Annotated in this window: 86 protein-coding genes and 1 tRNA gene (1 of these 87 running past the window's edge); 28 read left to right on the top strand and 59 right to left on the bottom strand. The window is 42.8% G+C overall.

The annotated features are described in order from the left end of the window. The 8 genes from I6E84_RS13265 to fdx form a co-directional block, all read left to right on the top strand. Nucleotides 1-90, top strand: partial view of a hypothetical protein gene (locus tag I6E84_RS13265; RefSeq protein ID WP_197100804.1) — the final stretch only. Its footprint begins 555 nt before the window's first position; the window shows 90 of its 645 coding nt (coding positions 556-645); its start codon lies off the left edge, out of view; its stop codon occupies nt 88-90. Nucleotides 91-623: 533 nt separating this feature from the next. Then, nucleotides 624-1,133, top strand: a complete 510-nt coding sequence (locus tag I6E84_RS13260) for an Rrf2 family transcriptional regulator (protein WP_110922417.1) — start codon at nt 624-626, stop codon at nt 1,131-1,133. Next, nucleotides 1,130-2,356, top strand: coding sequence for an IscS subfamily cysteine desulfurase (locus tag I6E84_RS13255; RefSeq protein ID WP_197100802.1), 1,227 nt, complete (start codon nt 1,130-1,132; stop codon nt 2,354-2,356). The genes I6E84_RS13260 and I6E84_RS13255 overlap by 4 nt, the downstream gene beginning before the upstream one ends. 149 nt (nt 2,357-2,505) lie before the next feature. Next, nucleotides 2,506-2,916 (top strand): Fe-S cluster assembly scaffold IscU, encoded by a 411-nt coding sequence (gene iscU, locus I6E84_RS13250; RefSeq protein WP_110922415.1) that lies wholly within the window; start codon nt 2,506-2,508, stop codon nt 2,914-2,916. 217 nt (nt 2,917-3,133) lie between these two features. After that, the gene (gene iscA, locus I6E84_RS13245) at nt 3,134-3,454 is read left to right on the top strand and encodes an iron-sulfur cluster assembly protein IscA (protein WP_110922414.1); all 321 of its coding nucleotides are present in this window, start codon (nt 3,134-3,136) and stop codon (nt 3,452-3,454) included. Nucleotides 3,455-3,583: 129 nt separating this feature from the next. Beyond that, nucleotides 3,584-4,165: a Fe-S protein assembly co-chaperone HscB gene (gene hscB, locus I6E84_RS13240; protein WP_197218449.1), complete on the top strand. Its 582-nt coding sequence runs from the start codon at nt 3,584-3,586 to the stop codon at nt 4,163-4,165. 328 nt (nt 4,166-4,493) lie between these two features. Then, nucleotides 4,494-6,374, top strand: a complete 1,881-nt coding sequence (gene hscA / locus I6E84_RS13235; RefSeq protein ID WP_197218448.1) for a Fe-S protein assembly chaperone HscA — start codon at nt 4,494-4,496, stop codon at nt 6,372-6,374. 70 nt (nt 6,375-6,444) lie between these two features. Next, on the top strand, nt 6,445-6,783 hold the full coding sequence (fdx, locus tag I6E84_RS13230) for an ISC system 2Fe-2S type ferredoxin (protein WP_197218447.1): 339 nt from the start codon (nt 6,445-6,447) through the stop codon (nt 6,781-6,783). A 106-nt stretch (nt 6,784-6,889) separates the two neighbouring features. Here the strand turns inward: fdx and I6E84_RS13225 are convergent, their stop codons facing one another. The 5 genes from I6E84_RS13225 to I6E84_RS13205 form a co-directional block, all read right to left on the bottom strand. Next, entirely contained in the window at nt 6,890-8,140 is a 1,251-nt protein-coding gene (locus I6E84_RS13225) for an adenylate/guanylate cyclase domain-containing protein (RefSeq protein ID WP_227681531.1), read from the bottom strand. Between the two features lie 506 nt (nt 8,141-8,646). Beyond that, a complete protein-coding gene (locus tag I6E84_RS13220; protein WP_110922409.1) occupies nt 8,647-9,081 on the bottom strand; it encodes an HIT domain-containing protein in 435 nt (144 codons plus the stop codon). A 223-nt stretch (nt 9,082-9,304) separates the two neighbouring features. After that, nucleotides 9,305-13,006, bottom strand: coding sequence for a transcription-repair coupling factor (gene mfd, locus I6E84_RS13215; protein ID WP_197218445.1), 3,702 nt, complete (start codon nt 13,004-13,006; stop codon nt 9,305-9,307). 218 nt (nt 13,007-13,224) lie between these two features. Continuing rightward, nucleotides 13,225-13,758, bottom strand: coding sequence for a ribonuclease E activity regulator RraA (gene rraA / locus I6E84_RS13210; protein WP_197218444.1), 534 nt, complete (start codon nt 13,756-13,758; stop codon nt 13,225-13,227). Nucleotides 13,759-13,878: 120 nt separating this feature from the next. After that, entirely contained in the window at nt 13,879-14,580 is a 702-nt protein-coding gene (locus I6E84_RS13205) for an NAD-dependent epimerase/dehydratase family protein (protein ID WP_197218443.1), read from the bottom strand. 503 nt (nt 14,581-15,083) lie between these two features. Here I6E84_RS13205 and rpsT point away from each other — a divergent pair. After that, nucleotides 15,084-15,350, top strand: coding sequence for a 30S ribosomal protein S20 (gene rpsT / locus I6E84_RS13200; protein WP_110922405.1), 267 nt, complete (start codon nt 15,084-15,086; stop codon nt 15,348-15,350). A gap of 232 nt (nt 15,351-15,582) precedes the next feature. On the opposite strand, the gene I6E84_RS13195 is transcribed toward rpsT, so the two are convergent. The 19 genes from I6E84_RS13195 to I6E84_RS13105 form a co-directional block, all read right to left on the bottom strand. Next, nucleotides 15,583-16,419: a histidine phosphatase family protein gene (locus I6E84_RS13195; RefSeq protein ID WP_197218442.1), complete on the bottom strand. Its 837-nt coding sequence runs from the start codon at nt 16,417-16,419 to the stop codon at nt 15,583-15,585. Between the two features lie 164 nt (nt 16,420-16,583). Then, entirely contained in the window at nt 16,584-17,381 is a 798-nt protein-coding gene (locus tag I6E84_RS13190) for a metallophosphoesterase (RefSeq protein ID WP_227681529.1), read from the bottom strand. 126 nt (nt 17,382-17,507) lie between these two features. Further along, the gene (gene pyrF / locus I6E84_RS13185) at nt 17,508-18,206 is read right to left on the bottom strand and encodes an orotidine-5'-phosphate decarboxylase (RefSeq protein ID WP_197218439.1); all 699 of its coding nucleotides are present in this window, start codon (nt 18,204-18,206) and stop codon (nt 17,508-17,510) included. Between the two features lie 73 nt (nt 18,207-18,279). Beyond that, complete coding sequence (locus I6E84_RS13180; protein ID WP_197218438.1) at nt 18,280-18,687, bottom strand: lipopolysaccharide assembly protein LapA domain-containing protein; 408 nt, start codon at nt 18,685-18,687, stop codon at nt 18,280-18,282. A gap of 117 nt (nt 18,688-18,804) precedes the next feature. Next, nucleotides 18,805-19,110 carry an integration host factor subunit beta gene (locus I6E84_RS13175; RefSeq protein ID WP_110922400.1) on the bottom strand — a complete coding sequence of 102 codons (306 nt, stop codon included), beginning with the start codon at nt 19,108-19,110 and terminating at the stop codon, nt 18,805-18,807. 368 nt (nt 19,111-19,478) lie between these two features. Next, nucleotides 19,479-21,167, bottom strand: a complete 1,689-nt coding sequence (gene rpsA / locus I6E84_RS13170; protein WP_110922399.1) for a 30S ribosomal protein S1 — start codon at nt 21,165-21,167, stop codon at nt 19,479-19,481. A gap of 304 nt (nt 21,168-21,471) precedes the next feature. After that, complete coding sequence (gene cmk / locus I6E84_RS13165; protein WP_197218437.1) at nt 21,472-22,239, bottom strand: (d)CMP kinase; 768 nt, start codon at nt 22,237-22,239, stop codon at nt 21,472-21,474. Between the two features lie 120 nt (nt 22,240-22,359). Then, the gene (tadA, locus tag I6E84_RS13160; protein ID WP_197218436.1) at nt 22,360-22,926 is read right to left on the bottom strand and encodes a tRNA adenosine(34) deaminase TadA; all 567 of its coding nucleotides are present in this window, start codon (nt 22,924-22,926) and stop codon (nt 22,360-22,362) included. Further along, nucleotides 22,927-23,664 (bottom strand): uracil-DNA glycosylase, encoded by a 738-nt coding sequence (locus I6E84_RS13155; RefSeq protein WP_197218435.1) that lies wholly within the window; start codon nt 23,662-23,664, stop codon nt 22,927-22,929. Between the two features lie 349 nt (nt 23,665-24,013). Continuing rightward, a complete protein-coding gene (gene clpA, locus I6E84_RS13150; RefSeq protein ID WP_197218434.1) occupies nt 24,014-26,578 on the bottom strand; it encodes an ATP-dependent Clp protease ATP-binding subunit ClpA in 2,565 nt (854 codons plus the stop codon). Nucleotides 26,579-27,092: 514 nt separating this feature from the next. Then, nucleotides 27,093-27,500, bottom strand: coding sequence for an ATP-dependent Clp protease adaptor ClpS (locus I6E84_RS13145; protein ID WP_197218433.1), 408 nt, complete (start codon nt 27,498-27,500; stop codon nt 27,093-27,095). A 176-nt stretch (nt 27,501-27,676) separates the two neighbouring features. Then, a complete protein-coding gene (locus I6E84_RS13140) occupies nt 27,677-28,510 on the bottom strand; it encodes a hypothetical protein (RefSeq protein WP_197218432.1) in 834 nt (277 codons plus the stop codon). Between the two features lie 103 nt (nt 28,511-28,613). After that, on the bottom strand, nt 28,614-29,681 hold the full coding sequence (gene argC / locus I6E84_RS13135; RefSeq protein WP_197218431.1) for an N-acetyl-gamma-glutamyl-phosphate reductase: 1,068 nt from the start codon (nt 29,679-29,681) through the stop codon (nt 28,614-28,616). 85 nt (nt 29,682-29,766) lie between these two features. Then, entirely contained in the window at nt 29,767-30,903 is a 1,137-nt protein-coding gene (hemE, locus tag I6E84_RS13130; RefSeq protein WP_197218430.1) for a uroporphyrinogen decarboxylase, read from the bottom strand. Nucleotides 30,904-31,089: 186 nt separating this feature from the next. Then, entirely contained in the window at nt 31,090-32,262 is a 1,173-nt protein-coding gene (proB, locus tag I6E84_RS13125; protein ID WP_110922390.1) for a glutamate 5-kinase, read from the bottom strand. Between the two features lie 78 nt (nt 32,263-32,340). Continuing rightward, on the bottom strand, nt 32,341-33,552 hold the full coding sequence (gene cgtA, locus I6E84_RS13120; RefSeq protein WP_197218429.1) for an Obg family GTPase CgtA: 1,212 nt from the start codon (nt 33,550-33,552) through the stop codon (nt 32,341-32,343). 300 nt (nt 33,553-33,852) lie between these two features. Beyond that, nucleotides 33,853-35,295 carry a glyceraldehyde-3-phosphate dehydrogenase gene (locus tag I6E84_RS13115; RefSeq protein WP_110922388.1) on the bottom strand — a complete coding sequence of 481 codons (1,443 nt, stop codon included), beginning with the start codon at nt 35,293-35,295 and terminating at the stop codon, nt 33,853-33,855. A gap of 398 nt (nt 35,296-35,693) precedes the next feature. After that, complete coding sequence (locus I6E84_RS13110; protein WP_197218428.1) at nt 35,694-36,860, bottom strand: lipocalin family protein; 1,167 nt, start codon at nt 36,858-36,860, stop codon at nt 35,694-35,696. Nucleotides 36,861-37,287: 427 nt separating this feature from the next. Then, the gene (locus I6E84_RS13105) at nt 37,288-38,424 is read right to left on the bottom strand and encodes an NUDIX domain-containing protein (RefSeq protein ID WP_197218427.1); all 1,137 of its coding nucleotides are present in this window, start codon (nt 38,422-38,424) and stop codon (nt 37,288-37,290) included. 295 nt (nt 38,425-38,719) lie between these two features. Here I6E84_RS13105 and hemP point away from each other — a divergent pair, with 295 nt between their 5' ends. Then, on the top strand, nt 38,720-38,878 hold the full coding sequence (gene hemP, locus I6E84_RS13100; RefSeq protein WP_227672156.1) for a hemin uptake protein HemP: 159 nt from the start codon (nt 38,720-38,722) through the stop codon (nt 38,876-38,878). Nucleotides 38,879-39,115: 237 nt separating this feature from the next. Here the strand turns inward: hemP and I6E84_RS13095 are convergent, their stop codons facing one another. Beyond that, nucleotides 39,116-44,110 (bottom strand): translocation/assembly module TamB domain-containing protein, encoded by a 4,995-nt coding sequence (locus I6E84_RS13095; RefSeq protein WP_197218425.1) that lies wholly within the window; start codon nt 44,108-44,110, stop codon nt 39,116-39,118. 75 nt (nt 44,111-44,185) lie between these two features. Further along, nucleotides 44,186-47,536 carry an autotransporter assembly complex protein TamA gene (locus tag I6E84_RS13090; RefSeq protein ID WP_197218424.1) on the bottom strand — a complete coding sequence of 1,117 codons (3,351 nt, stop codon included), beginning with the start codon at nt 47,534-47,536 and terminating at the stop codon, nt 44,186-44,188. Between the two features lie 457 nt (nt 47,537-47,993). Between I6E84_RS13090 and I6E84_RS13085 the strand changes: the two genes are divergently transcribed. From I6E84_RS13085 to I6E84_RS14300, 7 genes are all read left to right on the top strand, one after another. Next, nucleotides 47,994-49,325 carry an MFS transporter gene (locus I6E84_RS13085; protein WP_197218422.1) on the top strand — a complete coding sequence of 444 codons (1,332 nt, stop codon included), beginning with the start codon at nt 47,994-47,996 and terminating at the stop codon, nt 49,323-49,325. A gap of 271 nt (nt 49,326-49,596) precedes the next feature. Beyond that, nucleotides 49,597-50,241: a 2-polyprenyl-3-methyl-6-methoxy-1,4-benzoquinone monooxygenase gene (gene coq7 / locus I6E84_RS13080; protein WP_197218421.1), complete on the top strand. Its 645-nt coding sequence runs from the start codon at nt 49,597-49,599 to the stop codon at nt 50,239-50,241. A 224-nt stretch (nt 50,242-50,465) separates the two neighbouring features. Further along, nucleotides 50,466-51,563 carry a tetratricopeptide repeat protein gene (locus tag I6E84_RS13075; protein WP_197218420.1) on the top strand — a complete coding sequence of 366 codons (1,098 nt, stop codon included), beginning with the start codon at nt 50,466-50,468 and terminating at the stop codon, nt 51,561-51,563. A 373-nt stretch (nt 51,564-51,936) separates the two neighbouring features. Beyond that, nucleotides 51,937-54,414 carry an esterase/lipase family protein gene (locus I6E84_RS13070; protein ID WP_197218419.1) on the top strand — a complete coding sequence of 826 codons (2,478 nt, stop codon included), beginning with the start codon at nt 51,937-51,939 and terminating at the stop codon, nt 54,412-54,414. Between the two features lie 418 nt (nt 54,415-54,832). Next, nucleotides 54,833-56,329 carry a cytochrome ubiquinol oxidase subunit I gene (locus I6E84_RS13065; RefSeq protein ID WP_110922379.1) on the top strand — a complete coding sequence of 499 codons (1,497 nt, stop codon included), beginning with the start codon at nt 54,833-54,835 and terminating at the stop codon, nt 56,327-56,329. Further along, nucleotides 56,329-57,345 carry a cytochrome d ubiquinol oxidase subunit II gene (gene cydB, locus I6E84_RS13060; RefSeq protein ID WP_197218418.1) on the top strand — a complete coding sequence of 339 codons (1,017 nt, stop codon included), beginning with the start codon at nt 56,329-56,331 and terminating at the stop codon, nt 57,343-57,345. Before I6E84_RS13065 ends, cydB begins: the two co-directional genes overlap by 1 nt. 119 nt (nt 57,346-57,464) lie before the next feature. Next, complete coding sequence (locus I6E84_RS14300) at nt 57,465-57,581, top strand: DUF2474 domain-containing protein (RefSeq protein ID WP_370463019.1); 117 nt, start codon at nt 57,465-57,467, stop codon at nt 57,579-57,581. Nucleotides 57,582-57,772: 191 nt separating this feature from the next. Here the strand turns inward: I6E84_RS14300 and murU are convergent, their stop codons facing one another. Both murU and I6E84_RS13050 read right to left on the bottom strand, forming a co-directional pair. Further along, on the bottom strand, nt 57,773-58,507 hold the full coding sequence (gene murU, locus I6E84_RS13055; RefSeq protein WP_197218417.1) for an N-acetylmuramate alpha-1-phosphate uridylyltransferase MurU: 735 nt from the start codon (nt 58,505-58,507) through the stop codon (nt 57,773-57,775). A gap of 58 nt (nt 58,508-58,565) precedes the next feature. Continuing rightward, a complete protein-coding gene (locus tag I6E84_RS13050) occupies nt 58,566-59,678 on the bottom strand; it encodes an aminoglycoside phosphotransferase family protein (protein WP_197218415.1) in 1,113 nt (370 codons plus the stop codon). 389 nt (nt 59,679-60,067) lie between these two features. Here I6E84_RS13050 and lptD point away from each other — a divergent pair, with 389 nt between their 5' ends. Continuing rightward, a complete protein-coding gene (lptD, locus tag I6E84_RS13045; protein WP_227681526.1) occupies nt 60,068-63,214 on the top strand; it encodes an LPS assembly protein LptD in 3,147 nt (1,048 codons plus the stop codon). A 245-nt stretch (nt 63,215-63,459) separates the two neighbouring features. Continuing rightward, nucleotides 63,460-64,860, top strand: a complete 1,401-nt coding sequence (locus tag I6E84_RS13040; protein ID WP_197218413.1) for a peptidylprolyl isomerase — start codon at nt 63,460-63,462, stop codon at nt 64,858-64,860. Nucleotides 64,861-65,464: 604 nt separating this feature from the next. Here I6E84_RS13040 and I6E84_RS13035 read toward each other — a convergent pair. After that, nucleotides 65,465-66,580, bottom strand: coding sequence for an endonuclease/exonuclease/phosphatase family protein (locus tag I6E84_RS13035; RefSeq protein ID WP_197218412.1), 1,116 nt, complete (start codon nt 66,578-66,580; stop codon nt 65,465-65,467). A gap of 430 nt (nt 66,581-67,010) precedes the next feature. Between I6E84_RS13035 and asd the strand changes: the two genes are divergently transcribed. Continuing rightward, entirely contained in the window at nt 67,011-68,144 is a 1,134-nt protein-coding gene (gene asd / locus I6E84_RS13030; RefSeq protein ID WP_197218411.1) for an aspartate-semialdehyde dehydrogenase, read from the top strand. Between the two features lie 139 nt (nt 68,145-68,283). Here asd and I6E84_RS13025 read toward each other — a convergent pair whose 3' ends face one another. After that, nucleotides 68,284-68,943: an SOUL family heme-binding protein gene (locus I6E84_RS13025; RefSeq protein WP_110922372.1), complete on the bottom strand. Its 660-nt coding sequence runs from the start codon at nt 68,941-68,943 to the stop codon at nt 68,284-68,286. A gap of 100 nt (nt 68,944-69,043) precedes the next feature. Between I6E84_RS13025 and I6E84_RS13020 the strand changes: the two genes are divergently transcribed. Both I6E84_RS13020 and tgt read left to right on the top strand, forming a co-directional pair. Further along, the gene (locus I6E84_RS13020; RefSeq protein ID WP_110922371.1) at nt 69,044-69,229 is read left to right on the top strand and encodes a hypothetical protein; all 186 of its coding nucleotides are present in this window, start codon (nt 69,044-69,046) and stop codon (nt 69,227-69,229) included. Nucleotides 69,230-69,320: 91 nt separating this feature from the next. Beyond that, the gene (tgt, locus tag I6E84_RS13015; protein WP_110922370.1) at nt 69,321-70,472 is read left to right on the top strand and encodes a tRNA guanosine(34) transglycosylase Tgt; all 1,152 of its coding nucleotides are present in this window, start codon (nt 69,321-69,323) and stop codon (nt 70,470-70,472) included. Between the two features lie 112 nt (nt 70,473-70,584). Here the strand turns inward: tgt and I6E84_RS13010 are convergent, their stop codons facing one another. From I6E84_RS13010 to rimO, 12 genes are all read right to left on the bottom strand, one after another. Further along, entirely contained in the window at nt 70,585-71,934 is a 1,350-nt protein-coding gene (locus I6E84_RS13010) for a sodium-dependent transporter (protein ID WP_197218410.1), read from the bottom strand. Between the two features lie 307 nt (nt 71,935-72,241). Then, nucleotides 72,242-73,021, bottom strand: a complete 780-nt coding sequence (lpxA, locus tag I6E84_RS13005; protein ID WP_197100760.1) for an acyl-ACP--UDP-N-acetylglucosamine O-acyltransferase — start codon at nt 73,019-73,021, stop codon at nt 72,242-72,244. A gap of 185 nt (nt 73,022-73,206) precedes the next feature. Continuing rightward, nucleotides 73,207-73,716 (bottom strand): 3-hydroxyacyl-ACP dehydratase FabZ, encoded by a 510-nt coding sequence (gene fabZ, locus I6E84_RS13000; RefSeq protein ID WP_110922367.1) that lies wholly within the window; start codon nt 73,714-73,716, stop codon nt 73,207-73,209. 52 nt (nt 73,717-73,768) lie between these two features. Beyond that, nucleotides 73,769-74,785: a UDP-3-O-(3-hydroxymyristoyl)glucosamine N-acyltransferase gene (gene lpxD / locus I6E84_RS12995; protein WP_197218409.1), complete on the bottom strand. Its 1,017-nt coding sequence runs from the start codon at nt 74,783-74,785 to the stop codon at nt 73,769-73,771. Nucleotides 74,786-74,871: 86 nt separating this feature from the next. After that, nucleotides 74,872-77,265 (bottom strand): outer membrane protein assembly factor BamA, encoded by a 2,394-nt coding sequence (gene bamA, locus I6E84_RS12990; RefSeq protein ID WP_110922365.1) that lies wholly within the window; start codon nt 77,263-77,265, stop codon nt 74,872-74,874. Between the two features lie 264 nt (nt 77,266-77,529). After that, a complete protein-coding gene (rseP, locus tag I6E84_RS12985; RefSeq protein WP_197218408.1) occupies nt 77,530-78,906 on the bottom strand; it encodes an RIP metalloprotease RseP in 1,377 nt (458 codons plus the stop codon). A gap of 110 nt (nt 78,907-79,016) precedes the next feature. Continuing rightward, nucleotides 79,017-80,222, bottom strand: coding sequence for a 1-deoxy-D-xylulose-5-phosphate reductoisomerase (gene ispC / locus I6E84_RS12980; protein WP_197218406.1), 1,206 nt, complete (start codon nt 80,220-80,222; stop codon nt 79,017-79,019). A gap of 91 nt (nt 80,223-80,313) precedes the next feature. Beyond that, complete coding sequence (locus I6E84_RS12975) at nt 80,314-81,123, bottom strand: phosphatidate cytidylyltransferase (RefSeq protein WP_110922362.1); 810 nt, start codon at nt 81,121-81,123, stop codon at nt 80,314-80,316. Between the two features lie 191 nt (nt 81,124-81,314). Further along, nucleotides 81,315-82,073, bottom strand: coding sequence for a polyprenyl diphosphate synthase (gene uppS, locus I6E84_RS12970; protein ID WP_110922361.1), 759 nt, complete (start codon nt 82,071-82,073; stop codon nt 81,315-81,317). 217 nt (nt 82,074-82,290) lie between these two features. Next, the gene (frr, locus tag I6E84_RS12965) at nt 82,291-82,845 is read right to left on the bottom strand and encodes a ribosome recycling factor (protein ID WP_110922360.1); all 555 of its coding nucleotides are present in this window, start codon (nt 82,843-82,845) and stop codon (nt 82,291-82,293) included. A gap of 146 nt (nt 82,846-82,991) precedes the next feature. Next, entirely contained in the window at nt 82,992-83,717 is a 726-nt protein-coding gene (pyrH, locus tag I6E84_RS12960) for a UMP kinase (RefSeq protein WP_110922359.1), read from the bottom strand. Nucleotides 83,718-83,900: 183 nt separating this feature from the next. After that, nucleotides 83,901-85,493 (bottom strand): 30S ribosomal protein S12 methylthiotransferase RimO, encoded by a 1,593-nt coding sequence (gene rimO / locus I6E84_RS12955; RefSeq protein WP_197218405.1) that lies wholly within the window; start codon nt 85,491-85,493, stop codon nt 83,901-83,903. Nucleotides 85,494-85,626: 133 nt separating this feature from the next. On the opposite strand from rimO, the gene I6E84_RS12950 reads away from it, so the two are divergent. The 3 genes from I6E84_RS12950 (at nt 85,627) to I6E84_RS12940 (ending at nt 89,154) form a co-directional block, all read left to right on the top strand. Next, nucleotides 85,627-86,958: a two-component system sensor histidine kinase NtrB gene (locus I6E84_RS12950; protein WP_197218404.1), complete on the top strand. Its 1,332-nt coding sequence runs from the start codon at nt 85,627-85,629 to the stop codon at nt 86,956-86,958. A 101-nt stretch (nt 86,959-87,059) separates the two neighbouring features. Next, nucleotides 87,060-88,853 carry a sigma 54-interacting transcriptional regulator gene (locus I6E84_RS12945; protein ID WP_197218403.1) on the top strand — a complete coding sequence of 598 codons (1,794 nt, stop codon included), beginning with the start codon at nt 87,060-87,062 and terminating at the stop codon, nt 88,851-88,853. 216 nt (nt 88,854-89,069) lie between these two features. After that, a tRNA-Leu gene (locus tag I6E84_RS12940) sits at nt 89,070-89,154 on the top strand. A 144-nt stretch (nt 89,155-89,298) separates the two neighbouring features. On the opposite strand, the gene I6E84_RS12935 is transcribed toward I6E84_RS12940, so the two are convergent. From I6E84_RS12935 to I6E84_RS12920, 4 genes are all read right to left on the bottom strand, one after another. Beyond that, on the bottom strand, nt 89,299-90,363 hold the full coding sequence (locus tag I6E84_RS12935; protein WP_197218402.1) for a 2,3-butanediol dehydrogenase: 1,065 nt from the start codon (nt 90,361-90,363) through the stop codon (nt 89,299-89,301). 600 nt (nt 90,364-90,963) lie between these two features. Further along, the gene (locus tag I6E84_RS12930; protein ID WP_197218401.1) at nt 90,964-91,362 is read right to left on the bottom strand and encodes a ribbon-helix-helix domain-containing protein; all 399 of its coding nucleotides are present in this window, start codon (nt 91,360-91,362) and stop codon (nt 90,964-90,966) included. Nucleotides 91,363-91,428: 66 nt separating this feature from the next. Next, complete coding sequence (locus I6E84_RS12925) at nt 91,429-91,989, bottom strand: DJ-1/PfpI family protein (protein ID WP_320158646.1); 561 nt, start codon at nt 91,987-91,989, stop codon at nt 91,429-91,431. A 168-nt stretch (nt 91,990-92,157) separates the two neighbouring features. Then, nucleotides 92,158-93,186: a protein kinase domain-containing protein gene (locus I6E84_RS12920; protein ID WP_197218399.1), complete on the bottom strand. Its 1,029-nt coding sequence runs from the start codon at nt 93,184-93,186 to the stop codon at nt 92,158-92,160. Between the two features lie 616 nt (nt 93,187-93,802). Here I6E84_RS12920 and I6E84_RS12915 point away from each other — a divergent pair. Continuing rightward, on the top strand, nt 93,803-94,774 hold the full coding sequence (locus I6E84_RS12915; RefSeq protein ID WP_197218397.1) for an ATP-binding protein: 972 nt from the start codon (nt 93,803-93,805) through the stop codon (nt 94,772-94,774). A 51-nt stretch (nt 94,775-94,825) separates the two neighbouring features. Here the strand turns inward: I6E84_RS12915 and I6E84_RS12910 are convergent, their stop codons facing one another. The 6 genes from I6E84_RS12910 to gyrA all read right to left on the bottom strand — a co-directional run bounded on the left by I6E84_RS12910 (nt 94,826) and on the right by gyrA (nt 102,601). Beyond that, entirely contained in the window at nt 94,826-95,962 is a 1,137-nt protein-coding gene (locus I6E84_RS12910; RefSeq protein ID WP_320158645.1) for an MBL fold metallo-hydrolase, read from the bottom strand. Nucleotides 95,963-96,012: 50 nt separating this feature from the next. After that, nucleotides 96,013-96,270 carry a hypothetical protein gene (locus I6E84_RS12905; protein ID WP_197218394.1) on the bottom strand — a complete coding sequence of 86 codons (258 nt, stop codon included), beginning with the start codon at nt 96,268-96,270 and terminating at the stop codon, nt 96,013-96,015. Nucleotides 96,271-96,363: 93 nt separating this feature from the next. Next, nucleotides 96,364-97,032, bottom strand: coding sequence for a glutathione S-transferase (locus tag I6E84_RS12900; protein ID WP_197218392.1), 669 nt, complete (start codon nt 97,030-97,032; stop codon nt 96,364-96,366). A gap of 188 nt (nt 97,033-97,220) precedes the next feature. Continuing rightward, nucleotides 97,221-98,288, bottom strand: a complete 1,068-nt coding sequence (gene rarD, locus I6E84_RS12895) for an EamA family transporter RarD (protein WP_197218390.1) — start codon at nt 98,286-98,288, stop codon at nt 97,221-97,223. Nucleotides 98,289-98,528: 240 nt separating this feature from the next. Beyond that, nucleotides 98,529-99,599 carry an EamA family transporter RarD gene (gene rarD, locus I6E84_RS12890; RefSeq protein ID WP_197218389.1) on the bottom strand — a complete coding sequence of 357 codons (1,071 nt, stop codon included), beginning with the start codon at nt 99,597-99,599 and terminating at the stop codon, nt 98,529-98,531. A 200-nt stretch (nt 99,600-99,799) separates the two neighbouring features. Beyond that, nucleotides 99,800-102,601: a DNA gyrase subunit A gene (gene gyrA, locus I6E84_RS12885; protein ID WP_197218388.1), complete on the bottom strand. Its 2,802-nt coding sequence runs from the start codon at nt 102,599-102,601 to the stop codon at nt 99,800-99,802. Between the two features lie 439 nt (nt 102,602-103,040). On the opposite strand from gyrA, the gene I6E84_RS12880 reads away from it, so the two are divergent. Both I6E84_RS12880 and I6E84_RS12875 read left to right on the top strand, forming a co-directional pair. After that, on the top strand, nt 103,041-103,322 hold the full coding sequence (locus tag I6E84_RS12880) for a hypothetical protein (protein WP_110922345.1): 282 nt from the start codon (nt 103,041-103,043) through the stop codon (nt 103,320-103,322). A gap of 334 nt (nt 103,323-103,656) precedes the next feature. Continuing rightward, complete coding sequence (locus tag I6E84_RS12875; RefSeq protein WP_197218387.1) at nt 103,657-104,580, top strand: methyltransferase; 924 nt, start codon at nt 103,657-103,659, stop codon at nt 104,578-104,580. A gap of 15 nt (nt 104,581-104,595) precedes the next feature. Here I6E84_RS12875 and I6E84_RS12870 read toward each other — a convergent pair whose 3' ends face one another. The 7 genes from I6E84_RS12870 to I6E84_RS12840 form a co-directional block, all read right to left on the bottom strand. Continuing rightward, nucleotides 104,596-105,804 carry an ABC transporter ATP-binding protein gene (locus I6E84_RS12870; RefSeq protein ID WP_413786952.1) on the bottom strand — a complete coding sequence of 403 codons (1,209 nt, stop codon included), beginning with the start codon at nt 105,802-105,804 and terminating at the stop codon, nt 104,596-104,598. Nucleotides 105,805-105,914: 110 nt separating this feature from the next. Beyond that, entirely contained in the window at nt 105,915-107,609 is a 1,695-nt protein-coding gene (locus tag I6E84_RS12865) for an ABC transporter permease (protein ID WP_197218386.1), read from the bottom strand. Nucleotides 107,610-107,736: 127 nt separating this feature from the next. Further along, the gene (locus tag I6E84_RS12860; protein WP_197218385.1) at nt 107,737-108,846 is read right to left on the bottom strand and encodes an extracellular solute-binding protein; all 1,110 of its coding nucleotides are present in this window, start codon (nt 108,844-108,846) and stop codon (nt 107,737-107,739) included. Between the two features lie 400 nt (nt 108,847-109,246). Then, on the bottom strand, nt 109,247-109,981 hold the full coding sequence (locus I6E84_RS12855; RefSeq protein ID WP_197218384.1) for a 16S rRNA (uracil(1498)-N(3))-methyltransferase: 735 nt from the start codon (nt 109,979-109,981) through the stop codon (nt 109,247-109,249). After that, nucleotides 109,978-111,570 carry a 3-deoxy-D-manno-octulosonic acid transferase gene (locus tag I6E84_RS12850; protein WP_197218382.1) on the bottom strand — a complete coding sequence of 531 codons (1,593 nt, stop codon included), beginning with the start codon at nt 111,568-111,570 and terminating at the stop codon, nt 109,978-109,980. Before I6E84_RS12850 ends, I6E84_RS12855 begins: the two co-directional genes overlap by 4 nt. Before the next feature lie 143 nt (nt 111,571-111,713). Further along, on the bottom strand, nt 111,714-113,285 hold the full coding sequence (locus I6E84_RS12845) for a tetratricopeptide repeat protein (RefSeq protein ID WP_197218381.1): 1,572 nt from the start codon (nt 113,283-113,285) through the stop codon (nt 111,714-111,716). A 104-nt stretch (nt 113,286-113,389) separates the two neighbouring features. Then, nucleotides 113,390-115,027: a cardiolipin synthase gene (locus I6E84_RS12840; RefSeq protein ID WP_265090874.1), complete on the bottom strand. Its 1,638-nt coding sequence runs from the start codon at nt 115,025-115,027 to the stop codon at nt 113,390-113,392. Nucleotides 115,028-115,343: the final 316 nt, after the last annotated feature.

The raw sequence follows: 115,343 nt of genomic DNA, 5'->3' as shown, positions 1-115,343 counted from the left end.
TTACAGAGCAAGCAAAAGATGCTTGTTATTGTGACGGTCGCTGCTCTTGTCATTATGATTGGTACTATCATTGCGTTGTTGATGAATTAATCTCAACGATACGTCATAATTTAAAACGATGGCTTAATAAAAGCGGCTGATATTCATTACAGGATATCAGCCGCTTTTTGCTTCTTAACTACCTCAATACTCAATTATCTCAACACTTAGTCACTTCAACACTCAATCATCCCAATAATTAGTCACTTCAACAGAATACACAGACAAACTACAACCTTCTGTTTCTTAGCACGTTCAAAAGCTCTAAGCAGAATCTCTATAATCACCGCCACTAAACGGTTTTATGACTGCTTCCAAATACCATTGTTTTTATCAATCATAGTAATAAGCTAGATTAACCATTCAACCACACTTTAATCTTGACTAAATTACTCGGGATTAAGTATAATTGGTCCAATCGTTGCACACATCGGGTCAATCATCTGTTGTTTAATAACGATAAGACACAACTTAGCTGCCCTATGATTTATATCTGTGACTTGTATATTTATACGAATTATCGCAAATATCATCTCGCTAAGATCGTTGTTAACTAAAATGACATAACAGTTTGGAGATAACACATGCGTTTGACTACTCGAGGCAGGTATGCCGTTACTGCGTTACTAGATTTGGCACTACAAACCAGCCAACAAGAAAGTGCGGTATCCTTATCTGATATAGCCAAACGGCAATCGATCTCTATCTCTTATCTTGAGCAATTATTCTCCAAACTTCGCAAACGTGGGCTCGTTACTAGTATTCGCGGTGCAGCCGGTGGTTATCATTTGGCGAAACCATTGGATCAGATAGATGTGATGAGCATCATATCTGCCGTCGATGAGTCTGTAAATGCGATGCAGTGTGAAGGACGTGGTGATTGCCAAGGTGGTACAATGTGCTTAACCCATGATTTATGGTGTGCACTGTCAAATCATATCGAACAGTACTTGAATAATATAACATTAGCACAATTATTAGACATGGAAAACGTGCAGTCAGTTTCCGAACGTCAGCATAGCTCTACCAAAGAGATTTCCATAAAAGACATCAATACTATTACTCTATCGAACAGCGAGGCAAACCCAGCATGAGCCAACATAACAACCTTATATACTTAGATTATGCCGCCACTACTCCAGTAGCTAAATCAGTAGCTGCTAAGATGAGCGAGTATCTGACGGTAGATGGCGTCTTTGGCAACCCAGCCTCGCGCTCACACGGTTACGGCTGGCAAGCAGAAGAAGCAGTAGAGACAGCGCGTCAACAAGTGGCTGAAGTCATTAACGCTGATCCACGCGAAATCGTCTTTACCTCTGGTGCTACTGAGTCTGACAACCTAGCTATTAAAGGTGCTGCACATTTTTACCAGTCTCGTGGTAAGCACATTATTACCAGTAAAATTGAACACAAAGCGGTACTAGATACCTGCCGTGAGCTTGAGCAAGAAGGTTTTGAGATCACTTATCTTGAGCCACAACCAAGCACTGGGCTAATCTTGCCAGAACAAGTTAAAGAAGCGCTACGTGAGGATACAATCCTAGTATCACTTATGATGGTGAACAATGAGCTTGGTACGCTTACTGATGTAACAGCGATTGGTGAAATCACTCGCGAAGCTGGTGTGGTCTTCCATGTGGATGGCGCGCAATCAGTGGGTAAAGTATTGATCGACCTTGCAGAAATGAAAATCGACTTGATGAGCTTCTCAGGTCATAAAGCCTACGGTCCTAAAGGTATCGGTGCTTTGTTTGTTAGCCGCAAGCCACGTATTCGTCTAAAAGCTGAGCAACATGGTGGTGGTCACGAGCGTGGCATGCGTTCAGGTACCTTACCTACGCATCAAATCGTTGGCCTTGGCGCAGCATTTGCCCTAGCCAATGACAGCTATAAAGAAGACAATGCCCATGCAGCAAAACTACGTCAAAAGCTGTGGGATGGTCTACAAGATATTGAAGAGATTTATTTAAACGGTGATTTAGAGCATAGCGTTCCTAACATTGTGAACATCAGCTTTAACTTCGTTGAAGGTGAGTCACTCATGATGTCACTTAAAGACTTGGCTGTCTCATCAGGCTCGGCCTGTACGTCAGCGACGCTTGAGCCATCATATGTATTACGTGCTATTGGCCGTCCAGATGAATTGGCACATAGCTCTATTCGCTTTAGTTTTGGTCGTTATACGACTGAAGAAGACATCGACACTGTTATCAAGCAAATGCATGAAGCCGTTGACAAATTACGTGCCCTATCACCACTTTGGGATATGTACCAAGATGGCGTTGATTTAGATTCAGTCGAATGGGCTGAGCACTAAAATTACCAAAAACAAAGATATGGCTATCGAACATAGCCATTAACCGATTGATCAGACAATTACGATTAAGTGTTTGACCCCAATTATCAATGAGTAGCAGCGTTCAAACCAATCAGCTACTGCTCATTATCTAACTAGGAGAAAACCCCATGGCCTATAGCGACCAAGTTATTGATCATTACGAAAACCCACGCAACGTTGGCAACCTTGATAAAAACGCCAAAAATGTTGGTACCGGTATGGTCGGTGCTCCAGCATGTGGCGATGTGATGCGTCTACAAATCCAAGTCGATGATAACGGTATTATCGAAGATGCACGCTTTAAAACTTATGGCTGCGGTTCAGCTATTGCTTCAAGCTCACTCGTTACTGAGTGGCTAAAAGGCAAGAGCCTAGACCAAGCTGGCGAAATCAAGAACAGTCACATTGCTGAAGAATTGGCATTACCACCAGTAAAAGTGCATTGCTCTGTACTTGCAGAAGATGCTATTAAAGCCGCTATTAGCGACTATAAAGGCAAGCATGGCGTAGCAGCAGCAACTGAAGAAGCTGTTATCTAAGGCTAAACCTACTAGCCTATGTGCTGTGTGGTATTAGCAGCGCTATAGTAGCAACACGTTAAACAGCTGCTGATGCTAAAAAGGTGACAATGACACTTATGTAATTGTCACCTTTTATTTTCTAAGAGCCGCTAGCATATTATCTTGGTAATTTCAGTTGCCAGTTGATACAGATTTTTTTATTGATACTTATAATTAATAGTCAATGGGAGTTGGCATGATTGAAATGACAGAACGCGCCGCTCAGCATGTTCGAGACTTTTTGGACAATCGCGGCAAAGGTGAAGGCATTCGAGTCGGTATCCGCACAGCGGGTTGCTCAGGTCTAGCTTATGTTTTAGAGTTTGTAGATACACCTGACGAAAATGACACACGTTATGAAAGCCGAGACGTTAGCATCTTTATTGATCCTAAAAGCTTGGTATATTTAGATGGTTTGTTGATGGATTATGAAAAAGAAGGTCTCAACGAAGGCTTTAAGTTCAGTAACCCTAATCAAAAAGGCGAATGTGGTTGCGGTGAGTCATTTACAGTTTAATGATTTAAACCTTCCAACCTTTACGCTCGAAAAACAGTAAACAGTCTACGCTGCAATCCGGATTGTAGACTCAGTAATAGAGCATCAACAGACAGACATTTCAAACAAATAAAAAGCAAGGCGTATGATATGACAGACATCACACCAGAAGCACAGTTTGATAACTTCTTTGCTTTATTTGAGCAACCAGTACAATTTGAAGTTAATCAAGACAGTCTCGATCAACATCTACGTCTGCTACAAAAACGTTATCACCCTGATAATGTCGCTAAAAACCAGACTGACATTGCTCAAGCACAACTACAGTCTGAAAAATATTCAGCACTGATCAATCAAGCTTATCAAACGCTTAGCTCGCCTGATAGCCGTGCTAGTTATCTATTAGATATAGCAGATCAAGCTCAAAATCTAGAGCACTCAATCGCAGACTTGGACTTCTTGGAAGATGCGATGGAAATGCGTATGGATTTGGATGACGCTATTGAAGGCAAAGATCTTCCAGCCTTGCAGCAGTTACATCCTCAAATCACAGAGCGTCTCGCAAAACAATCTGAGCGTTTTAGTAACGCCTACCAAGAGAAAGACTGGAACACAGCGATTGATGCGACACAGAAATTAAAGTTTTTAGTGAAGTTAAATGCTGACGTTACTACTGGACTTGATGAAATCGCGACGGCTGAGCATTCAGATGACGATGATTTATACGTTTAGATAGTCGCGAACAACCTATTTTATCTAAAGACTAGGTTTTAGAGATTTAGTTAAAAAATATTTGGTTAAAATAGTACCGACTATACCGTATAATCGTTTATCCCAAAATTTATTGGCCGTTGTACGACTCTATTTGTATGGTAGAGAACATAGTCGAGACAGTCTAGAATTGATACAAGACAACCGAGCATATATAGCAGTATTAGCTAACACGCTAGGTTCGCGCCGTATTACTTGATAAATATTTTGACTATAATTATCAGACTGTCGTAATGCCTATGTTGCACTTACCCCATTTCACTTATTCATTTTATCTTTGAGTTATTTTATGTCTTTAATGCAAATTGCCGAACCCAATCAAAGTGCCCAACCTCACCAGCATCGTTTTGGTTTAGGAATCGATCTTGGCACCACACGCTCGTTGGTCGCTGTGGTACGTTCAGGCAAGGCGCAAGTATTAGAAGCAAATACCAGCACTGATACCTTGTTACCGTCTGTTGTTTATTATCCAAGCACTGGCAAGCCATTGGTTGGTTATGATGCCCTAGCCCACTTAGCGGATGATCCAAAAAATACGATCGTCTCGGCTAAGCGCTTTATGGGTCGTAGCCAAGCAGATATCAAATTTTCTCATCCTTACGAATTGAGTGGCAATAAAGATGACATGCCGGCTTTTGTCACCGCCCAGGGTGAAGTATCTCCTGTTGAGATTTCTGCCCGTATACTAGCCGCACTCGAGCAACGTGCAGCAAGCGCACTGCCTGAAGATAGTATCGAAGGTGCTGTCATTACCGTACCTGCTTATTTTGATGAAGCGCAGCGTCAAGCGACCAAAGATGCAGCTCAAGCAGCTGGTATCAAAGTATTGCGTTTACTGAACGAGCCAACTGCTGCGGCTGTCGCTTATGGTCTCGATCAAGCCACAGAAGCTAGCGAAAAAGAAAGCTACTATCTAATTTACGATTTGGGTGGTGGTACGTTTGATGTCTCTATCTTAAAGCTGACTGATGGCGTCTTTGAAGTACTAGCCACTGGTGGTAACAGTGCACTAGGTGGTGACGATATCGATCGACTAATCACCAATTGGCTTATCAAACAATTGGCTATCGATCCAAAAGATGTCAGTCTTCATGACAAGTCAATACTTGCGCAACAAGCTAAAGCTTATAAGCAAGCACTGACTGATAGTGAACAAGTCGATATCGACATTGTCGTCAATACTCAATCTTATCAAGGTGTATTGAGCCGTACAGATATCCTGACAATCGTAGAACCTGTTAGCCGCCGTACCTTAAGTGTCTGTGAACAAGTACTGCGTGATGCCAAACTCTCCAGTACTGATTTGGACGAAGTTATCTTAGTTGGTGGTTCAACCCGTATGCCTGCTATTCAGCAAGTCGTGACTGAGTTCTTTGCCAAACAGCCGCTGTGCCGCCTCAACCCAGATGAAGTAGTCGCTCTAGGCGCGGCGCAGACAGCGCATCAACTGGTCAACGGTGATAGTGACAATAACCTACTATTGCTAGATGTGACGCCGCTATCACTTGGTCTTGAGACTATGGGTGGCCTAGTCGAAGTGCTCATACCACGTAACACGCCTATCCCTGTCAAAAAACGTCAAGTATTTACAACTTATCAAGATGGTCAGACAGGCATGGTAATCCATGTTGTACAGGGTGAACGTGAAACTGTCGATAACTGCCGCTCACTTGGACGCTTTGAATTGTATGGCATTCCTTCTATGAAGGCTGGGTTTGCCCGTATTGAGGTTACCTTTAGTATTGATGCCAATGGTCAGCTAACGGTCAGCGCACAAGAGACCACAACCAAAACAGAAAGTAAGATTGAAATTGTGCCTTCTTATGGGTTGTCAGACGAACAAAAAGAGCAGTTACTGATTGCAGGATTTAAGCATGCAGAAGAAGACAAAAATGCACGCTCTTTAATTGAAACCAAAGTAGAGGCTGAACGTGAAATATTAGCACTACAATCGGCACTCAATGAGTTTGCAGCTTTGCTATCTTCTGAAGAGCAGCAATCACTGGCTGATCAAATACAACTAATGCAAGAAGTACTGAGCACTAATGACTTAGCACTTATTGAAGCACAACAAGCACAACTCAAACCCCATAGTGATGCTTTTGCTGCCCGTATTATGAACCAGAGCGTTAAAACAAGTATGGCTGGTACGAGCGCCCAAGATTGGTAGCAAATTAGCTGAATAGCATCTCCATTATATTTTTATTTCTTTAAATTGATTAGCATCGGAAAGACGATTTATGCCAAAGATTACTGTATTACCCCACCACGAGATTTGTCCTGAAGGCGCTGAAGTCGAGCTAGAGGCCGGTAGTAACTTATGCAAAGCACTAGTAGAGAAAGGCATTAAAATTGAGCATGCTTGTGAGATGTCAAAAGCCTGCACAACTTGCCATGTAGTCGTACGCAAAGGCTTTAATGGTCTGGAAGAGATGGATGATATCGAAGCTGACTTGTTAGATCGTGCTTGGGGGTTAGAGGCTGATTCACGTCTATCCTGCCAAGTGATAGTTGAGGACGAAGACTTAACCATCGAAGTGCCTAAATATACCCTAAATCATGCTAAAGAAAATCATTAGGTACTTGTAGAAAGCTCTTTTTTATTTTCATATAAAAAGCCAACGATCATTATGATCGTTGGCTTTTTTACGTATATATTCAAAGACTATTATTTGTCAATGCAGCTTACTTATTACCTATATCATTGCGTTTATTTTCTGCATTAATATCATTTTCATTTTTTTCGTTTTCTTGCTCAATACGTCCAAGCGCAAAATTTAACCGGGCTTTAACATCCTGATAGTCGTTATGATTCATGTCCTTAAAGTTTAAATGCAAATTAAATCCAGGTAATGTGTAATCGACCCATTTTGATAAATGAGCTTTATTAATATCAGGATCAAAGACTCGCCATGCTTGTACTTTCTTATCAAATCCTTTTAGATGAAATGCACCAGCATGCTGACACTCATAATTATGACAGACATAGTCATAAGTACTTTCACTGATCAATATCTCATCTTTACCAGCGCTAGACTCTAGTCTCGCTGCCAAATTGGCTTCTTTACCAATCAATGTATAGCTAAGACGATTGTTGCTACCGAAATTACCCACATGGCAATAGCCTGTCGTAATACCAATACGTATATACAATCCCTCAAAGCCCATAAGGCGCCATTTCTGTCTCAAGGTACGCATTTCACGCCGCATGTCTATTGCCATCTCAAGACAGCTCAAAGCGTCCTGACGCGTACCCTGACTGTTTGGCTCACCGAAAAAGCATATCATGCCATCGCCAACAAACTTATCAAGCACTGCACCATGTTTGTTAGCAATTAACGTCATGCTATGCATATAGGTATTCAAAATATCAGCCAAATTATCCGCGCTAAGGCTATCAGACAACTCAGTAAAACCAATAATATCTGAGAACATAATAGTCAGCTTGGCACGTTTATTAGAGACGTTCACAGGGATATCTGCTCTTACGATTGGCTCCCAAACTTGCAATGGGACAAAACGTGTTAGTTTATTAATAACAGAGACTGCACTATTCAATCGCCCAACTGCATGATGAGAGTGAGCTTCATAACGGACATATTTCCTATAAAAACACGTAAATCGACATAAAACAACAATCATACTGGCTAATAATATAAGAGGTGTTATCCAATCATCATAACCTTCTAGCTTGGGAATATTTAAAATAATACTGACATAATAAAAAATAATAACCGTTATTACGGATACAATGATCAATTTTATACGATTTTCAGGGCTACTAACAATAATCCTAAGACCTATTAATGCCGCTAGACTGAGCGAAATAATCATATGCAGCTCTATCGACCCAATCACCATAGATAGTAAAATAATGACAATATTAGATGTCCAAAAGCTGGCTTGGCGACGATAATTATAAATTAAAATTAGCATACTTGGCAGGCCAACAATGACAAGGAGCGCCATTGCAGTGGGTCTAAAATCAAAATGTAAAGCGAGGAGTATAACGGTGAGTATTAATACGAAAACTTCTGGGTAATCGACCTTATCGTATACTTCCTCTTTTGTCAGAAGCTCTGGTCTCAATCTGTCTAAAGTAGTCATATGAGCATTCGCTTAAACAAAATAGGCTGTAGGAGAAACCAAGAGACATGAGTATAAGTGTATTACCTATTTTTATGACTAATTGGACATAAGTACGGTCTGATACTACATTATACTTCTTAAAGGTTATAAATCCCATGCCACTCATAACCAAAAGAACACCACTTATCATTTAATTTGCCTTAATATCCAATTAAATTAAAATAACGATCTTTATTATTTAAGTTAAAAAACAAAAAATCCAGATAATAAATATCTGGATTTTTTTTAACTGCTGCAAAATAGACTTTAAATAACTTAGTATATTTTTATTAATGTAATTATGGATTAAGATTTTATTTCATTTGCCAATCAAAAGGCATTTGATGATGTCCACGTAACGCCATCATCAGAGTCTGCTGCATTTGTGCCAATACTTCCTTGGTATAAGGAACAGCTGGAACACCCCATACTGGGTTTGGCCACTGCATATCGTTTTGATAGCGTACGATATGATGGAAGTGCAACTGTGGTACTTGATTGCCCAATGCGGCTACGTTCATTTTATCTGCTTGGAAAGTCTTGGCCAGTTGACTTGATAACCAGCTCGACTCACGTAAAAACTGTACTTGGTCTGTTTCGGATAGCTCATATAACTCTTTGATACCTGATACACGTGGCACCAATATCAACCAAGGAAACTGGCAATCATTGATTAAACGGCAAGTCGATAGCGGAAAGTCACCCACTAAAAAGCTATCGGCAGCAAGTTTATGATGAAGTTGGAACATAATGACGGTTCTCTTGTTATGGATCTCAAATAAAAGAAATCAAAAGTATAGAAAGCTAAAATATGAGTAAATAAAATATGGTTTCATTATTTTATCAGTTATCTATGCGATAAAATAGCGCCATGACTCATTGCCTTGGCGTTTTATTTTTAAACTATCTGCGTGAACGACTTGGCCAATCTTCTCATTCACCTGTATAGCAAATAATCATTACAGGATGAAGCTAAGCAGACTCCGATACCATATGCTCGCTAAAATAGCGCAACAGCTCTTGAATGACCGTAACACGCTGTTGAGGTGTTTCGAGTTTATCAGAATTTTGGTAACGGATGCCAGACGCGCCATTCATACGATAGCGCTGCCCATCTGTTTGAATCAGTTTAATAATCGCTAATGCATCGACAGGTGTGTCAGGTGCAAACTCTAGCGTCATACTACTACCATTGGCATCGATTTTGTTAATCTTCAATGGTTCTGCTTGTAAACGTAACCCATGAATGGCAAAGAGCTGCTTAGTTTGATCTGGTAATATACCAAAACGGTCAATCATTTCAGTCCGAATATCCGTTAGCGCTTCTTTATCATCGGCATTACTAATGCGTTTATAAAACAATAAGCGCTGATGCACATCATGCAAGTACTCTTCTGGTATCAATGCTGAGCTGTGTAGATTTATTTCACTGGTCAGTGACAGCGGTGTACTTAAATCAGGCTGTTTGCCCGCTTTAATCGCTTTCGTCGCACGTTCTAGCATATCCATATATAAGCTAAAGCCAATTACCTGCATATTACCACTTTGCTGCTTACCCAGTATCTCACCTGCCCCGCGAATCTCCAAATCTTCACTGGCCAGCATAAAACCTGCACCCAGTGTGTTGGCACGTTCAATAGCATGCAGGCGACGCTTGGCATCACCTTTTAGACCTTTAATAGACGGTACAAGCAAATAACAGTACGCCTGATGATGGCTACGGCCAACGCGGCCACGTAGCTGATGCAATTGGGCTAAACCAAATTTATCAGCGCGCTCAATGATAATAGTATTGGCATTAGGCACATCAATGCCCGTTTCGATAATAGTCGAGCATACTAACACATTGAATTTTTTATGATAATACTGCTGCATCACTTGTTCAAGCTGGCGTTCCTGCATCTGTCCATGAGCCACACCTACACGCGCCTCTGGAACCAGCTCGCGTATGGTCTCTGCCATGCGCTCAATACTGGCCACATCATTATGCAGCAGATATACCTGACCACCGCGCAATAGTTCACGCAAAATAGCTTCTTTCATCAATGCTTCTGTCTTTTGCATGACAAAGGTTTTAATCGCTAGGCGTCTCGCAGGTGGTGTAGCAATGATTGACATATCACGCATACCTGAGAGCGCCATATTGAGCGTTCTAGGGATAGGTGTCGCTGTCATAGACATACTGTCTACATCAGTCTGAATGGCTTTAATACGCTCTTTATGACGCACACCAAAGCGATGCTCTTCGTCGACGATCATTAATCCCAGATTAGAAAATTTGACATCCGGTTGTAACAGCTTATGCGTACCAATGACGATATCGACCTTGCCAGCGGCCAAGTCTGCCAATACCGTGTCTTGATGCTTTTTGCCACCGAAGCGTGACAGCGTTTCGATACGTATTGGCCAATCAGCAAATCGATCACGGAAGTTGTCTTCATGTTGACCTGCTAATAACGTTGTAGGTACTAGTACCGCCACTTGGTAGCCCGCGCTAACGGCAATAAAAGCCGCACGCATGGCGACCTCTGTTTTTCCAAAACCAACATCCCCGCAGATAAGACGATCCATCGGTTGATTTTGCTTCATGTCTTCCATCACTGCATGGATGGCATTGGCTTGGTCAGGCGTTTCTTCAAACGCAAATTGACTGGCAAACAAATCATATTGTGACGAGTCTATTTTAAAATGAATACCTACTTTAGCTTCGCGTCTTGCCTGCATATTTAGTAGCTCAGCCGCGACGTCATGGATTTGCTCCAACGCTTTTTGTTTAGCCTTATCCCATTTACCACTACCGATTTTGTGCAATGGCGCAAGTGCTGGATCACCGCCACTATAACGATTAATCATTTGCAAATTAGCAACTGGGACGTAAATACTGGCGTCACCATCATATTTCAGGTGGATAAACTCTTGCTCACCATCACCTACGTCTAACGTAATCAAGCCGTTATAACGCCCGACACCGTGCTCAATATGGACAACAGGGCTACCTTGAGTTATTTCGGTAACACTCTTGACCAAAAACTCCTCTGACACACCGCTTTGACGGCGACGGCGCGTTTGCAGTACTTGTCTACCAAATAATTGCGTCTCACTAATCAATACCAAACGCTCAGGAACATAAACACCGCGCTCAATAGGCGCAACGGTTAAACCAACCTGTGGTAGTTTGCTATGACCAGTCCCACTCGTTTTATCGGCTACTAGGAACGCTTCAAAACTGTCATAGGCTTTGATATCGACTTTGCCTTTAAACAACTCGATGAGAATCTCACGACGACCGGCTGTTTCAGCAACGATTAATACAGGTGTGGACGTTTTTTCTTGTATTTCTAAGAACGCTAAGAGCTCAGCGAGAGGTTCGGATTTTTGATGATTTACCGCTAGCTGCGGTGGTGACTGGGCACTTAGTCTTACCAACCCCTGTGGTTTGTTTGATGCAGGCTCTAATGATGAACTCTCATTATCCACATCAGCGACATCTGTCATCAATGCTAGCTCATCGCGCGCGCTTAGAATAACGCGTGGATAATCGTTGAGATGCTCATTAAGCTTATTAGACAAGAGATACAGTAGCTCAGGGGCGACGATAGGCTTATCAATATCATGACGGCGCTCTTCATAGCGGCGCTGAATTTGTGACCAGTAATCTGCCTGTTTTTCGTTAATCAATTCATCAGTGATAAATAACGCATTACTTGGCAAGTAGGCGAATAAACTACTCTCTGCTTCCCAGTCTTTTAAATCAAAAAACAATGGCTGATAATATTCAAGCCCACTGCTGGCAATACCTGCCATCACGTCTTTGTGTAGTTCAAACTTACGGCTACTCGTATTAGGAAATATCGCAGCAAAGTTTGTACGGAAGGTCTCACGCCCTTCATCAAGTGGAAATTCTTTTGCTGGTAGGATTTGAAACTGCTGAATAGGCTTTGAGATATCTGGCAATTTATGCAGTAGCGACAACGACTCTTTGCCCATACTACTGTCGTTACCACTCATCATTGACTTAAGGTCATCAACCGTCAGCGTGCGCTGAGTCTGTGGATTGAAGAAGCGAATGGTTTCAATCTCATCGTCGAATAAATCGAGACGCAGCGGAAATGGCTGACCCATCGCAAAAATATCAATAATACTACCACGTACGGCAAACTCACCCGGTTCAAAGACATTTTCAACGGCGCGGTAGCCTGCTTTTGCTAGTAGTCCACGTTGAGTGTTGATATCAAACTGATCGCCCACACTCAAATCAAAATGCTGCCCAATCAGCCAACTTGGCGGTGCTACTCGGTGCATCAATGCCTGTACAGAAATCAGCAAGACACCTGATGTCGGCATATCCGTCAACAGATTGATACGCTCACTCACGATATCTTGATGCGGTGACAGTTCGTCATAAGTCAATGTTTCCCAATCAGGGAACACATAGGCATCCACGCCGCAAAATGCCAACTCTGTCTCTATTTGATTGAGCTGGTTTTGGTCGCGAGTCACGACAACCTTGAGACGATCAGCAACATCCCGTATCGATCCCTGTACCAAGCTTGCTAACCACAAACTGCTAACAGCACCATGCACAGGTGCTAGCCAACGCCGCTCGGCATTTTGGATAGGAAATAGCTGTTGGTTAATAGGGTCAAACGCGTCAGTCAAAGCAGTGATAGGCATATAGAATAGGATCAAAGTTAAGAGTCAGATAGCTATTATACGAATATTTCATCAATTACCAAAACTTATGCCGTAACGGTTTGTCACTTAAAATTTTACTAATTATTAAACGATCAATTAAGACCTTAAAAATACTCATTACCGCCTAAAATCGTCGTGAAATGAAAAAACCTCAACTTATAAGCTGAGGTTTTTAGTTGGTACTTATCGAATTATTGTTAAATCAGTGGTTTAGCATTAGCGATAATGCCATTGTTATCTGCATAAACAAACATACCTGAGTTCAAGGTTAAATCACCAAAGCTGATTTCAATATCCGTTTGTCCTTCGTCGCGACGATTTGATTTACGTGGGATACAACCAAGTGCCTTAACACCAATATCCATCTGTGCAACGTCATCCACATCACGGACACAACCATAGATAATGACTCCTGCCCAACCATTCTCAATTGCTGATTCTGCAATCATATCACCTAAAAGAGCGCAGCGCATTGAGCCACCACCATCGACGACCAGCACCTTGCCATGCCCATCTTTGTCTTTACCGTCACTGTTTAGAAGTGATTTGACGCGGCTATTATCTTCAAAACACTTCACTGTTACGATTTCACCGCAAAACTTGTCTTTGCCACCAAAGTTCTGAAATGACTTGCCTTCAATATTCGGCAAACATACTTGCGACTCAGGATTGGCATCCAATAAATCACAAGTCACAAAATTTTCTCTATTTATCTGCATGGATTCCGGCATAGTGAAGCTCCTTGTTTTTGATTATCTAGTCATTACTCTCAATTTTTATCGAATATCTATATAAATACTTAGGCTATTTTAAAACACAGTACTGTGATAAATATAAAAGTCATTAACCGTTTAATTTTTCACTCTTGTCATCGCAAGCATCTGCTTATTTTCAATGATTTCTATTTTTTTCAATGTAGGCTCCGCACGGTATTTGTTACGCTCATAGATGGCATGCGCACTCATTGCCATTGCACTAGCGACACGCTTAGCAGAAATAGGATGTAGTGGTAATGACTCTGACAAAAGCGGTGATATGAGCTTAAAAGCCTTTTGACCAATGCTCTCAAGAGGACGACCTTTATGTTTGCCTAATAGCAATGAAGGACGTAAAACGACTAGATGCGCAAAATCCAATGATATAATAGATTGCTCGGTTTCCGCTTTGACTCGATTATATAAAAAACGACTGTCAATATCGGCGTTCATTGAAGACAACAAAAAGAAGTTTTCGACGCCTTTATCTTGACACAACTTAGCAAAATTCACATTGTAGTCGTGGTCGACTTTTCGAAAGGCTTCGTCACTACCCGCCTGCTTCTTAGTCGTACCGAGACAACTAAAAGCATCCGTCTTACGATCAGCACCAACGCTGGCAAAAATCTCGGTTAGATTATCAAAATCGTTCACTTGATAAAAACGCATGCTGGCATTGATATAGCGTGGCGGACGCCGTGCAATCACAATTAACGTGTCATAAAGCTCACTAAGCTGCTTAACCAGATACTGCCCTACCAGCCCTGTCGCACCAATTACAATTGCTTTTCGCTGCATATCCGATCCATTTATATATAGTGTTGGAAAATTTATTTTTATAAGAAAATCTGTCGTGTGAAAGATCTTAAGTCTAGTATCATACCTAATTTAATACACAACTGACGGTATTCTATAGAATATATTGTAAGAGGTTTTATCAGCTGACGCATCTATGTAGCCAATCACGTCTCCACTAACAATACTGAAAGATGGCTTAACAACAATCCTAATAGACACTAGAGAAATCAGCAGCCCATGTGATATCATAACTTCTTTTGGCATTAATCATCAAATATATTGTTCTAAGCGCAATAATTTGCTAAGATGTTCGGCTTTACACGTCAACGCTGTTTAATTATTCCAAACAGTTCTGGCGCTTGCGATGCTCTATTCATATTAGATACTTTAATATAAGACATCGACATCATGTTTGGCGAGAGGCTGCTCGTCACCGATGATTGTTTAAACCCTTTATTGCAATCAACATTCATATTTTATCTGTCTTTATCAAGGAGATACGCGTGGCTAATACTGCACAAGCTCGTAAACGCGCCCGTCAAAACACCAAACGTCGTCAGAACTCTGCGTCACAACGCTCTATGGTTCGTACTTACTTAAAACGTGTTGATGCGGCTATCGTAGCTAAAGATTATGACGCGGCTACCGAAGCTTACAAAAAAGCGGTACCAGTTCTTGATCGTATGGCTGACAAAGGTATTATTCATAAGAATAAAGCTGCTCGTCGTAAGAGCCGCCTAAACAAAACAATCAAAGGCCTTCAAGCTTAAGATTGGTCGCGTTTAGACCGCATTACGCTTTACAGTGTAATGACTAAAACCTTGTCACTGGTTCTAATACTGGGGCAAGGTTTTTTTATGCCTGTTTAAAACTCACTGATTCAATTTATATAATCAAAGAAATCTAAAACAGCTACAAGGCAGCCGACCGTAGATTGTACATATAGTACCTCTAGGGAGGGTAACACCCTAGCGGTTTAGTAGTTCGCTGACTATGCTGATATCAAGTCCATTTCACTTCTGGTGGTAGCAGTAATTTGCTAGGATGATACCCTGCAGCACGGTAACCCTCTAACAGAGTATGAATTGGACGAGTATAAACCTCACCACGCCAAACAAAATGCGCGTTGGCTTGCTCAAATGGCAAATCATCAAACCACAAAAACACTCCTTCCATCATTTTTGGCCAATCATTCCAATCAATCTCGACCACATCAAACATCACGGCTAAAAATGCAGACAGTAGCGTATCATGACTGACGGCAAGCATAAGATGCCCATGCTCAGGCTGGTGTTGATAAAATAGCGATAAGATGTCGAGACCACCTTGATAGGCGTTTTTGGTGCCTTCAAGATTGCCTTGTAAGAATCGATTGATGAAGTTAAGCACACCTATCTCTTTGAATACTGGATTGGCTATTTCAGGTTCAGTAACGAGGCTGCCAGGCTCAACCAGTAGTGATTGATGTGCAATATCTCGTCGTAGCCCTGCCCCTTCTTGCATCAGCTGCGCCGTATCAATACAGCGACCTATAGGGCTTGAGATACTATCGACATTGAGGGAGTACGGCAGATGTCCTGCCAACCAACGACCCCAAGATTTTGCCAACACGCGACCTTTAGGTGTCAGTGGCAACTGATAGCTGGCAAAACCATTCCCATCAGAACGCTCGCGTAGAGAGTGCCTAGTAAACAAAATCAATCGCTTGTTTTCGGGCAATAAGCTGACTGATGAGATCATACTATCAGGCAGGTGCGAAGGTGCTGGTGCACTTGGAATATGAGTCCCAAGCTTTTCAGCAGATAATTTTGATAAAGTATCGTTCGTGTATTTACTCATGACAACAAGCGTAGCAGATTTTTTGGTAGGAATGAACAAAATATCAGTATAATCATCGTATAGGCGTCAATGATTGTACCCAAAGCTGCTCAAAAATAGGGCTGTCACTCTTAACACTGCTATGACATTATTGCTAACAATGCCTGTATCTCTACAGATGCACGCTAACCGATATCAATCACTCTATCCCATGAGAACTCTAATGCTGTACTACTTACTTCATTTGGATAAGCACGTGGATTAACAATCACCCGCGTCTTACCAATCTGATAATCAAATGCTTCATGGGTATGTCCATGTACCCAGAGTGTCGGCGCCCACTCCTCATGCATCCATCCGGAGAGATCACTGATAAAAGCGGCGTTACTCGGCAAATTAGCATACTTCTCAGACACAGATAACGGGCTAACACTATGATGACTCATCACCACGGTTTTTTTGCCAAGTTTATTAGCAGTGATTAATGCTTGCTGTAACCATTGACGCTGCTCGGCATGAAGTTGCATAGAGACCTCAGGTGAAAACAACTCGCTACCGGCATATATTTGTTTGTAATCACGCATAAAGCGACTAGCAGCTGCCATCGTATCCTCATTGGCTTGATACTGATAATCCGTCCAGAGCGTACAGCCTAGGATTCGCATTTCACCAATATCCATATGCTGACACTGCAAAACCCGAACGCCTTCATTCGACTCGATATTATAATTGTCCCAAGTCGCTAGTTTCTTATCGAAATGCAGTACATTTTCATTGAAGTACTCATGGTTGCCTGCGATAGTGATTAGAGGGACTTGCAGACGCGCAGCTTGCTCCTGTAACCATGGCATACCATTGTCACTATTTGCAGTATCTCCCGCTACTAGCACCACATCTGCGTCGGTTTTAGGGATATGCCCTATCGGATGTGACTGACGAGCATAACTATCAATATGTAAGTCACTCAAAATCTGTAATTTCATATAAGCCAATATCATTGAATAAACACAAATAGTTTAGCACCTTTTACCTACCCGCAAAAAGCAAAAAAGACAGCGAGTTAGGCTGTCTTTTTATCGTTCAGGCATTACAATTTATTAAAGCGTGGCCTAAATACTTTGTAGTATCTTCTGCAGTTTCGCAGCAGGGTTTTCTGCCTGTGTGATTGAACGCCCAATGACTAAGTAATCCGAACCGTCACTGAGTGCTTGCTTAGGCGTGCAAATACGTTTTTGATCATCAGCATTGTCTTCTAGCAGACGAATACCGGGAGTAATAAGTTTAAAATCTTGACCACACAATGCTTTAAGCGTTTTAGCTTCTTGTGCTGAGCACACCACACCATCAAGTCCAGCTTGCTTGGTCAATTGTGCCAGTCTACTCACGTGCGCATCCAGACCATCAGTAATGCCCGTTTGCGTCAGCGCTTCATTGTCCATAGAGGTCAATACAGTGACTGCTATCAGCAAGGTATCAAAACCATTATCTAGTAAACGCTGCTTGGCTAATGACATTGCTTCTAGACCTGCACTTGCATGGACGTTCACCATCCATATACCCAGCTCAGCCGCTGCCAAAACTGCTTGTGCAGTAGTGTTAGGAATATCATGAAATTTCAAATCTAAAAACACATCAAAATTACGCTGATGCAGTGCCTTCACTATGTCAGGACCACAGCGAGTAAAAAGCTCTTTGCCTACTTTTAATCGACATAATGCTGGATCTAATTGATCCGCTAGCGCTAAAGAGGCTTCCATGGTCATATTATCTAGAGCAACGACGACTGGAGACTTAATTATATTATTCATGACTTAGCCATATTGATATCGGAGTTATTGAAGAAGTATATCTAACTTAACCGCAGATTCATTGCGAGATGGTTTAGTCTCGCTTATGTTTAGTAAGAGCAGCACTTTCATCTAAGTCACTATCCACTCCATCCTGTACATTAGTCGCCGTAGAGCCATAAACGGCCTCTTCTACCGTTGGCGAATTCGCTTGACGATCGATGACTATATTGGCTTGTGTGAGTTGCTCTTGTAGATTGGTTTTTGCTTTTTGCAAACGCGAAATTTCCCACTTGTTTTGTAAAACACGGAAAATAAGCAGTGCTAGCAAAATACCAATAACGATACCCAGCATCAGACAAAGTATCAGTAGCAGCCCTAGATTCATCGTAGGCGCTTGCGAGAACAGTAAATTTACACCAACTTCAGTATTATTTGCCAACACCAAACCAAGCGCATAGGCAAAGCTCAGAAACAGTAATACAAACAGTAAAAAGCGCATGAGACGGTTACCTTAGTTGGAAATGCCGTTAATGTATTCAGAATAAATAGGTGATATGAGCGACTGATAAAACATTTTATAAAAAATGCTTATTCAATAAATGGTTTATGACAACATTTAGCTAGTTGCAACTGTGTCATTGACCGCTTCACGTAGTGCTTTGCCTGGTTTAAAATGAGGAATAGCCTTAGCAGGTACTGGCACGCTTTCCCCTGTTTTAGGATTGCGTCCTAGACGTGCACGGCGATGGTGTAGACAAAAACTACCGAACCCACGAACCTCTACTCGGCCATCATTGGCTAAAGTATGGGTCATTAAAGTTAATATTTCGCGTACTGCATCATCGACAACTGTATCAGTCATATTGTCACAGTTCGCACTCAAATTACTAATAAATTCGGACTTGTTAATCGCTTGCTGCATTATTACGCTTGCCTTGTAAATTAATGGATAAGATGATTGTGAGTCAAAACGATATTTTAGGTTATTCAAATAACGGTATTTATTCCAATAACTGCTGCTAAATCAATACATCCTTAAAATAGTAAGGATAAAAAAATAGTAAGGATAAAAACTCGGTCTTTAGAACGGCCTATCGCTTTGAATAAGTAGGGACTCACATCTTGTTACTCAATGTTGCAAATGATAGCGGATATTACCGTAAATGAAAATAAGAGTTTGCCTCTTTGGGCAAAAACATCACCTGTTAATAGTAATATCAAAATTTATTCATAAAAAAAAGCGACCGGAGTCGCTTCTTTTATATTACTTTATATCAATAACTTAGCAGCTTACTGCATTTGTTCTTTGATCAAGTCACCAATAGTTTTTGGTTGAGCTTCAGAACCGGCAGCGGCAGTAGTACTTGTGCTGCTTAGTTCTTTAATTGCTTGACGCTCTTCAGCTTCGTCTTTCGCTTTGATAGACAAGTTGATGTTGCGCGTTTTGCGATCAACACTGATGATTTTAGCTTCAACATCATCACCAACAGTTAGATGCTTAGTGGCATCTTCAACGCGGTCACGTTGGATCTCAGAGGCACGTAGATAAGCTTCTACTTCGTCAGCAAGTTCGATAGTAGCACCTTTAGCGTCTACTTCTTTCACTTTACCATTAACGATAGCACCACGGTCATTGTTGACTAGGTATTCGTTGAATGGATCAGAGCTTAACTGCTTAACGCCTAAGCTGATACGGTTAGCTTCTGCATCTACTGACAATACCATTGCTTCAACGGTGTCGCCTTTGTTGTAGTTACGGATAGCGTCTTCGCCAGTTTCGTTCCAAGAGATATCAGATAGATGAACAAGACCATCAATACCACCGTCTAGACCGATAAAGATACCGAAGTCAGTGATTGATTTGATAGTACCAGTGATTTTATCACCGCGCTCATGTTTCTTATCAAACTCATCCCATGGGTTAGCAAGAGTTTGTTTGATACCTAGGCTGATACGGCGACGTTCTTCGTCGATATCAAGAATCATTACTTCAACTTCATCACCCACTTGAACAACTTTAGATGGATGGATGTTTTTGTTGGTATGATCCATTTCTGATACGTGTACTAGACCTTCAATACCTTCAGAAATCTCAGCAAAACAACCATAATCAGTTAGGTTAGTTACGCGTGCTTTAACAACACTACCTACTGGATAAGTTCCGCCAACGTTATCCCAAGGATCAGTACCAAGTTGTTTTAGACCTAGGCTTACGCGATTGCGCTCACGGTCAAACTTCAATACTTTAACTTTTAGGTCTTGACCAACTTCAACAACTTCTGATGGGTGCTTAATACGGCGCCATGCCATATCAGTGATGTGCAATAGACCATCAATACCGCCAAGATCAACGAATGCGCCGTAATCAGTAAGGTTCTTAACGATACCTTCGATTTCGATGCCTTCTTCAAGCTTGTTCAATAGCTCTTCGCGCTCAGCTGAATTTTCAGCTTCCATAACTGCACGACGGCTAACTACAACGTTGTTGCGTTTTTGATCAAGTTTGATAACTTTGAATTCTAGCTCTTTGCCTTCAAGATGCGTCGTATCACGGATAGGACGTACATCTACCAATGAACCTGGTAAGAATGCGCGTACTGAACCGATATCTACAGTGAAACCGCCTTTAACTTTGCTTGAAATGATACCTTTTACGATTTCATCGTTGTCAGCAATTTTCTCAAGGAAGTTCCAAGTTTCAACACGCTTAGCTTTTTCACGTGATAGCAAGGTTTGACCCATGCCGTTATCAACTGCTTCAACCACGACATCAACACTATCGCCAACTTCAACTTCAAGTTCGCCTTCTTCGCTTAAAAACTCTTCACGAGCGACAATACCTTCAGACTTCAGACCAGTGTCAACAGTGATCCAGTCGCTATCGATGGCTACAACAGTACCAGTGATAACCGAGCCACGCTCGATATCCAGACCTGTTTCTTCGATGCTCGCTTCAAATAGTTCAGCAAATGATTCCATTATGTCTACCTTTGTATAGCCGTATCCTGTCCAGCACAGTACGGATCAAATTTATGATTGCATAAAACGAGAATACTGGTTTTTTATCCCATACAATCATATATAAAAACGTTTGTTGTTAATAAGCGCATGTTTTACTGAAATTATTAACAACAACTGTCTGTCTTACCTGAAAATTTCGTTATCTATTCTATCAAACCATGCTTTCTTAGGGCCTGGTAAGCCCTATAAATTTCACTACTACAATTTTATACTAAAACCAAACCTCATAGCAAAGCTTTTAATGCTTAATATGTTGTTTTTATTAACTATTAAAGAATATGCCTTTGGTCTGACAGTGTTTCTTCACTTGTTCGTATACAGTATCAGCATCTAGTATTGAACTATCAAGCAGCAAGGCATCCTCTGCAGGTTTCGACGGTGCAGTGCTACGATTTTCATCACGATCATCACGAGCTTTAATCGTTGTTAAGATTGCATCAAAGTCTGCTGTTTGCCCAGCGTTCAATAACTGTGCCACACGGCGCTCAGCACGCGCTTCAGCACTGGCGGTCAAAAACACCTTAACATCAGCATTTGGGAATACTACCGTTCCCATATCACGGCCATCAGCAACCAAACCTGAACGAGTTGCCATGTCCTGTTGTAATTTTAACAACGCTTCACGAACTTTTGGAAAGATTGCTATCTGTGATGCATAGCCTCCAACTGTTTCGTTACGTACCTGCTCACCGACTGCCTCATCATTCACCAGAATATCAACACGTCCTGACGCATTATTAGGCACAAATGCAATCTCTAAGCTTTGTGTCAACTTTAATACCGCCATCTCATCAATGGTTTGACTGGTATCTGCGGTAACCAAACCAGCTTCGAAAGCCTTGAGTCCTACAATACGATATAGAGCACCCGAATCAAGCAACTGATAGTCCAATGCTTGAGCTAAGCGCCATGTAACCGTGCCTTTGCCTGCACCGCTCGGCCCATCAATACAAATAACAGGATAACGCAATGGTTGCGTTTGACTATTATCATTATGAAGTGCGGTGTTATCAGTTGTAGAAACGGTCATAATAATCACTTAATCGGAGACAACAATCATATGGCTGACAACTTCGCCATTAAATAGGGCAATATTATAGCAAAGAAACATCCCTATCACTAGCGACAAGTCCGATATCTTGTTAACAGATTATTTTGATTTCATTTTGGCCAGTTTTCGTCGTTCGCGAAAAAAGCTTTTGAGTATTTGACTACTGTGCTCGCTACAAAGACCTCTGTTTACTTGAATACTGTGATTATAAAAAGGCTGCATCGGCAAGTTCATCTGACTACCAACCATACCTGCTCTTGGCTCACTCGCCGCATAGACTAGCCTTTCTACCCGTGCATGGATCAGCGCCCCAACACACATCGTGCAAGGCTCTAAGGTAACATACAGCGTTGTCTGTAATGGCAAGCGATAGTTATTTAAACGAGTACAGGCATCTCTCAATGCGATAATTTCGGCATGTGCAGTCGCATCATGGCGACCAATTGGCTCATTGAACCCCTGCCCTATGACCTGCTGATCGTGTACTAGTATCGCCCCTACTGGCACTTCTCCATGCTCAGCACCTTGTTTAGCAAGCTTGAGCGCTTCTTGCATCCACTTAACATCTTCAGTTGACCAAAATATACTGGTCTGAATATCTTCGATAACTGGCTGACGATTCAAGGATTGGTATGGTTTCAAGCTTATATCCGGTATATTTATCATCTATTGCGGTAACTGCCAATCAATCGGTGTCTGACCATACTGTACCAAATAGTCATTGGTCTTAGAAAATGGCTTAGAGCCGAAAAAACCACCGCGGTTAGCGGCAAGTGGTGAAGGATGCACCGCCGTCAGAATAAGATGCTTATCTGTATTGATATACTTACCCTTCTTCTGTGCTTTACTGCCCCATAATATAAACACTGTACGCTCTGTTTGTTCATTGACCACATCAATCACCGCATCAGTGAACTGCTCCCACCCTTGATTTTGATGACTATTCGGCTCACCCTCTTTTACAGTCAACGAGCTGTTTAATAACAAGACTCCCTGCTGCGCCCAATACGTTAAGTCACCATGTGCTGATGGTTTCAGACCAATATCAGTAGCCATTTCTTTCAACAGGTTATTAAGCGATGGCGGTTTTGGAATAACTTTTGGCACAGAAAACGATAGTCCCATGGCCTGTCCTGGACGATGGTAAGGGTCCTGACCTAATATCACGACTTTGACTTGTGATAAAGGCGTTAGGTTAAAGGCATTGAACATCAGCGGTGCTGGCGGATAAACGCTTTCCTCTGATTGGTACGCTTCTTTTAAAAACGCACGCAGATTATCCATATTATCAGAGGTTAGCTCATCTGCTAATGCTGTTTTCCAATCTGTTGGCAGGCGTACATTGTCTAAAATCGCTTGCTTTTGCTCGGGGGTTTTGGTCGTCTGCTCATCAAACAGTTCCATAATATATCCTTTTTTATTTGTTATACATCATATAAATACTAGGGCATGTCATCAATTAGCACATTGATAAATTTAGTGGCCTTAAAATGGCTAAATTTTGTCAAACATCGTCAGAAATCTTGTCAATATGTTCATATTTACGGCGAGTTCTTCCTTGTTTGACTGCAATTTTTCTCATTTTAAGCCACACAATCTAAATGATGACACGCCCTAGATAAGTCTACATGAACAAGTCTTTCACATTAGAATAAGTAGACTCATACATTGGTTTTATGATGAATTATAGCAATAAAAAAACGGCTACCGTAGCAACATGGTAACCGTTCTTGTTTTATTGATAACAAAAATCTTAGCTGGCTAACGACTCAGAGTCTGGATATGGCTCATGTGTTTCGACGACCGTCAAAATAATACGACTGTCTGCTGAACCTTTATCTGAAGTCTTACCATTCGTTTTTTCAATCTTAACGGACTTGTCATCTTGCTCAGAACTGTCTTCAGGCTCTAGTGTTAGGTGTACAACCCCACCATTGACCAAGTCACCAAACAAAATCATGCTTGCCAATGGTTTTTTGATCTCGTCTTGAATCAGACGCTGCATAGGACGTGCACCCATTAGGCGATCGTAGCCTTTATCAGCTAGATAGTTACGAACATCATCATCAATCTCTAAAGTCACTTGCTTATCATCAAGCTGCACTTGTAACTCAACCAAGAATTTATCGACAACTGATACCACGACCGACGTATCTAATGGGTTGAACTGGATAATTGCATCAAGACGGTTGCGGAATTCTGGCGTAAAGACACGTTTGAGCGACTCTGTATTATCACGACTGTGGTCTTGCTGAGTAAAGCCCATAGATGAGCGGCTAATACTGTCAGCACCAACGTTGGTGGTCATAATAACGATAACTTGCTTGAAGATAGCAACGCGGCCATTATTATCAGTCAAAGTACCGTGATCCATCACTTGTAGTAACAAGTTGAATACATCAGGATGCGCTTTTTCGATTTCATCAAGTAATAAGACACAATGTGGATGCTGATTGATTTTTTCAGTCAACAGACCGCCCTGATCATAACCGACATAGCCAGGAGGCGCGCCGATCAAGCGTGAAGCCGTATGTGCTTCCATATACTCTGACATATCAAAGCGAACTAACTCGACACCAAGCAAATTGGCTAATTGACGCGATACTTCTGTCTTACCCACGCCTGTAGGACCAGCAAACATAAACGAGCCGATAGGCTTATCTGGTGCCTTTAGGCCAGCACGAGACAGCTTAATCGCATCTGCTAATGTTTCAATCGCTTCATCTTGACCAAATACTAAATGCTTGAGATCACGATCTAGATGCTTGAGAATACTCTTATCATCGCTAGACACTGACTTGGGTGGAATACGTGCAAGCTTAGCAACGATGGCTTCAATATCGGCCACATCAATTTTCATCGGTGGTCGTTTTTTCGCAGCTTTTGAATCTTTAGATGATTGAACGCGATCGTTGACTTTAGCAGTATCTGCTTCATCCTGCATTTCATTACTGTCAATCTCGCTGTGAGTCACACCGTCAAAATCTTCTTCATCAGCATCGATCTGAGCATCAAAGTCTTGCTCTAAATCAGCAATGAAGCTTTCTTCTGCATCGATATCATCCGCATCTGGAATCACGCCCAAACGCTTATAAGCACCCGCTTCATCAATCACATCAATGGCTTTGTCTGGTAAAAAGCGCTCGTGAATATGTTTAGCAGATAACTGAACAGCGGTAACCAATGCTTCATCTGTATATTCAACGTTATGGAATTCTTCATAGCGAGGCTTTAGACCACGTAAGATGTCGATACTGTCATCAACGCTTGGTTCTTTTACATCGATTTTTTGGAAACGACGTGATAGCGCATGATCTTTCTCAAATACCTGACGATACTCGGTAAAGGTCGTAGAACCTATACAGCGTAGCTCACCATTAGCAAGTGCCGGTTTGATCAAGTTCGACACATCCATATTACTACTCATTGACGACCCTGCGCCAATAATCATATGAATCTCATCAATGAATAAAATCGCATTAGGTTTATTCTTTAATGCGTCAAGCAACGACTTCATACGTTTTTCAAAATCACCGCGGTATTTTGTGCCAGCGATTAATGAACCAATATCTAGGCTATAAATAACGCAACCATTCAATGGTTTTGGTGCTTTGTCATTGATAATCAACCATGCTAAACCTTCAGCAATAGAGGTTTTACCCACACCAGGTTCACCGACTAACAATGGGTTGTTTTTACGGCGACGACACAGTACTTGCGCAGCACGCTCAATTTCAGAGGTACGTCCAATCAATGGATCCGTTTTACCTTCAGCAGCACGTTGGTTTAAATTGGTCGCAAACTCCACCAATGGATCTTTGCTGGTTTTCTCTGAGGCATTACGGCGCTCACCAGTCATCGAAGCACGCGGCTCAGAGGGTTCTTCTTTATCTTGACCATGTGATAAATACTGAGTCAGCTCAAGGCGGCTGATACCTTGCTTTTTAAGCAGGTAAACAGCATAGGTATCATGCTCTGAGAACATAGATACCAAGATATCCGAGCCTTCTACCAAACGGCCACCACCAATAGATTGCACATGAAAAATAGCACGTTGCAAAATACGATCAAAGCTTTGGGTAGGCTGCGGTGATTGCTCTGTATCTGCATCTATCGTTGGCGTATGCTTATTGATATAAGCTTCCAACTCAGTACGCAGCGTTGAGACATTTGCATTGCAAGCGGTCAATGTATTGGCGGCGTGCGTATTTTCTAGCAATGCCAGTAGTAAGTGTTCAACAGTTAGATACTCATGCGATTTTTGACGCGCAAGTGTCATTGCTAAACGCAAAGAAACTTCAAGATGACGACTTAACATAACAACTTCCTACGGTTATACCTATCTTTATAATTGATAGCTTTATGAATGAGTTAGTAAGTAAATCAGGGCGATAGATGGATTGTTCAAGGGTAATATCTGTATTATTAAAATATCTTACTAAATGACACTGTCTAGGGATTGTATAAATAACAGTACTATCTATCATCAACTAACTATTACCAACCCAGAGTGTTGATAACTCATACTTGCTGTTCTTTATATCAACACGATACTCAATCAGAGTCAATCTATTAAAAACGACTAAAGTGTATCAAAGCGTGCTATACACTAACGGTGTTAGAAATAATAAAGGATAAAAGCTTAGAGAATTAAACAGATAAAAGAGAGAATGGACGAGGCAACAAAGAATTTGAAGGGTTTTTATATAAACAGTGAAGTGAAAAAAATTCTATGTAAGATAACTATCTAGCTCACTGTGGCAAGTGAGCTATTTATCAAAGGTAAGAACATATAAACGAAACATTGAAATCAGCATAATAGAGGGATTCAGTTATTCGCCTTGGTGCGGCTCTATTTGAGTCAGTAGTGGATATCCTTCACGATGCGCCAAACTATTTACTTTTTTGGCCTTAGTCTCCGCAATGTCTTTTGGATAAATACCCGCAATGCCTTTGCTCGCATTGTGAATCGTCAACATAATCTCAACGGCAGATTCCATACTGTGACGAAACTCTGATTGCAGAATATAGACGACGAATTCCATCGGTGTATAGTTGTCATTGTACATAACGACTGCATACATCGGTGGCTTAGCCACTTCCGGCTCTGCCACTAATACGTCTGCTTGTGGTGACGTTTCGCCGTCCGTATCCCCATCTTGCGCACGGTCAGCAGGCATGTTTGGGAGATGCCAATCAGAGACGATTGGCGTAGTCTGTAATATTGCTTGATTTATCATAATTAGAGTACAAATTAATAGGTATATTTATTACGGAATAAGGGATAGTGAAGAGAGGTAATCGCTAGTTTAATACAATTAGATTTAACACATTCAGATATAGTATCAGGCTCGCTGAGTCTACTGTTTGTAGTACTGTCACTTGCCTTTCTCATATCTCAGTTATCTAGAACCAACTAAGGCTTAATAGGACTGTCATCCACTTCTGGCAAATCCAAAAGTGATAGCGGCATATTGTCAACTCGAGCACCAAGCTTCCAATCATAGATCTGCTCTACTTCCTGCCCGCCTGCTTTCAAGCTGAGCTTTACTTGTAACGGCTTAAAGCTAGATGGCATGATAAAACGGCCACGAATACGAACAATGCCTTCAATCGTATCGACTGGATACTCTAAAGGAACTTCTACGAAGTCATCATCATTAAGCAGTGTCAATGTTGGCGTCAGTCGTTTTGATGCACCATCACTGGCAAGCATTCCAACATCAAACATATACTCAAAAGCATTTTCGGGTAATGGTTTAATATGAGCGCCAAGCACCTGTAATGGCATGCCGCCTTTGCTGCTAACGATATCAGCATATAACTCGTTGAGCTGCGAAAGCTGTCTGTTTTCAACCGTCAATTCTTGCTTGTTTTCACTCAGCTCTTTTACATTGGCTAAGCTTATTGCCAGCTCTTGCTTGGCAGTAGCCGCTTGATTGATCGCTATTTTATGACTAAGACGCGTATCTTCCAGCTCTTCGGTCGCCTCTTCACTATTGATTAGTGCTTGCTGGGTTTCCGTTTCCATAGAGTGGTAGCCGCGCTGATAGCCGAGCTTATGACCAAATATTAGTCCAACCATGGCAGTTACCAGTATGACAACCACAAATAGCGCCAGTACCAATGTAGACGCGCCTTGCTGCTCGCGGCCTATAGAACTTACTGGGCTAAAACGATGGCGATTGGCGTCTATACACGATGAACGTGCTGACTGTGAGCAAAAGCGTAATACAAACTTAACACGCATTTAGGCGGTATCTCTTAACAATAAGTACCTGTTATTATAGCGGAATTTATAATCAATACCTAGCACCGTAAATGTGAATGATTGGAATATAAAGCAGTCGATGTTAAGGAACAATCGGCGCAAAGTTCAGTCCCATTGACTCATCAAAACCAAACATAACATTCATATTCTGCACGGCCTGCCCTGCTGCTCCTTTGACCAAATTATCTTGTACTACAATAACCGTCAACTCAGCACGATCATTGTCTTGATGCACGGCAATACGTAAACGATTACTGGCACGTACACTACGTGTATCAGGGTAAATACCCTTTGGCATCACATCAACGAACGTCTCTGATGCATAGGCGTTTTCAAATGCTTGCTGCCAATCGATAGCAGCACCAGCATCCGTCAGCTCCATATGGATTGAGCTTAGCATACCGCGTATCATCGGTACTAAATGCGGTAAAAAACGAATACGATGGGTAAACTGACTATCTAATAATTGTGCAACACCCTGCTCAATTTCAGGTAGATGACGATGCCCCTCGACGCTATAAGCTTTAAAGTTATCTGTTGATTCAGCATAATTGAGTGCAAGCGAGGCTTGGCGACCCGCGCCAGACACACCAGACTTTGCATCAATGACAATGCGAGATTCAATCAAACGTTCTGCTTGTTTATTTTGTGCTTCAATAATCGGCTTCAAACCCAAAATTGCAGTGGTTGGATAACAGCCAGGATTGCCCACCAATAATGCATTTGCAAGTTTATCGCGATTGACTTCAGGTAATCCATAAACAGCGGTCTTTAATAGCTCAGGACACGCATGTGACTGTTTATACCACTTTTCAAAGTCAGTCAATGACTGCAAACGAAAGTCAGCAGCCAAATCAATGACCTTTACACCAGCTTGAGTAAGCGCTTCAGCTTGTTGCATTGCTACGCCGTGTGGTGTCGCAAAAAACACCACATCACACTCTTGTATCGTCGCCAGCGTATCGTCGCCTAAGTCGCTAAAGACGATATCTGATATACCGCGTAAGCTTGGGAATATCTCATCAGCTCGAGTACCAGCTTCACTACGCGAGGTTAGCAAATCAATAGATACTTCAGGATGAGCAGATAATAAGCGAATCAGCTCAATACCTGTATAACCTGTACCACCAACAATCGCTGCTGAAATCATAAGATATCCTTTTTTCTTTTACTCAGTAAATAGCAGATAAATATAACGTCTATATTGACGCTTATAAGCTTTGCATATCCAAACTCTAGATTTTGTAATCGTGCACCGCATCGATAAACACTTTTGCATTGTCAGGGTTAACCCATTGAGTGATGCCATGACCTAAGTTTGCGACATAACCTGTTTTTTCGCCGCTCGCATAAGCACTATCTAGCATTGCATTTACTTCAGCGCGAATCGTTGCAGGTGAACCATACAAGGTTGCTGGATCCAAGTTACCTTGGATGGCTTTGCTACTCTGTAGTTTTTTATGCTGCTTGGTCAACTGACGCTGACTGTCAGTCAATACTTGACGTGCACGATCAATCGGCATCGTCCAGTCTAGGCCCAAAGCATCAGCTTCACTATCCGCTTGGATGTCTAACCATAGCCCACCACCTTTCGTAAACAATACCACTGGTATTTCCGGATGGCGTACCTTTAGCTCAGCGACGATACGTTTATTATAAGCATGAGAAAAGTCAATAAACTGACGATGACCAAGCGCGCCGCCCCAGCTATCAAATATCTGTACAATCTGAGCACCAGCAACGATTTGTGCATCTAAATAATCAATGACAGACGTGGCCAACTTATCCAGTAATTGATGTAAAAAGTCAGGGTTACTGTATAAAAAACCTTTAGTATAACGATAGTCTTTTGAGCTACCGCCTTCAATCATATACGTAGCTAACGTCCACGGGCTACCAGAAAAACCAAATAACGGCACTTGACCATTCAGCGCTTTACGAATACTCGTCACCGCACGCATGACATAATCAAGAGAGTCGGTCGGATCAAGCTTTGGTATTCTATCAAGATCCGCTTGTGTACGAATAGGATGCTTAAATTTAGGACCTTCACCCGCTTCAAAATATAAGCCTAGCCCCATGGCATCAGGTATGGTCAAGATGTCACTGAATAAGATAGCAGCGTCTAAATCATAACGACGCAGTGGCTGCAAAGTCACTTCAGTGGCACGGTCTGTATCTCTACACAAACTCATAAAATCGCCCGCTTCAGCACGGGTTGCTTTGTATTCTGGTAAATAACGACCTGCTTGACGCATCATCCAAACCGGGGTGGTGTCTATCGTCTCAAATCGTAATGCTCTTAGCAATCTGTCATTTTTTAATGGTGCAAAGTCGTGCTGAGTCGAGTTACTATTGTCTGAAGCACTCATGTACAAATCTCCAAAACAACAAAGTATTCATACTTATTGATGAATACTTTGTTGGATAAAATACGTTAAATAAAAGAATGATAAATATTTATAGAATGGTCATAGCAACATCTCAGTTTCAATACTATTAATCCATATTTAGACTGAGACTGTGTGCATACCAAGCGCTTCTATATTATTAATGTGCTATACGGTTAGTGCCAAGTTATCACGATGTACCATGACAACGCGCTCTTCACTGCTACCAAAAATCTTATCAAACTGCTCTGTACGCTCACGTGCTACTCGATGCGCATCCTGCGATGAAAAGTTGACTTGCCCAACCGCGAGACGCTCACCGGTATCTTGATGGATAATTTCAACCACGTCACCTTCATCAAAACCACCACGGACTTCGACGACGCCAACCGGTAGTAGACTTCTATTATGCTCAGTCAGTGCCTTTGCCGCACCTGCATCCACAACCAAGCTACCTGACATACGCAGGTGAGCCGCCAGCCATTGTTTACGAGCAATGATTTTGTCTTCATCGTTGGTTGTCAAAAGCGTACCAACTGCTTCACCTGATACCACACGAGTGATAACGTCATCAATTGCACCGCTTACGATAACGGTTGGACAGCCACCCATTGCAGCCAGACGACCAGCACGGATTTTGGTCAACATACCACCGCGTCCGAGCTTGCCGCCATCTCCGGCTATATCAAATAAGTAATCAGCCATCGCACGCTCTTGACGAATCATTTTTGCATTGGGATTGTCACGCGGATTGTCTGTGAATACACCATCTTGATCGGTGAGGATAATGTACAAGTCAGCATTGACCATCGCTGCTGCCATTGCCCCTAATGTATCATTATCACCGAATTTGATTTCATCAATGGTGATGGTGTCGTTTTCGTTAATAACAGGTAGCACGCGCCATTCTAATAATTGCGTCAATGCGCCTGTCGTATTGAGATAACGGCTACGATTAGACAAATCATCATGAGTCAATAGCAGCTGCGAGCTTTGAATACCATGCTGAATCAGAGCTGACCACCATGTTTCAATCAATCCCATCTGACCAATAGAAGCACAGGCCTGTAGTGCGGCTAGTTTTTTAGGGCGCTCCTCAAGGTTCATACGTACCACACCTTCAGCAACAGCACCTGACGATACTAGTAGCACTTCGACGCCTTGCTTGTGCAGCTTAGCAATCTGTTTGGCCCACTCGTATATGGCAGTTCGATCCAGCCCTCGACCGTTATTGGTTAACAACGATGAGCCAATCTTGACAATAACGCGCTGAATATCAAAGTTGCGATTTTGCTTAACAAATCTTGCTTCTTCGATCGTGTTTTCTATGCCATCTGCCATATAAACTCCTTTTTATCTTATGAATTGATTAGGGGATTGATTTAAAAAATTCAGGTACATCAGTTCAAGCTTGTTCACTTATGGAACGTAAATCACCTCGACACCGTCTTCATCATCGAAGTCGTCATCATCGTCATTTAAGTCCACCCCTTCACGTGCTGCTCTGCGGGCCGCACGATAGGCTTCACGCTGGGCTTCAGTGTTTAGACGGACTTCTACTTCTAAGCGCTCAAAACGTGTTCTTTGTGCTTCAGCGAAGATAGGATCTTCTAGTTCACGCTCACGCTCTAGTTCAATCTCATTCATCAAATGATATTTAACCGCATCAGTCCCTTCACCCATTAGGGTTGACGTGCGAAATACATCGCCTGTCCAATCAAGCTCAGCGACAATATGGGTACAGAGCTCATCTAACTCTTCTTCAGGCATCTGATCGATTTTGTTTAATACTAAAATCTGAGGCAAGTTGGATAACTCAGGTGAAAAACGTTCGAGTTCATTCAAGATAACACGAGCGTTGTTTACCGGATCGCTGCCATCAACTGGCTTTACATCGACCACATGTAACAATCGACGAGTACGAGCCACATGCTTTAAGAAGCGGATACCAAGTCCGGCACCTTCTGACGCACCTTCGATCAAACCCGGAATATCTGCCATCACAAATGAGCGATGACGACCGATATCAACTACACCTAAATTAGGAACGAGTGTGGTAAATGGATAGTCAGCAACTTTTGGTCTAGCAGCAGAAACTTGACGAATAAAGGTAGATTTACCAGCATTAGGCAAACCAATCAAGCCAACATCAGCCACTACTTTTAGCTCAAATTTAAGAACTTTTAATTCACCTTCAAAACCTGACGTCGCTTTACGCGGTGCTTGGTTGGTAGAGCTCTTGAAATGGGTATTACCCAAACCACCATCACCACCTTTGGCAATCAGTAACGTCTGACCAAGTTCAATCAAATCGCCCAACACTTCATCTGTTTCGGTATCAACTACCGTGGTACCAATAGGCACTGGTAAAAACAAATCATCAGAGCCTTTACCTGAACAGTTTCTACTGTGACCATTCTCAGCTCGCATGGCGTCGTGACGACGGGTATAACGATAGTCAACTAGGGTATTGGTGTTGTCTTCTGCAATGACATAAACATCTCCGCCTTTACCACCATCACCACCATCAGGGCCACCACGTGGGACATATTTTTCTCGGCGAAAACTGGCGATTCCGTTACCACCGTCACCTGCTTTTACCGTTACGACGGCTTCATCAATAAATCGCATTTTACTTTCCTTAATTCACAATCCAGTTTATATACTGGTTACAACCAACGGTTATATTATGGGGTTTTACTGTATTGTCACAAAAAATATTGTGACAAAATAAGCGCTAAAAGCACGCTACTTGTATTTGATATTCAATATGAAAATAACACCCGATAATCAATCGGACTATCGGGTGTTTAAGTATGACAGCTAACGCAATATCAAGCTATCCAAACCAGACGCTATTATGGCAAATTTTGCAGTATGACCGCACCAATTTACACAATATCAGACAACTGGTTTGTTATGCTTAACGTTCTATGCAGGAATTTGAGTGTAGCTAATTCCAGCCATCTGGGTCGCCAAACGCAATACCTGAGTACTATAACCTACTTCGTTATCATACCAAACATACACAATGGCTTGATTACCAGTAAGAATAGTCGCCTGCGCATCGATGATACCAACATGAGTCGTGCCAACGAAATCCGTTGATACGGCTTCTGTAGAATCAGTATACGCAATCTGCGACTGCCAAGTGCTGCTGTTAGCAATTTTACGCAAAAATTCATTCAACGCTTCAGCACTTTCTGGTGCCGTTTTAAGCGTTAAGTTCAAAATTGCTAAGCTGACATTTGGTGTTGGTACACGAATGGCGTTGCCCGTTAGCTTACCACTTAATTCTGGTAATGCTTTACCAACTGCTTTTGCTGCGCCTGTGCTAGTGATAACCATGTTCATCACAGCACTACGACCACGGCGGTCTGCTTTATGATAATTATCAACCAAGTTTTGATCATTGGTAAATGAGTGAATAGTCTCTACGTGACCGTTTTCGATACCGTACTCATCATTCAATACATTTAACGTTGGTGTAATAGCATTGGTCGTACAGCTGGCAGCACTAACGATAGTGTCATCACCAACCGTGTCATTGTTCACACCATAAACGACGTTTTTAATATCGCCACCAGCAGGGGCAGTCAGTAGTACTTTTTTCACGCCAGTAGACTGTAAATGCTTGCCAAGGCCTGCTTCGTCTTTCCAGATGCCCGTGTTATCGATAACGAGAGCATCGTTGATACCATAAGCGGTGTAATCGATTTCACTAGGGTCTTTAGCATAGATAACTTGTACAAAACGACCATTAATAATCATGCCGTTGTTGTCATCATCGATACTAATACCACCCAAGAATCTACCATGGATCGAATCACGCTCAAGTAATGAAATGCGTTTGGCCAAGTCACCAGCAGCAGCTGGACGTACGACGATAGCTTTTAACTGCATACCTTTTGCACTTGATGCTTGCGCCAGCAACAAACGAGTCAAAATACGACCAATGCGGCCGAAACCATATAATACTACATCTGTCGCGCCATTCACGGCACCTGCATTATTAACAGATTTTAGCGCAGCTTGTACGTCAGTGTCATTAGCAATCAATTGACCAACATCGATACGAGTGGCTTGGATATCTTTGCTCTCTGCGATGACTTTTACCATCGCTAACGTATCAGCGATATCAATAGACTTAGCGCCATGGTCACGCAACGCAACTTTTTGATGCAAAGCGAGTATTTGACCAACTGAGGTAGAGTCTAGCGTTTCGCCGAACAAAGTCACTTGTACGTCTTGCGCATTATAGAGCTTATTCAATAACCCCATTAGCTCAATCGCTTGTTGCTCTTGATTGTTATAGTTGCTTAAGTGGTCTTGATGTAATTGGCGTAAGGTATCAGCGTTGCTCACGAGAAACATCCTTATGGTCAGTAATATATGATCAATAAAATATGAAGAAGTATGAAATAGATAGGTTGTGTATGCTCTAAATGGTGACTCTAATATGATAATCAACCACTATCAATATGGGTTATTGACACTAGAGTATTTGAATCGCATAGATTTTAGCCTAAAACGCCTCATTTTGCCAGTAGTAACCGATTAGCTGATGTGCATAATAGGTTTCATTCTCATATACAGACTCATATATAGATAGGAATAAAAATAAAGGCAGCCATATATGTCGCCTTATTAGTTTTTTTGAATGAGAGTTACTATGACTTTGTATTAATTGAAATAACCTGATAACAACTGGTTGTCAATCAGGTATACAAACGCATTCTACAATTCAATTTAACGTTTTATATTTACATAAATTATGGCGTTAAATTTACCGTCTGATTGGTTTGCGGTGTGAGCTTAAATTCTTTTAAGTCATAACCTTGTTGTTGTGCAATCTGACGATATTTAGAATAGGTTTCTTGACTGACATTAGGCGAACGAGCCAATAGCCATAGATAATCTTTGTCAGGTGTGCCGACCAATGCCGTCTTATAATCAGCATCACGTGCCAGTACCCAATAATCGGCACGGCCGACTGGTAACCAACGAATCCATGAGGGCAAGAAAGTTACTTTTAGCTTACTACCAGTCTCATCCGCTGGCTTAGCGAGACCTTCAGCAACAATCTCCGAGCCATCTTCGGCCATACACTTGTTAGTGACAGTTATACCTTTTCCATCAGCTTTTTGAGCATAATTGGCGGTAACATCACCTGCGCATTTACGTTGAAAATACATCGGCAAGCGCCCTATCTCGTACCACGTTCCGGCATACTTTTTGAGGTCGACGCTATCGACTGTCGTTGGGGTATTTGCAGACTTATGAATGATGGCGCTTGGTTCGACAGACAGCATCTCTGTTGTCGTTTTATCCATCGTTGCATTGGTAGCCGCCATAGACGCTGCATTGACTGGAGGCGTAGCAGCATAAGCTGAAAACGCAGCCAATGGTATAATAATCGCTAAGGCAATACCTGTATGTTTGATCAGTCCATTCATAAATATGCGCTCCGGTATTTCTTTGTATGATGAGTGAGTGGTATCCGATGACGAATCGGTTTCTTGTTCAGAATCTCTATGCTCAGACTTATCTTTTGATATTTTTATTTGTTCATCTATAGATTCTGAAGCTACAGGCTCCGAATTGGTCAGCCCTTGAGACTGTTCAAGACTGCTTTTCAAATCATTATTTTTCGTAATGTCATCATCAGACATAGCAGACTCTTTTGCCTTTAGCAGGCTTTTGACAACGCTTTTGTACCCAAAATAGCTGTCTTGCGAAGACGTGTCTTTTACCGAATGGCTCGGATACTCATCATTCGATTCGTCATGATTGTAGCTAGCATCATTGCTGGCATAGTCTGTCTTTTGCGTATTATCCTTATCCAGATAATAACTGCTTGACTGACTAGTCTGCTGAGATTGAGAACCAGCTTCCTGTGGATCAGACCATTCTGACTTAGGTAACTTGTTGGTTTTCATAGAATTACCGTTATTAATAATGACTGTGAAAAATTCTTTGTGTATTTATCCACCTAGTCTAACTCTCTGAACGTCGCCAAATTCAAAAAGCGTGTCTAATAAGTAAACCAGCGCTACAGAATTTGATGTTATTGCAAGGGTCAAAATATGTTTTCATAGGCAATTTGCTAATGAATAATAAACAGTTTGCTTATGAATGATAGAGTAAATACTCTTTAATTAGGTATTCTATATTAAGGACAACTTGACTATTAAAACAGTGTCGCAATGTAGGGAAACGCAACGGTTTGTAAGTAACTAGGTCTTTATGCGGTAGAACAAACACCTAATAAAAACATAGTTACTTACTGGATAAATATCAGACAAATCAGTGATATCCCTGATAATTTTCAACAAATAATAGGCTCAATATAAGCCGAATTTCTTCTCATTTTTCACTGTTAAAAAACTGACGAATACCAGCAACGCTGATACCGCCATGTGCTAATGCTTGATCTATCATCGTGGGTGATAGACCGCCCAAACCAATGACTGGCATATCGGCCAGCTGTGCTAAGGCAGACCATGCCTCCCAACCAAGTGGTACAGTATCAGGATGCGTGTGAGTGGCTAATACTGGTGAGATGAAAATACCGATCACTGGCGGTAGCTGTTGCTGTATTCGAGCACTGGCGAGTTTGTTGGCCGCTTCAATACTGACAATATCGTGACAGCTGATTATCAATGGAAAGTCATCCGATAAACAATGCTCAGATACAGAAGTGTCTGAAACACTTTCAAGCCATTGCATTAATGCCGTATGGGTCAAATGATTTGCAACGACTTGATGAGAGATATTTTCATCTTTAATTAGTATTGACTTATCAACGTCCATAAACTGGCTATCGGCATCATAAGGTACAATCGCTTGAACGTCTGGACGATCATGCATCAATTGCGCTGCTAGATTGCCTGAGCGCTCTGCATCAGCTTCTTTTGTTCGAACATAAACCAAAGACTCTATCGCTAAATTGTCTTGATGATACTGTAACCATGCTGCCGCTGGATCAGAACATTCGCTAAAATGTGATAATGGATAGGTAATGGTTATCTGCGTTGGCAACCTCAGCCATTCTAGAATCGTTTTATTCGCAGCGGGCAAGGGATACTCACCTGCTAATAGCTTAGACTTATCCACCCATGTCAGCGCCTGCCCTTCTAATCCATATTTGCAATGCTTATGCTGCTCGTATTGCTGCGCTACCAGCTCAATCTTGTAAACCTGTAGTACAACCTGCTTGTCACCATAGTCATGATGCAAACGACCAAGCTTGACGATAATGTCATTATCTATAGCAATACCTGTTTCTTCAGCGACTTCTCGAACCAATGCCTGTTCTGCACTCTCATTGGCATCAATCTTTCCACCGACGAACTCATAGCGATTGCCTTGGTGTTGGGTAGCATCTCTAAACCCAAGCAAATATTGCTCTTTATGATGAATAACAGCGACAGCAACGTTTACGATGACTGCTTTTTTGTCTATGATTTGGTTTATTTCTTGGTTATTTGGTTCGATTGGCATGGTTTTGTCCTTCGTTGTTTATTTTTATTAGAGTATGTTCAGTCATACGAAAATGTTAGAAGATAGCAGGAATTTAACTTAAATTACTGATTTTAAATATAATATTCATAATTTGCCTTATTCAGGATAAGGTTTATGACAACTGCTTTAGATAAGTTTACATAATAACTGCATTTTATTTTATCAATTGTCTTGCAAAATCATTCAATCTAAATGATAATTATTATCGTTAAAGACGATTACTTACTGTTATCGCTACTCAGCTATTTTTTATCAAAAGGATTTTATTATGAGCATGGTCATCTCTCGTTATCTAAACTGCCGCGAAAACCGTCTACCTACTTTACAATCACAGCACTTATTTGCCCTAACTAAGGAAGTACGTATCGAGCATGAAGGTGAAGAGTACCGCCTACGCCTGACACGTAATAATCGACTAATCCTAACCAAATAGAATGAACATCACTCGATGTCCACTTATAAAAAAACGCCTTCATTAAAAGGCGTTTTTTATTGGCTGAAAATTACTGTGGTCATCGTTAATGGATATAGGTTTTAGATATTGATAATAATTTATAGTCAAAGAAATCTAAAATTGCTACAAGGCAGTCGACTGCAGATTTTACAGGTAGTACATCTAAGGAGACTAACACCGTAGCAGTTTAGTAGTTCTCTGACTATAGCGTTGCGTTTAGAACTGCCAACTATAAACCACATCTACTGCATTCTCTGCAGCGGCGCTTGCTTCAACATAGATACGACGCGTCAACTGGTAACGAACCGACAAGCTATTCTGAGCATTAAACACACCCACTCCGTAACGAATATATAAATCAGGAGTCACATAACCAGTGACATTGACATTGGTGTCTTCACTGCTGCCGGAGGCATCCACGGTGAGAGATTGCAAACCAAAAGCCTGACCTATCTGATTGGTTAAGCTGCGCGTGCCACTCAGTCCGAAACTCAATCCAGCCGCTGCTAAGTTATTGGTAACCTGCGATTTAAATCCTTGCTCACTGATTTGGGTCGCACCTGTATTAGTAAGGCGGCCTGTGACCAACGCATTCATCGCTTGCTGCTGTGTCAGACCAGCATTATTGAAGACAATAATGTTTGGTGACTCAGTATCACCTTTAACACGTAGGCCTACTATTTTCCCTTCAATGCTTTTAACTGCTTCGACACTTAAGGTCGGATTCATAACATCGCCATCAAAGCGTACTTGACCATAATTGAGCTCTAAACTTTGACCAAAGGCATTGATATCAGTACGACGCGATACCTGCACCACACCTTTTGCACGCATAATTCCTGTACCATTTTGGGTGATATTAATCGCCCCTGCTAAAGGAATCACGGCACCAAAGCCACGGAAGTTGATATCCTCACCCAAATCAATACCAATATTTGCATTGATAGACCAAGGCTTCGAGATGGCCAAGACTTCATCGATATTACCAATCAAACGACGATCAAGTACGACTGCATCTTCGGTTTGAGTCACAATATCTTCACTGGCTTCTGGTGGACGGATAGTCGCTGACGGTACACTAATGGCACCTTTAATATCAACATAGCGATCGCCTGGGCGCACAATAATATCAATATCTGGATCGATTTCAGCTACTAGCAATGGCGGCTGAGTAAGCACCAATCCTTCGCCGATAACACTTAGCTTAGCCTGTAACTTTTGTTTCCAATCAACCGTTCCTGTTAAAGAGCCTTTACCGGGACCACTGTTAAACGTGCCATCCATCGTTGCTTGAGTGCCGCGAATTTTGGCGGCAGCATTTACATTGGTCAAGTTAATCGGTAAATCCAACATGGCGATACGGCCATTGGAAAGCTTCACGTCACCATAGAACTGCGGCTTGGCAAGCGTACCACCGACGCCACCTGCCATCGTGACATTGCCTCGCAGGACTCGCATCCCCGGGAAAAAAGGCTTAAATATCGCTAGATTGAGCTCATTGAGTACCAACGCACCCGAGATTGGTTTAGGCGTTTTATAAGGATCAACAACGACCTCAGCATAGCCACGAGCACCGCTTCCGGTATTGATGTCTGTGCGTAGCTTGAGGCCTTCTGGAACGGATACAGCAATGAGAGAAACCCGCTTATAAGGTAAAGTAACAGCAGCGCTATCACCCTCTTGAGCTAAGCCAATTTTGCCATTATCCGAGTACAACGTTGTATTAATAGTCGGCGGACGACCACGTTGCCAGCCGACAATAGCTTTACCATTAATCTTGCCATGCCAATCAATATCTTTGGGCAAAAAGACTGAGAATAATGAAGTATCTAAATTCTGTAAGGCCACATCGACCTCACCTTGATCTGGTGATGCGACCAGTTTTTTGCGTAAACACAGCTTGCCAGTTTGATCAGCAGCTTGCCAACAGTGCGCAGCTAGCTGTACTTTGAAGTCTGTGTTTTTCCCGTTCTGTTCGTTAGGTAGATTCACAATCAACTGCGCTGGTTGCAACTGGTTTAAAGTCGCATATTTAGACTGAATGCGGCCCTCACCGATGACTCCAGACCAGCTCACGCTATTGCGATTGAATCCACCTTTGACTCTTGCACCAATAGTCAGCTGCTCATTGGCCACGTCTAGATCGACCACGTGTGCCTGCTCTGTCCCATTAAATGAAGCCTTAACACTTTTAAAACTCTGTCCAGCAGCATCTAAGCCTTCGGCAGTAATGATAAGCTGACTTGGGCTATTTGCTAGATTGACCAGTTTTCCGCGAACACGACCCTGACGTAAAACAAAGCCTGGTAGCGCAAGACGCTCACCCACCAAATCAATATAAATGGTTGGCAACGCTTGTCCTACTGGCTGCGACAAAGTGGCACCGCCAGTTACTTTACCAGCCAGCTGATCTGAGAGCTGGTCTAAGCTGGTGATATTGATTTTGGTTTGTAGCTGCTTAGCATTACCGTTAGCAGTTACGTAATTATCACCCCAACGTAGTACGAGGTTTTCCGCATTTAAGCTATCAATTAAGGCATTTACTTTTTTGTATTGCGCTTGAGCATCTTGCGTTTGCAGACTTTCAAAGTAGCTTGCCAAGTCTTTTGGTAAGCGCATTTTCGCCGCCAAGCTGCCTTTAGCGCTCAACGTCTGCCCTTTTAACGTACCGCTCAAATTGACTTGCTTGATATTGATAATTTGCTGCGAATCACTCCAGCGTCCATCAGTATCTATCGTACCCGTGATAAGACTTGGTGTGTCTTTTAGGAAATACCCTAGGTTAAAACGATCCATTACCGCATTGATATCCCACGCAACTCCTTGACGCACATCTACGGTACCTTTGGCATCGATGCTGCCGGCAGCACCCACATGACGGAAGCGTTTGATACGAATCAATTGATCATCGCCACTGGCATCAATAGTCAGCTTACCTGCTGGCAGTTGCTCAGCATCCAGTACACCATCGAAATTTACGGCAAAACGTTTTAGCTTACCTGGCGTGTTTTTACTATTGCTAGGCGGCGTTTGCCATTCACCACTGGTGGTTAAATCACCCGTCAGAATCGCTGGGTTATTGGGCAAAAAATAACCCAAATTGAAATCGTCAAAGCGGCCATCTACCGTCCAACCAATATTTTTGCGTAAATCAATGACACCCTTCGCTGCCACTGCACCAGCCTCGCCATTGTAATTCAATTTACGGATACTAATCAGATTTGGCGTACCAGCGGCATCAATAGATAGGCGGCCTTTTGGTACATCTGCCGTATCAATTTGGCCATCAAAGCGCGCATCAAATACAGACAGCTCACCACCGACGATATCGATGCTGGCATCACCGCCACCTGTTATACCGATGGTACGACTGTCTTGTGTGGCATCAAGCTGCGTCTGCAAATCAGTGTTATTCAGCGTAATGATATGACGCTGACCACTAACACCGTTTTTGGTGATATTTAACAGACGACCCCGGGCGTTAATACTACCTGTTAGACGCTCAAGTGGTAAGTCGCTGCGGTATTTTTTCGGGAGCAAGCCTTTGGTACTCGCATCAACTTGCCATGTGAGTGGTGTATTCTTACTCGCTAGTCGAATCTGTCCAGTACCAGATAGGTCGCCTACGATTCCTTCATAGTTCAATCGATTAATATCAATGACGTCACTAGCTTTACGTAGACGCACATCATAGTTGCCTTTTGGAGCAGCATTGAGCTCATTGATAACCGCATTGGCATCAACGGATAGCTGTGAGTCACGAATGATGACATCTGCCTGTCCACTCGGGCTATTAATATTGCCGACATCAGGCACATCACGGCGGACTAGATTTTGCCATTTAGCATCAATATACCAAGGGGCCGCCTGTTTAGATTTCGCTGAAACTTTGCCACTGGCAATATTAGCATTAACATGCTCACCATCACGTTGGCGTAAGTCTGCATCTATCTCTGTATTACCAGCGCTATTCTGCTGCTGATAATGTAGCGACAGTCTGCCATTAAGCCTTTGCGGTGCGTACGCTTTAAAGTCAGCGTACTCATCAGGAATCGCTTGGCGGATATCAAAGTTACTGCCTGTCGCTCGGATTTTTGCATCAAAGCTACTCTTCCAATCTAAAATACCTTGCAACACCAAACGTCCAGCAGGTACATCAGCATCTAAACGATCAATACGCAGCTGACTATCAGCAATAATCGCACGGCCTTGATAATGACCTGAAGGAATGTCTTTGGCCGTCAGTTCAGTATTGATGCGTAGACGTATCTCAGAGATGACACCCTCTGCTGTGGCCGTACCGCTTTTTAGGCGAATATCTTGATCTTCTGCATACGGGATTAAGATATCATCCCATTGCAGTTTTGCCCGAAACGGTGAATCGCCGTCCAATCCCTGAACGATAAAATCACCGGTAACATCACTATCGTTGTAGCGACTGCTTACTTTACCAACCGTGCGTTTGAGCGTACCTGTTGCGGTAATGTTTAGTGGATCAATATAGGCTTGTTCTAGTGCACTTACTTCTGCAATAGCACTTAAATCTAGCGGATAATCGCCTTGTAAATCAATTTCACCTTTTAAAGCACTGATATTAACGATGTCAGCATACTGCAAATCACCACGAGCAATGGATACCGTGCTGCCGACCCAAGTCAAATCACGGGCAACGATATTACGGATGATGATAGGCTCTTTGGTCACTTGCTTATAAGTGATGCTTTTGATTTTAGCTTGGTCAAACCGTAGATTGACGGGTAACTGCAGGGTTTTATAATCGAAGGGCTCACCCGTTGGTGGCTCATTATTGATAATCTCAATGGTCTGTATGTCGGCCTCACGCAAATGCACTTCTTTGGCAAATACAGCGCGCCAGCCTATCTTTACATAGGCTTTATCAACCAATATCTCAAGGTCTTCAGTCGCCTTGATATCGATGTCGGTCACCCAAATACCGTCACGCAAGTTGCCTTGTCCATATTCGAACTCTATGCCTGTCTCGGCACTGACTTTCTCTAATATAAACTTGGTACCTGACTCTGTGCCAGCCGCATAAAAGAACACCGCAAACATAATCGCGAGTACGATTAAAATCAGCACCAGTAGCTTGAGCAAAAATGATAACGGATACAAGCGCCTGACTGCACGAGCGTCGCGCTGTGCCGGATCTTCATCTGGTGAGTTACTAGGCGGGTTGTTTTTTGTCAGCATGGCACTCAACTACGTTAAAGAATGATTACCGGCAATCGGTACGATAAATAATAAATAACAGAACGAATCTAACAATTATAAAGGCGAACCAATAAAGAAGTGCAGTCTAATGGGAATACTCTCCTCTGTCACGCCAGCCGCCACATCGACTCGCACCACGCCCACAGGTGACGACCAACGAATACCGACGCCGACACCGACCTTTGTCTCAGTATCGAAATTTTCGTCATAAGCATTACCCACATCCGTGAAGAATGCTGCACGAAGACCCGGTTTGAACTCATAGTTATACTCTGCACTACCCACCGCGAGAATTTGACCACCTGTCAGATAGCCGTTCTCTAGTGGTGATAAGCTCTCATAGTCATAACCACGGATGCTCTGGTCACCACCTGCAAAGAAGCGTAATTTATAAGGCACTTCGTAAAAATCATCTGCCCAGATATAACCAGTATTCAGACTACCTAATACTTGATGCTTATCGGCATCGCCGAAGCTATAAAGACCACTAACACCTGCACGAACGATTGCCATATTGGTATCACTAGCAACTGATTCACTGCCTGCTTCAATAGAGTAAGACTGACGTATGCCCTGAGTCGGATTAGTCACACTATCTATACTGGTTTTACTCATACCATAGCCAAATAACAACGCTTGCTGACTAGGATTTGAAGACGTAAAACGTATAGGCAGATCATCCAACTCTGTTTCATCGACCCCTGTTTCTAACTCATCCAAACGGTAGCGCACAGAGTAGCTACGATTCCATCCGTTATCTTGACGGATGTTACGTGCCAATGCTGCTTTTAGTGTTCGAGTAGACAGGTCAAAGTTGCCTTCGCCTTGGTCGATCACTTCTTCCTCATAAGTCAGACGTGCATCTAGCTTATCATTAAGCGGGTGCTTCCAAGGTCGACTGGCATAGACCGCCACATTTTTAGCAATTCTTGAAACTTCCGTTTCTGCACCAGCCTGATAGCCTTGACGATTTATCAGGTTATAATCTATCTTTGCCGTTGCTCTCACGCCAGTATCTGTACCGTAACCAAGACCGACTTGGGCGTCGCGCGGTTTGTCAGAGGCAACAAAAACATACAGCGGCACTTTTTTACTTTCTGCCACTTCTTGCGGTGTTTTACGTCCTGCTAATGTCGGTGGTACAAAGCTTTCATCGGAAAGCAGGCTTTTTTCATCAGGCAGTATTTTTTGAGCGACATTACTGATGGAATCACTGATTTTACCTAACAGGTTGTCTGCTTCTTGAGGTTTTTCATCTAATACCCGATCGTTCGGCAAACGGCTTAAACGATCTGCTTTTTGTTCAATGGCTTGCAGCTTATCAAGGGTTGCTTCATCGGCCTCGAACTCGATAGCAGCAATATCGTCTTCATTGACTGTGTTTTCGCTAACCACGCTGCCGTTATTAGAATCGCTGGCCCCACTAACAAGTGCCTCGTTCGCCGTCATTAGAGAGTCATTACCATTATTATTAATAACATCAGTAATGCTACCACTACTAACGTCTTCATCTGATTCTGACGTACCGTTGCTATTCACTGGGGTATTATCAAAAGCCAATGTACTGGCTTCACTACTCTCATTTGGTGGTAGTATCGACTCAACGTTCACTGTATTAAAGTAACGCGTCGCTGATAAATCATTACTAAATTTGGTCACATCAGGCGCATAAAATGGATCGCCGGGTTTGAAATCAAGCAACTGCTGCAATAATGGCAGCTCAACAGGCAGCTTATCAGGGTCTTCCGTTAACGTATTGGTCTCTCGGTCATAGGTGAAAAACACAACGTCATCAAATTGGTAACGACTGCCCGTGTCATAAACCAAAGAAACATCTGCTGTGTTGTCCGGCAAAATAATATCAACCGATTTGTTTAGCCAATATTGGTCAAAATAGCCATAGGTATTACTCAGTGACTCTAGCGCAGCTTTGCTGTTTTTGTAGACACGGTGATTAAAGATATCTTCTTCTTGTGGTGGGAGTTCTTTTTCGAAGTTTGCAAATTCCTCTTGCTCACTACCTTCACCGCGAATCTCAATAATACGGCTATCGACACGTACTGGCTCACCCAACTCTTCAATAACCACATCCAAAGTATCACTACTAGGCTGGCGCAGACTCAACGTAACTTCATAATAGCCTACGGCTTTTGCAGCATCCAGTGCCGTCTGACGCAAGCGCGGTAAAGCAGCAGTAAAGTCAGCAACGGACTGAACCGTGGTGTTATCCAGTGCGGCTTTAATGTTTTTCATTGGCTGGATATCGTTATCCGCCTTGGTTTCTTTTGGTTCGCTGTCGTCCGTATCTTCAGACGTGGCTTCCTGTAAGTAGATGGTCGTTTCAACATTAGGTATGGCAATGGCGCCATCATTAAAGAAACGATTATAAAGGCGCTTTACGATGTTGCCTTTGTTACGTTCCCGAGGCCCAGGTCTATTGGTTTGTTCAACATTTTCAACGGCTACCTGAGTATCTGTTTGATAATCTGGCAGATAGTCACCTGGATCGATAATATTTGCTGTCGCACCCTCTACATCCGCCACATCACTAGTGTTCGCGACTAGCTCATTACTATTATCAATAGCATCGCTGTCGCTATTATCATCACTATCACTGTCACCGTCCACACTTTCAGCGCTGACAGAGCCGCTGACATTTATCGGATTCGACACCAATTCAGTCGTGTCTGTTGGCTCAGTGGCATTTTCACTCTTACCCAATGTATCAAGATTACTAGGTAATGGTAGGCTGTCAGCATCAAGATCCACATCTAAGCCAATAGGCGGTGCGGTATCATTCAACGTCGCGATTGGCGCTGTAAAATCGCTATCAACATCACTATTACTGATGCCATTGGCATTATTACGGTTATTGCCGCCACCTATCGTATTAATGTCTTGGGTATTTTGCGTATTCAACTCAGCCAGTTCACGATCAATCTGCGCAGGCGTCATCATCTGATAACCCTGCTGCTGTATCGCTGTGGCTTGTTGCAACAACTCATCATCCGAACTATCAAAAATATTGCGCTGAGCATCATCATTTGAATCTAAAAGTGTGGCTAACTGACTGGCCGCTACTTGGTTGGTCATGGATTGAGCAGGAGTATTTGCATTGATAGCAGTATCGGCCAAAGCTGCAGGTGCGATACCAAAACCGACAAAGCTGGTCGCTAGAGCAGAAAAAAGCGCAGAGCGTGTAAAGTGAATGCGCGGCGCATCGCACGTAGCCATACGAGGGCTGTTTTGAGTCTGGCAAGGTTGAGCATGGCAAGGTTTAATATCGCAAGCTTGAGCATGGCAAGTTTGCATGCGTTGGGCACTGATATTATCTGACACATTTATAGGAGTATCACACGGATTAACCGATACAGGACGCGCTAGAGTTGAAGGCTGGTGGTTCATGTTTATTTCCTATCACCTCACGCGGCACAATGTCATTAACGAGGGCAATCGCTAAGTCTTACCGGTGAATAAACTTATTAACAGTTGGCTGAGATTCTGATTGACTACCTTTGCTCTTGATAATGACAGTCTACGGCCTATAGTGCAAACTTTAGTCCTGAGTGCCGTTATCGTATCAATAGGTAGGTAGGCTGTATTGATAGCGGGGCTTGCCATCACTTATATATGACAGTAAAACCCTGTAAAATTCACAAATCATAACGTAGATAATTATGAAATCATAGCGTCGGGCGCATGTATTTATACCAAAGCCTTGCTATTATACGTCCTAATATTGATAAAACCTATGCTATATTTCGATAAGTTTTTGATACTATTAATAATTACCTTTATCTTAAAAGCCGCACTCCGTATGTCCTTTTAATCTATCAGCCGCGATCTATCTGTAGGAACTTTCATGGCAAATCAGTTTCAGTTATTTAAGCACCGCCGGTTTAGTGCCATGTTTTTTACCCAGTTTTTGGGCGCGTTTAATGACAATGTTTTTAAGCAAGCGCTCATACTGGTTCTGACTTACACCGCTGCAAGTCAGTTGGGAATGGAAGTCAGTATCTTAAATAACTTAGCCGCGATGTTATTTATCTTGCCCTATTTTTTGTTTTCAGCGCTGGCAGGGCAAATTGCGGATAAATACGAAAAGTCAAAGCTAACTCAATTGATCAAACTGCTTGAGCTGGTGATCATGGCGATCGCTGCGGTTGGTTTCGTGTTTGAGTGGTATGCCCTATTATTTGTAGCATTGTTTTTAATGGGTACCCATTCAACTTTTTTTGGACCGATTAAATACGCCTACTTGCCGCAAGCGATGAAAGAAGACGAGTTGGTTGGTGCCAATGGTTTGTTTCAAATGGGCACCTCATTGGCTATTCTGCTGGGTATGATTATCGCGGGCGTCCTCACACAACTGTCGCAGTCGCTATATTGGATTAGTGTGACCGTTCTGATCGTAGCCGTGTTGGGCTATTTGGCAGCACGTTACATTCCAACCATGCCAGCGATGCAGCCCAGTCTAAAAATCAACTGGAATATTTTTACCACCAGTTTGGCCACGGTTCGCTACTTATATTCATTACCTTTTCTATTCTGCGTCATCCTTGGCAACAGCTGGTTTTGGTTTTATGGTGCGACGTTCTTGACCCAAATGCCAGAGCTTAGCAAAGTCATTTTGCATGGTGATGAGTCAGTGGTGATTTTCCTATTGACGCTATTTTCAGTTGGCGTATCGATTGGTTCATTACTGTGTAAATCATTGACCAAAAACCAAGTCAGTTTGCGCTTATTACCTTTTGGTATTGCTGGATTAAGTATTTTTGCGATCGATTTATATTTCTCACTATCAGGTCTTAATATCAACGTGAGTAATAACACTTTCCTCAGTGTCGGTGATTTAGTGGGTATGAGTGGTAGCTGGCGAGTATTTGCAGACTTGTTCTTTTTGGGCTTTAGTGGCGGTCTATATATTGTGCCTTTGTATGCGTCTATGCAGGCATATGCACCCAAAAGCCATCGTGCGCGTATCATTGGTGCTAATAATATCTTTAATGCGATATTTATGGTTACCTCAGCGATTTTCGCGATTGTTATCTTAAATACGTTGGCGTTGAGCATGCCTCAACTGTTTTTGGCAACAGGACTGCTCAATATTGCATTTGGCGCGTTTTTATACGTCAAGCTCAATAAACATATCAAAAGCGCTGTGATTCAAACGCATGATGAAGTCGTTCCTTAAATATGCTAAAGCTGAATTGAGTATTACTATAGTAATCAGTATGTTTTTGAGCCGATAATATTCGTGCTGATAATTTAGATTGTTTGCTATAGTAATGCTTGTGAAGCCCAGACTATAATTGTCTCAGAAAAACAGACAACCTTATTTTTTGATAGTAACTCTTAACAATAGCACTTTAACAACAGAATCTTTTAACAGCAGTACCTTTTAATAATAACATCTTTTAATAACAGTACCTTTTGATAGTACATACAGCCATTAGGAGTGAATTATGGCCTTACGTCCCTTATCCAAAATCGACCAGTTGTTACTCGGCGTCGATAAGGCATTACGAGCTGTCGTACCGCACTCAAACCCTAGTACGCGTCCATTACCAGTCAGCAACGATGAGATTCCTGAGCTGACCATCACTGAAGCACGGCATGTCGCAGGACTGATGCGTATCAATCATACTGGTGAAGTATGCGCGCAAGGGCTTTATCACGGTCAAGCCTTTGCGGCGAAAGATCACGGCGTCAAGCAAGCCATGCAACACTCTGCCGAAGAGGAAGTTGACCATCTGGTTTGGTGTGAGACTCGTCTAAGTGAGCTTGGTAGCCACGCCAGTCTCTTTACGCCACTATGGTACGGCATGTCTTTTAGTCTTGGGGCAGTAGCTGGTGCTATCTCTAATGAATTCAGCTTGGGGTTTGTCGCAGAGACAGAAGCACAAGTCAGTGAGCACTTGCAAGATCATATCCAGCAATTGCCTGAGCATGACAAACGCTCAAAAGAGATACTGGCACAAATGGATATCGAAGAGTTGCACCATCGTGAACTCGCACTTGCCAGCGGCGGCGCTGCATTGTCACCGCCTGTACGCAAGACGATGCGCTGGATGGCCAACCGTATGAAAGCCACTGCTTATCATTTGTAGTAGTAAACGATGTAATTGCCAACTCTAGATTAATAGAGACTATAAGCTTGATTATCGCGTCTGCTATCGAGTTTTTGACGTTTATTATTAACAATCCTACTACTGATAGCGTAAAGCTTAATTTGCTACGGTATGAGAAATTTGTACGATTTTGCAGCAAAGACACAACCTATATGACCATTTAATTGCTAAATAACGACTAAATAAACAAGGTAACAATCTTTATGACAACCATTAAAAAATCAATGCTCTCTAGCAGTGTGTCTACCAAGTCTTCTAAACTGGTCACAATGACCGCACTGGCAGCAGCATGCACAATGTTGCTATCAGCGCCTGTCAATGCAGCTGAAACCAATGCAGCAGCCACATCCGTCCCTAGTGCTGTAGACTCTAGTAAACGTGTGATTCGTCTTGCTCAACCCAAAGCAGACAGTACAGCTCAATCAAGCACTCAACCAGCGCCACAAACTAATGCACCTGTCGCTGCTACTCAACAAAGCGCTCCTACACAGAGCCTTTTTCCAATGAGTTCTGGGCAGCCACAAACCGTCACACCTGCCCCAACCAAGCCAGTGTACACAGGTAGCACTCATGTCTATGAGCCAGGTCCAATGACGACATCTGGTATCGATCTGCGTAGTGGTCAACTTGCAAACATCCCAACGCCGAAAGTACAGTTGTCAGACGTGAGCTTTCTAAAGACCGTATTGATTCCACAACAAACAACCGCTAACTCTGACAAATTAGATGTGAGTCTGCTTGATGACTTTATCCAAGAGGCATCACCTAATGCCCGCCACTATCCACCAAACTTCCCTAACCGTACACAACGATATAATGTTCGCGAAAAAATCAAAGTATTGGCTGAGTGGATTGAACCTTATGCCCTGTCACCAAATGCCTCTTATGATGTGCTGCTTCGTGCAGCCAAGCTTAACGGCATGGGACGTAACCTAGATTTGGGTTCAGACTATACGATACGCGGTGGCAAATATGTGGACCGTGCCATCAAACTGCAACCTGATAGCGGTGAAGCCAACTTCTTGTATGGCATGATGCTATCAGAAGGTGGTGGTTTTAAAGAAGGTCAAAAATACTTAGATAAAGCCGTCTCTCTAGGCTATACGGAAGCAGAGCAAAGCTTGGCACAGTCGGACGTCTTAAGTGACCGTCGTGATAGCGCGTTAGAGCGTCTGCGTCGCCTTGAGAGTAAAAATCCCAACAATGCTATGATTGGTCAGCAGATAAAACTTGTTGAAGAAGGTAAGTTCTACATTTGGGACATACCAGCACCTGACATCAACGTTAAACCAGGTGTCTAAAATGGTTTTATGTATTGATCAAAATGATTGATACATAATCTACGACCAAAGCAGTCAGCGTCTTCATTTTATATCGATATTATTTCAATATAAAATGGAGACGCTTTTTTGTGTCCACTAATAAACCAGTTATTCTAATTAGCCTCTTATCCCACTTAAATGAATAATATATTCGATTGGTGAGATGTAAATACAACTAAGCAATACCAATAGTAGTATCAATGATAGATAACTTTATTCCTTCGATATTACTTAATGACAAAGCCCTAACGACAAAGCCTAAAATAAAAAAGCTTAATCGCAAAAGTTACGCTACACTCTCTCTTGTACACCGCTTACTGACTCATACCTTGATGACTAACTGGACTGAACTATGACTTTCGTTAACCCTATAAAAAATATGGTAACGCACGCCAATAAAAAAATCATACCGATCACTTCAGTTGCTTTGATAGCAGCGATGGCATTATTGCCGGCATGTAGTACAGTCTCGGTGAACAAACAAGCTTCAGCAAAGACCATTACGGCACAGCGTGGCAACATTGTCACGGACAACAAGCTCAGTAGTGATACCGCATCAGCACTCTTATCAGCAGGGCTCAATGAGCAAGCTTGTATGCAGCAGTTTGATTTATGTTTGACCCAGCTCACCGATAGCATCTTAGATGAACACCACCGTTCCTCACTGGCTATTTTTTCTGAACTACATTACGCAAAGGCTCGACAGCTTGCCAAATCGCAAGACTGCCTCAATGCGATTTCTCGCCCACCACTCGACCCTTATTATGCCAATGCACCGTTAAGTGATACCGAGGCCAATACTCAACAAGAAAACACCAGTCGTTGCCTAACTGGCTACCAAGAGCGATTGTTTAATGCGATAAAATACAGTTATACCTATCTATTTTATGACAGCTTAGCGCATGATTTTGAAGGTAGCGCTCAGGATAGTAGCCATTCTAGTACACCAAACCGCATTCCAAACGATACCGATATTCAGACCCAAGATATTTATAATGCCGCAAGCAACGATGTCATCACTCAGCTCTACAAGGCAGTAGATGGTTCAGATAAACTGATGGGCGACCCACAGATAGAACATTTACCAATAGCCTCCACTGAACGTGATAACAGCGCACAGGCTGCTATTGCCAACCGTGCACCTCTAGAAGGCAAGACTACCGACCAAGTCAAAGTCATGAAGATACAAGTTGATGGCTATGATCTCGGCGTTTATTTGCCCAATGAAAATAGCTATCTGCAAAATGCGCACAAGCAAACGTCCGCTTTGGCAGACTTGGTCTCTACTTATGATCTGCGCCTCTCTGGGCTCAACTCAATCAGTAAACGTCCAGGCTTAGGCATTAGCTTGGTTGCATCCTTGGATGATCGCTACACCACCACGATTCGCCAATTATTGGTATCCTCACTGTCAGGTCAATCGGATGATAAAAAAGACAATATCGACGATAGTAAACCAAGTTCGCGAATTTATCCCACAGGCCATTTACTATTAACGGGTCTGATTGAGCCCAGTGGCGATAGCGTGCTAGAAGTACTAGACAGTCGTAAACTCGATATCCACCTGTATAATCCGTATCAAAGCGAAAGTGTTAATATCCTCAATAATGACTATCCATTGGCAGCCAACTTCTCTGCCGGTTACGGCTTGTGGCTATCAGAGAACCAATTAGATGGCGTCGGCTATCTAAATTTGATTACTCGCCAACCAGAAGAAAGACTGCCCAAACTGTTTATGCTCGAGCCTTATGATCCCAATAAGCGCGTGCTGATTATGCTGCATGGCCTGGCCTCTAGCCCTGCAACGTGGGTGAACTTGACCAACGATATTCTCAATGATGATAAGTTACGTGACAACTATCAGGTTTGGCAAATATTCTATCCAACCAACTTACCTATTTTAGAAAACCGTTACCAAATCCAACGTCTGATTGACAGCACTTACCAGCAGACGGATCCGACAGGACAAAATCTCGCCAGCAAAAACAGTGTGATTATCAGTCATAGTATGGGTGCTGTGATCGCTCGCATGATGCTGTCTGATGAAAACTTGGTCGATGACTTAGACAATCTCGATGATCAAAACATACTCTCTAATAGCGAAAAACGTAAAGTCCGCGACGCACTCAAAGCTTCTTTTGGTGAAGCACAACTACAAGAACGTTTTAAGCTAAAAACATTACCACAAGTAGATACCGCTGTCTTTTTGTCTGCACCGTTTCGCGGTACTGATTATGCAGACCGCTGGTTCACGCGTGCCCTACGCCGTGTTGTCTACTTACCCGTTGGTTTAGTGAAAACCGTCACTGAAAATTTAGCAACGATTGCAACGAAAGGCGATTTGGCAGACAACCCATTAGGCGCGCTATATCTACAAAACGGTGCTAGCCAGCTCAGCGATAAATCCTCCTTTATACAGCTCACCAAAGATCTCGCCATCAATGACCGCATTACTTATCACTCAATTATTGCCAATAACGATGCTGACATCACCAAAGGACTGGCAGAAATGCAGCCGGGTGGTGCCAGAATCGATTTGTCACAAGCGATAGAAGAAGACGCAAGAGGTGAGGCTATCAGCGCAAGTGAAAACGCTGATTCTGATAACGCTAAACTGACAGATGAATCGCTTGTAGCGGCCGTTACCATCGATGAAAATATCAGTCAGGCATTAACTGAACGCTTGTCTGACGGTATCGTACCTTATACCAGTGCCCATCTAGACGGTGCTGCTTCTGAGACAGTCATTAACGGTGGTCACAGCATTCAAGAAAACCCTCAAACTATTTTAACTTTAAGGCGTATACTGCATCAGCAGCTCAATCAATAGTTTAGGGTCTGTTCAATATTGAACACTGCTGAGTACGATAAAACACCTTCTTTATACTTTATTACAATATATAATATTGTATAAGGAATATAGCATTAACTTATTCTTACTAATTTATATTTACTAGTAAGTATGCGTTACATGGCCTTACTTGTAGCGATAAAGCTGCAGGCGCATAATGAAGCATCAGTAACAGTAATTGAATGAACGACTATTTCTTAATTTGTATGGATATAAATTATTTATTCAGTTGAATCGCTTTAGTCATAGCATAAATAAAACGGTTTAACTCGCTAATATTCACAGCTAAAGAAAACCTGATTATTGACCGCGATACTCGTATAAAAGGTTGCGGGCAGTTACTTGAGCGTATCATGGAAGCTTGCGCTACTTGGCTAACAAATAAAGGTAAGCGCTTATGTTCGCTGCATTTATGATCGACCAAATGGACGCGTTGTTACTCGCGCGTATTCAATTCGCTTTTGTTATTTCATTTCATATTGTATTTCCTGCTTTTTCTATTGGACTAGCCAGTTGGTTGACGGTGCTTGAATTCCGTTGGCTTCGAACGGGCGATCCTATCTATGCCGAAGTTTATAAGCATTGGATTAAGATATTCGCTGTCGTCTTCGGTATGGGTGTCGTATCCGGTGTGGTAATGTCCTACCAGTTCGGCACCAACTGGGCGGTATTCTCTGACAAAGCCGGTAACGTCTTAGGTCCACTACTCGCCTATGAAGTACTGACTGCATTCTTCTTAGAGGCTTCTTTCTTAGGGATTATGCTGTTCGGTTGGGGACGTGTGAGCAAACGCATGCATTTTGCTGCAACTGCAATTGTCGCCATCGGTACGCTGATTTCAGGTTTTTGGATTTTAGCTGCAAACAGCTTTATGCAAACGCCGCAGGGCTTTATGGTGGGCGCAGATGGCTTGCTATACCCAACCAACTGGCTTGAGATTATCTTTAATCCATCTTTCCCTTACCGTTATGCTCATATGATGACAGCAGCATTTTTGACAACTGCATTCGTCATTGGTGGTATCGGTGCTTATTATTTACAATCCAAAAAACATACCGAGCACCGCAAACACGGCCGCGTCATGCTAGGTATGGCGATGATTATGGCCATATTTGTAGCGCCAGCTCAGGTATTGATTGGCGATGAACATGGTCTAAATACTTTAGAGCATCAACCAGCCAAAGTCGCTGCGATGGAAGGCATCTGGGAAGATGAGCGCGGCGCAGCCTTACGCTTATTTGCGATTCCCGACCAAGAAAACCAAACCAATAAATATGAAGTTAAGATTCCATATGTCTCTGGTTTGATTTTGACACATTCATTAGATGGTGAAATCAAAGGTCTCAAAAACTGGGCACCTGAAGACCAACCGCACGTTATGATTGTGTTTTGGGCGTTCCGTATCATGGTTGCTATTGGTATGTTGATGGTGCTGGTCGGTTTATTCAGCATATACAAATACTTCAAAAAACAGCAATTCAATCCCGAAAGTGTTTGGTTCCACCGTGCATGGATGATGATGACACCGCTTGGTTTTATTGCATTATTGTCTGGTTGGTTTGTGACTGAAACGGGTCGCCAACCATGGACCGTGTATGGCGTGATTCGTACTGCTGAGAGTATGTCACCGGTCGCTGCACAGCAAGTCGCGACCACATTGATTGGTTTCATTGTGCTGTATATTTTTGTCTTTGGCGCAGGCAGTTTCTATATCCTACGCTTGATTGCTCAAGGGCCAAAACCCTATTCAGACCCTTCTGAAGATAACTTCTATGAGCATTCTGTCACAGAAGGTCAAGGTCGCACGTTGACTGGCGATACCAGTGCTGGCGACAGAATGAGAACAGACCTTGATGAACCTGCAGATGACATCGATGAAGGAGGGTTACGCTAATGTTTAACTACGGTGATGTATTAGACTTACCTTTGATCTGGGGCGGACTTATCGCTCTCGCAGTCTTTGTCTATGTTTTACTGGACGGTTTCGATCTAGGCTGTGGTATTTTATTTCCATTTGCAGGTTCCGATAAAAATCGTAGCCGCATTATGAACTCTATCGCACCGTTTTGGGATGGTAATGAGACGTGGTTGGTATTGGGCGGTGGTGGCTTGTTCGCCGCTTTCCCAGTCGCTTACGGTATCATTATGACGGGGCTTTATTTACCTGTGACAGCGATGTTATTTGGTCTTATCTTGCGCGGCATAGCATTTGAGTTTCGATTTAAATCTTCGACACGTCGCCATGTCTGGGATACTTGCTTTTTTGTCGGCTCAGTACTTGCTACTTTTTCTCAAGGGATTATGCTTGGGGCATTGGTACAAGGGCTCGAAGCCAGCAACCGCTTGTATACTGGTGGACCATTTGACTGGCTAACGCCTTTCTCTATCGTCTGCGGTTTTGCGATGATTATCGGTTATGCCCTACTTGGCTCTACCTGGCTTATTATCAAGACAGAACATAAACTACAAGTTTGGGCACGCAGAGTTTCTGGCTGGATGCTATCTGCTTTAGTCGTCGCCATGATTATCGTGACAGTATTTATGTACTTTTCAGATATCAATGCACTCGACGGATGGTTTCATTTCCCAGATTTATTATATCTGGCTCCCATGCCTATTATCGTCATGGTGTTATTCTTTATTATGCGTAAAGACTTGAATACTGAACGTGAATATCGTCCATTTTTATTGACTGTGGCGCTATTTTTGATGGGTTATATCGGTGTTTGTTCTGCCATGTTCCCTTATATCGTACCGTATCAAATGACGATTTATGAGGCAGCAGCAGCAGATACGTCACTGTCCTTTATGCTCGTTGGTGCCGGTATTATGCTACCCATTATTTTGAGTTACACCGCTTTTGCGTATTACACCTTTAAGGGTAAGACGGATCATGAGCATATGTACTGATAAGTAAGAACGTTAAGCATGGACATATGAATTGATAAAACAGTCACTGGCTATTGCTGTTATTAGCAGTAGCTATACTGATGTTCAAAAGCGTATTGACACGTAAATGGGAGACGAGCATGAAAAAGCTCAGTAAGAAAAAGTCACAATGGCTATGGTTTGTCGGCCTATATGTGGCAGGATTTTTGGTTGTGTTTACCATCGCACAGCTAATCAAACTAGCAATGGGTGTTTAATATTTATTGAAATACACGCATAAAAAAGCAGCGTTGATTAAATCAACGCTGCTTTTTTATGCATACTCATATAGTCAAAGAAATCTAAAATTGCTACAAGGCAGTTGATTGTAGATTGTAGATTGTACATCTAAGGAGGCTAACACCGTAGTAGTTTAGTAGTTCTCTGACTATATAAGAATTTATTGAGCTTATACACCTAAGTGGTTTTTAGCACCTTTACTTTCGATAAACTCGTTTACCTGTTCCAAGCGCTCAGGCGTGCCCACATCTATCCAATTATCAGTAATGACTTCAGCGGTAATCTGAAACTTGAGCATTGCTTGTTTGAGCAATGGTGCCAACGCTGCTGGCTGACCTGATACCAAGCCATCAACCAATCTAGGCGACATCACACTGATGCCAGCAAAGGTATATTTATCACCATCACCTACAGGTTGCTCACTAGCAAAACCATTATTAATCGCAAAATCTCCGCTATCATTGTGCGCCGGATTATCAATCAAGAGTAAATGCGCACGCTGATCCGCACCCAGTGTGTAGTCTTGCAACTGGGTAAAATCATATGTCGTCCAAACATCAGAATTCACCAAAATAAAGGGCTCATCGCGCAGCTTACCGGTTTGTAATGCCTGAAAAATACCACCCGCTGTCTCCAGAGGTTCATCGCCTTCTACTGACCAATGCAGTTTTACGCCATATTGTGTGCCATCGCCCAACGTATCGATGAGCTTATCAGCCAACCATGACGCATTGATCGTAATGTCAGTGATACCTGCTGCCTGTAGCGCTTTGATATGCCAAACGATAAGTGGCTGACCCGCAACTTCCACCAAAGGCTTGGGCGTCTCAAGCGTCAACGGGCGTAGACGAGTACCCTTGCCCGCTGCCAAAATCATGGCTTGTGTAATCGTAGAGGTAGACATGTACCCTCCTATAATGTGTGAGTTTTAAGCTCTTGAAATACTAATATGATAAATAGGTTTAGATATACTGTTGCACAAACTTATGCTGATATGCAGGCAGCACGGTATCCACAAGCCATTTATTAAATGGTAGTAGCGCTTGTTGCAAGCTATCATTACCATGTTTGCCAAGCCACTCTAGCTCAAAGACTAGATCACTCATCACTTTAGGAATATCTGCTAAATAGCGGTCTTTGCCATCACGTTCAGACAAACGGATAAAAATTCCCAATACTTTTAGATGACGCTGTACGCCCATCACATTGACGTCATTTTCGAACTGTTGCGCACTAGCAGCTGTGGTTAGTCCTGCTTGCTGCTGTAATTGCCAAAAGTCTTTCATCCATTCAGATATTTGATGCTCCGGCCATTCAACATAAGCATCACGTACCAATGACACCAAATCATAGGTGTAAGAGCCAACCACTGCATCTTGAAAATCAATCACACCCAAGCGTGAATGGTCTGCTTGGTCTTGCATCAGATTTCGGCTGTGATAATCACGATGAACGATGACTTGTGGCTGCTGCAAAATCTCTTTCGTCAATGCTGCTTTTAAATTGTCCCACAACGTTTTATCAAGCGCTATTCCGATATACGGTATAAACCAATCCGTAAACAGCTCCATTTCACGATCCAACAACGCCGTATCATAATCTGGCAATTGGTGCTGAGATTTTGCTGTCTCAACAGGTACGGTCTGTAATGCGACCAACGTCTGCATTGCCAATTGATAGTACTCGTTAACTTGAGTAGAGGGTGCATTAACAAGCAAATGGGCGAACTCTACCGCACCAAAGTCTTGTAAGACCAAAAAGCCTTTGGTCACATCTTGTGCGACAATCGCTGGTACATTAATAGCAGGTGACATCAATTTTGCGACGTTAATGAACTGACGCATAGCATCTTGTTCATCAGCAGAATCCATGACAATGTAATTCAACGCTCCATTACCGTCATCTTTTGGCAGTTGAATACGATGATATTGGCGGGCGCTGGCATCACCAGGCAGGCTATCTAAGTTAAATTCTTGACCTGTAAATATCTGCTGCAACCAGCTCTCTAGCTGCTGTAGGCGACTATTGGTTTTGGTGTCAGTCATATTCGGCTCTAAAGTTAGTTTGTCAGTCATAATGGGCATCGCAGGTTAAATATAAGTCGTAAACAATTAAAGTAGTGATAAGTCAGGCAAAACCTTGTTAAAATGGTGAAATCTTGAGCCACAATAACTGCTATAACAAGTATATTGAGTTATCATTCAATATTTAGCGCTAAGCATAATCTCGGCAATCATTCGAAAAGCAGCCTAGCTATATTATAAATTTTGGTAAATAGTGTAGCTGATTTGGTTTTTTTTGACTATGATTAGTCGTCATTATATGTAAAACACTCAAATTCTTGAGATCGCTATTAGCAATTAGTGATTTTTTAGTCGTTTATTAACTGCTATACCTTGTTCAATAATGCGGCTACTAAGCTCAGTATCGCAATCCAATAGGCTCTGCAATCATAGGTGTGCCCTTGTTATATTCTCCGCTTTACCAAAGCATTCGCGTGATCTTATTTGGCGCCTTAGGCTTATCTAGCCTAGCCGTTAATGCTGCAATCAGCGATGCTGACACACAAAAAACTGCGCCGATCCTCACCGATAGTAGTACACGTTACATATCTAAAGCAGCGCCTAATGCTAATAGCAACATCAATCAAACGCCTGATTATAGTGATATTAACTATCAAGCGAGTCAGAGTCCAAAGACTACTGCTGCAACCAAACAATCGCAACAGGCAGCCGTCGCTGCTAAAGCTACTATTGATGACTCAACTTTAACTGACGGCATTGATGGTATTGATACGGCTGCAAGTGTTAGCACTTTAGATAGCAGCTCTTTTAACGATAGCGGCCTCAGTGATAGCTCTGTCAATAATGACAGCTTGTTCAATACTGAGAGCGCCATTAGTAAAGACACCCTAGATGACAGCTCTCTAGAAGTCACTGCTATTAAAGACAGCGATAATCAAGACAGTAACAATTCAGCTTTTGTACCAGCACCCGATACTCAGAAAAGCATTGCCGCTACACAAAGTAATGATACCAGCACGCCCAAAGCTGCAAAAAACACCAACAAGCTTGATTTAAATGATGAAAGCATTCAAGACAGCTTAATGCGCTTGGCAGAGTTCTATGAGCTAACACCCGATACTGAGCTTCCAACCGCTGATAGTATGGTCGACACAACCAGTCCTCAGGTCATTCCTAAAGTTGGTAAGAATTTACAGATACCGATACGTACTGTAGATAGCTCACAACGCTGTGAAGGTCAATGGGTATATCCACATAGCAACCCTAATTATCAGCGTGCTGTCAATGAGGCTGGAGCAACTAATAGTCTAGAAAATAACCGAGCACCTCTGTTTACAGAATCGGACTATGGTTATTACGACAGCGTTGACTATGCTGAGCTCTCGGGTAATGTCATCATTAATCAAGGCACTCAGCAAATAGCAGCAGAAAAAGTCTCGCTAGATTTGAGCAAAGGTGTGGCAGCAGCCCAAGGCAACGTCATGTTTACTGACCAAGCGACAGGGCAAAAAGTACCACGGAATAATGTACCCAATCAGGCTATGAATAATACTCAAGCCAGTTTAAGTGAAAGAGCGTCACAAGGTGGCCTGATTGGCGTCGCTGACAGCTTGAACTACAACACAGAAACGGGACAATCAACCGCTGAGAATGTGGCTTTTGCTAGTGTCGATCTACAAGCACATGGCTATGCCAAGCGCTTAAACAGACCCAATGACAGTCACTATGAATTAGATGATGTCATGTTTAGTACCTGCCCACCCATGAATCGAAAATGGCAGTTTGATGCCAAAACTATTGATTTAGATACAGAAACAGGCCGCGGTGAAGCTTACGATACAACGTTCCGTATCGCTGACATACCAGTATTCTATCTACCCTATTTTAACTTCCCAATAGACAGTCGCCGCAGTAGTGGCTTCTTATTACCGAATGTCGGTATTAGTAGTGAAACTGGTCTTGAAGTTGATGTACCTTATTATTTAAATTTGGCACCCAATTACGATGCTACGCTTAATACCCATATTTATACTGATCGCAACCCCATGTTATCAGGTGAGTTTCGTTATTTGACCGAAAACTATGGGAAAGGTACGGTAACTGGTTCATACCTCCCTAATGATAACGAGTACGATGACGAAAATCGTAGCAGTCTATTTTATGATCATACTTGGGAATCCAAGAGTATTCCGCGTTTAAGCGGGGATCTCAAATACAGCTATGTCTCGGATTCGGACTACCTGGATGACTTTGATACCCTTGGTTTATCCGATAGTACGGTAAATTTACCGAGACGTGCCCGCCTCAACTATTATAACGACTATGTCACTGGTGAGCTAAAACTCGAGACCTTTCAAACACTGGATGCTTTTGACAGCGATGGTGACGCACTAGAGGATAAAGACAAACCTTACTCTCGCCTGCCACAACTGACGCTGAACTACCGCATACCGACAAACAATAACTTTGAAATTACGGGTGTTAGTGATTCAGCGTACTTTAAAAAATCTATCGATGATGGTTCTGAGACTGAAAAAAGCGGTACACGTCTTTATAATAAAATTAGCGCCTCTTACCCAATCGAATCTTCGTGGGGTTATATCAAACCAAAGCTGAGCCTACAACATCTCTATACGGCATACGACGAAGACAGCTTAGAAGATAGCTCGCTAAGTGCAGAAGATGGCAGTCTATCAGCGTTTGTACCGCAAGCGAGCATTGATGCCGGACTACATCTATACCGTGCTGGTTCACCATTTGGTGCGTTTGACGATACCATGGGTGGTTATCAGTTACTCAATCCGCGATTGAAGTACACTTATGCACCATACGAAGACCAGAATGACATTCCTAACTTTAATACCCGTATTGCCTCAACCAACTATGAGCAGCTATTTTCGGACAGTTGGTTTTTAGGTCATGACCGCTTGCAAGACTTGCATGCTGTTACGCCAGGGATTAATTATCGTTACATCGATGCAACGGGTGTGACACGTTTCGATGGTAGTATTGCAGAGCAGTTTTATATCGATGATGGTCGCGTCACGCTTGCTGATGATGAGCCTGTTTTTACCACGTCATCATCAGGCATGGTTTGGGATGCGAGCATCCAACCATATAATAACGTTTGGGTCGATGTAAACGGTGCATTGAGCAATAGCTATGACTTAAACTTTATCACAACCGAGCTACGTTACCAGCCAACAGACAACAGCTTATTTAATGTCGGCTTCGTAAAGCGTCAAAGTGATACGAACACCAATCAGCTACCGTTATCTGCCGTTACTGCATCGGCTATATTCCCTATCAATAGTAAATGGCGAATATTGACACAAGGCCAATATGATTATCGCAACAGCAAGATGCTTGATGCACTTGTTGGTGTCGATTACGAAGACTGCTGCTTTGGTTTTGCTGTTTATGGCCGTCGTTATTATAATGACTTGGATGTTACCAACGAGCCGACACAAGCAATCATGGCAGAGCTTAGACTAAGTGGTCTTGGTAGCGGTAACGGTAGTTTGACGCGTTTACTGTCTGAGAAGATACGTGGCTTTGATACCGTACAAACTGCGTGGAAAAACTAGGATTTCTTACAAGGTCTGTTATAAAACCGAAACTTTATGACAGACCGATAAGCTACTTAGTTGGACAAATTAAGAATGAGCGGCTAAATAAAGTCAGCCTATCCCATTACTCGCGTAGCTATCTATTTACGTGATACTATTTATCACATTATTATGGACAAGATTATTCAGTATATGATTATTAAAATATAATGGATATGGTTGACCAACTACCATCCGATGCGATGACATTGATGAGGAGCATCATGAGATTTTTTTCTGTACGTCAAACCAGCCGTGCTGTACTGTTTTCGATGGGTATGAGTGCAGGCCTTGTGCTTAGTCTCAATGCCCAAGCTGCCACCGTAAAGCCTGCAGCGGCTAAAGCGACAACCAATGCTGAACAAAGCAACGTGAATCGCTTGACTCCAGCCAATAGCACAGACGGCATCATTGCATTAGTCAATGAAAATGCTATCTTAAAAAGTGAATTGGTTGCGGCTATTACGCAAGCTCAAACACGTGCTAAAGCTGCTGGCGAGCCAATTGCCAACTCAGCTCAGCTACAGTCTGAAGTGTTAAATGCACTTATCTTACGTGAGTTGCAGCTGTCTATGATTAAGCGCTCAGGCCTAAAACCTGACGATGCCGCTATCAATCAGCGCCTGGGTCAAATCGCACAAGCAGAAGGACTGGGTAGCATCTCAGCATTACAACAACGTCTAGATGCAGCAAGACCTGGTAGCTATGCTGCTCTGCGCGCCCAGTTGATCGAAGACGCCTCTATTCAAGCATTGCAGCAACGTCAAATCAGTGATCGTGTTCGCATCAGCGAGCAAGATATCGATGCATTTTTGGCATCTCCTGAAGCCAAGCGCTTGAACCAAAGTGAATATCAAACCATTCATGTACGCGTGCCTTACATCGATGACTATAGCCGTTTATCAGAGGCGCAGCGTGCAGAAGCATTAAAGGTAGCGGAAGCATTACGCACTCGCCTGCTCGTATCAGATGTCAATGTCACGGAAGCTGTGGCTGCTAGCCAAGGTAGCTATCCTATCCCACTACAAGGTGGCGATATGGGCTTTCACAAAGCGGCCTCATTGCCTACAGAACTGTCAAGCCAAATTACCAAGCTTGACGTCGGTGCGGTTAGCGAACCATTAGTTACCCCTGAAGGTATCGATATCATTAAGCTTGCTAATAAAAAAGCCAGTGATACCATGTTGATACCGCAATGGCAAACTCGTCACATCTTGGTGAAAGTTGATGAGCTCCAGACTGATGCGCTTGCTGAACAAAAAATCAATGATTTATACGAACAGCTACGCAGTGGTGCTGACTTTGCTGGTTTAGCATCAACCTATTCAGATGATCCTGGTTCAGCTGGTCGCGGTGGTGATCTTGATTGGGTTAGTGAAGAGGACATGGTCGGTCCGTTTGAAGCTGTCATGAAAAATACAGCGGTTGGTGATTATTCTGCTCCTTTCAAGACCCAGTTCGGTTGGCATATCTTGAAAGTTGATGGTAAACGTGATCAGGACGTTAGTGAACAATATCGTCGCAATATGGCACGTCAAGCACTGTACCAACGCCTAGCACCACAAGCTCAAGAAGACTGGCTACAAGAGTTACGTTCTAGCGCTTATATCCAAGTACTTGGATAAGAAACTACCGAATAGATTAACAACATAAATAGTCTTTTCGAAAAAGGGTACATGCCAATGCATGTACCCTTTTTTATTGATAAGCTTCCATTTTTAAAAGTATAGTCAAAGAACTCTAAAATGGGTACAAGGCAGCTGACTGCAGACTTTACAAGTAGTACATCTAAGGAGGGTAACGCCGTAGCGGTTTAGTAGTTCACCAACCATGTCGTTTGAGAATGTTTTCTGATTCCTGATATTATAATTTTTTATAAAACCCAAAAACTACTCTTCAACGAATGAATTTTGCACACAAAGAAAAGCCCCGAACCTAGGGCGATTGGTTCGAGGCTTTAACGCTTCATGTTGTTATTATTTCCGTGTTGACTCATCCTAAGTCATGAACAGTAAACTATAAGACAGCGGGCTGACCTGAGCTTTTATTGATACTGTCTCAACACTGCATCCTTGCATATCCTTGTGTTGATGGTCGTATTGTAGGGCAATCAGTTTGATACAACTAGAGGCTAAAGACCTTATTTGACGTAAGCATATGCTTACGCTTTAAAAGAAAGCCAAACAGTACAATAACTTATAACGTTAGTGCCTATTAGCCAAAAATCATTTACTCTTCTGCGTGTTCTTTTGATACCTTTTTACCTTCTTTTTTACCTTCTTCTATTTTATGATCCGTCTCTTTAATATCTTCTGCGTCCTTAGTAGGCGCATTTTGTGCTTGTTGGCTGGTCTTTTCTGGCTCATATTGTAGCGTCGTCATAACAGGAAAGTGGTCAGAGCCAATAGAGGGCATACGCTTTATATCTACAACGGTAAAGCAAGCACTATGGAAAATATGATCCAAAGCCCAACGCAGAAATGGATAATTGACGTGGAAAGTATTGATAAAATGTCGGCCAATACGCGGGTCTAGTAACCCAGATATACGCTGAAAACGTCGAGTCGTCTTTGACCATGCCACATCATTGAGATCACCTGCCAATATCGCCGTTTGGTCGTTTTCTTTTATATGCTTTCCGACCATGAGCAGCTCGGCATCTCGAGTGGTAGATTTGTCTGCTTCGGTTGGACTGGGCGGCATAGGATGCAAGCAATACAACCAAATGACGCGACCACTTTGCAGGCGCAGCTGCGCATGAATAGAAGGAATATCATCAATCATCAAGTATTTGACTTCAGGATCAATCAACTCAAGCTTAGAATAGAGATGCATACCATACAGATTATCCAATGGAACTTTTACGGTATAAGGATAGTCAGATTCAATCTGCTGTAAGGCATTTTCCCATTTTTTATCACTTTCTAGCGTAATTAAAATATCAGGTTCTTTTTGCTTGACCAAATCAACCAGTTTTTGCGTATTATCGTTAGGCGTCAAAACGTTTGAAACCATTATTTTTAGGTGATTATCCTGCCCCTCTGGTTTGTCTTTTGCTTTCTCGACTTCTTTTTTCCACAGCCTGGTATAAGGCAGTATCATTCTCAGCTGAAACGCTAAAGTGATACTTAAGACTGAGAATAGCAGCCACTGACCTAACGCCCATTCTGACCAAAACAGCAGCATGCCAACCCAAGCAATAGCACCTAACACCATGATTTGAATGCGTGGAAACTCAACACCGCGCACCCACCAATTATCAAGTGGTATCCAACCCCAAATCGTCACAAAGGCAATGAATCCTGCTAGCCCCTGTAAGCTGTAATATAGTAGTGAGAGATCCATAATGTGTATTAACCGTCTATTAAGATGATGACTGAAGAAATGGCCCTGCTCATGACTTATTCGATGAAGAAATATTGCATGGCTTGGTGTGCATTAAGGTTCGCTTCTTACCTTAGCATTTCACAATATTATAGACTACTAATGAGCAATCATGATGCGACAACTATCATAAAACATTACAATATTTACAAGCTCATAATAACAATCATTGTATATGTCTTTTCGATAGTCATGATTGCTAGATATTATTAATGTACGATGAGTTGTCTAAGGCATAGTGAGTGTCACTATTACGCTAATAACTTAAAGTTATAACGAACATAGTTAATAGTATATAGAAAACCGCTAAAACGCCTTGCTTTTTAGTGCTATTCACGGCATTGTTATCGGTTGGTGATGCAACAAATAATTGTAAATAGGATTGGATTTCATGAGTAATTTAACAGTAGGCTTGGTAGGCTGGCGCGGTATGGTTGGGTCAGTATTGATACAACGTATGCAAGAAGAAAATGACTTCAATGGCATCACACCTGTGTTCTTTTCCACCAGCAATGCAGGCGGAGATGCGCCAAGCTTTGAGGGTATTGAAACTAGCCAATTAAAAGATGCTCATGATATTGACTCACTTGCTGCTTGTGATGTCGTTATTACTTGCCAAGGTGGTGATTACACGTCAAAGGTACATCAACCATTACGTGATGGCGGTTGGAATGGTTATTGGGTTGATGCAGCGAGCACGTTGCGAATGAAAGATGACAGCATCATCATTCTTGATCCGGTCAATCGCTCTGTCATCGATAGCGCCTTAGCCAATGGTAAAAAAGACTTTATCGGTGGTAACTGTACAGTGTCATTGATGCTGATGGCTATCGGTGAGTTGTTTAATAAGGGCTGGGTTGAATGGGTCAGCGCCATGACTTACCAAGCCGCTAGTGGCTCTGGTGCTAATAACATGCGCGAGCTCATCAGTGGTATGGGCGTATTGCATGATGCTGTCCAAGACGAATTAGCTGATCCTGCTAGCGCGATTCTTGAGATCGACAAAAAAATCGCTCAGACTCAGCGTTCAGCAGACTTTCCTACTCAGTACTTTGGTGTGCCACTAGCAGGTAGCTTAATCCCCTATATTGATGTTCAACTAGAGAACAAACAATCAAAAGAAGAATGGAAAGGTGGTGTTGAAACCAACAAAATCCTTGGTAATTCTGAAGCTGATAAAATTGCCATCGATGGTATGTGTGTTCGCGTTGGTGCGATGCGCTGTCATGCACAAGGCTTAACCATTAAGCTCAAAAAAGATATTCCGTTAGAAGAAATCGAAGCAGCACTTAAAAATAGCGGCAACGAATGGTTGGACTTGGTTGAAGACGACAAAGAAGCCACAATGAATCGTTTAACGCCAGTGGCTGTCACTGGTACTTTGACTGTTGCGTTAGGTCGTTTGCGTAAGCTCAATATGGGTCCTGAGTATCTAGGTGCATTTACGGTTGGCGACCAACTGCTATGGGGCGCAGCTGAACCATTACGCCGTATGCTTAATATCATCCGCGAACAAAAAAACTAGACTAACTATCTAAAACCTTGAATACAAAAAAGACAGCGATTGCTGTCTTTTTTTATGGGGCCAGTTTTTATAAATCTATGAATCGTTAAAGCAGATAAATAACATACTCATTAAAAATGATATCCTTTAGCTGCGGCTACTATTTTGACTCGTAGGCGATCATTACCTCATTGCGGCGCAAAAATGGTAACGTCCAAGGTGGGTTATAACGTGCCAATTCAGGCTCGCCTGTAGGGGTCAGATTCTGGTCTTGCATCCATGTTTGCAGCGCTTTGGTTTTTTCCGCTACTTTGTCTTCTCCTGCGAGCCAAGAGAACTTAATCACACCATAAGTCTGTGCAGGCACTTCAATAATCTCAACATTTGGATTATTAGGCTTTGGTAACGTTTGCATAGTGTATTGACTTGGCATAGTGAACTGCACGCGCCACTTTCCATCCTCCTGCTGCATGCTCACTGGTGCTGTCATCGCGATTTTCTGTGAGTCGGTCTCACTTTTTTTATTATTAGGCTGCATGGTCACAGGCGCTGTCATGCTAATTTTACTACTGCCGCCCGTTGGTGCTGTATTATTACCAAAAATATAATCCGCTAACACTTTGAACCCTTCTCGACTGGCGGCGTCTTGATCGCCACTCACCCACGTTTGCGCCACGAGCTGCTCGTCATAACGACGCAGCTCAAAGTCGCCTGTTTGCGTCAATAACGTGTACTCTGGCTCTTCTGTCTCAGCGGCCATCGCCCCTTTTGATATCAATAACAATCCGCCCATTAATAATAAATAACCTGTCTTTTTCATATTATTTTCCTAGTTTCTTAAAACAAATCTGTTTCTTAAAATAAGCCTGATGACTCTGACTGCCTCACCTGTATGACTGGTACTTTATCAATGACGCCACTTGCTGTCTGTGTCTTTTGGGGTGCTATCTGTGTTTTTTGGTTATAACAAAGCGATATTGACCAAAGTGCATATCGAGCGTATACCGATGACACTCAATATCTATAGTCAAAGAACGCTAAAATGGGTGAAAGGCCGTCGACTTAAGATGGTACAAGTAGTACATTTAGGTAGAGTAACACCGTAGCAGTTCAGTGATTCTCTGACTATATGTCCAAAAAAACCGCTAACAATGCTATAATTATCGCCATTTTCATAGCGTAAATAGTGATAATCATATGCAATTTGTCTTACATAAAACGGCCAGCGGTAACACGCGTGCACGCCGTGGTACAGTTCATCTCAATCATGGCGACGTGCAAACGCCCGCCTTTATGCCTGTCGGTACTTACGGTACGGTTAAGGGTATGCTACCACGTGATATCGAGGCCATCGGTGCGGATATCATTTTGGGCAATACCTTTCATCTATGGCTACGTCCAGGTACCGAGGTGATTGATAAGTTTGGTGGCTTGCATAAGTTCATGCATTGGGACAAGCCTATCCTGACTGATTCAGGTGGTTTCCAAGTATTCAGTTTAGGTGCCATGCGTAAAATCACCGAAGAAGGTGTAGATTTTAAATCTCCTATCGACGGTGCTAAAGTTTTTCTATCTCCAGAAAAGTCGATGCAGATTCAGTACAGTTTGAATTCAGACATCGTCATGCAGTTCGATGAGTGTACACCCTATCCTGCCACTCATGACGAAGCCAAAAAGTCTTTAGAGCTATCGCTACGTTGGGGACAACGCTGTGTGGATGAGCACAACAGACTGGGCAGTACCAATGCCTTATTTGGTATCGTACAAGGCAGTATGTATCCTGATTTGCGTCAGCAATCACTTGAAGGTCTGCTAAATATTGGCTTTGATGGTTATGCCATCGGTGGTCTGTCGGTTGGTGAGCCAAAAGATGAGATGATGGATGTCTTAGACTACCTTCCTGATGATATGCCAGCAGATAAGCCACGCTATCTAATGGGCGTTGGTAAGCCTGAGGATTTGGTTGAAGGTGTACGTCGCGGTGTCGATATGTTTGATTGTGTGATGCCAACTCGTAACGCGCGTAATGGTCATTACTTTGTCACAGGCGACACAGACAACGCTGGTGTGGTACGTATCCGTAATAGCCAGTATCGCAACGATGAAGGTTCATTAGACCCTGAATGCGATTGCTATACTTGTCAGAACTTCAGCCGAGCTTATCTCTATCACTTGAATAAATGCAAAGAGATGCTGGGCGCTCAGCTAGCCACCATTCATAACTTACGCTATTACCAACGTTTGATGCAGGGTATTAGAGATGCTATTGAACAAGACAAGTTTGATGAGTTTGTCATCGAGTTCTATACTAAGCGTGGTCAAACTGTACCTGAGCTGAACTTGCGCTAATCATCGCAATTATTCATCGATAAACATACAAAAGGGCTTAAGAATTATCTTAAGCCCTTTTTTTATCTATTACTTTTAAAGCAGAGCAATCAAATGCCTTGCTTTAAATTTATTAGATTAACGCATTAACAAATACGACCACGACTGCAATTGGAGCAACGAATTTAGCAACGATTTGCCAAACCTGAAACGCACCATTAGACAATCCAAGCTCTTGTTGAATACTACGCTGATCCATCCTCCAAGCCAGGAATATAATCGCTGCAAGGCCCGTTAAAGGTAGAATGAATTTACTAGTCAGTTTATCCAAAGCATCGAAAATATTGTTGTCCAAAATAGTAACGTCAGACCATAGATTGAACGATAGTAATGCCGCAATACCTAACAACCAAATGATAGTACTCGAAACGATAGTCGCTACAGTACGGCTCATGGAAGTACGCTCTTCTAAAAACTCAACCGTTGGCTCAAGCAATGAGATTGCTGAAGTAACAGCAGCGAAGGTAATAAGTAAGAAGAACAATGTACCAATAATCGTACCAGCGCCCATGCTACCGAAAGCAATTGGTAAGCTGACAAAAATCAAACCAGGACCTGAAGCAGGATCTAGACCATTACTAAAGATAATTGGGAAAATAGCTAGACCAGCAGCCAAAGCAATCACAGTATCTAAAATAACAACCGTACGCGCCGTCTTAAGCAAGTTCACTTCACGACCCAAATATGAGCCATAAGCAACCATGATACCCATACCAATTGATAGTGTGAAGAAAGCATGGCCCAATGCGGCAATCATAACATCTTCGGTCAGCTTGCTTAGATCAGGAGTAAACAGATAAGCCACTGCCTCACCAAAGCCACCATTCATGACGTTGTAACCAACGATAACGAATAGAATCAAACCTAATAATGGCATTAAAATCTTAGCCGTTCTTTCGATACCGCTCGTCACACCAATACCAACGATAACAGCGGTAAAGAACATAAATACTGTATGCCATATCGTTAATGTACCAGCAGAGGCTAACATCGCATCAAATGTGGCACCAACAGCATCGCTATCTTGTCCAACGAACTGACCTGTCGCTATTTTAGTCACATAGTTGAGTGCCCAACCACCAATGACACTATAGAACGATAGAATTAAGAAGCCACCCAAAATACCTGAAGCACCAATAATTCCCCAACTGCGTGACTTGCCTTCACTTGTGGCAACATCAACAAAGGTATTAACTGGGTTCTTTTGTCCGCGGCGACCAATCAGCCATTCAGCAACCAAAATTGGAAAACCGACTAACGCAATACAAAATAAATAAGCGATAACGAAAGCTGAACCACCACTTTCACCTACCATGTATGGAAATTTCCATATATTTCCCAAACCAACTGCCGAACCTACTGCTGCCAACACGAAGCCAAAACTTGAGCTCCACTGTGCATGTTCTTGTTTATTGATAGCCATTTTTCCATCCTCGTGCTTCAATTAATGTCACTGATAATCTTCCTTGATTATCATAAACGCCATTTATAATAGTAGGCTATTTAGTAAGCGCATCGATGCGAAACGCCCAGTAACATTAAGAAAGAATTGATTACAATACCGTAAACGCTCAGTTTCTGCTAAGCGACCAAAAAAGTCAAGTACTCATAAACATAAAAAACCATAACTATTAGTTATGGTTTTTTATGTTTTATTTAAAGTTAACAAGCGTTTGGTCGATTAGAAGATTTATACTATTACTAACTCTTAGCGTATTTTTATCCTACTTTTAACGTACCACGCCGCGACGGCTTTTCTGTAATGAGTCAATGAGTAGTTGAATTTTTGGCTCTTGTGGCAACAGCTCATTATTCAAAACTTCTAGCGCTTTTACGGTCGTCAAACCCGATCTGAAAATTGTACGATAGGCTTCGCGTAAAAAATTAATGGTCTCTTTTGACCAACCTTTACGGCGCATACCTTCGATGTTCAGACCATGTGCTTTTGCCGGATTACCAGATACCATCGTAAATGCGGCCACGTCTTTTAGAATTAAGCTCGCCCCACCGATTAAACTATAGTCGTCCACCGTACAAAATTGATGAATACCTGAGTTACCACCGATAATCGTATGGTCACCAATTGTGACATGGCCTGCCACACCGACATTATTCGCCAACACATTATGATCGCCAATCACACAATCATGAGCCACATGCGTATTGACCATCAGCAGATTGTGGCTACCAATTTTGGTCAGCTCACCATCTTGTGCTGTACCACGGTGTAAGCTACAGGCCTCACGAATGGTATTATGATCACCAATTTCAAGCCACGTGCGTTCACCTGCATACTTCAAATCTTGTGGGTCTTCACCAATGCTAGCAAACTGATAAATCTGATTGTGCTGACCGATACGAGTTAATTTGGTGACGACTACATGTCGGTGCAAAACAGTATGTGCACCAATGGATACCTCATCACCAACGATACAATATGGACCAATGGTGGCAGTCTCATCAATCTGAGCGGACGGTGAGATGAGTGCTGTTGAATGGATCTGACTCATAATGTGGGCCTTTGTATCATCTGATGCGAGTAAATGGTAAAAATACAGCCAATTTAGCGGTGTTTAAAAAGCTAAAACTGGCTCTGCTATTATATAAAATATTCAATGGTTATTCTGATTGTCCATCTCAACATAGCCATTTAGATGCTATAACTTACTATGGACGCTATCATTATCAATCAGTGCTATTGCTCTTGACGAGCAATCATTATTTGAGCGCTAGCAGCCAGCTCATCGTCGACATGTACGGTACAGTCGAACTTATAAATACCACGCTTTTGCATGACTGTTTTGGCACGAATAGTTAGCTGATCACCAGGGATAACACGGCGCTTAAAGCGAACCTTGTCTACGCCTGCAAACAGATATAGATAACCATCTTCTGCCGTGAGCCCCGCACTAATAAATCCAAGAACGCCTGAAACTTGAGCCATGCACTCTACCATTAATACCCCTGGCATAATCGGCTCATCAGGAAAATGACCATTGAAGAACTCTTCATTAATCGTCACGTTCTTCACGCCAGTAATGCATTCTCCAGGGGTACAATCAATAATCTTGTCTACCAAGAGAAAAGGATAACGGTGTGGCAAATAATGCTTAAGCGTATGATAAGTTAATGGTAACTTAAGACCTTGCTCATCTAAACTTTTAATATTGTCATCATTTAAAATATTTATGTCTTGGCTGCTCATAATGGCGCTTCCTTGCTATGTGTTGAATCTTTATGATTTGTGTGTAGTGGCGCTAATCATGGCCAAGCTGACGAAAACGTACCGCAGCACGTCGCCAGTTAGCCGTCGGCATTGCAGCCGTTCCAGAGGAATATGAACCAGCAGTTTTAATGGATTTGGTTACCATCGTCATTCCAGACAAGGTCACATCATCTGTTATCTCAATATGACCGGTAATGCCAACAGCACCACCAATGATGCAGCGCTTACCTATTCGAGTACTACCAGCGATAGCCGTTTGGGCAGCAATCGCACTACCGTCACCGATATGCACGTTATGAGCAACTTGCACTAGATTATCAATAATCACATGATTACCGATAACCGTATCATCAATGGCACCGCGATCAATACAGGTCTGGCTACCAATTCGCACATAGTCACCGATCATTACACGCCCTAATTGAGCGATACGCTCCCAGCCTGTGGCGCTAGGATCAGTGGTTGGTGCAAAACCAAACCCTTCTGAGCCCACGCTTACACCTGCATGCAATCTGACATGATTACCAATGATGCAATCATGTCCAATAATCACGTGTGATTTTATAATACAATCAGTGCCTACTGTAGTATTTGCCTCAACGACCACATGAGCAGCCAGTGAACTACGCTCACCAATGTGCACATGATCACCAATCACACAAAAAGGACCGACGCTGACATTATCATCAATAATGGCACTGTCAGCAATCACTGCGCTAGGATGAATCTCGTTAGACCGTAGTTCTCGACTGAATAGCTGACTGGCACTCGCATAAGCCAAATATGGACTTGCGACCACTAGCGCTACCGCTGATGGCGGTACTTGCTCACCATACTCTGCAGTGACCAGTACTACTCCTGCCTGACTACTAGCAAGACTAGAAGCATAGCGAGCACTCGCCAAAAAGCTCAACTGCTGATGATTAGCAGTGGTCAGACTACCCACACCATCGAGCTCTTGACGTAATTGTTCAGCGTTGATTTCAGTCTTGTTGGTAACCGGTTGACGCTGCTCAATCCGAGTGATAATTTGCTCTATCGTTATCATAGTGATTATTAATATTGTTATGAATAAGGCAATTGCCAACCTGAAAAATCATCTTGGCAATCTATTACTGTCTAACGGATATGGCGTTAGAACGTACTACCAATCTGGAACTGAACTTTTTCAGTCTCATCGCCTTCTTTATCACCGATAGGCATCGCGTAACTGAGTGAGATAGGTCCAATAGGGGTATACCAAGTGATACCCGCACCCGCACTATAGCGTAAGCTATTGTCTTGAGTGATTAAAGACACACCTGTATCCTCGAAGGTTTCATCTTCTTTACCAGTGGTATCAAAGACTTGTCCACCTTCAGCAAACAATACTGGACGTACTTGATCTGCCCAATCGCCTTTAAATGGCATTGGTAAAATCAGCTCGGCACCGAAAGTTGCCAAGGCATTACCACCGACCTCTTCACCCTCACTTTCTATGCCATTCTCAGCATAATAATAGTTTTCTGATCTAGGGCCAAGCGTAGAAGACTCATAACCACGGACCGAACCATAACCACCAGCATAGAAGTTTTCATAGAATGGCAAATCATTACCATAGCCAAGTTTGGTATAGCCGCGGGCGATAACATCTTTATATATAGGATAATAAACATTACCGCTATAGGTTAATTTCTGGTAGCTAGAATCACCAACCCCAATCGTTGCATCAATTGCGTGGCTCATACCTTTCGTTGGAAACACAGGGCGATCTAGCGTGCTGTAATCCCAACCAAATAGTAAATTATAAGTCGTATAGTCATTTTTAAAGCTGGCATCGCTTAAATCTGTATCATCATAATATGTTGCCGTGCCACCATCTTCCAACAGCTCTTGAACATTGGAAATACCAAGGTATTTACCGCCACGTACGGTCGTATTATCAACGTTCAAACCAGCACTGACTCGCTTGGTTTCGTCAATTGGATAGCTGTAATTAAGCGTAGCACCAAGGGAATCAGTTACATAGTTACTGACGTTATCATCATCATATTTGGTCTTACGATAATAAGCACTCAGACCTTGAGAAACACCATTTTCTGTAAAGTATGGATCGGTATACCCTAAGCTATAAGAGTCAACGGTTTCTGAGCGTGACAACGCAGCTTTTACACGGTTACCAGTACCCATAAAGTTATTCTGAGTCAAATCTAACTGGAATGTCACACCACCACTTTGTGAATAACCTGCGGCAATAGTCGAGCTACCAGAAGGCTGCTCTTCAACCACATAATTCACATCAACTTGGTCTGGCTGATTAGGTACTGGCTTGACATCGACAGTCACACTTTTAAAGAAACCAGTACGCATCAAACGTGTGCGTGACAGCTGAATCTTGTCATTAGAAGACAGTGTGCCTTCTAACTGACGCATTTCACGGCGAAGCACTTCATCTTGGGTTTTAATGTTGCCCGTAAAGTTAATGCGACGAACATAAATAGGACGTGCAGGATCGATGAAGTAATCAATCTCAACCATTTTGGTATCATCATTGATACGTGGCACAGGTCTGACCTGCGCTAGATAGTAACCTTCATTACCATAACGACTCTTAAGTGCTGCGGTAGTCGCATCTAACTTGGCTTGCGAGTATTTTTCGTTAGGGGCAAAAGTAACCAGCTCTTTTAGCTCATCGTTATCAAACGTTGGCTTACCTAAGAAATTAACGTCGCCAAACTGATACTGTTCACCTTCATTAAGACTCACTTCAATAAAGATGCTGTTTTTATCTTCACTGATATTAAGCACGGCATTGTCTACGGCAAAACGCACATAACCATCATTTTGATAGAGCGCTTTTAGGTTTTCTAAACTAGCAGCCAGCTTCTCTTGAGCATAGCGGTCAGATTTAGAGATCAGATTTTTCCAAGACGATTCTTTTACCGCAAATACGTCTTTGATTTCTTCATCGCTGAAGTGTTTATTACCAATAACATTGATATCAACAACTTTAGCAGGATCACCTTCAACGAAGCGCACCTCTAACTTGACACGATTGCCGTCAAGTACCGTTTGATCCACTTCAATATTACTATTGTAGTAACCTTGGCTGATGTATTGCTGCTGTAACTCGTTAGCGACGCCCTGTAGTGTGGCTTGTTTAAGCACATCACCTGCAGTTAGGCCAGCATTCTTCAGTCCCTGCTCAAGCCCTTCTTTTGGAATAAGCTTATTGCCTTCAAAAGTCACCTCAGCAATGGTTGGACGCTCAACGACATCAAATCGTAGCTGACCACCTTCGACACGGCTTTGAATGTCAGCAAAATTTTCAGTCGCATATAGCGCCTTAATACTCGCTGCCAAGCTACTGTCACTCACCGTGTCTCCTACCGAAATAGGCAGAACCGGATAGAGGCTATCGGGGGTTAGGCGTTGTAGACCATTAAAACCGATGTCAGTGACTACAAACTCTGCAGCATGTACTGGCATACTCATCATCGCTACAACTAACGGCAACCCTGCCGCGCTCATAAATAAAGGCGTACGCATAAACACTATCCGTCAATAAAAAACTTGCTTAAGTTAAGTTAAAAAGCACATATTGTCTAGCCCATTGCATATGAAATTTTCAACTCACATGAGGGAGACTCAGAACACTTTATATAAAATGCATCACAAAATAAACTAAAAATTACGATTAGTACAGAGACCATGAGATGAAGCACTATCATCTATCATAGCAACAATCGGTCTATGATAGGCGTAAAGCCATTAGTACATAATGCCTTATCATTCATATTAGCTGTCATTTAATCAAAATAGCCGACTGATATCATTACCAATTGCTAACACCATGAAACCTGCCAGCAAGAGTAAACCGATATTTAAACCAACCATTTGTACGCCTTCTGACAGTGGCTTACCGCGAATCAGCTCAATGAAGTGATAGACGATATGACCACCATCCAATACAGGAATGGGTAAAAGATTCAATACCGCCAGACTCAAACTAATCAAAGCCGCAGTGGACAATACCATCTGCCAACTGATATCAAAACTCTGTTTGGCAACTTTGGCAATCGTGATAGGACCTGACAAATTATCCAACCCAATCATGCCCGACAGCATTTTCCCCATTGAGCTAACCGTCATTACTGCTAGCTGTTCCGTCTTCTCAAATGACTTTACTAACGACTCGCCAGGACCATAGACAACTGTGGTTTTATACGCATCAGGGACCACAATCTCAGACTGTACCACCATAGCACCAATTTGGCCATAATCGTTACCTAAGTTATCTTTTTTACCTTGTGGCATAATCTGTAATTGCACAGATTTTCCATCACGTAGGACCGTAAAATTAAGCAGCGTTTCAGGGCTATCGCGAATGATACGGGTAGCACTGATCCAGTCTTTTATTTCTGTATCATTGATAGCCGTAATGCGATCACCGACTTTTAGCCCCTGCCGACTGGCAGCACCATCAGCACTCAGATCACCCACTATCGGGGCAATATCTGGTTGCCACGGCAGCATGCCAAAGCTAGTCAATGCATCTTTGCCTTGTGCGGCGCCTTGCATAAATTGCTGCACGGGCGCTTGATACGTTTTGGCCGAGTTATCAGTTTGGACAGCTGATTGCACCGTGATACTCACATCATCTGTCTCGCCCATACGCCCAGCCAGACGATAATTAATACCTTCCCACGTTTGCACGTCATGACCATCAATCGCAACAATTTTACCACCAACAGGTAGCTGTGCCATAGCAGCAGGCGTATCAGGCAAGATGCTGCCAATTTTAGTCGCTAGCTGCTCTGATGGGGTCATAAACAGTACCCAAAACAGCGCGATAGCAATAATAAAATTCATGATAGGGCCAGCAGCGGCAATCGCAATCTTCTTTAGCGGATGCTGATGATTAAACGCCAAATGTTGCTCATCTTTGGCCACTTCACCTTCACGCTCGTCGAGCATTTTGACATAACCACCCAGTGGCAATGCCGAGATGCGATAGTCAATACCACTTTTCTTACTGGTCCAACCAAACAGCTTAGGGCCGAAACCAATAGAGTAAGTCAGCACTTTAACGCCGCACATACGTGCCACGATATAGTGACCCCATTCATGCAAAGCAATGAGCGGACCTAAGACAAATATTGCTGCAAGGAGCGTTAATAAAAACGTCATGATCTTTTCTCAGTATGATTTCTTAGCATCTTTTGTCAACATCTTTGCTAGGGCATGCTGGACATCATCTTTTGACTAAAAGCTTTTTTCTGCGATTATACTAATTACGATTATGCCAACTTTGCTACAAGCTTGTCAGTAAGATGCCGCGCTATCTTATCAATGGTTAATATATCTTCTATGTCAGCTGTTTCGGTCAATGGCGGTACTTGTATGTCATTTAATGCTTGCTCATTGATATCCGCAATATTAGTCAGACGAATTTGTCCATCTAAGAAGGCAGCAACCGCAATTTCGTTCGCAGCATTGAGTACAATAGTCGCTTGCGTACCCGCTTGCATAGCTTGACGTGCCAAACGTAAACAAGCAAACTTTTGCAAATCTGGTTTGATAAACTCTAATCCGCTGAGCGCATATAAGTCCAATGGCTGCGAGCCACTCTCAATTCGATTGGGATAGCTGAGTGCATGCGCAATAGGCGTTTTCATATCTGGGCTGCCCAGCTGTGCCAAGAAGCTACCGTCGCTATATTCTACCATTGAGTGAATGATACTTTGTGGATGAATGACCACATTTATCCTATCTTCAGTCAAATCAAATAAATGACAAGCTTCTATCAATTCTAAGCCTTTATTCATCATCGTTGCAGAGTCGACGGATATTTTTTGACCCATTGACCAGTTTGGATGTTTGACTGCCTGAGCGACGCTTGCCTGTTGCATCTGCTCAAATGACTGCTGCAAAAATGGCCCACCAGAAGCGGTCAACCATAACTTACGTACGCCGTGTTCTGACTGGTGGATTTGGATATTGTCTTGCTGAATAGCGAGTGGTAAACATTGAAAAATAGCATTGTGTTCTGAATCAAGCGGTAGCAAAGTGGCATTGTGCATTTTGACAGCATTAATCATTACCTGCCCTGCCATCACCAGCGCTTCTTTATTAGCAAGTAAAATACGCTTACCTGCACGAGCGGCAGCTAAAGTAGAAGGCAAGCCCGCAGCACCCACAATCGCGGCGACCACGGTATCAGTTTGCGAGTCAACGGCGATGTCTATCAGCCCCTGTTCACCACCCACGACATCGATATCAAGACCTGCCGCACTGAGACGCTGAGCAAAATCATCAACGGCTGCTGTCGGTACGCTGACACGTTTCGGTAAAAACTGTTTGCAGAGGGCGAATAACTTGTCTAAACGGTGATAGCCGGACAAAGCATAGACCGTGTACTGTGGTTGTGCTGCTAAGATTGCTAACGTACTATCGCCAATCGAACCTGTTGCGCCTAGTACGGCGATGCGTTGCGTCATAACCATTGATGCCTATGAAGGATACTGTGAGAAATAAAATAAATAAACGCTCTGATTTTTAAGCACTTTGATTTTTGAACGCTCTGACGTTGATGCCTTATACGACGATCAAGCCAAACTGTTGTATCGCCCAAAAACCAAGTGCAAATATCGGTGTGGCAGACAATAGCGAATCGATACGATCCAATATGCCGCCATGACCTGGAAGAATCGTTCCTGAGTCTTTGACATCAGCACGGCGTTTGAGCATCGACTCAAATAGGTCACCAAGTACTGATGCTAAAATCGTTATCGCTGATAATGCCACAAATGCGATTAATGGCACACCAGTCAATTGTAGTTTAAAGACACTAATCCCAATGACGACTAGCAAGCCTGTGACCAATCCGCCAGCCAGTCCTTCCATGCTCTTGTTGGGTGAGACATTCGGTGCCATCTTGCGGCGACCAAGCTTGCGACCTACAAAATAAGCGCCGCTGTCTGCACACCAGACCAATAAGAATACATAGAGCAACCACCATGCCGACAGTTGCCACAAATAAAACATAGCTGTAATCGATGCCGTCAATATAACAGCACCCATCAAGGCCAGTTTCTTTCCATACCAATTGGTATGCGTTGGGAATACCCTGACCCAAGATAGCGCCATCAACCATATAGCGAGTGACGCCACCCACCAAAACAGCCAAGTCACTTTGAATATAAGAGAGACTAAAGTTAGCACCAAGACTAGCAACACAAATACAGCAGGCTGACGCCACTTAGGCATCAGCTTCGTCCATTCATGAGCCGCAATAATCACGCCAACGGCTAAAAGCGGTGCAAATAAAACAGGGGTTTGGCTCGCAAACATTGCAATACCAACGATAATAACGAGAACAATTGCCGTCTTAATTCGTTGCCACATACTTATTGAGCCTTATAATAATGAATAATGCATGGTCAAAAAGTGCATTATAGCAGCTAATCTACAATAGCCCACTAATAGCAATGAACACCCATTGAAGCGGTTTATTATTTCATAAACAATCAATATTAACTACTCATACGATAACGGCTTTGCAAAATGCTAAGTCAATGATTAAAATGACAACGGTTTTAAGGCTTATCTTGCTCTATCACTATCTGCTCACTGGTTTTGCCAAAGCGGCGTTGACGTTGAGCAAACTCTGTTACCATCGTCGCTAACTCATCTGCTGCAAAATTCGGCCATAACGTTTGGGTGAAGAACAACTCAGCGTAGGCTGATTGCCACAATAAGAAGTTGGATATTCGGTATTCACCACCCGTACGTACTAACATGTCTACGGCTGGTTCGTCTGCTAACTGAACATACTCACCGAGCATTTCTTTATTGATATCATCAGCACGTAACTGTCCTGACTCTACTTGCTGCGCCAACTGTTTTGCAGCATTCGCAATATCCCATTGTCCACCATAACTGATAGCGATAACCAGTGTCATAGCGTCAAAATCTGCCGTTTTTGCTTCAGCATCTGCCATCAATGCTTGTAAGTCAGCACTTAGTTGACTGCGATCGCCGATGAAACGCAAGCGAATACGGTACTCATACATGCGTGGTATTTGCTCATGAATGGTCGAGGCCAACAGTTGCATCAGCAGCGCCACTTCACTAGCTGGACGTTGCCAGTTTTCACTAGAAAACGCAAATACCGTCAACACCTCGATACCAGCATCCACACAATACTCAACGATAGGATCTAGTGCGTCTTTGCCAGCGACATGCCCTTGGCCTTTTCCCAAATCATTGGCTTTGCCATACCGATTGTTGCCATCCATAATGATAGCGATATGACGAGGAAGAATAGTGGGAGCCAAAACGGCTGAAGTGGACATAGGCGAACTTGCTTATTGTTGAGGTAAGATAATAATAACGTGTGCGAGGGTGATTAAAAAGCGTCAGACAGACAATTCATAAACTTATCATAATTCAGTCATCAGTCGCTTAGCACTCACGCAATAATAAGCAGCCAATAGCGTTGGCACATTGACTGCTTAATATTTGAGCAATGACTTAACTAACTATTGTCATAAACAACAATAAAATTAGTTCTTAGACGTCCATCAAATCGCTTTCTTTTTTGGTCAAACTTTTATCGATGATTTCGATATATTTGTCAGTGATTTTTTGGATATCATCACTGGCGCGGCGCTCGTCATCTTCTGATATTTCTTTTTCTTTTGCTAAATCTTTAATATCATTCATCATATCACGGCGAATATTACGGATAGAAACTCGGCTGTTCTCAGCTTCTCCACGCGCAAGTTTTTGCATATCGCGGCGTGTTTCTTCTGTCAATGCTGGCATCGGTACACGAATCACATCAGCAGTCATTGGGTTAAGACCCAAATCAGCTTCACGGATAGCTTTATCAATTGCCTGTACCATAGTACGGTCGAACGGTTGAACAAGCAGCGTACGTGAGTCTTCAACGTTGACACTTGCTACTTGGTTGAGGGCGGTGTCAGAACCGTAGTAGCTGACCATCACACCTGACAACATACCTGGGTGGGCACGGCCTGTACGAACTTTACTGAAAGTACTCTGAAGCGCTTCCAACGTTTTTTGCATGCGTGCTTCGCCGTCTTGCTTAATCTCTTTAATCATTATGTGTCCTTATTTATCGCTATCGATAAATCATTCATTGTTGTAAGTTATGTCAGTCACTATTAATCATTAGTATTGATTATCAGCGACGGACGTAACTTTAATTATTTACGTTGTGATATTAGTGCTGGGCATATCAAAGCAGATTAGTGGTAAACACGTGTGCCTTCATTTTCACCCATAATGACATTTAACAATGCATTAGGCTTGGTCATATCGAAAACTTGTAGCGGTACGTTGTGCTCACGGCACAAGGCAATAGCGGTTAAATCCATGACGCCAAGCTTTTGCTCTAGCACTTCGTCAAACGTTAAACCATCGTACTTGACTGCATCAGCATGTAAGCTTGGGTCTTTGTCATACACACCGTCAACTTTGGTCGCTTTTAAAATCAAGCCCGCTTCGATTTCGATACCACGCAAGCAAGCAGCGGTATCAGTAGTGAAGAATGGATTGCCTGTACCCGCTACAAAAATGCAAACATCACCGTTTTTCAGATAACGAATGGCGTTACGGCTGCTATAGCTTTCGGTTACTTCACCAATAGGAAGTGCTGACATCAAGCGCGTTTTAATATTGCGGCGCTCAAGGGCATCACGCATCGCCAAACCATTCATAACCGTCGCTAGCATGCCCATCTGATCGCCTGTAACGCGGCCAACCAACCCTTCTTTTTGTAATTGGGCACCGCGATATAAGTTACCACCACCGACCACGATACCAACTTGGACGCCAAGGCCACGCAAATGGGCAATAGATAAGCTCATTTTATCAAGCACTTCGGTATCAATACCCATGTCTTTGCCACCAGCTAAAGCTTCGCCAGAGAGTTTTAGCAAAATACGAGAGTAACGCGGGTTTTTGTCAGACATGAGATCACCTTGTTATCATTAAATTATAATTAAAGTTATCGGTAAAATACAAATGGAGTTTGCCTTTGGTCTTGACGACACCGACATACTTGATGATAAGCATGCCAAAAGGCTAAATTGCGCTAATTGTAGCAAAAACTGCCCTTTGTGGGGCAATTTTCACTTGTCTATAGTGTAAGGTTTTTAGCCTTTGTAGCTACCAAACAAATCATACTCACTGGCGTCGTCAATAGTGACGGTTAAGAACTGCCCTACTTTGACTTGTGCAGTGATGTCGTCAACGTAGACGTGACCATCAATTTCAGGCGCATCCGCATAGCTACGGCAAATCGCAATACCTTCTTCACTGTCAATCTCATCGACCAATACCATCAAGGTTTTGCCGATTTTTTCTTGTAGTTTTTGTGCTGAGATATCTTGTTGTAGCGTCATCAAACGCTCGTAACGAGATTTTTTAACGTCTTCAGGTATGTGATCTGGCAAATCATTGGCCACAGCACCTTCAACTTCTGAATAGGTAAAGGCACCAACGCGATCAAGACGAGCTTCAACCAGCCAATCAAGCAAGCATTGGAAATCTTCTTCCGTCTCACCAGGGAAGCCAACAACGAAGGTTGAGCGAATAACTATATCAGGGCAAATCTCACGCCATGCTTTGATACGAGCTAAGGTGTTTTCACTATGTGCTGGACGTTTCATTGCTTTTAGGATGCGATGACTGGCATGCTGAAAAGGAATGTCTAAATAAGGCAAGAGTTTCTTTTCGCCCATTAATTCAACGACTTTATCTACATGCGGATATGGGTAGACATAATGCAAGCGTACCCAAATACCCAAGTCATTCAACGCTTTGCATAAGTCATAGAACTTCGACTTCAGCGGCATACCGTTCCAAAAACTGGTCTTATATTTAAGATCCAGCCCATAAGCGGAAGTGTCTTGCGAGATAATTAACAACTCTTTCACGCCAGCATTTTTCAGCGCCAGTGCTTCATTCATGACGTTGTCAATCGGACGTGAGTCCAAATCGCCACGTAAGCTTGGAATAATACAGAAAGTACAACGGTGGTTACAGCCTTCAGATATTTTTAGATAAGCATAATGGCTTGGGGTCAATTTGATACCCGCCTCATTAATCAAATCTATTTTAGGATCGTAGTTTGCATCCTTACTACGGTTTGGCTTGGGCACGTGCTGGGCAACTGCCGTAATGACTTCATCATAGGCATGCGCGCCCGTCACGGCAAGTACAGCTGGGTGCATTGCACGGATTTTATCCGCTTCTTTACCCAAGCAGCCCGTCACGATGACCTTGCCGTTTTTGCTAATAGCTTCACCGATTGCATCAAGCGACTCTTGTACCGCTGATTCAATAAAACCGCAAGTATTGACCACGACCAGATCCGCACCTTCATAGTCGCTGGCTACTTGATAACCATCACGGCTCAATTCGGTGATGATACGCTCGCTATCCACCAAGGCTTTTGGACAACCTAATGACACAAAACCAATTTTTGGCGCTGCACTAACTGGCATCGTAGCAGTCGCATTGGCAGTCGTTACATCACTGCTTTGGGCGACACTACGGTTTTGGTTATGATTGGCTTTATGATGGTAAGGTTGTTTAGTATCTGTTTGACTGACATCTGCCTGACTATCTTGCACTATATTGGGCTTGGCAGGATTAAAAATAGTGGCAGTGTCTTTTGGAGCGATAGAAGCTGACGGTGAGGTGGTAATAGTCGGATTGACCGACTCGGTAGAAGTTTTGGGCATGGCTAACCTTGCTAGAGATAAAGTGGCTGTGCGCATTGTACGTTTTTTTTGCAAAAATCGCCAGTTTTGCCGCTCTATAGTGTTGATTTATGGTTAAATATTATATTGAGTATTTTTTTGTAGGCGCCGACCCATGACAACCCATTTGACAACCGCAAAATCGACACCTGATTTGGCATTCATATCACAGCATTTGTTCACAGCTATCTTGTGGGTCAATGAAGAGCTCTCTATTACTTGGCTAAATGCTCAAGCTGAACAACTACTGGCTATCAGCAGTGGCAGACTGCTCAATCAACCTATATTGGCATTACTCTCGCCCGAAGAGTTAAAACCAAAAGACAGCCCTAGCATCAATAACGATGAAGTCTATGAACAAAACTGCTCTTTAGCCGAAAGGTTTGAGCTAGCGAAACAGTATCAGCAACCATTCATTGATCATGATCACATCATAAATACGCAATTGAATGGCAATTTATCGTTTTCCGTCGACTATAGCGTGACGCCACTCATCTACGAGCAGAAGACGTATTTTATCATCGAGATGTGGGGCAAAGATCGCCAAAGCCGTATCTCAGAAGAGCAACGTCAACAGCAACAATATGGTGTGGCCCGTCATATGCTACGGTCAGTCGCCCATGAGATAAAAAACCCGCTGGCTGGCATTCGCGGTGCTGCACAACTATTACAACGAAAATTTATCAAATTCAGCGATGATGCCAATCTTAATGGCAGTGCTTCAACCGCTATGAGTAGCAAAAACTCTGGTTCGAACCACAATGACGACCTACAGAAGACCACTGAGAAACTACGTGGCTATACCGATATCATTATCTCAGAGACGGATCGCTTAACACATCTGGTAGGACAGTTCCTCGGATCTAATCAACTGCCAAACTGGCAAATACTGAATATCCATGAGCCCCTAGAGCATGTCTTGTCTTTAGTAATCAATCAATACCCACAATTAACGCTACAGCGAGATTATGATTTATCGTTGCCTGAGCTATGCGCTGATAAAGACCAATTAATTCAAGTATTTTTAAACCTGATTAATAATGCCTGTGAGTCCATGACTGAGTTTGAACAAACGCTACAACAGCAAGAGCTCTCGGAAGCCAAAAAATTGCAATCGATAGATTCAGAGACTGACATTGACTGCCATATAGATTACCAGCCAACCCTACATATCCAAACGCGAGTCGCCTTTCAACACACCATTATTGGACATCAACACAAGCAAGTCTTACAAGTAAACATTACCGATAACGGCTCAGGGATTGATCCAGCATTGATCGGACAAATATTTTTCCCAATGGTGACTAGCCGTGCTGCAGGGACTGGTCTAGGATTATCTATTGTGCAAGATATCATCAGCCATCATCGTGGTATGATTGATGTCAGCTCCACACAAGTACAAGGTCAGCAGCAGACACGCTTTACACTATATCTGCCGTTTCATTGATCAACAATCACAGTGCAAAAAACGGATATTATTTAGAACAGTTACATCACAAATACGACATTACCATCCTGAACCAACCCATTGCTCATTAGGCCTCATACATGACTGAATATAGCGACAAACATAAACCTAAAAGCGATACTCAAACGGCAAACGATCAAACCCCCACTGACCAAGCCATCAAAGTGACGGTCAATAATGCCCCTGATGATAGCCCTGCGACTTTATGGCTCATCGACGATGATGCCGCATTGAGAATGGTGTTAGCAGATACTTTTGAGGATGCAGGGCTTACGGTTATTAGCTTTACCCAAGCGCAAGCAGCATGGGGACGCCTTAATGATATCTTGCAAGAAACTGAGTCGGTCACGCAGTTACCCGATGTGATATTGACTGATATTCGTATGCCAATGATGGATGGCTTGTCTTTTAGTGATTGGGTACATCAGCACTTTCCTAAGCTGCCTATTGTGATTATGACTGCTCACTCTGATCTCACCTCTGCTATTAATAGCTATCAAACAGGGGCGTTTGAATATCTACCCAAACCATTCGACTTAGATGATGCCGTTGCCACGATTTATAAAGCGATTAACTATCAACCTAATCTGGTGGTAGAGCGTCAGGCAACGAAATCTAATACTTCTGACACGAAAGTAACAGCTGACATCATAGCGGATACTAATACAAAGTCTGATAACAAATCCAAGTCTATCAATAAAACCAATACGGTCAGCAAAGTCAATAAAGTTGTCAAACATAAAACTGACGTTAAAGTAGATACTAGTGCGAATCACAACCCCAGTGGCATTATTGGTCAATCACAAGCCATGCAGACAGTATTTCGTGCCATTGGCAGATTGGCGCACTCCCCGATAACAGTCTTAATCACGGGGGAATCAGGGACAGGGAAAGAGTTGGTCGCCAGTGCGCTACATCAGCACTCACCGCGTCACCAGCAGCCTTTTATTGCACTCAATATGGCAGCCATTCCGCATGATTTGATTGAGTCTGAGCTATTCGGTCATGCAAAAGGCGCATTTACTGGTGCGACGACGACTCGACCAGGGCGTTTCGAACAGGCAGATGGCGGGACATTATTCTTAGACGAAATCGGTGACATGCCATTTAGCACTCAAACACGGCTGCTACGCGTACTTGCCAATGGCGAGTTTTATCGTGTGGGTGGTCAGCAACCCGTCAAAGTCAATGTGCGCATCATTGCTGCCACGCACCAGAATTTAGAAGAGCTGGTCAAACAAGGTAAATTCCGCGAGGATTTATTTTATCGCCTTAACGTGATTCGCTTACCACTCCCGCCACTACGGACACGACGCGAAGACATCCCTGCGCTAGCGACCTACTTTATGAAGCGCGCTGCCGATCAAATGGATACTGCACCGAAACAGCTACATCCGATGGCTGTACAGATTATGCAGTCTTTTGAGTGGCGTGGTAACGTGCGTCAGCTTGAAAATGTCTGCCTATGGTTGACCGTGATGGCGACTGGCGACACCGTCATGGCGGAGGACTTGCCACCAGAGCTGCTCGAAAACATACCTTCTAATCTAGAGCCCCATCTAGAACAAGATTTATATAGTGCTGGCACAGACAATCAAAATCCTATTCAACAAAGTCAGCTTGTCTCTAATATTACAAGTTGGCAGCAAGCGCTGGCTGTTTGGGCAACACAGTCTCTGCAAACCGGAGAAACGGATATTTTGCAGACAGCGACACCTGAGTTCGAACGTGTTCTACTGACAGCCGCACTCAACCATAGCGGTGGTAAAAAGATAGCCGCTGCCAACTTACTCGGTTGGGGACGCAATACCTTGACGCGTAAATTGCAGCAATTAGATATCACTGCATCAGAAGTGCAAAGAAATAGTGATTAAAGACGTAAAAAACTCGATAAAAAACCCTATTAATATCAAATATTTATGAAATATTGACAAAAAAAATCGTTAAATAATTAAAAATAATTGCAAATAGGGGTTGCCAAACTATTCAAACTCTATATAATAGCCAACCACTGAGACGCACTACCGAATCAGTTAACTATCTACGTTGTGTTTGAGTTTAAACGTTAATAATGATAGAGTAACGAAAATGGGGCTGTGGCGGAATTGGTAGACGCACCAGATTTAGGTTCTGGCGCCGCAAGGTGTGAGAGTTCGAGTCTCTCCAGCCCCACCATTTTCGGATAGTACATCTTAGACCAAATATCAAAGCCTGCTTTTAGCAGGTTTTTTTACGTCTGGAGTTTGTATAAAAAATCCCCGCTAATTAGCGGGGATCATATCAAAGATATAGTACTGACTCACTGGCGATATACAACGATTATAGATTTGGATTGACGATGATTTTTACTGCTGATTCATTGTTATGAATCAGTGTCTCAAAGCCTTTGGATATCAGATCATCTAAAGCGATGCGCTGAGTAATAAATGGCTCAAGATTAACCAAGCCATCCTCAACCAGTTGGATCGTATCTTTATGATTGTTCACGTAGCCAATCGTGCCACGTACATCAAGCTCTTTCATCACCACACTATGTACGTTTATAGTAGCTGGGTGGCTCCAAATAGAAACAATCACGACCACACCAGTCGGTTTACTCAGCTCAACCAACGAATCCAACACCTTATTCACACTAGTACATTCAAAGGCCACATCTACACCGCGATTATCAGTGATGCTCATGACTTCTTTTTTCAAATCAATTTCTGTAGGGTCTAATATATAATCAGCAACCCCGCTTTCTTTGGCTTTCTCTTTACGCTTAGCACTTAGCTCCGTCAGAATTACAGTGATACCTTTGGCTTTTAGCACCGCAGATAATAATAGACCAATAGGGCCACCGCCACCAACCAATGCCACATCACCTGCTTTAGCACCACTACGCATATACGCGTGATAGCCAACAGCCAACGGCTCAATCAAAGCAGCTTGATCTAATGGAATATTATTGGCGATAGGATGTACCCAGCGGCGTTTCACAGCAATTTTTTCAGACAAACCACCACCACGACCACCCAAACCAATAAAGTTCATATCTTTTGATAAGTGATAATCGTCACCAGGGCCTGTTGGTACATCATTAGAGATGATATATGGTTCGACCACTACATGCTGACCGACTTCAATATCATCAATACCCTCACCAACGGCATACACAACCCCTGAGAACTCATGCCCCATCGTAATGGGTGCCGACTCGCCTGAAATAGGATGAGGATGACCACACGGTGGAATAAAGATAGGACCTTCCATAAACTCATGCAAATCAGTACCACAAATACCACACCATGCGACATCAATACCAACTGTGCCTGGTTCTACTGTAGGCTCTGGAATATCTTCAATACGAATATCACCTTTATCATAAAAACGTGCTGCTTTCATATAAAACTCCTTTGTTTATAATCAACATACTCTTGATTGGTATAGTCAATTCTAAATAAAATAGATGCATTTTATATGACACGCGACCGAGTTAAGTTTTCATTTCAGGCTGTGTCTATGCAGACAAAATTGACAAAAATTTCGTCCTCGTCTTGATAACTACTTTTTGTATTGAACTGACTATATAATTAAAAAAAACAGGCTAACAATGAGAGTTAATAAAGAATCGATACTTCATTATCCGACTCTGAAAAACCTTCAAAGTATCAATACTGTTAAGTATTGTTAAAGACTGTTAAAAAATAAATTATACTATTCGAGGCAGTTAATACATCCATCGTACTCTGACATTTCCTCTCTACACGCTTCGCCAATGCCCTATCAATAATACTTTTGTAGTGGAATGACTATATGATTATGCACTTGCTATAGGCATAACTAGGGTGTGTCCTCATTTTAGAAATGAAGATGGAAATAAGATGAATTGTCGTCAAACGAGAAAAACAGTGTTGATGATATCGAGATATTGGCCAGCTATTTAGCAAAATTTGGCTATTTTTAGACCAGTTAGATGACTATCGTTTGAATTGAGGATATACCCTAATGAACAGAAGGATTTTTCTCACTATCATTGAATAAGGCACTACGTTGATTTTTACGCAGGGTTTCACGTTCAATGATATTTTTTGCATCGACTTTTTCTAAAGGTAATGCTGTTTCGCGAGAAAGATCGCCATCGGCTATTAAAGATAAATAACGAGAACAACAAACCCTCAGAAAAGAGGTGAAATTACCAATGTCATGATCAGCATCGAGAGATTCAAGGTATAGCTTAGTGATCAGATGATTAACTGTCATTTGATCACGAAATGACAACTCTTCTAATATATCCCAAAAGAACACTTCTAAACGAATTGAGGTAACAACCCCCTGAATTCGAAGCGATTTGGTTTTAGAGCGCCACAAGCTGTCGTCAGCACTAATAAAAAGTTGGCACATATAATATCCTCTCTCGATACTAAGGTTTGTTTGATATTCAAATGTTCAACAAACCCTAATTAAAGCTTATAGCAAGGCAACAAACTGCTTCAGCATAGCTGGGTGGGCAGGCCATGCAGGAGCCGTTACCAGTTGGCCATCCGTAATAGCGCCATCCATAGGTAACTTGACATACTCAGCGCCAGCCATTTCTATTTCTGGCTGACACGCAGGATAAGCAGATACTTTTTTACCTTTTAATACGCCAGCAGCCGTCAGTAATTGTGGCCCATGACAAACCGATGCAATTGGTTTATCAGTATTTGCAAAATGCTGAATCATTGCAATGACCTTAGCATTCAAACGCAAGTATTCTGGCGCACGTCCACCTGGTAAATACAAAGCATCATAATCTGCGACATTAATATCGTCAAAAGACGCATTAAGGACAAAATTATGACCGCGTTTTTCGGTATAAGTTTGGTCACCTTCAAAATCATGTATGGAGGTCGCGATGCTATCACCTGCCACTTTATCTGGGCAGACCGCATCAACCTCATGTCCCATCGCTAGCAGCGCTTGGAACGGTACCATGTTTTCATAATCTTCAACAAAATCGCCAGTTATGATCAGTACTTTAGCCATGATATTCTCACTGTATTGTAATAAAATATTGTAATGGAATACGGGAACCCAAATTAGCTTATAGCGACTGAGCTTAAAATGAGCCTGAATATCCATTCAAACATAAAAAACAACGACTGGGTAATATATGAATACTACAAACCATCACTTTTTAAAAATAAAATCATAAACTTAGCTGTTGTCTAATGATGTTAAATCTATCAGTACCTCTTCCATACTCCGATACCGTCTCTCTACCCGCTTCGCTAATGCCTTATCGACCATACATTGATAATGACTATATTCTGATGGCAACTTTGGAATAGGTTGCTGGCAATGCTGAATCGCCCACGCTTTTAATTTATCATTGCTATTGGCGCTGACCTGAAACGGTCGGCTGCTCGCCAATATCTCGACCATCGTTATCCCAAACGCATAGATATCACTTTGCACCGTTGCACCCTGACCTTGCCAACGCTCGGGTGCTAGATATGCGGGTGTACCAGCAGCATTTAATTGGCTATAGGCTAAAGTTATACGTTGTGCTAGAGCAAAATCAGTCAATAATAAATTCGGCATTATGCTGCTATTATCCGCACTATTCAGCAAGGATCTATCGCTAGAAGTATCTAGCAAAATATTGCTAGGCTTAATATCATTATGCAACCAGCCAGCGTGATGCAAGTTGGCTATCAAATGTGCGGATTGAGTGATGAAGTGATGCTTTTGTTGTGCTGTCAATGACGGATGTTTTGAAGCGGTCAGCTGACTCGCCAAGCTACCGTTAAAGTAATAAGGCATGACGACGATTATTAGCTTTTGCGGCTGATCTAGTATCTGAACGTTTACGTAATGATGTGCCAATAGTGGCGGTGCGATAGCATTATCTTTGATTCTTGATAACGCATTCATAGCAACTAAAACGTCTGCTTCATGAGTTGAATCGGGAGAGATATGATAAGAATCAGCACTCAACTGCCATTTAATCATGACTTGACCAAACTGTGCATGTTGGGCGCGCGTTAAGCCTTGGTAGTAAGTATTTTCGATGTTTTTCGTATCCTCCTCTTGCATTTGTTCTGTGCTTTGCTGAGTAATACGCTGGTGAACGACTTTGCTAAAATGCAGTGTGGTCAGTGCTTGCGTAATGACTGCCAATAACTGCTGATATCGCGCCTGTAACGCTTGCTTAATAGACAGATTACTGGCACTATTTTCCATGGTATTTTTCTCATAATAGGGTGAGATTACTGCCTTCCCGTTCGTATCATTTCCAAAAATAATAATAGCGCGAATAATTTTGGCTAGGGCGTGTCACCAATGAGATTGTGAGACTTAAAATGAGAAAAATTGTAGATAAACAAGGCAGAAATTGCCGTTAATATGAACATATTGACAAAATTTCTGACGATGTCTAGCAAAATTTAGCCACTTTAAGGCCACTCAATGTATCCATGTGCTAATTGATGACACACCCTAATACTACGCTCAGTAGGCGCCAAAAGTTTAGCCACGTTAATGATATTTTTGGGTATGGTATGAGGGTCTGTTGAACATTCAAATGTGGTGCTGGCAGCAACTATTTTTTAGACAATATGCAGTGAAATTTTTGATGCCTAGTCATTCTAGGTTAGACAATTTCGCCATATATTGGCAGAAAATAGTACTGCCCTGAAAGGCTGATGCTAAAATCACCCCAAACGTTGTTACAAGCCTAGCTAAGGTATCGTACATTATCGTCGGCTTGCGCCTAGTTTGGTGCAATTTTAGCAATCAGCAGCCCTAATATTTGAATGTTCAGCAGACCCTAAATACAACCTTAACTACTCGAGCCACTATGTCACAACCAATCATCCCAACCGCGCCTTCTAATCAGCCTACTTATGCCCTACCTCAACCTTTACTAGACTTACTCAGTCAGTACCTACAAGAGCAGGTGACACCGACGATTGAAATCGATCCGGATCAGCTTGCTTATCGCTGGGTTGGTGGACGTACTGGCAATTTAGAAGCTTTATCGGTTAACCTGTTTTTGAGCTTAGATGACTTGCATGGTATCGATACGCAAAAGTCGAAACTGGTACAGAATACGCGTCAGTTTATTAAAGGTTATCCTGCCAACCATGTCTTGATGTCAGGGACACGTGGTGCCGGTAAATCATCATTGATTCGTGCTTTGCTACAAGCCCATCATAGTGAAGGTTTGCGTATTATTGAAGTTGCTCGCGATGATTTGCAAATATTAGATAAGATTCGCGCTGCCATTAATGCCCTACCAGCAGATTGTAACTGCCGCTACATCGTATACTGTGATGATCTCGCGTTTGATGGTCAAGATGAAAGCTATCGTACACTAAAGAGCGTGCTTGATGGCTCGCTAGACTCTGAGCAAGATAAGCTACTGGTCTATGCCACCAGTAATCGCCGTCGCCTGCTACCGCAAATGATGAAAGACAATGTTAATATCTATAATGGTCAGACGGATGAAGTCAATCCTTATGAGGCCATTGATGAGACTGTGTCATTGTCAGATCGATTCGGTTTATCACTCACTTTCCATCCCATGGATCAGCAGACTTATCTGCATATCATTCAGCATTATCTGAACTTAGAGCAGCAGAAAATCTCAGCTGATATGGATAGTGATGCTAAGAATGCTTTGGAAAGTCAGACCATGCCTGACAAGATCAGAAAAGATGCGCTACGTTGGGCTTCTGAACGTGGTGGGCGCTCAGGACGAGTTGCTTACCAGTTCAGTCGATACTGGAGCGGTATAACGCAGTTGGAAATTGCAGACAGTAAGCGCTAAGCTATACCTAGCGCTAAGTCATATCTATCGATAGTCCATATCTAGCGCTAATCAATCACTGCGTGCAGAGCCTATATACTGCACGCGGCTTTCTTTTTGACAGCCCTTTTGACTGCCCTCTTGATTACCTACCGAGTCAACTGCACCATCGACCATATATTGGTCAAAATCTACTGCTAACCATAGATTACCTTTGTAAACGCTCTCAGCATCTAAACGAATGTATGCCATATTTGGTGTCTTGCTATTAGGATTATCAAAACCCTGATAACGCGCGCTGAAGTGCGTCAATATTAGATTATTTACGCCACTGCTTTCCACAAAATCCGCCACCAATTGCGCACTACTATGCATCGGATCAAACTCTGGATTTTTGGCTTGAATCTTAGTCAGTACTTCATGTGTATACGTCGCTTCGTGCACCAATAAATCCGTGTCAAACAACGCCGCAGTAAGACACACTGGCGTATCGTTATCACCAGCCACCACCACTCGCGTTCGTGATACCTCATCATTGATATAATCATCTGCACATAACTGCTGACCGTCTTCAGTGATGACGTCTTCACCTTGTTGCAATTTACCCCACAGTGCGCTTGCAGGAATACCTTGCGCTAGCAGTTTATCCGTATCAAGCGTACGATGATGGATAGTCTGCGTGATACCAAATGCATGAGAAGCAACCCGATGTGATAGCAGCGTGATATCGATATCAAGCTGATGCTGGTCGCTCAAGCGAATATTAACCTTATTGGTGTTACCTTGCTCAGATAACACCTCTTCAATTGCTACAAAATTGAGAGCAAACGGTAGATATAGCTCAGTGGTTATCGTATAAGCCTCAAGCAGAGTAGCAATTGCTTGTGGCGCGATAATCGTCAGTGTCTCACGGCGTCCTGACATCGCAGCACTCGCTAATAGACCTGGCAGGCCATAGCAATGATCGCCATGCACATGAGTGATGCAAATAGCAGCTAGTTGATGCAAAGAAAGTTTGGTATGTAATAGTTGCTGCTGCGTACCTTCACCGCAATCTATCAACACCCATGGACGCGACTTTTTGTTCTGATTATTGTGATTGGCAGCCCGTGATTGACCATTCGGCTGAACACCATGCGTATTCAGACATTCAATCGCTAGTGCGGTCACATTACGCTGTTTGGTCGGCACACCGGCAGAGGTTCCCAAAAAAGTCAGCCTCAACATAGATTACCTCTCTTACATATGATACTTATTCACTATGATAATTGGCACATCATGGTTTTTTGTGCTTCAACCATCTGCCCACCATTGGCCGTACATTCATTGACCATGTTGGACTCATAAGACTTCCAACCACCATAAAAGCTCGCTGCGCATAGTATTACAACCAAAATTTTCTGCGACCAAGATTTGATAGAGACTTGCTGGCTATTAACAGTGGCTCTGTCAATTTGAGAGTCAGCAGCGATGTCTGTATCAATCTTTTGGGTATTTAATTTATTCGAATCTGTCATTTGTAATCCTAAAAAAGGTTTTGTCTATAAATAAACAAAACCTTTCATTTTACTATCAAATTAGTTATTTATCATTGATTAAATATAGCTCGTCTAAAACTGCAAACGACCGCCTTTGGCTTCTGCACGTTTAAAGGCATCACGCTCTTCACATCGTTTTAGCCAGTTCAGAATATTGGCATATTTGCGGCTGTCCAATCCTGCACCCGCATTGGCCCCAGCAATCGCAAGGTGCATCTGGATATCGGCCGCACTGAACTCACTGCCTGCAAACCAATGATTATCTTGCAAGCGCTGCTCGATCATATACAGCATTTTTTCTAGACCGCTGCTGATCATGTTTTTTTCGACTTGACCCTGTATTTTTTTACTAATGGGCCTGATCAGCATTGGGGACTGTTGAACCACTTTGGTGAATACCAAACGCATGACTAGCAGTGGCATCAGCGATGATTCAGCAAAGTGTAACCAAAAAGTATAAGCTTCCCATGCTGCTTCATTGTCATCAGTAGGTTTAAACTGCTGCTCTTTATCATAATGTTTGAGTAGATACTCAATGATAAATCCTGACTCAATCAGCGCGCGATCGTTCACCTCTAGTATTGGCACGTTGCCAAGTGGGTGTACTTTTTTTAGGCTTTCTGGCGCGCGATATGCTTTAGTGCGCTCGTAGCTCGTCAAGTTATAATCGATGTTTAACTCTTCTAACAGCCATAAAATACGAAACGAGCGTGAGTTTGCTAAATGATGAAGATGCAACATAAACCATCCTAGTTATAGTGTGAATGAGCAGTAATATTTTATATAGGGTGTGCTGCATTTATCTAAGTCTGGCAGCACTGCTCTTGATAATAGCGTAATTACCTCATCTTTGACACAGAAACTGTATCGCGTTATGCCAAAAGATATAGCCCGCCAAGTCAGACTCAACCTACGCCCACTAGCAATATTTACTTTAAATGCAATGCTTCGATTTTGCGTGTCATCTTATCTATTTTTTGCTGATACTTTTTAATTTTACGAAATCTATGCGCGGCTAATACGCCTTTAATACGGCGATTTTTTAGACGACGGCGCGGTGGAAAGCTGCCCACTTGCGGCTCATTGTAGCCATGTAAGCGGTCGTCACGTTTGCGTGCCATATAACCAAGTGCACTATCCGCAATCATAATAAGCAATGCGACAAAAATCATGCTGTACATCAGCATCGAGCCTTCTTCGACATTATGATCCAAAATAGCAATGGAAAATATAAACAAGAATATCGGCTCAAGGTAGCATAAAGTGCCAAACAGTGAGACGGGGAGCTTTCGACTCGCTATCATTGTCAATGACATGGCAGCGGTACTAATAATGCCAAGTAAAGGCAACAGATACCACAGTTTATGGTTGGTTATCGCGACTTCAAAGCCACCATTCATATACAGCGCAACCAATACGACTGGTAACAACAACACAAGATCCGATATGAGACCAGTGATGGGCGGTACGGCTAGATAGCGACGCAGTAGATAATACGGCGGGTAACCCAAGCAGACAAACAACGTCGCCCAAGAAATAGCACCGTATTGGAATATATCATAAGCAATACCAAAGCCTGCGCATCCGATGGCAACCCACTGGAGTAGGCTCATGTCTTCATTATAAAAAAACCGACCAACCACAATCATAATCATCGGATATAAGAAGTAGCCTAACGTTACTTCCAGCCCCAAGCCATTAACGGGTGCCCACATGAATATCCAAATTTGCGCGCCCAAAATCGGTGTGGGTAGTATGAATAAAAACCACTCTTTCGCGTTTTTTAGGGTTTTTAGATAATCAAAAATATGCTGCCACTGCTTTAGCAAAGTGACTAGCAATACCAAACTAAAAAACATCGTCAGCACGCGCCACGACGCAACCTGTGTACCTGATAATGGTTGCAGTAGTAAGCCAAATAAGAACAGTAGTGAATACAAAAAATTTGCAGCCACGGCAGTGATTGTACCCTGCGAGGTTTGGTTAGTAGTCATCATGGCAGCGGCCTTTAACGATTGGTGCACATCCTTGGCAATTTTTAAAAAAAACAAAAGCCTCAGACGAGAACGTCTGAGGCTTTTGCAAATAAGGTCGTCGCGCAATCTAAGTTGAACGCTTTGAATGTATCGTGCTTACATCATGGCGGGCATTATGTCAAAGTCAAAACAGATAAGCAATGCCAGTGTTCACCTATTGACTCAACTTCTTCATTGAGTAAATTAAATGCACCTAACTAATTATTTTAAATCAAGTTTCTCTATTTTTTGCTGTATCTTATTCATCTTTTTTTGGTAGCGGCGTTTCTTACGAAAACGATGGGCTGTTAGCACGCCATCGATACGCTGATTGATAAAATGACGCCGTGGAGGAAAGCCCCCTATCTGCGGTTCTCTATAACCATGCAAATGATCATCACGGCGACGAACCATATAGCCTGTCGCACTATCCGCCATCATAACCAGTAGCGCAAGCGTAATCATGCCGTACATAAAGAGAGAACCGCCCTCCTCAAGACTCTGACTGAGAACGGTAATAGATAACACAAATAGCAGCATAGGCTCTACATAGCTTAATGCCCCAAATAATGACACGGGCAGCTTACTACTAGCAATCATTGTCAACGACATCGCAAGCGCACTAAAAGCACCAAGCAATGGCAATAGATACCAAAATTTCATGTCTTGTGTTGCCACACTAAAGCCACCACTAAAATATAGCATGGTGAGTACCACTGGCGTGAGCAGTGTCAAATCAAACAGCAGACCCGTCACTGGTGGCACAGACAGTGTACGCCGCAGCAGATAGTATGGCGGATAACCCAAGCACACAAACAGCGTCACCCAAGATATTGACCCATATTGGAATATATCATAGCCGATACCCATCGCTGCAAATAGTGCTGCCGCCCACTGTAATACGCTCATATACTCATGGTAAAAAAACCGACCCAGTACTATCATCACTAGCGGCAACAGAAAGTAGCCCAAAGTGACATCCAAACCAAAGCCGTTCACCGGTGCCCACATAAACAGCCAAATCTGTCCACCCAAAATCGGTGCAGGTAATATAAATATTAACCATTCTTTGATCGTCTTGAGCGTCTTTATATAGTCAAACACATGCTGCCACTGCTTGGTAAAACTGACTAGTAACATCAGACTCAACAGCATCATCAACACACGCCATGACGCTACTTGTGTGCCAGTTAAGGGCAGCATAAAAAGCCCGAATAGAAACATCATCGCGAATAAAAAGCTCGATGATATCGATGCAAGGGTACCTTGAAAGGTTTGATTGGTCGTAAACATAACAACAGCCTTAAAAATATAACTTTATGGGCGTAATTTATAAAAAATTATAGAAGCTGGGGTTTATATAACTTAAGAGCTAACAGCAGACCTCAAAATTAATAATCCTCAGAAAAACAAAAAAGCCTCCGACGATAACGTCAGAGGCTTTTCTAGAACAATCATATAAGACTAGATCAAAAAGCTAACTACTGAGGCACTTACTCGCCGTCTAATTCATCACTGTTTGCAATATCAATAACATCACTAACGTCGGTTGACACTGCGTCACCAGTCGCCGCATCAATATCTATCTGCTCTTGACCTTCTACATCGAACGTACCATCTTCTTTCATGGCATCGATAAGCTCATCATCGCCTTCTTGGTGCTCGACACGTGCCATAGCGACCAGCTTTTCATCTTTTGACAGACGAATCAGCGTGACACCTTGAGTATTACGACCAGAACTGGCCACATGCTCAACTGGCGTACGAACTAACGTGCCTTTGTCAGAGATTAAGATGATGTCATCTTCAGGATCAACCTTAGTGGCACGAACCAGCGCACCATTACGCTCACTGGTCTTGATAGCGATCACACCGCCACCACCACGATTTTGCGTATTGAACTCATCAATGAATGTACGTTTACCAAAGCCATTTTCACAAGCAATCAGAATTTCACGTACATCATCTTCGATAACGACTAATGATTTGATAAATTCGTCAGTAGCCAGACGCATACCGCGGACACCTTTCGCAGTACGGCCCATCGCACGAGCGTCATTCTCATCAAAACGAATGGCTTTACCACTTGAGGCAAACAACATCACTTCTTGGCTACCATCAGTGATACGAGCGCTGACCAATTTATCGCCGTCTTCTAGACCAACTGCAATGAGACCGTTCGAGCGAATATTTGCAAACTGCTTGAGCTCTACGCGTTTCACGGTACCATTAGCCGTTGCAAAGAAGACAAAAGGCGCCTCTGCTTGGTTGCTGCCCTCTAATGAGTCATCATCGCTATCTATTAAGATATCTGCGTCTGATATCTCACCTGTAACCGATGTGTCCTCTACGATTTTTGGAATCGGTAATATCGTCGTAACGGTTTCATCACCATTTAAGCCAATTAGATTGACCAATGGACGACCACGTGCACCGCGGCTGGCGATAGGCACTTCAAAACCACGTAAGCTAAACACACGCCCACTATCCGTGAAGCACAATACGGTAGAATGCGTGGATGTCACGACTAAATGATCAATCACATCATCTTCTTTCATCGCCGTTGCAGACTTACCTTTACCGCCACGTTTTTGCGCGACATAATCATCAATTGGCTGAGTCTTAGCATAGCCAGTACGCGACACTGTCATCACAACGGTTTGCTCTGGAATAAGGTCTTCACGGCTAAAGTCAGTACGTGAGTCAATAATGTCCGTACGGCGCTCGTCACCAAAGTTATCACGAATCTCAATCATCTCATTCGAGATAATGGTCATTAACTTATCAAAGTCGCCAAGAACAGACTCTAAATGTGCGATTTCACGTAATAAGTCTTGGTATTCTTCAGTTAATTTGTCTTGCTCAAGACCAGTCAGACGATGCAACTGCATATCTAAAATGGCATTGACCTGTTCAAGAGACAAGCGATAACTCGCGTCATTCTCTATTAAACCAAACGGTGCTTTAGGATCTTCGCCTTCGATAAACTCAGGACGTACAGATTGGCTGCCAGCAGCGGTAAGCATCGCAACGACGCTACCTGAGCCCCACGTATTATTTAGCAGGCTTTCACGTGCTAAACCACGGTTTGCAGATGCTTTAATTGTCGCAATAATCTCATCAATATTGGCCAGTGCAACGGTTAAGCCTTCAAGCAAATGACCACGGACGCGCGCTTTGTTCAATTCGTAAATAGTACGACGTGTCACCACTTCTTGACGATGACGGACAAATGCAGCAATCAACTGACGCAAGGTCAATATCTTTGGCTGACCGTTATCTAGCGCGACCATATTGATACTAAAGCTAGACTCGAGTGGCGTTTGTAGAAACAGGTTATTAACAATAACTTCAGCAGTCTCACCGCGGCGCAAGTCAATAGCGATACGCATACCGTCTTTGTCAGACTCATCACGAATTTCGCTAATGCCTTCGATTTTTTTATCACGTACGAGTTCTGCGATACGCTCAATCAGTTTGGCTTTATTGGCTTGATAAGGTACTTCTGTGAATACGATACGCTCGCGATCACGATTGACACCAGCATTGCTCATCGGCTCGATATGATAACGACCACGAATATGCAAGCGGCCTTTACCCGTACGATAAGCATCTAAGATACCGGCACGGCCATAGATAATACCGCCTGTAGGAAAGTCAGGACCTGAGATATGTGACATCAGCTCTTCAGCTGAAACTTGTGGGTTTTCGGCATATGCCAAACAAGCATTGATCACTTCAGTCAAGTTATGCGGCGCCATGTTGGTCGCCATACCGACAGCAATACCGGTTGCACCATTGACCAACAGGTTAGGAATGCGCGCTGGCATGACGCTTGGCATGCGCTCAGAGCCATCGTAGTTGTCTTCCCAATCGACCGTGTCTTTGTCCAAATCAGCAAGCATCTGGTGGGTCAGTTTGGTCATACGTACTTCGGTATAACGCATGGCTGCCGGAGGATCATCATCGATCGAGCCAAAGTTACCTTGACCATCAACCATCGGATAACGCAAGCTGAAATCCTGCGCCATACGGACAATCGCATCATATACAGCGCTATCACCATGCGGATGATATTTACCGATGACATCACCGACCACACGTGCTGACTTCTTGTATGGCTTATTGTAGTCATTAGATAGCACATGCATGGCATACATCACGCGGCGATGGACAGGTTTGAACCCATCACGTACATCAGGTAGCGCACGCGAGACAATCACGCTCATCGCATAATCCAGATAGGACTGCTTCAGTTCATCTACGATGCCAATAGGACTGACCGACTCGCTCATATACACTCCTTCACTCATATCCACGCTATTAATTTTGCAGGCTTTATAGATAGATTATTAGCGCCCATAGATTTTGATAAAAACCAATAAATACAACGGGAACAGCAACACTATAAAGCGTGAAAAATACTGGGAAAATGATGATATTTTTGATAGTAAAATAAAGAAGCTATTTTAGCACAAATTTGCCGATTTAGGGGGTTCCGAGCACTATTAAAATCAAGCAAAACAGCCTATTAACTGCAATATTTGAAGCAATCAACACCCTCTGAAAATATATTACTAACAGGCACGTTTTGATTGGCTGATTTTGCCATTTCTAGCCCATGTAAAGGCTATCCAGTAAATTGAAAACATGCCCTAGACAAAAAAAATTTAAACGCTACACTAACTTATCTTTTACAACACTTAAATAACGACTTAACAGGCTACTCTTATTATGGATATCATTCTTGCGATTGTTTGGATTTTAGCAATGGTGCTGTATAGCTTTTCGAGCGATTATGTTTCTAAATTTCCTAACCATAATAATCGTGCTGTGCCGTATGTCCGTTGGGGCGCACTTTTAGTCGCAATGGCTTTATCAGCATACTTGGCAAAAGCCTATCAAGAAAACCTACAAGGCAATGGTATGTGGGTGTTTGTTATCGTCGTATTTGTCATTATTATTTTATCGAAAATTATCTTCAAATGGGTCATTAACAGACGTTTGAAACGCTAGGGCGTGTCCTCATTTTAAAAATGGTGATAAAAATGAGATAAATTGCAGTCAAACAAGGAAAATAGCGCAGATAATATCGAGATATTAGTCAGCTATTTGACGCTGTTTGGCAAGATTTAGCCATTTTTAACCCATTTAGATAACTATCGATTGAATTGAGGACACGCCCTAAGTTGAACTGAACACTTTTCTTATAGTCAAAGAAATCTAAAACAGCTACAAGGCAGCCGACCGCAGATTGTACATATAGTACCTCTAGGAAGGGTAACACCGTAGCGGTTTGGTAGTTCGCTGACTATACTCTAAATCTCTTACTTATTGATCTGAATGCCTTATGCCAACTAAATCTCAAGACAGCCAACCTGAATCAAACCGTTCCATATCACCAGAAGTTGAACAAGCAGAAGTTGATCGAGCAGAAGTTGATCGAGCAGAAGTTGATCGAGCAGAAGTTGATCGAGCAGATCGTAGCTTTGATGCCATTGCTGATCATTTTGAAAAGAAGGTCTACGGCGGTTTAAAAGGTGACATTCGATTGGCAGTGCTACGCCGTGACATCTTTGAATATTGCACACAAATGAGCAAAGATCTGAATCGACCGCTACGTATCTTAGATGTGGGTGCAGGATTGGCTCAGATTTCGATTGAACTTGCTGCTCAAGGTCACACACTGATGATCAATGATATCTCTGAGAATATGCTAGAAAAAGCAAAAGCAAGTGCGGAAAAGAGTGATCAAGTGTTAGATATCACATGGCATGTTTGCCCGTATCAAGATCTTGCAGGAAAGCTAACAGATAAGGTAAACGGTGATAAGAAAGATAAATTTGATTTGATACTCTGTCATGCCGTACTTGAATGGTTGGCAGAGCCCGCTGCAGTCATGAGCTTTTTTGATCAGCATCTAACAGATAATGGTGCGCTGTCATTGTGCTTTTATAACCCAGCCAGCTTCGATTATCGCAACCTGATCATGGGGAATTTTAATTTACTTGATAATCCCGAATACAAAGCTGACAACAAAAAAAGCCTAACGCCCAATTACCCTGTCGCTAAAGAAGAAGTAGAGTCTTGGCTGGCAACGCATCATTATAAAACGGTGCGCACCAGTGGTCTGCGTGTATTTCATGACTATGCACCGCTCAAACGTGGCGGACATAATGACCCAGAAGCAGTCATTCGGATGGAACTGCGCTACTCACAACTAGAACCCTACAAGTGGCTGGGACGCTATTTGCACATACTGGCCACTCGTTAAATTGATACGCAACTACTACTGTGCCTCTTCTGATCTATCATACTCTGACCATGTGGTCGCATTGATATTCTTTTCATCAAACACGACTACATGCTCAAGCATGGGCAAAATACCGATGCGTGTTCCTATGCCATGATTGTGATGACTGGCAACTAGCGACAGTACTGTCTGCCCATCGTCTAGTTGTAAGCGGTACAAGTAGTTCGCACCGCGAAACACACGCCCGATAACCAATGCCGTCTGCTTACTATCGTCGTCGTGAATGATATCATCAGGGCGCACCAATACTTTAATCAATGTACCGTTTGGATAATCATATTCACAGTACTGCGGTTGACCAGACTCATCATAGACTTCCGTACGGCGATAAATATTACCCAGTGCTGTCTCAACATGACCTTCTTTGATGATGCCATCTATCATCGCACCCTCGCCGACGAACTCAGCAACAAAAGGACTGATTGGCTCATGATAAAGTTCGCTCGGCGTCGCCCATTGCACCAACTTACCTGCTTGCATGACCCCAACTTTATCCGCTAATGCAAAGGCTTCGTTTTGATCATGGGTTACCAAAATAGCCGTGGTATTGGTGCGTTTTAAGATATCACGGACATTCATTGCCAATGATTCTCGTAGCACCACATCCAAATTCGAAAACGGTTCATCAAGTAGCAATAGTTTAGGCTTCGGCGCTAATGCACGAGCTAAGGCTACTCGCTGCTGCTGCCCACCTGAAAGCTCATTTGGACGTTTGTCCGCGTGCTCGGTCAATTCAACAAGGCTTAACATTTCAGCGACACGTGCTTTTTTATCAGCGGCAGACCATTTATTGAGACCAAAAGCGATGTTCTTTGCCACGCTGAGATGACCAAATAATGCATAGTCCTGAAACACCATACCCATACCACGCTTGGCAGGCGCTACTGCATATGACTTGCGATCGGTGATATCTGTTAAACATTGATTACTCAGATGAATATTACCGCCACGACTTTGCTCTAGCCCTGCAATAGCGCGTAATGCGGTGGTTTTCCCGCAACCGCTGTAACCCAAAAAGCAGCCAATCTCGCCTTGCTGTAGCACTAGCGACAGTCCATTAACGATGATCGTATCGTCATAACCCACTATTAAATCTTGCACACTAAAATAAGGGTTGATACTAGTATCTGCTTCAGTATCCATTGATTGAGAGCCTGATGAGCATTTGATTGAATCAGTGTGCATAGACGGTACCAGTTAGCGATTAGTAAATAAAACCTGTAGATAAAGCAGTAGAACGATAGAAAAATTACGACGAAAGACTATAATATTTGAGGTGAATGTTGACACCACGTTTAGCTTTGCTTGTCGCTTTGACGCAATAGTATCCAAACAGGCAACAGACCAACCAGCACAATCAATAAGCTTGGCAACGCGGCGCGTCCCCACATGCCTTCACTGGTCATCTCAAACACCCGTACTGCCAATGTATCCCAGCCTTGACGTCTGGTCATTAGCGTAATCGGCATCTCTTTCATCACTTCGACAAAGCCCATCAATAACGCGGTCAGTACACCAGGACTGAGCACTGGTAACATCACATGTCGCCATCGTTGATAAGCGCTATCACTCAGTAATTTAGCAGCCGCCTCTTGATTGACAGTCAGCCGTTGCAATTGACGGTCGACGGGTTGGAAACTCACCGTCATAAAGCGCGTTGATAATGCCAATAGCATAACAATAACACTGCCTGAGAGCACTTGCTGTGACGTAATGCCAAAGGCAATCATTTGATTGTCTAACCATGCGATTGGAATGAAGATTCCGACAGCCAATACTGTACCTGGTACCACATAACCCAAATTGGCCAAAGTGGTCATTAGTTTGGTTGACTTATCAGGATATTGACGTTTTATCCACGCAATAATAATGGCCAAAAAGCCAATGAAAATCGTGGTCATACTCGCAATCATAAGGCTATTGGTCACAAAACCAATATAACGCGCATCGAAATCTTGCCTGAAGTTTAATGCAGTCCAATAGATAAGCTGGAGAAACGGTATGAAAAAAGCCACTGAAAACACTAACGTACACAGTAATGTCATGGCCCATTTAGCTGATTTACTAACTTCAAAACGCTGGCTACTGCCTTGAGTGATAGACTGACCGCGCTTTGCCTGCCAATACTGCTCAAACAATACAACGATAAATATCATGCCGATTAATAACGCTGCCAGTTGTGCCGCAGTCGTTAGGCTGAAGAAGCCAAACCATGCTTTGTAAATAGCCGTCGTAAACGTATCGACATTGAAGACAGACACTGCACCAAAGTCTGCAAGCGTTTCCATGCTGGCCAATAACAGACCACCAATAATCCACGGAAGTGCTTGCGGTAATGCCAAACGAAAGAACACGCGGCCACGGCTTAAGCCTAGCATCTGCCCTGCTTCAATCGCCCGCCTGCCCTGCGATAAAAACGCTTGGCGTGCCAATAGATAAACGTAGGGGTAAAATGCTAGGGATAATACCAAACCTGCACCCCAGACATTTCGTACCGAAGGGATTGCAGTGCTGATACCCATATCACGTAGACCTGTCTGCAATGGTCCACTGAAATCTACAATACCGAGAGTAACAAATGCTAAAACATAGGCAGGTATCGCGAGCGGCAACATCAATGCCCACGAAAAAAACCGCTGCCCAGGGAAGCGGTACATGCTGGTCACCCAAGCAAGCGCGGTGCCAACCGTTCCAGAAATCACTACTACCATTAACAACAAAATCGCGGTGTTTTTTAGGACTTGCGGCAGTACATACTCCGCCATGTGACCCCAAATATCCGCGACAGGCTGGGTCCACGATAGCAGTACGATTACAATTGGCACCAGCATAAACAACGAAATCAGTCCTAAGACTGATTTTGAGATAATACGTTTACGGAGGGTATGGTCTTGGCTGACAATCTGATGCTTATCAATAATAGTATTATTAATTACCGTGTCATTGACTGTATCATTCTGACGTACAGAAGCGTCTGGCATTGTGCTCATAAATTATTACCGTGTCATACGCATAAAGACCTTACATCATACCAACCCTAAAAACACTATGAGCCGTATCAAACTTAGCTAGCTAGCTTATTCTCGTTTTTAAGATTGGTATTATTGGTAGTGACGCCTATTTATAACCTGCTTTGTCCATCAACTGAATGGCTTGGGTTTGCAATTCGCCAAACTTCTGCACATTAATATCATCTTTGTTGAATGGGCCCCATGATCTGAGTAGGTCTGATTCATCAATACCTTCTTTGACTGGGAACTCTTTATCTGAGCTGGCATACAGGCCTTGCGCCTCATCAGATGACAACCACTCTATGAGTTTAAGCGTACCGTCTGGATTATCAGATCCAGCTACCACACCAGCGCCTGAGATGTTCACATGCGTACCAGTCGTGTCTTGGTTTGCCCAAAATATACTGACTGGGAAATCTGGTTTTTCATCTAGCAGACGACCATAATAGTAACTATTGGCAACACCCACTTCACACTGACCAGCGGCGATGGCTTCTAGCATAGCAACGTCATCACTGAATACATCAGTGGCTAAGTTATCAACCCAACCACGAACGATTTCTTCTGTTTTTTCTTCGCCCAAATGCTCCATCATACTAGCCACAAGCGATTGGTTGTATACCTTCTTAGAGGTACGTAGGCATAATTTGCCTTTCCATTTTGGATCGGCTAAATCTGCATAAGTAGATAGCTGGTCGGCGCTGACTTTGCTTGGGTCATAAAAGATAGTACGAGCGCGTAATGACAGACCTGTCCATTGACCTTTTGGATCGCGATATTTTGCAGGAACGTTGGCTTCTAATATAGTAGACGATACTGGCTGTAACAGGCCTTGCTCTGCCGCTTGCCATAAGTTACCAGCATCCACTGTCAACAGCATATCGGCTGGCGTATTCTGACCTTCCGCTTTCAAACGTGCCATCAGCGGGCCTGTACTGTCCGTCACCAACTCAACCTTCACACCTGTTTGTTCAGTATAACGATCTAATAACGGTTTGATTAACTGCTCATTACGTGAAGAATAAATAGTAATCGTTTGCTCATCTGCACCTGTAGCACCATCGTTAGCAGCTTGTTCTTCAGTACCCGCCTCTCCAGTTTCTTCTGTCGTAGATGAATTACTACAGCCTGCCAATCCCAACATCATGCCAAATACGGCAACAGGCAAGATAAGCTTGGTAGAAGTTAGGTTAGCGCTAATGGCACTTAATGACATGGTTTTCCCCATAATAATGCTAAAAAAGATAAGACAGCAATGGTACAGAATGGCAATAAAACCCTGACTATCAAAAGGGGCAATACTGCGACAGATGAACACGATATACTAATCGAAATGAGAGTAATTATCAATCCATTTGTTTGATTCAGAATCATGCTAACTTTATGAATCAGCAATTATTATTGAGATACCTGTTTATCAACTTTGACGGCCAAATGACTCACAGAGCTTTTGCGTATTTTCAGGTATTTTTGATATAGCTAAAGAGGTCTAAAATAGGTACAAGGCAGCCGCCTGAAGATTGTACAAGTGGTACATCTAAGCAAGGTAACTAGTACATCTAAGTAAGGTACCGCCGTAGCCATTTTCTGACTATTAGCAACTCTCTGACCATACTTTACTGTAGCAGCCACTGTCCTAAAATAGCATTCACGGCGGCTTCGGTACGTAAGATGCGAGGTCCTATATTTACGGCTGTGCAATCTTGTGCGGCAAGTAACTCTATCTCATAATCTATCCAGCCACCTTCAGCACCGATACAGACCAAGCTTGGAAGCGTTAGTGATTGCTGTAGTGTTTGTTGTAGTAAGTACTGTGCAAATGACAGATCACTATACGGATGCGCGACGATAGCACGATTGGTAATTAGACTTGCCAGCTCATCCTCGATAAATGGCTTAAAGCGCTTTTCTAACCTGATACGAGGTGCAATCGTATCAACACCTTGTTGCAGTCCTTCTAATACAAACTCATCGAGCCGCTCAAGCATTGGACTTTGCCAATAGCTTTTTTGGGTGCGATAGCTATTGATCAGGACAATATCGCGTACACCCAATGCGGTCATGTCCATGATCAAGCGTCGTAATACTTTGGGGCGTGGTAATGCTAATACCACAGTAAGGTCTAACTTAGGCGGCGGCACAACATTAAGTTGAATATCGCACAACTGGATACTATCAGCGCTGATACTTTTTATGATAGCAGTGCCTAAATGACCTTCTAACTGGCCAATTTTTAGCGTGTCACCGACTGTTGCACCCAGTACTTTATTGACATGGCTAATTTGCGATAGCTCATTGATTACTGCTGAGTCGTTCGAGAAATTCGTAGCAGGCAATAATATACAGTTCATAGCAGCTCTTGATTTGAGTATTGCTCAATCACGTCTTCAATCATGGTGAATTGACGCACCAATACGGCTTGTTTCTGTACAGTCAATTGCGCGCCTGCTTGTCCTGCCTGCTTTGCGACATCGAGATGATTCAACCAAGATAATAACTGCTGATAAATGAGTGCCACATCATCATTTTTACCTGCCTTAGGTAAAGTGGTTGTACTCGCTGCATCTGAAGCAACAGGACGATAAAAAGTATTGTTTGGTTGATATAACGCGCCAACTTCTGACAATCTATCAACCACCGTTTGGCAAGACTGAGTATAGCCTCCCATCAGGACAGGCGTTGCGATACTGGCTGGCTCCACGGGGTTATGCCCACCCACATCAACTAGAGATCCGCCAACTAATGCCACATCTGCCAACTGATACCACGTCATTAGCTCACCCATACTATCAGCCAGATAAACATGCGTATCTACGCTAATAGATTCCTCTGCGCTACGCCGTGCCATCGTTAATTCTGTACTTTGAATGAGTGCTGCGACTTCGTCAAAACGCTCAGGATGCCTAGGTACTATAATAAGTAGCGCATCAGCAAGTGCGTGGTTGGATAGTAGCTGTTTGTGCAGTGACAATGCGATTTCTTCTTCGCCACCATGCGTGCTTGCTGCCACCCAAATCGGTCGACCTACGACACCCAACTCTGTTGCTAGCTCAATTTTTTGGTGTTGTATATAGTGATATTCGTCTTCTACATCGACTACCTTCGCATCAGTAACAGCCATATTGCTGTGAGCGGTGCTATGAGCAGCATTATTTTTTGGCGTATTAATCACCCACTTCAATGAGCCTGCCACACGAATTTGCGCACTATCAGCGCCCAATTGTCGAAAGCGTTTGGCTGATTCATTGTCTTGCGCAATAATTAATGCAAGATTTTTCATCATGCTACGGCTGACAGAACCTATCTTTTGATAACGTATAAAAGATGACGCGGATAGCCGACCGTTGACTAAGATACTAGGAATACGATGTTCGGACAGTTTGGTTAAGATATTTGCCCACAGCTCTGTTTCTACAAACAATGCGATATCAGGCTTTACATGAGCTAAAAATCGTTCTATCACGGCAGGACTATCGACAGGTACGTAACTGTGGCTCATTCGGCATTGAGCAATCTCATCGGCGAAACGACTCGCACCACGAGCAAAGCCAGTTTGAGTGGTGTTGGTTAACCATATCTGATACCCACTAGCCAATAGCATATCGAGTAACGGTGCGACCGTATTGGTCTCACCCAATGAGACCGCATGGCACCAAATGATACCTTTATCTGTGCTAGGCATATCTACTGGTGCGAGGCTCGCATCCTTTGCATTTACTATTGGAACTGATGGATAATTTTTACCAAAACGCTGCTCAACTTCTTGCCGATAGTTGTCACGCTTATGTGATCGTCGCCATACTTGCAGTCGATACGCGGGCTTAAGTAAGCTGATGGCAAACTGGTAATAAGATGGCGGCTGATAGACAGTTTGGCTAGTCAACGATTCAGAATCAATCGCGGATGAAGGACAATCGGATGAGGTATTAGACGATGGCATGAAGTAGCCCAGATTAGTAATGGATCGAATAGTAGAAGGTAGCGGTAAAAATTGCGCCAATTCTACCTGAATTTAGCGCGTAACAATAAACTTTTATCGCATACATAAGTCAGGAATTAAACACCTAACTTAGTAAAAAGCCTTTAAACAATAATTAATATCAGTAACGCCACCACTATGACGGCTGCAAATAATAACTGATAACGCTTGATACTATGCTGCTCTTGCTTTTGGGTCGTTATCAGTGTTTGTGCTTGCTGCCATTGCTCAACGATTTTTGCGGCTTCCATATGGCCATTTTCTGCTGCTTGCTCTAGCCAATATTTGCCATTATCGATATCTTGCGCCACACCTAGCCCTTGATAAAACATCTTACTTAATAGGCGCTGAGCACGACTGTCATTTTTGCTAGCTGCTTGCTTGACCCAAGCGGTACCCGATTCTGTAGCAGTACTTTTATCAGCCGCTATACCTTCATCGAGCAACTCATACATCGCTAATCGTAACATCGCGGCGGTATTTCCGGCTCTTGCCACTTCTTGTAACTTTGACAACGCTTGTTTTTTGGCAGCCAAATGATTCTCTGAAAATACAATCTGCGAGCGCGGCTTGTTTTGCTTGGCAATGTGTTGCTCAAACTGCTCCAATACATTACTGGCTTGCTGATATTCAGTCTGACCAGTTGTCTGAACCACTTCAATAGTCTCTAACTCTATGCGCAGTTGTGTAAACATTTCTGGCATCGACAAGTCTTTTGAGGGAATTGTTATCGATGTTGAAGGTATTAATGGCTGATTTGATAGCTGTTTTGACAATTGGCTAGAGATAGCCTGTTCTGAGGTAGCACTTTCTACTGGTTTAACCTGTTCTATTATCGGCTCTTCTTTGGCTAAGGCAAGCTGACTTTGACTGTCTGGCTGAGCGAGTACTTTAGGTTCTGGTATAGCAGCTGGCGTATCATTTACCCATTGTTTTTCTAATGCCGTATGCATATCAACTGCTTTGACGTTCTCTTTGTCAGAGCCTGCATTTGTATCTATATCTATATCTATATCTATATCTATATCTATATCTGCATACTTTAAGTTGCTTTCAGTAATTTGAGCAACTTGAACTGGCGTGCCTAATTCAACCACTTGGCTATCATTTAGTTTTGGCAATCTTGCACTAACCGCTTGATATAGACCGCTAGCGACTTGACCACCTTGTACCGCCTCGAACTGTCTATCAATATGACCAAATAGACGTAGCCCAATTGGCTCTAAGGCAAAAAACAATGACGCATCGGCACTAACCGCAACGTCATCACGATAAATAACTGCCATATGCTGATAAAAGTCATCTGCTATGAGTGACAATTCTGGATAGCGTTTACGTAGCTCAAACTGTCCGTACCAATGCGATGTGCTTTGCCACTGCTGCGCCAATACCTGTCCTGCATAAAATGCCACAAACATCATGAAATTACGATAGTGCTCATCGGCCAATAATGATTCTTCATTCCATTGACCGACTTTAATCATTTCACGGCGTATCTGCGACAATAGCGTATCTATGCGCTGTAAACTTGCCAGTGACTCATCTAGCACGCAATCACGAAGCTCCGTTTCGTAGGCAATACCGCCAGCGATGGCTCGTCCCGCTAAGAAGTCTTGCCAATAGCCTGCTGCAATATAGTCAAAAGGCGTTAGGGGTGATGCAGACGATGCATACATAGACAAGCGCGTCCTTTATATGGATAAATTAATAATAGAAAACATGAAACCATCATGGCACCAAAACAAGATCAGCGGTTTACCTTACCCTAAAATTGAAAACGCTACAATAAAGGACTAAATAAACGGACGACGTTGTCAAACAACCGCTCTGATCCACGACGCTGCTGCCAATCTTCTAAACTCAAAAACCGGCAGCTTTCTAGGTAAGCCGCTTGGCAATCTGCCACTTGGGCAACCATCTCTGGCGTATAAATAGCCAAGCTGACCTCCATGTTTAAGTAAAAGCTGCGCATATCGATATTCACAGTGCCAAACAGACAGTAATCATCATCAATCACCACCGTTTTGGTATGCAACAGCCCGCCTTTAAACAAAGCAATGGTCACACCCGCTTCCAACAACTCTTGATAATAGGCTTGAGATGCATGCTGCACAAGAAAGGAGTCAACTTTTTCGGGCACAATCAGCGTGACATCAACTCCTCGCTTGGCGGCTGTCGTCAATGCGCCTGACAGTGCTTCATCAGGTACAAAGTACGGAGTGGTAATACGAATACGTTTATTAGCGCGATGAATCACCGTGACTAATGTATTATAAATCACGTGTTCCGTCACTTGCGGTGCTGAAGGTATTAGCTGAGCAATCACATCCTCTACAATAGGCATCTTCGGTATCACAATCGATGTTGAGCCAATATCTGGCTGTTTATGATAGTCGATACTACTCCCTAGCACTTTTACCCGACTGTTTAGATCATTAATAGTTGGGTTCATCACATATAGCTTACGTGTATAGCCATTTACTCGCTTATTAAGTGCGTGTAGATTGTCATTATTTTCGGCACCGATATCCGTGGCCACCACGATTGCCATGGCTGTCGTAATACTAATAGAGTGTTGACTGGTCATGCGTATTGCCACATCAATCCACTGGCCAACATTTTTATTTTGTTTAAAAAACCTCGGATCGACCAAGTTAAAGCTACCGATATAGCCAATATATTCATCAATAGCAACGAGCTTACGATGATTGCGCAAATCAGAACGCTTAAACAATGTCTTAAACAGACCCACTGGCAGCGACTGATGGACAAAAACGCCTGCTTTTTCTAATGTCTGGTGTGCATCACTATTAAAGAAGCTAAAACTGCCCACGCTATCCGCCAATACATGACACTCTACCCCGCGCTGCGATGCTGCTGACAACGCTTCTATGACCTCTATCACCTGTCCCTTAGGATAAACAATATAAAACTCCATCAGGATAATGCTCTGTGCAGCATTGATATCTTCGATTAGACTCTGAAAAATAGTATTGGGATCAGTCAATAACTGCATTTTATGATTAGGAAATACCCCTAGCCCTGTCCAGCGCGTGCCTATTTGACTGACACCGCGATAGTTGGCTGGCAATAAGTCTTTACCTTGATCAAAAACCAAATGCTCACGCTGTGCCATATCATTCATCAATACGCCCGCTTGGTCTACCCGCTCGCGATAGCGTCGCCCAATCATTGGCTCACCTAGCAGTATATAAGCGATAAATCCAAAAACAGGCACTGTATAGAGTACAGCGACCCAAGCAATCGACACACCTATATTTCGCTGCACCGACACAACACGTAGCGTCATGACTATCATGAGAACAATGTGCAATACCAAACCCAATCCTGCAAAATCACCCCAAGACCAGGTCGTAGCAGTTTGTTCAACAATGGAATTATCTATGCCAGCCTCCAACGATTAAAATAAATAAAGCATGAGTCGTAAAATATTATCAATAGTATAGTAGTTTTTAGCCATCAAACAATAGCTAGCCATAATAAGTGCTTTTATGGCCACCTCAGTAAACACGTGGCTTGCGTGCCTATCGATAACGCTATACAGAAATTATTTTAAATTATTTACGGAAATTTTAAAAAACTGTTTGACAGGCAACTATAAATCTATATAATACACATCCACAGCAGCAGAGCTTAGTGACAAACTTAAGAGCTCAGTTGATGTTGAATAAATTGCATAGCAATTGTTCGCGGGTGATTAGCTCAGTTGGTAG

The organism is Psychrobacter sp. SCQQ22 (assembly GCF_015864605.1).
In the GTDB taxonomy this organism is placed as follows: Bacteria; Pseudomonadota; Gammaproteobacteria; order Pseudomonadales; family Moraxellaceae; genus Psychrobacter; species Psychrobacter fozii.
The sequence above is the reverse complement of the archived record's forward strand: the minus strand, read 5'-3'. Positions and strand labels throughout refer to the sequence as shown.

Coding starts and splice junctions, on each gene's coding strand:
- I6E84_RS12870 (WP_413786952.1), bottom strand. CDS start 105,804: ATGCACACTGATTCAATCAAATGCTCATCAGGCTCTCAATCAATGGAT.
- tgt (WP_110922370.1), top strand. CDS start 69,321: ATGCAATTTGTCTTACATAAAACGGCCAGCGGTAACACGCGTGCACGC.
- I6E84_RS13260 (WP_110922417.1), top strand. CDS start 624: ATGCGTTTGACTACTCGAGGCAGGTATGCCGTTACTGCGTTACTAGAT.
- I6E84_RS12900 (WP_197218392.1), bottom strand. CDS start 97,032: ATGTTGCATCTTCATCATTTAGCAAACTCACGCTCGTTTCGTATTTTA.
- iscU (WP_110922415.1), top strand. CDS start 2,506: ATGGCCTATAGCGACCAAGTTATTGATCATTACGAAAACCCACGCAAC.
- I6E84_RS12865 (WP_197218386.1), bottom strand. CDS start 107,609: ATGAGCACAATGCCAGACGCTTCTGTACGTCAGAATGATACAGTCAAT.
- rseP (WP_197218408.1), bottom strand. CDS start 78,906: ATGACGTTTTTATTAACGCTCCTTGCAGCAATATTTGTCTTAGGTCCG.
- I6E84_RS12945 (WP_197218403.1), top strand. CDS start 87,060: ATGACTGAATATAGCGACAAACATAAACCTAAAAGCGATACTCAAACG.
- rimO (WP_197218405.1), bottom strand. CDS start 85,493: ATGCCCAAAACTTCTACCGAGTCGGTCAATCCGACTATTACCACCTCA.
- I6E84_RS14300 (WP_370463019.1), top strand. CDS start 57,465: ATGAAAAAGCTCAGTAAGAAAAAGTCACAATGGCTATGGTTTGTCGGC.
- fdx (WP_197218447.1), top strand. CDS start 6,445: ATGCCAAAGATTACTGTATTACCCCACCACGAGATTTGTCCTGAAGGC.
- I6E84_RS12920 (WP_197218399.1), bottom strand. CDS start 93,186: ATGGAAAATAGTGCCAGTAATCTGTCTATTAAGCAAGCGTTACAGGCG.
- rarD (WP_197218389.1), bottom strand. CDS start 99,599: ATGTTTACGACCAATCAAACCTTTCAAGGTACCCTTGCATCGATATCA.
- cmk (WP_197218437.1), bottom strand. CDS start 22,239: ATGACCGTTTCTACAACTGATAACACCGCACTTCATAATGATAATAGT.
- hemE (WP_197218430.1), bottom strand. CDS start 30,903: ATGAGTGCTTCAGACAATAGTAACTCGACTCAGCACGACTTTGCACCA.
- I6E84_RS13050 (WP_197218415.1), bottom strand. CDS start 59,678: ATGACTGACAAACTAACTTTAGAGCCGAATATGACTGACACCAAAACC.
- I6E84_RS13225 (WP_227681531.1), bottom strand. CDS start 8,140: ATGCTAATTTTAATTTATAATTATCGTCGCCAAGCCAGCTTTTGGACA.
- I6E84_RS13035 (WP_197218412.1), bottom strand. CDS start 66,580: ATGGATCTCTCACTACTATATTACAGCTTACAGGGGCTAGCAGGATTC.
- lpxA (WP_197100760.1), bottom strand. CDS start 73,021: ATGAGTCAGATCCATTCAACAGCACTCATCTCACCGTCCGCTCAGATT.
- I6E84_RS13155 (WP_197218435.1), bottom strand. CDS start 23,664: ATGGAACTGTTTGATGAGCAGACGACCAAAACCCCCGAGCAAAAGCAA.
- iscA (WP_110922414.1), top strand. CDS start 3,134: ATGATTGAAATGACAGAACGCGCCGCTCAGCATGTTCGAGACTTTTTG.
- I6E84_RS13255 (WP_197100802.1), top strand. CDS start 1,130: ATGAGCCAACATAACAACCTTATATACTTAGATTATGCCGCCACTACT.
- argC (WP_197218431.1), bottom strand. CDS start 29,681: ATGATTTCAGCAGCGATTGTTGGTGGTACAGGTTATACAGGTATTGAG.
- I6E84_RS12875 (WP_197218387.1), top strand. CDS start 103,657: ATGCCAACTAAATCTCAAGACAGCCAACCTGAATCAAACCGTTCCATA.
- I6E84_RS12935 (WP_197218402.1), bottom strand. CDS start 90,363: ATGAAAGCAGCACGTTTTTATGATAAAGGTGATATTCGTATTGAAGAT.
- gyrA (WP_197218388.1), bottom strand. CDS start 102,601: ATGAGCGAGTCGGTCAGTCCTATTGGCATCGTAGATGAACTGAAGCAG.
- hemP (WP_227672156.1), top strand. CDS start 38,720: ATGGTCATCTCTCGTTATCTAAACTGCCGCGAAAACCGTCTACCTACT.
- I6E84_RS13205 (WP_197218443.1), bottom strand. CDS start 14,580: ATGCAGCGAAAAGCAATTGTAATTGGTGCGACAGGGCTGGTAGGGCAG.
- bamA (WP_110922365.1), bottom strand. CDS start 77,265: ATGCGTACGCCTTTATTTATGAGCGCGGCAGGGTTGCCGTTAGTTGTA.
- I6E84_RS13070 (WP_197218419.1), top strand. CDS start 51,937: ATGACTTTCGTTAACCCTATAAAAAATATGGTAACGCACGCCAATAAA.
- pyrF (WP_197218439.1), bottom strand. CDS start 18,206: ATGAATAATATAATTAAGTCTCCAGTCGTCGTTGCTCTAGATAATATG.
- I6E84_RS12855 (WP_197218384.1), bottom strand. CDS start 109,981: ATGAACTGTATATTATTGCCTGCTACGAATTTCTCGAACGACTCAGCA.
- I6E84_RS12860 (WP_197218385.1), bottom strand. CDS start 108,846: ATGTCATTAAGTGCCATTAGCGCTAACCTAACTTCTACCAAGCTTATC.
- cgtA (WP_197218429.1), bottom strand. CDS start 33,552: ATGCGATTTATTGATGAAGCCGTCGTAACGGTAAAAGCAGGTGACGGT.
- I6E84_RS13180 (WP_197218438.1), bottom strand. CDS start 18,687: ATGCGCTTTTTACTGTTTGTATTACTGTTTCTGAGCTTTGCCTATGCG.
- hscA (WP_197218448.1), top strand. CDS start 4,494: ATGTCTTTAATGCAAATTGCCGAACCCAATCAAAGTGCCCAACCTCAC.
- I6E84_RS12880 (WP_110922345.1), top strand. CDS start 103,041: ATGGATATCATTCTTGCGATTGTTTGGATTTTAGCAATGGTGCTGTAT.
- rraA (WP_197218444.1), bottom strand. CDS start 13,758: ATGCCGGAATCCATGCAGATAAATAGAGAAAATTTTGTGACTTGTGAT.
- I6E84_RS12850 (WP_197218382.1), bottom strand. CDS start 111,570: ATGCCATCGTCTAATACCTCATCCGATTGTCCTTCATCCGCGATTGAT.
- I6E84_RS13090 (WP_197218424.1), bottom strand. CDS start 47,536: ATGAACCACCAGCCTTCAACTCTAGCGCGTCCTGTATCGGTTAATCCG.
- I6E84_RS13075 (WP_197218420.1), top strand. CDS start 50,466: ATGACAACCATTAAAAAATCAATGCTCTCTAGCAGTGTGTCTACCAAG.
- I6E84_RS13115 (WP_110922388.1), bottom strand. CDS start 35,295: ATGTTTCTCGTGAGCAACGCTGATACCTTACGCCAATTACATCAAGAC.
- pyrH (WP_110922359.1), bottom strand. CDS start 83,717: ATGTCTGACAAAAACCCGCGTTACTCTCGTATTTTGCTAAAACTCTCT.
- I6E84_RS13110 (WP_197218428.1), bottom strand. CDS start 36,860: ATGAAAACCAACAAGTTACCTAAGTCAGAATGGTCTGATCCACAGGAA.
- mfd (WP_197218445.1), bottom strand. CDS start 13,006: ATGCCTATCACTGCTTTGACTGACGCGTTTGACCCTATTAACCAACAG.
- I6E84_RS13105 (WP_197218427.1), bottom strand. CDS start 38,424: ATGCCAATCGAACCAAATAACCAAGAAATAAACCAAATCATAGACAAA.
- I6E84_RS12905 (WP_197218394.1), bottom strand. CDS start 96,270: ATGACAGATTCGAATAAATTAAATACCCAAAAGATTGATACAGACATC.
- I6E84_RS13025 (WP_110922372.1), bottom strand. CDS start 68,943: ATGAAAAAGACAGGTTATTTATTATTAATGGGCGGATTGTTATTGATA.
- fabZ (WP_110922367.1), bottom strand. CDS start 73,716: ATGAGCAGCCAAGACATAAATATTTTAAATGATGACAATATTAAAAGT.
- frr (WP_110922360.1), bottom strand. CDS start 82,845: ATGATTAAAGAGATTAAGCAAGACGGCGAAGCACGCATGCAAAAAACG.
- tadA (WP_197218436.1), bottom strand. CDS start 22,926: ATGATAAATATACCGGATATAAGCTTGAAACCATACCAATCCTTGAAT.
- rpsA (WP_110922399.1), bottom strand. CDS start 21,167: ATGGAATCATTTGCTGAACTATTTGAAGCGAGCATCGAAGAAACAGGT.
- I6E84_RS13195 (WP_197218442.1), bottom strand. CDS start 16,419: ATGAGTAAATACACGAACGATACTTTATCAAAATTATCTGCTGAAAAG.
- murU (WP_197218417.1), bottom strand. CDS start 58,507: ATGTCTACCTCTACGATTACACAAGCCATGATTTTGGCAGCGGGCAAG.
- I6E84_RS13085 (WP_197218422.1), top strand. CDS start 47,994: ATGGCAAATCAGTTTCAGTTATTTAAGCACCGCCGGTTTAGTGCCATG.
- hscB (WP_197218449.1), top strand. CDS start 3,584: ATGACAGACATCACACCAGAAGCACAGTTTGATAACTTCTTTGCTTTA.
- cydB (WP_197218418.1), top strand. CDS start 56,329: ATGTTTAACTACGGTGATGTATTAGACTTACCTTTGATCTGGGGCGGA.
- I6E84_RS12845 (WP_197218381.1), bottom strand. CDS start 113,285: ATGTATGCATCGTCTGCATCACCCCTAACGCCTTTTGACTATATTGCA.
- I6E84_RS13140 (WP_197218432.1), bottom strand. CDS start 28,510: ATGCGTGTTAAGTTTGTATTACGCTTTTGCTCACAGTCAGCACGTTCA.
- asd (WP_197218411.1), top strand. CDS start 67,011: ATGAGTAATTTAACAGTAGGCTTGGTAGGCTGGCGCGGTATGGTTGGG.
- I6E84_RS12975 (WP_110922362.1), bottom strand. CDS start 81,123: ATGTGGCAACGAATTAAGACGGCAATTGTTCTCGTTATTATCGTTGGT.
- clpA (WP_197218434.1), bottom strand. CDS start 26,578: ATGTTAAGTCGTCATCTTGAAGTTTCTTTGCGTTTAGCAATGACACTT.
- ispC (WP_197218406.1), bottom strand. CDS start 80,222: ATGGTTATGACGCAACGCATCGCCGTACTAGGCGCAACAGGTTCGATT.
- I6E84_RS13190 (WP_227681529.1), bottom strand. CDS start 17,381: ATGAAATTACAGATTTTGAGTGACTTACATATTGATAGTTATGCTCGT.
- I6E84_RS13095 (WP_197218425.1), bottom strand. CDS start 44,110: ATGCTGACAAAAAACAACCCGCCTAGTAACTCACCAGATGAAGATCCG.
- I6E84_RS13010 (WP_197218410.1), bottom strand. CDS start 71,934: ATGGCTATCAATAAACAAGAACATGCACAGTGGAGCTCAAGTTTTGGC.
- I6E84_RS12930 (WP_197218401.1), bottom strand. CDS start 91,362: ATGTGCCAACTTTTTATTAGTGCTGACGACAGCTTGTGGCGCTCTAAA.
- I6E84_RS12915 (WP_197218397.1), top strand. CDS start 93,803: ATGTCACAACCAATCATCCCAACCGCGCCTTCTAATCAGCCTACTTAT.
- coq7 (WP_197218421.1), top strand. CDS start 49,597: ATGGCCTTACGTCCCTTATCCAAAATCGACCAGTTGTTACTCGGCGTC.
- proB (WP_110922390.1), bottom strand. CDS start 32,262: ATGGCAGATGGCATAGAAAACACGATCGAAGAAGCAAGATTTGTTAAG.
- uppS (WP_110922361.1), bottom strand. CDS start 82,073: ATGTCCACTTCAGCCGTTTTGGCTCCCACTATTCTTCCTCGTCATATC.
- lpxD (WP_197218409.1), bottom strand. CDS start 74,785: ATGATAACGATAGAGCAAATTATCACTCGGATTGAGCAGCGTCAACCG.
- I6E84_RS13040 (WP_197218413.1), top strand. CDS start 63,460: ATGAGATTTTTTTCTGTACGTCAAACCAGCCGTGCTGTACTGTTTTCG.
- I6E84_RS12950 (WP_197218404.1), top strand. CDS start 85,627: ATGACAACCCATTTGACAACCGCAAAATCGACACCTGATTTGGCATTC.
- I6E84_RS13220 (WP_110922409.1), bottom strand. CDS start 9,081: ATGTTCCAACTTCATCATAAACTTGCTGCCGATAGCTTTTTAGTGGGT.
- rarD (WP_197218390.1), bottom strand. CDS start 98,288: ATGATGACTACTAACCAAACCTCGCAGGGTACAATCACTGCCGTGGCT.
- I6E84_RS13175 (WP_110922400.1), bottom strand. CDS start 19,110: ATGCAGCAAGCGATTAACAAGTCCGAATTTATTAGTAATTTGAGTGCG.
- I6E84_RS13065 (WP_110922379.1), top strand. CDS start 54,833: ATGTTCGCTGCATTTATGATCGACCAAATGGACGCGTTGTTACTCGCG.
- I6E84_RS13145 (WP_197218433.1), bottom strand. CDS start 27,500: ATGATAAATCAAGCAATATTACAGACTACGCCAATCGTCTCTGATTGG.